Genomic DNA, 112,812 nt, shown 5'->3' with positions numbered 1-112,812 from the left:
GAAAGTCAACGCCAGTTGCCGCTCGCTTAACGGATGACGTCGGAATCACTTACGGCGAGTTAACGGTTCACCCAAACGGTCAGGTACCTTGCGAGAGGTATTTCCGTAGGGTTCGGAGGTCGGGGTGGACCCCTCGCTGCTCGTTGTCGTCGTGATCTGCACGGCGCTGGTTTTCGATTTCACCAACGGCTTCCACGACACGGCGAACGCGATGGCGACCTCGATCGCCACCGGAGCACTCCGGCCCCGCGTCGCCGTCGCGATCTCCGCGGTGCTGAACCTGGCCGGCGCGTTCCTGTCGGTCGAGGTCGCGAAAACGATTTCCAGCGGTCTCGTCGACGAGACGAGGATCGGGCCCGCCATCGTGTTCGGCGGGCTCATCGGGGCGATCGTCTGGAACCTCTTCACCTGGTACGTCGGCCTGCCGTCGAGTTCGTCGCACGCGCTGTTCGGCGGCTTGATCGGCGCGACCTGGGTGTCCGCGGGCGCGGACTCCGTCCATTTCGGCAAGATCGTGGACAAGGTGCTCGTCCCGGCCGCGGCGTCGCCGATCATCGCGGGAGTGGCGGCGGCCGCGGTCACGTACTTCGTCTACCGGTTCCTGGTGCGCAAGCGCGGCGGCCGGGGTTTCCGGGTCGGACAGATCGTCTCCGCGTCGCTGGTCTCGCTCGCGCACGGCACCAACGACGCGCAGAAAACCATGGGTGTCATCACCCTGACCCTCGTAGCGGCCGGCAGTCTCCCCGCCGGGTCCGCGCCGCCCGTGTGGGTGATCATCAGCGCCGCGTCCGCGCTCGCGCTCGGCACCTACCTCGGCGGCTGGCGCATCACCCACACTCTCGGCAAGGGCCTCACCGACATCGAAGGCCCGCAGGGCTTTTCCGCGCAGACCAGCAGCGCTGTCGTGATCCTGCTGTCCTCGCACCTCGGTTTCCCGCTGTCGACCACGCACGTCTGCTCGGGCGGCATCATCGGCTCCGGCGTCGGCCGTCGCGAGGCTCCGGTGCGTTGGCGGATGGCGGGCCGGATGGTGCTCGCGTGGCTGTTCACGCTGCCCGCGGCGGCCATCGTCGGCGCGGCGGCGGGCAAGATCGCCTCGCTCGGCGAGGCCGGGACGATCGCGGTCGGCGTCGCCGGGATTCTCTTCGCGGCCGGGATTTACCTCCTTTCCCGGCGTAAACCCGTCACCGCACACAGCTTCCAGGTCCCCGAACCCTCCGCTGTCGACACCGAACCGGACCGCCTGGCTGCCTGAACCGCCCCGGGTCCGGCTACGGTGTGAGCGATGGCAGAGCGCGCGCGGACCACAGCTTCGGCGGCCAGGTACGGCTTCACTGACACCCGGGCCGACGGTCAACTGCGCGCCGCGGGCTGGTGGACCGAAGGCGGACCCGCCGACGGCGCCACCGACGTCCTCCTCGCCCTCTCCCGCGCCGCGGATCCGGATCTCGCGCTGGCCGGGCTCGACCGCATTCGCGAGGCCGACGAACCCGGCTGGTCTGAACTGGACAGCACGCTCCGCGAGAACCGCACGTTCCGAGGTCGGCTACTGGGCGTGCTCGGCACCTCCACCGCGTTGGCGGATTTCCTCGTCGCCAATCCGGGGGAATGGCGGTGTCTCGCGGACAACCGGTGCACCGACCCGGCGAAGTTCGCGGAGCGGCTGCTCGAGCGGGTCCGCCAGGACGACGGGACGTACCTCACCGGGACCGCCGCCGAATCCGAGCTGCGGGCCGGTTACCGCGGGCTGCTGCTCGGCATCGCCGCCGCTGACCTCGGCCACCTCGTCGAACCCGGGCTGGAACATCCGGAGTTCCGGGACGTGGCCAGCGAGCTGACCACTCTCGCCGAGGCTTCGTTGCAGGCCGGGCTCGTCGTCGCCGAGCAGGAGCTCGGTGCGTCCGCCGAAGGCACACTCGCGGTGATCGCGATGGGCAAGACCGGCGGCCGTGAGCTGAACTACGTGAGCGACGTCGACGTCATCTTCGTCGGGGCCGGCGACCTCGGCGTCGCGACCCGGCTGGCCAGCACGATGATGCGGCTGGTCGGCAACGCGTGCTTCGAGGTCGACGCGGCGTTGCGGCCGGAAGGCAAGAGCGGGGCCCTGGTGCGCACGCTCGAAGGGCACACCGCGTACTACCAGAAGTGGGCGAAGACCTGGGAGTTCCAGGCTTTGCTGAAGGCGCGTCCGGTGGCGGGCGACGCCGAACTGGGCCGCCAGTACGCGGAGATGGTCGCGCCGATGGTGTGGTCGGCCGCGGACCGAGAGAACTTCGTGACCGAGGTCCAGCAGATGCGCCGGCGGGTGGAGGACCACGTCGCGTCGGAGCATCTCGAACGCGAGCTGAAGCTGGGCCGCGGCGGCCTGCGCGACGTCGAGTTCGCCGTGCAGCTGCTGCAGCTCGTGCACGGCCGGGTCGATCCCGCGCTGCGTTCATCGTCCACTTTGGACGCATTGGCCGCGCTGGGCGACGGCGGGTACGTCGGCCGCGCGGACGCGGCGGAGATGAGCTCGTCGTACGAGTTCCTGCGCACCGTCGAGCACCGGCTGCAGTTGCGCCGGTTGCGGCGGACGCACCTGTTCCCGGCCGCGTCGGACACCGATGAGCTGCGAATTCTCGCCCGTGCCTGTGGGATTCGGCCGGTGCGCGGACGCAGCCAGGGCGAGGCGTTGCTCGCCGAGTTCCGCCGGCACGCGCAGGGGATTCGGCGACTGCACGAGAAGGTCTTCTACCGTCCGCTGCTGCAGTCGGTGGCGAATGTGCCGACGGAAGCGTTGCGGCTCACCACGAAACAGGCAGCCAGCCGGCTCGCCGCGCTCGGCTATGCCGCGCCGGAGGGGGCGTTGCAGCACATCAAGGCGTTGACCGCCGGGGTGTCGCGGCGCGCGGCGATTCAGCAGGCGCTGCTTCCGGTGTTGCTCGATTGCCTCGCTGACACGCCGGATCCGGACGGTGGGCTGCTCTCGTATCGCAAGGTGTCCGAGGCGCTTCAGGACACGCCGTGGTACCTGCGGGTGCTGCGTGACGAAGGCACTGTCGTCGAGCGGCTCGCTTTCCTGCTCGGCACGTCGCACCTCGTTCCGGACCTGCTCGTCCGCGCGCCGGAAGTGCTGCAGCTGCTGGGAGATCCGGCTCGGTTGACCGGACGTACGCCAGCCGAAGTGGCGACGTCGCTTCGGGCCGCCGTACGCCGTCAGCCGGGGCTGAGCGCGGCGGTCACCGCTGCTCGATCGCTGCGTCGGCATGAGTTGCTTCGCGTCGCGTGCGCGGATTTGTTGGGACTGCTGGATGTTCCGTCGGTCTGCGAAGCGCTGTCGAGCGTGTGGGTCGCGGTGTTGCAGGGAGCGCTGTCGGCGGCTTACCGGCAACGGCAGGCTGAGCTGGGGCGCACTCCGGCGACGATCGCGGTCATCGGCATGGGCCGGCTCGGCGGGGCGGAACTGGGCTACGGCTCGGACGCCGACGTCCTCTTCGTCTGCGGACCCGCGGAAGGGGTTCCGGACGCCGAAGCGCTGCGGTTCGCTTCGTCAGTCGCGGAGACGGTGCGGAAGATCCTCGGCGCGCCGAGCGCGGACCCGGCATTGGTCGTCGACGCGGATCTCCGACCCGAAGGACGCAGCGGGCCGCTCGTGCGGACGCTGGAGTCGTACCGCGCGTACTACCAGCGCTGGGGCGAGGTGTGGGAATCGCAGGCGTTGCTGCGGGCCCGGTTCGTCGCGGGGGACGAGGAGCTCGGCCAGCGGTTCATCGAGATGATCGACCCGTTGCGTTATCCCGAAGGCGGGCTCGACCCGACGGACGCGCGCGAGATCCGGCGGATCAAGGCGCGGGTGGAGACCGAACGGCTCCCGCGTGGCGCAGACCCGACCCGGCACACCAAACTCGGCCGCGGCGGTCTCGCCGACGTCGAGTGGACCGTCCAGCTTCTGCAGTTGCAGCACGCGCACGAGGTGCCTGGCCTGCGGACGACGTCGACCCTCGACGCGCTGACCGCCTTGGCCGAAGCGGGCCTCGCGTCGGCTGAGGCGGTGGACTCGTTGCGCGAGGCCTGGCTGCTGGCCACGCGCGTGCGCAACGCGACGATGCTGGTGCGCGGCAAGGCAGCGGACGAGGTGCCCGGCACCGGCCGCGACCTGGCCGCGGTGGCGCGCGTGTTCGGCTACTCGGTGGACGACGACCCCGGCGAGTTCCTCGACGCCTACCGCCGTGTGACGCGGCACGCGCACGCCGTGGTCGAGGAACTCTTCTACGACAACTAGCCTGGACCTCGTGACCGACCGCGAACCGTTCCGCACCCGGATCAAGGTGCGCCACTACGAACTCGACACGCTGGGCCACCTGAACCACGCCGTCTACCACTCGTACGGCGAGGTTTCGCGGCTGGAAGTCTTCGAGGCGGCAGGCGGCAACACCCTGCACGAATCGCATCTCGCGCCGGTGCTGCTCGAATCGAACATCGTCTACCGGCGGGAACTGCGCGCCGGCGACGTGGTGGACGTTACCTGCGACGCCTCGTTCGGCGACGGCAAGGTGTTCTGGATGACCTCGCGCATCGTCAAGCTGGACGGGACGCTGTCGGCCGAGATCAAGTGCACGCTGGGGTTGATGGATCTGGAGAAGCGCAAGCTGGTGCCGGATCCGCGGGGGCATTTCGAGCGGGCCGGGGTCGACCTGAAGGTGCTGTCCACTTCGGAGTGAGCGCGCCTGGCCCAGACTTTCGAGACCGCTGGCGTGGGAGCGGCGCTCGGGCGACTCGCCGCCCTGATCGGCATGAATCCGGCCGACCGCGAGGCCGATGCCCCGGAATTCGTGGTGACGGTCCGACGGCATACCCGAAAGCCAGCGCGAGGACCGTCGTCGAAACCCTCGCCGCGGCTTGACGCCGGGGTCAGTCCAGCCGCATCCCGTGCCACACCAGGTCCACCACCCCTTCCGTCTCGGCTTTCCAATCTCCTTCCGGGGTAAGGAAAAACAGCCCGCCGAGACCGCGCATCAGGGTTTCCGTCTTCAGGTCCGGGCGGATCGTGCCCGCCTCCGCGTTCGCCTTGCGCAGGGTGTCGAGCGCGTCGAGCATCCGCGCGTACGCCTGCGTCGGCAGTTCGCTCTGCGACGCGCGCAACGCGTTGGCCAGCCCGCGTTTCGTCATCATGTAGTGCGCCAGGTGATCCACGATCCAGACGCGCAGCGCCTGATCGGGGGAATACTCGGCGAGCAATTCGGGCACGATCTCGACGAGCTGGTTCACCTCGCGTTCGTAGACGGCCAGCACGAGCGACTCCGGCGTGGGGAAGTGCCGGTACACCGTGCCGACGCCGACGCCCGCCTCCTTGGCGACCGCGTTGAACGACACTTCTCCTGCCCGGCTCACGGTTTCCGCCGCGACCGCGAGGATCCGTTCGTGGTTGCGCCGGGTGTCCGCCCGCCGCGGGCTCACCGGCATCGCGCCTCCCGGGGTGCTTCGCTTGCCTGACCTGGAGCTGCTCCAGCGTCACCTGGAGTAGCTCCACTTCGTTGCGTAGCGGATTCTAATCCGCTAGCCTCGGTCAAAGCGAGCCAAGCGGATGAATATCCGGTTTAACCTCCGGCGGCTCGCGTTCCCGAAGGGCCGTCACCACCACCATCACGCCGCAGGACGTCCGCCGCGGACGGGCTGCGGGAAAGCGAACCCTACTGTGGACATTTCCCTTGAAGTCAATGGAACAACCGAGGAGCTCGGCGTCGATCCGGGAGTGACCCTCCTGGACGCGCTGCGCGAGCGGCTCGGCATCACCGGCCCGAAGAAGGGCTGCGACCGCGGTCAGTGCGGCGCCTGCACCGTGCACGTCGACGGCAAGCCGGTGCTGTCCTGCCTCACGCTCGCGGCCGCCGTGCGCGGTCCCGTCACCACCGTCGAAGGACTGTCCGCCGAGGACGAACTGCACCCGGTGCAGCAGGCGTTCGTGGACCAGGACGCGCTGCAGTGCGGGTTCTGCACGTCCGGGCAGGTGATGTCGGCGGTCGCCGCGGTGCGCGACGACGTGTCCGACGTCCGCGAGTTCATGTCCGGAAATCTGTGCCGTTGTTCGGCGTACCCGAACATCGTGCGCGCCGTGGAGCAGGCGAGGCAGGCCGATGCGACCGTTTGAGCTCACCGCACCCGCCACCGTCGAGGACGCGCTGGGCAGCGCGGGCACCTATCTCGCGGGCGGCACCACCCTGGTCGACCTGATGAAGCTCGACGTTCTCACCCCGCAGCAGGTGCTGGACATCAACGACCTTCCGCTGCGGGGCATCGACACCGCGGACGGCCTGCGCTTCGGCGCGCTGGAGCGGATGGGCGACATCGCCGCGCATCCCGGCGTGTACCCGGCGATCTCGCGCGCGCTGTTGCTCAGCGCGTCGCAGCAGTTGCGGAACATGGCCAGCGTCGGCGGAAACCTGATGCAGCGCACCCGGTGCTCGTATTTCCGGGACGTCGCGATGCCGTGCAACCGGCGTGCTCCGGGCAGCGGCTGTTCGGCGATTTCCGGCGTCAACCGGATGCACGCGATCTTCGGCACCAGTGATTCCTGTGTGGCCACCCACGCCAGCGATGTCGCGGTCGCGCTGGTCGCGCTCGACGCGGAGGTCGTGCTGGCCGGCGCCGAGGGCACCCGGACGGTCCCGCTGTCCGAGTTCTACCGGCAGCCGGGCGAAACCCCGGAGATCGAGCACGACCTGCGTCCGGGCGAGCTGATCACCGAGGTGCGCGTGCCGCGGCTCGACTGGGCGGAGAACTCGACGTACGTCAAGATCCGCGACCGGCAGTCGTACGAATTCGCGCTGTGCTCGGCGGCGGTCGCGCTCGACGTGCGCGACGGGAAGATCGCCGACGCCCGCGTGGCGGCTGGCGGAGTCGGGACGGTTCCGTGGCGGCTGCCCGCCGTGGAAGAGGCGCTGCGCGGCGCGGAGCTGACCGAGGAAGCCTTCGCCGCTGCCGCCGCGGTGGCCGTCGAGGGGGCAAAGCCGTTGTCCGGCAACGTGTTCAAACCTTCGCTGCTGAAGCGGACGATCGTCCGCGCGCTGCTCGAACTGACCGAAGGGAGCCGGGCATGAGTGCGCGGCTGGACGGTCCGCGGAAAGTCACCGGCCAGGCCGATTACGCGCTGGACCGCACGTTCCCGGGCATGCTGTACGGGTACATCGTGCTCAGCACGATCGCGCACGGCGAGATCACCGCGATGGACGTCACCGCGGCGAAGAGCGCGCCCGGGGTCGTGAGCGTCTACAGCCCGTTCGACCCGCTCGAACTGCACCCGTTCAAGTCGCAGCTGATGGGCGATTTGTGGCTCCCGCTGCAGGACCGGGACGTGGTGTTCTACGGGCAGCCGATCGGGCTGGTCGTCGCGGAGACGTTCGAACAGGCACGGGACGCGGCGGGGCTGATCGAGGTCTCCTACCAGGAGAAGCCCGCGCTGACGTCGATGGAGGACGGGCTCGCGACCGCGGAGGACGCACCGGAAAGCCGGGGCAGCGCGCCGTCGATCGAGGTGCTCGCCGACGGTGTCGAGTCCATCGCGGACGCACTGGCGGAGAGCGCGGTCGTCGTTTCGGAGACCTACCGCACCGCGACGCAGAACCACGCCGCGATGGAGCCGCATTCGGCGGTCGCGAAGTGGGACGGCGGCGAGCTCACCCTCTACAGCGGAAACCAGGCCAGTTACCTGCAGGCCATGGAAATGGCCGGGGTGCTCGGCATCGAGCCGTCGGCTGTGCACGCGGTGAACCCGTACGTGGGCGGCGCGTTCGGCGGCAAGGCGGGCACCTCGGCTCCGGGGATGCTGGCTGCGGCCGCCGCCAAGGCGCTCGACCGTCCGGTGAAGTGCGCGCTCACCCGCGAGCAGGTGTTCACGGCGACGGCGAACCGGCCGGCCACGGTGCAGAAGATCGCACTGGGCGCGGACCGCGACGGCACGCTGATCGCGGTGCAGCACGACTCCTGGTCGGCCACGTCGATGAGCCGGTCCTTCGTGGAGCCGACGTCGCACGGCACCTCGCGCGAGTGGTACTCGACGCAGAACCTGTCGATCAGCCAGAAAATGGTGCCGCTGCACATCCCGCCGGGCACGTTCATGCGCGCACCCGGGGAGGCGTCGGGTTCGTTCGCGCTCGAAAGCGCGATCGACGAACTCGCGATCGCGCTGGAGATGGATCCGATCGAACTGCGGAAGCGCAACAGTTCGCTCGCTCCTCCCGGCGTCGATCTGCAGTGGTCGAGCAAGCACCTCGACGAGTGCTACGAGGTCGGGGCGCAGCGGTTCGGCTGGGCGAACCGGTCGCCGCGCGGGCACGTCGACGGGGACTGGCTCGTCGGCATGGGCACGGCCACCGCGATGTTCCCGGGGCTGCGCTTCCCGGCGACGGTCGAGATCGTGCTGAACGCGGACGGGACCGCGGACGTGTCCACCGGCGGGGCGGACCCGGGCACCGGGCTGCTCACCGTGCTGGCCACGATCGGGGCCGAATCCCTCGACATCGACCCGGAACGCGTCACCCCGCACCTGGGCGATTCCCGGTTCGCGCCGGGCGGCATGTCCGGCGGCTCGACCGCCACGGCGAGCACCGGCACCGCGATCATGCTCGCGGCCACCGAACTGCTCGACGAACTGGTGGCGCTCGCCGCCGAGCCGGGCGCGCCGTTCGAGGGCGAGGTCGTCACGTACGCCGAGGGGCTGCTGCACGGCAACAACGGCACCATGCCGTTCGGTGAACTGCTGCGCGCGATCGGCCGGGAATCCTTGTCCGCCAGGGGTTCCTCGGCTCCGGGCGAGGAGATGACGAAGCATTCGTTCAGCTCCTTCGGCGCACAGTTCTGCGAGGTCCGGGTGCACCGGCTGACCCGCGAGGTCCGGGTGTCGAGGATGCTGGGCGTCTTCGACGGCGGCCGGATCATCAACCCGACGCAGGCGCGGAGCCAGCTGTCCGGCGGCATGATCTGGGGCGTTTCGGCGGCCCTGCACGAGGGGCTGGAAACGGAGCCGAGCGGACGTCCGGCGAACGCGGACTTCGCGAGCTACCTGCTGCCGGTCAACGCCGACATCCCGGAGATCGACGTGCAGTTCGTCGAGTACCCGGACACGCTGCACAACGCGGTCGGAGCCCGTGGTGTCGGCGAGATCGGCGCGGTGGGCATGGCGGCCGCGGTGGCGAACGCGGTGTGCAACGCGACCGGCATCCGGGTGCGGAGCATTCCGATCATGATCGAGGATCTGCTGGTGGAGTGACCGAGGAGGGGGCGTCCGGGTGCGGGCGCCCCCTTCCGGCTTAACCGGCGGTTCGGACTCGGCGGTTTCGCGGCTCGTCGGGGAGTGCGCCGCAGCGCGGTTGCGCCTTTTCCGCGTTTCCCCTCGCGGATGTTCACCGCGGCTCAGCCAGGCAGTTGAGCCCCGTCCGGAAAGTCCGTGGACCGGCTCAGCTCCGCCCATTCCGAGATCTCCTTGTCGACCGCCGCGCGGCCGTTCGCGATGAGGCGGAGGGCGTCGGAGCCGAGGACCAGGTGCGCGGGCGGGTTCGGCACGTCGAGGATGTGCAGCACCGCCTCCGCGGCCTTCTGAGGATTGCCGAGTTGTTTGCCGCTGGCCGCGAGGCGGTGGTCGCGGATCGGGTTCATCACCTGGTCGTAGTCCGGCACCGAACGGTCGGTGCGGACCATCGACCGGCCCGCCCAGTCGGTGCGGAACGATCCCGGCGCGATCGCGGTGACGTGCACGCCGAACGGTGCGACTTCCTTGCCCACCGTTTCGAGAATGCCTTCGACGGCGTACTTGCTGCCTTGGTAGAACGACGTGCCCGGCACGGTGATCAGCCCGGCCATCGACGTCACGCCGAGGATGTGCCCGCGCCGCCGTTGCCGCAGGTACGGCAGCACCGCCTTCACCGTCGCGACGACGCCGAACACGTTCACCTCGAACTGCGCGCGCAGCTCAGCCATCGTCGACTCTTCGAAGACGCCCTCGTGGCCGTACCCGGCGTTGGCGATGGCGACGTCGATCGGCCCTACCTCGGCCTCGATCTCGTCGACGGTTCGGAACACCGCCTCGTCATCGGTGACGTCGAGGATGCGCGCGAGGGATTTCCCCGGCCGGAGCTGCTCGAACTCCTCGGCGTCGGCCTGCTTGCGGACGGTGCCGACGACGGTGTGGCCGGCTTCGAGCGCGGCCTCGGCGAACGCCCGGCCGAGCCCTGAGCTGGCGCCGGTGATCAGGAAGAGCTTGGTCATGCAGCAAACTCTACACCGCGTCGAGAAAAATCTGCACAGCGTCAAAAATAGTCGGCGTGATAGAACGTGCAGGTGGAAGAGCGAAGCACCCGCCGCCGGACGGCTCCGACCAAAGGAGACCTGCGCGAACGCGCGATTCTCGACGCGGCGGAGCAGCAGCTGAACGAGACGGGCGGGGCGTGCATGACCGTCGCCACGATCGCGCAGGAAGCCGGGATCACCCGGGGCGCGCTCTACTTCTACTTCGGGTCCAAGAACGAGGTGCTCGCCGCGCTGGTCGAGCGGACGGTGACCAAGCTGCGCGCCGAGGTCGCCGCGGTGGACGCGGCCGCCGCGGCTCCCGGCGACGCGGTCCGGCAAGGGCTCGAGCAGACCGCGCGGATGTGGCGCGAGCACGGCACGGTGATGCGCACGGCGGTCGAACTCTCCCCGTCAGTGCCGGCGATCGACCAGGCGTGGCGCTCCGCGGTGGTCGCGCTCGCCGACACCATGGCAGGCGTCGCCGAACGCTCCGGACTTCCGTCCGGGACCGCGGCGGAGGTCGCCGCGGCATTGGTCTGGATGACCGAACGCGTCTTCTATCAGGCGTTTATCGCGGACAGTTCGCTGGACGACGCGGCCGCGACGCTGACCCGGGTGTGGCTGGCGGCGCTCGGCATCCCGGCCTAGCGCCTGGCCGCTCGGCGGGCACATCGGAGACCGACGTGTACTAGCGGGTTGCGACGCCCTTCGAGGTCGTGCCCGCACGGACCAGGCGGGCGCGACATTGGGGCAACGATGGCTCTCCGCGGAACTTCGAGGCAACGTCATTCGGTGCTTCACGTCTTTGTGGGCAGAGATTCGCCAAAAGACACGGGGAGCACGAAATGGGATTCACCGCGATGAAGTCGATGAAGCTGGTCATGGTCGGCGGGGCGGTCGCTGCGACCGCGTTGCTTTCCGCGTGCAGCGGAAACAATGTCGACGGAAATGGTTCCGCGGCGAAGAGCGTTTCCGACGCGGCGGCCGTCAAGCAGAGCCCGCAGGGCGGTTCCGCAGGTGCGGCAGGCACCGCGGCCACGTCGAACGGCGATGTCAACTGCAGCAAGCACGGCGGGCAGGTCGGCCCGGCTGGCGGCAAGCAAATGGATCTGATCGCAGTGCAAAGCGCGAACGGAACCATTCCCGGCTGCACCGAAGCATTCAACGTGATGACGAAATACTACGAATTGGCGCCGTCGCAGGGCGAAGGCCCCGGCCACCGGGTTCTCGGCATTGAAGGGCACTGGGACTGCGCCTTGGGCGCGGAAGAGGAATTCGCCCAGGGCGTCGTGAACTGCGGCAAGGACGGCGGCACCGAGTTCATGATCAAGACCGCGCCGACCGGCGGCACCGGCGGCCAGCAGCCCGCCGCCCCGACGCGCCGCTTCCCGAACACGACGCAGACTGTGCAGTTCGCCGGGTTCGACCGTTCGGTGAACATGGCCCAGTTCCAGCTGGTCACCTGGAAGAAGGGCGGCCCGGACAACGGCCAGTTCGTCCCGGCTGACGCCAAGACCTACCGGCTCCCGGTGAGCAAGACCGCGCAGGTCTTCGGCGCGGCCGAGCTGTGCCCGGGCGGCGAGGTCGCCCTCGACCCGCAGGGCCGTGGCACGAACCCGTGCACCGAGCAGGCTCTGATGGACGCGCTGACCGGCGCGAAGCCGCTGTACGCCGAGATCCACGTCGACAAGAACGACACCATCGACGTCGTCAAGGAGCTCTACCGCCCCTGAGCGGATCGCGAACCGGCGGCCGGGTGCGTCCTGGCCGCCGGTTCGCGTTATGCGGCGAGTTTTCGTTGCCCGGCATCGAAACTGCGCAACGCGGCGCCGACGGCCGCGGCGACGGCGATCTCGTAGACCTCGTCTTCCTGGTATTTCGTGGTCAGCTCGGCGAAATCGGCGTCGGTGAGCCGGTAAGACGCGTCGCGAACCTTCTCCGCGAACGGCTGCAACGGCGCGGGCAGGCCGTCGCCGCTGGCCGCCGCCTTGCGCAGCGCCGGGTCGGTTGACGCGGGTGCAGTGAACACGGAATACCGCAGGTTCTCCACCGGATCCTCGTGCTTGCCGCTCGGACCACCGGCGAGCAGAAACCCGGGGAACCGGTACCCGAATTTGTGCAAGGCACGGGTCCCGCTCTCCAGTTGCCCTTCGCGAAGCATGAAGCCGAACGCGTTCGCGAGCCGGTTGACGATGTTCCACACCAGATTCACCCGCAGCGCTTCGCGAATCGCCTCCGGCGGAAGATCCGGCAGCACGATCTGGTCCGGGTTCAGCGTGACGGTCTCCAGGAACGCCCGAACGGTGCGCACCTCGGGCCGCGCCGCGTCCGGCCGCGACGGGTCGATCTCGCCTTGTCCGGCGATCCGGGTCAGCTCCGCGTGCGAGTCGATGCAGAACGGGCACTCGTGCAGCAACGCCGTTGACATGGCGAGGAATTCGCGTTCCCCGGCCGTCCAGAACGACGGGCCGCGCATCGCCGGAACGGTGACGTCCAGCAACGGCCGGGCGAAAAAGCCGGGCCGGTACAACAGCATCTTGACTATGTCCGGCGGCTGTTTCGACGTGGCCGACATGAACATCTTGGCGCGCAGGCGATGTCCGTTGTCGAGAATGGACAGTCTCATCAGGACTCCAAGGTGGTTAAGCGGCTGGCGAGGAATCGCCGGTCGGCTGGATTGAGAGCGAGTTCGTGGGCGCGCCGGTACGCGGCCATCGCCTCGTCGGTACGGCCGAGCCGGCGCAGCAGATCGGCGCGCGCGGCGTGCATGAGGTGGTACCGGTCAAGCCCGTCGATACCGTCGATCAGCGCCAGGCCTTCTTCCGGACTGGTGGCCATGGCGACCGCGACGGCGTGGTTCAACGCGATCACCGGCGACGGATTCGTTTCGTACAACCGTTGATACAGCCCGGCGATCGCTGCCCAGTCGGTGTCCGCGGCGGAACGAGCCTGCGCGTGCTGGACGGCAATGGCGGCCTGCAACTGATACGGCCCAGGATTCTCGAAGCGCAGCGCCCGGTCCAGCAGACCGATCGCTTCGGCGATTTCGTCGTGGTCCCAACGGCTTCGGTTCTGGTCTTCGAGCAACACGACGTCGCCGTCCGGCGTGTAGCGAGCGGCGGTGCGCGAATCGTGCACGAGCAGCAGCGAGACCAGGCCGAGCGCCTCGGGTTCGTCCGGCATGAGCGTCGCGACCAGTTTCGCCAGCCGGATCGCTTCCTGTTGCAGCTCCCGGTGTTCCGGCGCGGTGTAGCCTTGGGTGAAGATCAAGTACAACACCGCCAAGACCCCGGACAACCGCTCCGGCAGCAGATGATCGGCCGGTACGGCGAGGCTGATCCCGGCGTCGCGGATCTTGCGTTTGGCCCGCACCAGCCGCTGCGCCAGCGTCGCCTCGCTGACCAGGAACGTCCGCGCGATCTGCGCCGCGGTCAGCCCGGCCACCGCCTGCAGGGTCAACGCGACGCGGGCCTCCTCGGCGAGCGCGGGGTGGCAGCAGGTGAAGACGAGACTGAGCCGTTCGTCGCCGATCGCGAGCAGGCTGTCCTCGGACCGATCCACCGTGACCTCCGGCTGTTCCCCGAGCTGAGCGAGCTTCTCCAGGCCGCGGCGGGCGCGCCGGAGCCGGTCGATCGCGCTGTTGCGGGCGGCGGTCAGCAGCCACGCCATGGGGTCGTCCGGCGGCTTGTCGCCCCAGCTGCGCAGGGCGAGCGCGCAGGCGTCCTGGAGCGCGTCCTCGGCGAGTTCGAAGTCGCCGAGGACGCGGACCAGCGCCGCGAGCATCCGGGCCCGGTGCTCGCGATAGACCTCCCGCAGCAGCGGCGACGTCATGCGTGGCCGGTCAGCCCGGGCACACTGGCGACCGGGCGCACCTCGACGGTGCCGACCGCGGCCATCGGGCACAGCGCGGCGAGTTCGAGGGCTTCGTCGAGATCGCGGCAGTCCAGGACGTAGACGCCGCCGAGATGCTCGTGGGTCTCCAGGAACGGCCCGTCGGTGATCAGCGTCTTCCCGTCGCGGACGCTGACCGTGGTGGCGGTGTGCTCGCCTTGCAGCGGATGCTCGGACACGAGCGCCCCGCGCCGGCGGCATTCGTCGGCGAACGCGTTCACCCTGGCCAGCGCGTCCGGGAAGGCCGGATCGCCGGGTTCCGGGCGGTCGCAGTTGTAGATCACCAGCAGGTACAGCATGTGTCCTCCGAGGGCCGGTCCGGCGAGTTCGCAATGGAAGACGAACGCGTCGACCGTAACTCGACAGCGCGTGCCGGGCTTCTCGGAAATTCCCGGAGAACGGAGAACGGCGGGCCCGGGGGAGCCCGCCGTTCTCGTGGGGAGGGGATCAGCCCTTCTGCCACAACGCTGGCGCGTTGGGCGGTTCCCAGCCCTGCTGGGCGGTGTGGCCCTGCAGGCACACGTAGCTGACCCCGTTGAACGTGACGCGCGTGCCAGCGGTATACGACTTGCCCGCGGTCCAGGACGTCCCGCCGGGCTGGCCGGTCGGCGACGTCGGACTCGTCGAGGGCCCGCCGGTCGGCGTCTGCTGGACGTTGAGCACGAAGTCGAACGCCGCCTCCTTGGCGTTGTTCGGGGCGTCGCGGACGGTCATGAGCAGCCGCGGGTCGAAGATCGTGTCGGTGTTGTTCCGCGGTTCGCCCGGGAAGTACAGCTGGGTCGTCAGGATCGGCTCCCCGGGGGCCTGCACCTTGACGTGGATGTGCCGCGTCCGGCCGGGGTAGAGGCCGGGCACGATCGTCGTCAGCTTGAACTCGCCGAGGTCGTTCGTGTACTGGTGGCCGCGGAAGGTGTAGCCGACGTTGTCGTACGCGCCGTTCACGTCCGCCTGCCAGAAGTCCAGCAGTGCGCGGCTGACGGGCTGGCAGGACAGCCCGAACACGTAGCCGCTCACGGTGAGCCGCTGGCCCGGGGTGTTGGCGTCGACGAGCACGCTGCGCTCGGGGGAGTTCGGCTTGAAGTACGGGCCTTCGGTCTGGTCGATCGTCGGCTCGTCGCCGTCGTGGCAGTACGGGGTGGGCTCGACCTTCTGCCCGCCGGCGAAATTCGTGCGGGCCAAGGCGGGGCCGCCGACGAGTGCCACCGGCGCGGCGACTCCGGCGGCCAGCGCGGCCTTCAGCACTGCCTTGCGGCTGAACTTTCTGTCTTCGTCCATGCCTGCTCCTCGGTGGGGCTCGGGATTCCCCTCGACGGTAGGGAGGAGATCAGCCCGCAGCGATGGACGGAGTCATGCAGTCGTGGTGAATCTTCGGGGCGGTGTCGCCGGTGCGGCGGAATCCGCCGGGGCTCAACCCGGTTTCGCGCCGAAAGAACCGACAAAAGTAGGCCGGGTCAGCGAATCCGACGCGGCTGGCCACCTGTCGCACGGACAGATTCGTCCGCAGCAGGAACCGTTTCGCCTCCTGGGTCCGCGCCTCGCGCACCAATTCCGCCGCGGTACGCCCGGTTGCCGCCTTGACGGCTTCGGTGAGATAGCCGGGAGTGACGCCGAGCCGTTCGGCGTGCGCGCGCACCGACCACAGTCCCAGCTCGGATTTTTCCGCCTGCTGCGCGAATTCCGCCGCTACCGCACGTGCGCGGGCGGGTGCCGGCGCGGACGGAATCCCGGGAAGCCGCCCGGCGCGCACGATCAACACGTGCAGCAGCGCGCGCAGCACGGATTCGCCGTCCTCGCCGCCGCGGCGGAATTCCTCCTCGAGTTCGGCGATCAGCCGCGCAGTCCGGTCGTGTTCGGCCCGGTCCAGCCGCAGCCACGGCCGTTCGCGCAGCCTGCGCAGGGTTTCGCGGTCGGCCGGATGGTCGAACAGGAAATCGTCGGTGAACAGCACGACCGATCCGGCGAGTTCGCTCGCCTCCCAGTGGTGCACCTGGCCCGGCGTGACGACGCCGAGGTGCGGCGGGCTCAGCTCCCACCGCGTCAGGTCGACCACGTGCGCGCCGGTCCCTCCGGTGACGAGCACGATTTCGTAAAACGTGTGCCGGTGCGGGAATTCCGCCCTCGACAACGGGCCCACCGCGTCGAAAGACCCGACCGCGAACGGCACCGCGTCGGGCGCGGGCACCTCGAGCCGGTGCAGCGGAAGTTCACCGGTTTTGACCGGTCGGCAGCACATTCCCGGAGGCACCGTCGTCCCTCGCATCAGTCCGTCCTTTTCGCCGGTTTCGGAACGAAAAGTCTAGACCAATTTTGGCCACGATACTTCCGACGGAAGTATCAGTAACTCGGTGGAGTGACGCTCACGAGGAAACGGGCGGTGGTCCGGCCGTCGTTGCGGAAGCGGTGCGGGATGGTCGAATCGAAGTGGCAGCTGTCGCCCGTCTTGAGCACGTGCGTCTGCTCGCCGACCTGGACGGTCAGCCGTCCGGCGATCACCACCACGCATTCCTCGGAGGGATGCGAGCGCAGTTCGTCGGACGAGGCGCCGCCGGGTTCGAGCACGCCTTCGAGCACCTCGAGCTTCGCGCCGCCGGGGGAGGCGCGGGTGTAGGTGATCGCGTGGTGCGGCGAGGAGATCCGGTACCGGTCGTCGTGCCGGATCACCGCGACGGTTTCCTCGTCCGGCTCCTGGAACAGGCTGAACAGCGGGATGTCGAGCACCTCGGCGATGCGCCGCATGGTTTCCAGGCTGGGGTCGGTGACGCCCCGCTCGACCTGGCTGATCAACCCGGTCGACACGCCCGCCTGGTCGGCGAGCTGGCGCACGGTCAGCCCGCGCAGGGTGCGGAATTCGCGGATCCTCGTCACGGTCACCCGATCATTATCGTCAAACGGTGCTCCGGCGCAGGTCACTGGCCTCCGCGGGTCCCGCTGGGCGGTCCCCTGCCCCGACTTCGACCGCGGTGCGCGACGGCGGGCGGGTCACCAGGCTGACCGCCACCGTCACGATCAGGTTGACGACGAGCGCGGGCAATCCGACGACGGTTCCGGGCGGCATCGCGTGCGCGACGAGCGAACCGAGCGCGGGCACGCCGACGATCAGCCCGCCGCACAACGCACCCGCCGCCAGTCCGGGCGCGGTGACCCGGTGCCACAGCATCGAAAGGAACAGTGCGGGAGCCAGCTGGCCGACGGCGCTGTACACGTTCGTCATGATGCTCAGCAGTTTTTCGTTGCTGTGCGCGACAAGAAGTACGGAAAGCGCAGTGAAAACGAGGACGCCCACGCGCATCGCAGTCAGCGACGAGGCCCATTTTTTCGACCGGGCCCCGAGCACGTTGCGGGTGAACAGACTGCTGGCCGCGAGCACGAGCACCGCGGTCGGCACCAGCGCGACGAGAATGCCCGCACCGCCGAGCAACCCGATGACCCATTCCGGATACTTCTCGCGCACGAAAATCAGCAGCGACGCGTTCGCCTGTTTGTCGGTCAGCTTCGGCAGTGCGAGCACCGCGGCGAGCGCGATCATCACGATCAGGACGTAGAACAGCGAATACAGCGGCTGGACGACTTGATTGCGGCGGATCGTCGCGACGTCCTTCGCGCTGTAGGACACCTGGAACATGTGCGGCAGCGCGAACGAGCCCAGCGGTGTGAGCAGCAGGAAGCTCATCCACCACCAGGTGTTCGTGGCGGTCGAACCGTGGAGTCCGGGCAGTGTCGCGCCGTTCGGATGCGCTTGTTTCATCGCGTCGAACACGCCGAGCGGACCGCTCACGCCGGCCGCGTCCGCCGCGCCGATCGCGACCACGAGCAGGATCGCGATCAGCAGGACGTCCTTGACGATCGCGGTGAACGCGGCGCTGCGCATCCCGCCGACCAGCACGAACCCGGCGACCAGCGCCCCGCCGGCGACGACATAGACGAGCGACGGGACCTCGCTGCCGAACAGGCTCGCCAGGATCAGGCTGAGCCCGGTCAACTGGACCTGCGCGTACAGCAGCAGCGCGACGATCCCGAAGACCGCGATCAGGCCGCCGAACCAGCGGGCTTCGAAGCGGGTGGTGAAGTAGTCGGCCATGGTGACCAGGCCGTGCTGTTTGCCCGCGCGCCAGATCTTCGGCACCACCCAGTAGCCGACCGCCGCGGTCAGCACGACCGTGCCGAGGACGTAGAACCCGGGCGCGCCGTTGCTGAACACGCCCTGCGACGCGCCGAGCAGCGCGAACGTCGTGAAGGTTTCGCCGACCAGCAGGAACCAGAACAGCCAGGTGCCGAACCGGCGTCCGCCGACGGACCATTCCTGCAGATTCATCGCCCGGCCGCGCGCGGCGGCGACGGTGCCCCAGACGATCGAGCCGACCGCGATCAGGAGAGCGAGTGCCAGTGCCATCGCGCTACACCCGGTCCAGGTCGCCGCGGCGGCGGTCGATCGCGTAGACGAGACCGATCGCGCCCGAGCCGATCAGCACGCCCGCGGTCATCCACACCAGCAGGAACGGGATCGAGCCGAAGACGTAGTCGATCCGGTTGACCAGGGGGATCGCCGCGACGCACCACGCGAACGGGACGACGAGCAGAAGCCAATGCCAGCGGCGGCGGTTGCCTGGTGCGGTTCGGGTCATGATCGCTCCTCAGCTACCCACGTCGATGTGTTCAGCCTGGATGAATGTGCATCAGTGTGAGCGATGACTTGTGTTGCGTCAATCACGACAATCGTGGCGACGCGAGAGAGGGTTGCGCAGTGGAAGTGCTCACTGTTCACTGTGGCTGACGGCAGTTCTCGCGGAGGTGACTCGTGGATCCCGACCGGTTCCGTGCCCAGTTCCCCAGTTTGGCCGACACCACGCACCTGGCTTCGTGCAGCCAGGGCGCGGTTTCCACGCAGGTCACCGCGGCATTGGGGGAGCTGGCGTATTCGCTGCGCGACCAGGGTGCGCCGTGGGGTCCGTGGATGACCGAAGTCGAGCGTTTGCGCACCGCCGCGGCGGGTTTCCTCCACGCGCACCCGGACGAGATCGCGTTGGTGCCCTCTGCGTCGCACGCCGCTTTTCAGGCGGTCAACGCGGTCGACTTCGACGACGGCGGCGTGATTGTGTCGATGGCGTCGGAGTTTCCCAGCGTCGGGCAGGTGCTGCACGCGCAACGTCCGGCACGCGAGCAGATGCGGTGGGTCAGCCAGGACGCGATGCGTTCGCTCGGGGTGATCGAGGCTTACCGGGCTCAGATCGGCTCGTCGACTCGGCTCGTATCGATCCCGTTCGCCTTGTACACCAACGGTTCCCTGCAACCGGTGAACGAAATCGCCAAACACGCGCGAGCCGTCGGGGCCCGAGTTTTAGTCGATGCCTACCAAGCGGTCGGCGTCGTCCCCGTAGACGTCACACAACTGGACTGCGACTATCTGGTCACCGGCACCCTCAAGTATTTGCTTGGCCTGCCCGGAATCGCGGTGCTGTTCGCCCGCAGCGGCGTCGAAGACCACCAGCCGCCGCGGATGACCGGCTGGTTCGGCCGCGTCGACCCGTTGGACTTCGATCCCGCGCTCCTCGACGTCCCGACCAGCGCCCGCCGTTTCGAATCCGGCACTCCCGGAATCCCCGCCGCCTACGCCGCCCGCGCCGGCATCGAAGTCCTCAGCCACCTCGATCCCGCCGCAGCCTGGGCCCACGTCGAACGCCTGGTCGCGGAAACCACCGAACGCCTCACCGCTGCTGGCGAAACCCTGAACGGACCGGCCCCCGACGCTCGCCCCGGCCCGCAAGTCGCATTGGTCGACGCCGATCCCGTTGCCCTGGCGGACTTCCTCGCCGCCCGCCGCATCGTCACCGCGCCGCGCGGGTCGAACCTGCGGATCTCCTTCCACTGCTACAACACCACCGACGACATCGACCGCCTGTGCACGGCGCTCGCGGAATACCGGAGGCAAGCATGATCCTCACCGCCGCGCGGCTCTTGACTGACGCGTCCGCCCCGCTGGTCCACGACGCCGCCGTCGCCGTCTCGGACGGCGTGCTCACCTATGCCGGACCCCGGAATTCCGCTCCGGACGGCCCGGTGACCGACCTCGGCGACGTCACCCTGATGCCCGGATTGATCGACTGTCACGTCCACCTCTGCCAGGACCCGGGTTCCGGCGAAGTCAGCCTGGAAATGCCCAGCGATGACGACGTGCTGAGCCGCCGGATGATCGCCAACGCGCAGCGATTGCTCGACGCCGGAGTCACCACCGCCCGCGATCTAGGCGCGCCCGGCACCCTGGGCACCCGCGTACGAGACTTGCTTGCCGCCGCCCCGAACGCCACTCCGCGAATCCTCGCCGCGAACGCCCCGATCACCGTCACCAACGGCCACGCCGCGTCCATGGGCGGCATCGCGGACGGCGTCGACCAGGTCCGCGCGAGGGTCAAACAGCACGCGGAGGACGGCGTCGACCTGATCAAAGTCATGACCACCGGCGGCTTCATGACCCCTGGCAGCCATCCGGCGCAAGCGCGCTACACCGTGGACGAGCTGACCGCTTTGGTGTCCGAAGCACACGACCGTTCGCTGCCGGTTACGACACACGCGCTGGGCGTCGAAGGCATCGAACGAGCCGTACTCGCCGGGGTCGACTGCATCGAACACTGCGGCTGGGTCACCCGTACCGGTACGGAATTCGATCCGCGAATCGCCGAGATGATCGTTTCCCGCGGAATCGCCGTGAGCCCGACCATGAATACCGCTTGCACCGCAGCGGACTACATGTGCCCCTGGGACGAACGCGACGCCGTGGTCGGCAACCTGCGTGCGCTGATCGCCTTGGGTGCCATCATCGTCGCCGGAACGGACGCTGGAATCCCGCTTGTGCACTTCGAACGCTACGCCGACTGTCTGGACACCTTCGCCGAAGCCGGAATGACTCCGCGCCAAGCGATCGCCAGCGCCACCTCAGTCGCCGCTCGCGTGTGCGGCCTGGCCGACGTAACCGGCCGATTGGTCCCCGGTCTGCGCGCGGACGTGATCGCGGTGGACGGCGACCCGACCGAGTCGCTGGCTTCGCTGCATCACCCGCGTTTCGTCCTGGCGGACGGTCTTCGCCACGAAATCCGCAACACCGACCTGGGAACGAGCGATTCGGTTGCGCGGGAGCGCATCCGCCGAAACCTCGAACAGGGGGCCGGACGATGACAGACTGAAGATCCGCTGACGGAAGGGATCCAATGCTGTTCGACTGGACGCCACAGGCGGTCGTCTTCGACTGCGACGGCCTGCTGATGGACACCGAACCCTGCTGGTCGGTCGGCGAAACGGAGCTTTTCGCCCGCCGCGGACTCCCGTTCGGACCGGAGCAGAAGGCGCTGGTCATCGGCAAATCGCTCGCCGCGGCGGCCGACACCATGGCCGAGGTTTTCGGCGAACCGGGCAACGGTCCCTCGATCGCGGACGAGCTGCTGGCCATGGTGACCGACGTGGTGTCCGCGAAAGCCGAAGCGATGCCCGGTGCCCACGAACTGGTCGAACTGGCCGCCGCCGCGGTGCCGGTCGTGGTGGCCAGCAACTCGCCGCGCGCACTCCTGGAAGCCGCGTTGAAGCGAGGCGGCTTCGAGTTCTCGATCAGCGTGGCTGCCGACGAGGTCGTCGCGCCGAAGCCAGCTCCGGAGATCTACCTGACGTCCTGCGCCCGGCTAGGCGTGGCTCCGGCTTCGGCCCTCGCCTTCGAGGACTCGATGACCGGCCTTCGGTCCGCCCGCGCCGCCGGCGTGCCAGTGGTCGGGGTCCCGACGTTGTCCGGCACCGAGTTCCCCGCCGACGTCGTGGTCCCGTCCCTGCGCGACGCGGACCTCCTGGCCTGGATCCGGCGGTGGCGGTAACCACGCGTCCGCCCGCGTGAAGACCCGCCCGTCTCGTGATTGACTGGCCGGCATGGCCGTGCTTCCGCATCCGAGTCTCCGGGGTCCGCAGTGACCTCCGAACCGGCTGCGGCCACGCGTCCGCGCAATCGCAAGCAGCTCATCGTCGAAGCGGCGGGCCGCGCCTTCAGCGAGCGCGGCTACCACGCGGCGTCGATGGAGGAGATCGCCGCCGCCGTCGGGATCACCGCCGCGGCGCTGTACCGGCATTTCCCGAACAAGTACGCCCTCTTCACCGAGTGCGCCAACGTGATGGCGGACCGCCTCGTCGCAGCCCTCGACGCGGTGCCCGCTGACGCACCAGCCGTGGCTGTCCTCCGTCCGCTGGCCCAGGTCACGGTCGCCCACCGCGAGTCCGGCGGCCTGTACCGCTGGGAAGCCCGCTACCTCGACCGACCGGACCGGCGCGTGCTGAGCGCGAAATTCGCCCAAGTCGTCGCGCGCGTGACCGAGGTAGTGCAGCCGTCCCCGGACGCGGACCTCCGGGCCGTAGCCGCACTCGGCGCGATCGGCTCGATCACCATGCACCGCACGTCGATCGCCCACCATCGCGCCGAGAACTTGCTGACCGAATCCGCCCTCCGCCTCGCCACGTCGACGATCACCCCGACCGCGCCGTCGGTGGAGTTGCCCGCCCAGCCCGTCGCACGGACCCGCCGCGCGCAGATCCTCGCCGCCGCGGTGCCGTTGTTCGAGCGCGACGGATTCGCGACCGTCACGAACGCCCGCATCGCCGAAGCCGTGGGCATAGTGCCTTCCGCGCTGTATCGCCATTTCCCCAACAAGGCCGAGATTCTGGCGGCAGCCTGCCTGCAAGCCGCAGGACTCCTGTCGCAAGCCGTAGAACAAAACCTCCACGGCACCACCGGTGCGCAAGCCCTGCCCGTTCTGGCCGCGACCTACGTGGCGTACAGCTTCGAACACACCGCATTGACCAACGTTGCCGCAGCTGAACTGGGCGGCCTGCCCGCCGCGTTGCAACGCCCGCTGATCCTCGCCCAACGCGAGCACATCGCTGTCTGGGAACAACAACTCCGCCTGGCCCGGCCGGAGTTGGACGCGCACCAAGCCCGCGTACTGGTGCACGCGGGCTTCGGCGCAGTAGTCGAAACCGGCCGGCGGCTGCGGTGGGAGGACACTCCCGGCCACCGCGCCGCCGCTACCGCTTTCCTGTTGAGCGCACTCGGTCTCTAGGCTCCCGGCCGATTCGCCGTCGGAAGCGTGATCGGCGTCTGCGTCGGCGAGGTCCCGTTGTTGAGGTACAGCATCGAAATGCCGCGCACGAACTGATCGAAGAGATAGAAACTGCCCGGCATGATCTTGGACGCCCCTTCCCGGAATGCCACATAGGCAGGCCATTCGATCCGCACCAATGCCGCCTGCGCGTAGTCGCGGGGGAGTCCGAGCCAATCGCCCATCTGGTCGTTGAGCAGATACCGCACCAGTTCGTTGACGAACCCGGAATCGAGCCCGAGCGTCGGATTTTCGATGTACCCGAGCAACGTCTTCGCCAGGCTGACCCCTTCCTCGGTCGGCCCGAGCACTGGCCACAACATTTGCTGCGCCTGCGCTTCCGCGTCCGCCCAGGTCTGCGGAATGAACTGCTCCTGGACGCCGAGCAGATGCAGTGCGACCTGCCAGGCATGCAGATCCGCGTCCTGCTCCGCCGTCGACAACGCGATGTGCCACTTGAGCATGTTGCTGCGCGCGAACGTCGCCACGGAATGAAACGTCCGCAAAATGTCCCCGTTGCTGATCGGCTTGGGCTGATCCGCGCCCGCCTGGTACTTCGCCGACGTCGGCAGCAAATTCCGCACCGCCGCGTGCACGAGCCGAGTCTTGTTGGCTGTAACGACGAAATGCCCGTCCGGCGCCCAAGCTTTGGAGTTGTGCAGGTCGTAGCCGAAGGTGAACGTCTTGGCCGCCCGCTGCTTCATGTCCGCACCGCCGGCGGACCAGTAAACCGCCCGCGCCTCCCGTGGAATGACGGTGCTCATGATCCCGCTGCCGAGCGTCTCCGAGACGAACAGATAACTGCTCAACCGGGTATAAAGCTTCTCCGACGCGGCAAGCTTCGCCGGATCCGCCCACGACGGCAGCTTGTTGACCTGCTGCAGATACGCCACCAGATAGTCCGGCATGCCGGCGGGCAACGGCGCGTCGTTGTCGATCCAGCCCTCCCAGGCCTTGTTGACCGCCGGTACTTTGCCCTCGGCCAGCAACGCCTTGGCGACCGCGTCCGCGCTGTCGTCCCACACCTGGAACGGATCGGCCCCCGTCCCGCTCCCGGCGATGGACCCCTTGCTCGACCAAGCCCACGCGGTGCCGGTGGTGCCCGCCATCCCCGCGATGCCCAACGCCGCGCCGAGGGTCAGCACCTTCCTTCTGCTGAGATTCTCCATGTACTTGTCTGCCTCTCTGGTAGGCGTCGTTGCCATCCCATCACCGGCCAGGGGCTGCTCGCCGCCCCCTGTCGACAGTCTCGGAAGAAGTGATTTCTCATTAACATAACGGCACCGGACGGCTGGTGGCAAGAGGTGTCGCCGCTCCGGATCAACGACCGGCCGGGGGCGCTCGCTGGCACCGGCATCAGCGGATGCGGTCCGGATCATGGGCGCGGATCGGTCGGGCGCGCAGGCAGGAGCCCCGGACGTCGGTCCGGGCCAGTCAGGACAGCCGGGGTGCTCGCCCGCGTGGGCTCAGCGCCGCTTCTTGCGCGATTTGTTCGAAGACCGGGAAACCCCGGCCAGCGGATGCGCGGTCGAGTGTCCAGGCCGCGGCCGGGCGAACACCTCCCGAAGCTCCGCCAAGCCCGTCTCGTCGGGATGGCCGCAGGCGAGCACGTTCGCGGTCAAGCCGCGAACCTCGTCGGGCGGGATCGTGGCGAGAGTGTCGGAGACCGCCTCGGGGCCGCCGGTTTCGAGCAGGTGAATGAAGTGCTCGGCCATGCCGCGCAGTGCTTCCTGTTCGCCGAGGTCCTCCATCGGGAACTCGCCGTCGTCGATGAGGAGTTGCACGGCGATGGGTCCGAGCTGCCGGTCGTGGCTCAGTTCCCGCAGCACCGCGGTGCCGTCGGGAAGAGCCTGGACCGTCACGTCGAGCATCGCTCGCGCGCGCGTGCGGAACGGGCTGCGGCGGATCGCGTCCAGCAGCAAGGGCAGCCCGCGTTCCGGTCCTCCGCGGGCGGCCAGCCATCCGGTCAGTTCCGCTTCCGCCGCCTCCGGGTGGTAATGCTCGGAGAGCAAGCCGAGCAACCCGGCGGGTTCGGCGTCGGACAGTTCCCCGGTCAGCGGCGCGTGGCGGCCTTCGGCGACCAGGCGCGCGCGGACCGCACGAGCCGCCAACGGAGTCAAGCTCACCAGCTCGGTGCTTTCGCCGGAAAGCGCGGTCCGCAGGCGGGCATCGGTGTCCGGCGGAAACCCGGCGGGCCCGTCCGGGCCGAGATCGGCGCGGAAAATCGGATCGGGCGCACCGGTCGTGAGCGTGACCGCGCCGAAGTCCGCGAGCGTGGCGAACACCCGGCGCAGATCGGCGCCGATTCCGTGACGCGTCTCCGGATCGTCCGGGTCCTCAAGCCAGACGGCTTCGAGGAAGGACAGCCAGACGGTTTCCTCGAGCCGGACCACCGGCATCGGTTCGGGAAAGCCGTAAAGAGCGTTGAGCACGTCCGGCAGCACGATGTCGATGATTTCGCCGAACAGCACGGTGTACTGCGGCACCCAGCGTCCTTGCACGACGAGTTCGGGGGAGGGCAGTGCGTCGAACGCCGCGATCCAGAGAGCGAGACTGTCCCGGAGCAGCCGCGCGTTCTTCGCGACGCGCACCAGCTTGCCCTTGACCGCCCGGACGACGCGGATCTCTTTCGCCAGCTCGACCAGTCCGGCCAGCACGGGCAGGTCGGCGCTGCTCTGGGTCCGGAAAACCCGGTCGCCGATCGTCGGATCGATCCGGTCGCCAGTGCCCAGCAGGTCCACCAGTTCGCGCGCATCGGCCAGTTTCAGCTGGCCGGTCGAGGTCAGCGCCCGGCCGTCGCCGACCCATTCGACCAGTGCGCGCAACCGGGCGACGACCGGTGTCCGCTCGGCTGCCTCCGCGAGCTCCGCGTCCGGCGGAAGCGACACCGGCAGCTGCGGCACCGCACGTTCAGGCTGGCCGCCGTCGAGGAGGTGCCGGGCGGCGATCTCTTCGAGCACTGCTTCGTCGAAGTCGACGTTCCCCGCACGAACTTCGTCGAGAAAACGTTCCATGGCCGCGTTGTCCGTGGGATCGATGCCCTGCCGGAGCGCGTTCATGACCCAGAACTTGGCCACACCGAAGTTCCGTTCGTCGGCCATCGCCGCGGCGAATCCGTAGCTGGCGTTCACCGCCGCGGCGTCGAGGTCGGCCAGCGGATCGCCCGTGGGGTCGGCGAGTTCGTTCGCGTGCAGCCAGCGCAGGAACAGCCGCAGATCGTCCGGGACGCCGGCCGCGTCCTCGGGAGCGGCCGACAGCGTCCGAGGCGTGTAGGACAACAGGAATTCCGCGACCAGACTTGTCGTCCAGTAGCCCAGCCGACCGTCGATGCTGTGGTGCCGGAAGTTCAGCGCCGATTCCACTGTCAGTGGATCGACGTGCTCGTCATCGGCCGCGCAGCGCCGGACCAGCAGGGCCTTGGCCGCCTCGAACGCGTCGGCGTCCTCGGGCTCGAAATACATGCGCACGGTGGGTTTACCGTCCTTGCCGGTCCGAAGCGGGCACGTTGGCAGCGTAGGGCGTGCCTGTCCGTGCCCGCGAAGCACCGTGGAACGCGCCACCGGTTGTCAGGCGCAACAACCCTCTGGCTTGGCCGCCTCATCGGACGTGCAGCACGTGGCGAGCGCGGCACTGTCGGAGCCGTACGTCTGGGAATCCGCCTTGACGGTGTAGACCTCCCAAGGCTCTTGCCCGGGACCGTGCACCCACACCTTGTCCTGCACGGCGTAGCAGCAGGTGGTGTTGTCCTCGGTCAGTGTCTCCAGGCCTTCTCCGGTGAGCCGCTTGCTGGCCTCGTTGACGTCGTCGGTTGATTCGACCTCGACGCCGAGGTGGTCCAGGACGGTGTTCTGTCCCGGTTCGCCTTCCAGCAGCACGAGCTTGAGCGCGGGCTCCGCGACGGCGAAGTTGGCGTAACCCGGCCGGAGCTTGGCCGGTTCGACGCCGAACAGCTTTGAGTAGAAGTCGATCGAACCAGCCAGGTCACCGACCCGCAGGGCGAGCTGAACTCGAGACATCGGCACTCCTTGAATAGATGGTTGTCGAAACAGGATGGACCTAGATTGCTGTCTATCTAGAGATCTGTCAAGATAGACGCATGTCGAAGCAAATCCTGCTGGCGGCGATCAGCGCGTGCTGTACCCCGTTGGCGCGCGAACCGCTGTCCGAGGATCAGGCCGCGGAGTTGTCGAAGCTGTTCAAGGCGATGTCCGACCCGGTGCGGCTGCGGCTGCTGTCGCTGATCGCGTCCCACGCGGGCGGGGAAGCGTGCGTCTGCGACCTGACCGACGCGTTCGACCTGACCGGTCCCACGATCTCCCATCACCTGAAGGTGCTGCGCGAATCCGGCTTGATCACGGGGGAGCGGCGCGGCACCTGGGTCTACTACCGCGTCCACCCGGAAGTCCTCGCCCGGCTCTCGGCCGTGCTCGTCCCGAGCGACGCGGAGGCTAGGGCATGACGGCGGAAACCGGCGTCGTCGGCAAACTGTCCACTTTGGACCGGTTCCTCCCGGTGTGGATCGCCGCCGCGATGGTGCTCGGGCTGCTGGCCGGCCGGTGGATTCCGGGGCTGAACACCGTGTTGTCCGCGGTGGAGGTCGACGGGATCTCGCTGCCGATCGCGGTCGGGCTGCTCGTGATGATGTACCCGGTGCTGGCGAAAGTCCGCTACGACCGGCTCGGCAGCGTGACCGCCGACCGGCGGCTGCTGTGGCCGTCGCTGGTGCTGAACTGGCTGATCGGCCCGGCGCTGATGTTCGCGCTCGCCTGGCTGCTGCTGCCCGACCTGCCGGAATACCGGACCGGGCTGATCATCGTCGGTCTCGCCCGCTGCATCGCGATGGTGATCATCTGGAACGACCTCGCCTGCGGCGACCGGGAAGCCGCCGCCGTGCTGGTCGCGCTCAACTCGGTGTTCCAGGTCGTCATGTTCGGCGTCCTCGGCTGGTTCTACCTCGCCGTGCTGCCCGGATGGCTCGGCCTGCCGCAAGCCGATCTGAGCGTTTCCGCGTGGCAGATCGCCAAGAGCGTGCTGGTGTTCCTGGGCATCCCGCTGCTCGCCGGCTACCTTTCCCGGCGGCTGGGCGAGCGCGCGAAGGGCCGCACCTGGTACGAATCCCGGTTCCTGCCGAAGGTCGGACCGGTCGCGCTGTACGGGCTGCTGTTCACCATCGTGGTCCTGTTCGCGTTGCAGGGAGACCAGATCACCAGCCGCCCGCTCGACGTCGCCCGGATCGCACTGCCGTTGTTGGTCTACTTCGGACTCATGTGGGCGGGCTCCTACGCGCTCGGCAAGGCGGTCGGCCTGTCGTACGAGCGGACCACGACCCTGGCGTTCACCGCGGCGGGCAACAACTTCGAGCTCGCCATCGCGGTCGCGATCGCCACGTTCGGCGCCACGAGCGGACAGGCGCTCGCCGGAGTGGTCGGGCCGCTCATCGAAGTCCCGGTGCTCGTCGCACTGGTCTACGTGTCTCTCGCGCTTCGACGCCGATTCGCGACCGCGGCGGTTGCGTCATGAGCGTCCCCGAAGTGCTCTTCGTGTGCGTGCACAACGCCGGGCGTTCACAGATGGCGGCCGGGTTGCTGCACCATCACGCGCGCGGCAAGGTCGTCGTCCGGTCCGCTGGATCCGCGCCGGCCGACACGGTCAACCCCGCCGTCGTCGCGGTCATGGCCGAACTCGGCATCGACCTGTCCCGCGAATTCCCCAAACCCCTGACCGTCGAGGGCGTCCAGTCGGCGGACGTCGTCATCACCATGGGCTGCGGCGACGCCTGCCCGGTCTTCCCCGGCAAGCGCTACCTGGACTGGCAGCTCGACGACCCGGCGGGCCTCCCGGCCGAGCAGGTCCGGCCCATCCGCGACGAGATCGACCGCCGGGTCCGGGCGCTGCTCGCCGAACTAGCCAGCTGACCCATTCATCGTCTATCGTCGATGGACGATGAAGGGAGTTGCCGTGTTGGACCGAGCCGAGGCGGAGACCTACGCCGGATGGTTCCGCGCGCTCGCGGATCCGACGCGCGTCCAGATCCTGCACCTGATCGCCTCCGCGGATCGTCCGCTGTCGGTCGGCGAAATCGTCGAGCAGGTAAGCGTCAGCCAATCGACCGTCTCAGCGCATCTGAAGATCCTCACCGAAGCTCGGTTCGTCCTCGTGCAGCCGCACGGCACCGCCCGGTTGTACCGGGTGAACGAGCGGTGTTTGTCCTGCTTCCCCAGCGCGGCCGACGTCGTCATGGGCCGCGCCGCCGTCCCCTTCGCCGACATCGCTTGCGAGGTACCGAGATGAGTCCAGATCAGGACGCGGTCCGGGAACGCTACGCCAACGCCGCACGACGAGCGCTGGCCGGCGAAGCCACCGGGGAACTCGGCGCACAGCACTACGCCGGGGAAGACGTCCCCGAAACCGTGGCAGCCACCAGTCTCGGCTGTGGAAACCCGCTCGCCGTCGCCGACCTGCGCCCCGGCGAGACTGTCCTCGACCTCGGCTCCGGTGGCGGCCTGGACGTCCTGCTTTCCGCGCGGCGCGTCGGACCCTCCGGCCGCGCCATCGGCCTCGACATGACCGACGAAATGCTCGCTCTCGCCCGGCGACAGGCCGCGCAGGCGGAAGTCGCGAATGTCGAGTTCGTCAAGGGCACGATCGAAGCCATTCCCTTGCCGGACAACACTGTCGACGTCGTGATCTCCAACTGCGTCATCGCCCTGTCGCCGGACAAACCGGCTGTCTTCGCGGGAGTCGCGCGCGTGCTGCGTCCCGGCGGCCGCCTCGGCGTGACCGACCTCCTCGCCGAGGAAACGCTGACCGCGGCGGAGCGCGCAGCCGCCGACGAGGAATGCCTCGGCGGAGCACTGACCGCGGACGATTACCGAGCCTTGCTCCACGCTGCGGGTCTCGTGGACGTGGACATCCGGCGTACGCACGAGGTCGGAAACAAGCTGTACTCGGCGATCATCCGCGCCAGCAAGCCTCACTGACGAAGCAGCGGCCCCACTCCCGGAACCCGGGTGATCTCGTCCGCGAGAAAGTCCCGCAAAAGTCGCACCCGCGTCAGCTCCGCCCGCTCCGGCACGACGAGCAGATTCACCGGCACCGGCGCGCAACCGTACTCAGGCAGCACCGCCCGCAGCGTTCCGTCCCGCAGAAGGTCGTCCACCAGCCACCGCGGCACGGGCGCGATTCCGCGGCCAGCAACGAGCGCTTCCCGAGCCGCGAGACCGTGATCAACCCGCAGCCGAGGCGTGAAGGTCGCGACGTGCTCCGTGCCCTCCTCGTCGATCAGCGTCAACTCGCCGCTCTTGGCGACGCTGGTCCGGCGAATCACGTCGTGCGACGAGAGTTCCTCCGGCGACTCAGGCGTTCCGCGCCGCGCGAGATAGTCGGGTGACGCGACCAGAATCTGATGCGCCATCCCGAGCGGACGCAGGCGCAGTTCGCTGTCCGGCTGCGGCCCGAGCTGAATCGCGATGTCCACGCCGTCGCGGATCAGGTCGGAGCGCTCGTCGGTGAGGACGAAGTCGACGCGAATGTCCGGATAGCGATCCTGGAAGCCGAAGATCAACCGGCTCAGGTGCATCACCCCGAAAAAGGCCGAACACGAGATCCGTACTCTGCCGGACGCACCGGTCCTGGCGTCTTCGACCTCCTGTCGAGCCTGCTCGACCAACCGGAGGATCTCCGTGGCGCGGGCGTAATAGCGGCGGCCCTCGTCGGTCAGCGAAATGCTCCTGGTGGTGCGGCTGAACACGGAGACCCCGAGCGCCTCCTCCAGGTCGCCGACATGCCGGGTGACGGTGGACTGCCCGACGCCGAGATCCCGGGCCACCGCGGAGAAACTGCCGCTTTCGGCGACCCGGACGAACGTGCGCATGCGGTCGAGCGTGACTTCTGGCTTATGCATCGCGTGGATGAATCCTCTCCGCCGACGAGGTTAAATGAATCGCCCGCCCGCGGCTACCGTCGAAATTCCGACGGAAAGAAGCGGAGAATGCCCATGGGACCCGTGCGGGCTTGGCCGGACGGCAAGAAGGTCGCGGTGAAGATCTGCGTCGCGCTCGAGTCGTGGTCCGACGGCCACTGGCCGGTCTACGCGCCGATGGCCGCCGCCTGGCCGCTGCCCGGCGTGGAGTGCCGGCACAGCATGTCGTGGGCCGAATACGGGGCGACGACCGGAGTGTGGCGGCTGCTCGAAATCCTGGACCGGCACGACCTGCCGGCCACCTTCGGCGTCAGCGGCCTTCTCGCCGAGCGACACCCCGAACCGGTGCTCGCCGCACACGCCGCCGGACACGAGATCGCCGCGCATTCCTACGCCCAAGACGTCATTCCCGGACAGCTCGATCCCGACGCCGAAGCGGAAAACATCAACCGCTGCACCGAAATCCTGCGAGACGTCACCGGCTCCCGGCCCACCGGCTGGCTCAGCCCACGCGCCACCGAATCCCGCCGCACCCCGGACCTGCTCGCCGCGTCCGGCTACCTCTGGTCCGGCGACCACAGCGACCAGGATTTGCCGTACGTCGCGACCACGTCCGCGGGCCCCTTGGTCTACTTGATGCACAGCGACTTCACCGACGTACGCGGTGTCATGGCAGGCCCGCGCGCATACCGGGACATCCACGTCGACTTTCTCGACTACCTCCTCCGCCAGTCGACCCCAGGGATTCTCAACCTGACCGTCCACGCCCATGTCGGCGGACGCCCCCTGTTCGCCGACCAATTCGACCAGCTGCTCCAGGAAGTCGCCCTCCGCCGAGACGACCTCTGGATCGCCACCCACCACGAACTCGCCGAGTACGTGCTCGAGAAGGCCGCGTCATGACTCACACCCTCGTCATCGGCGGAACCGGAGCCATGGGCAGCCGTGTCGTCACCCGGCTCCTCGCCGACACCGACGACGAAGTCACCGTGCTCACCCGCGACCCAGATTCACCCCGCGCGACAGCCCTTTCCCATGACCGCGTGCGGTTAGTCCGAGGCGACGCAAGCGATCCGCGAAGCATCGAGCGCGCGCTGAACGGCGTCTCCCGAGTCTTCTGCAACACCGATTTCTTCTCCACGCAAAGCCCGCTCGCCGAGTTCACGCAAGGCACGAGCATCCTCGAAGCAGCCCGCCAACACGGCGTCGACCGATTCGTGTGGTCCTCGCTGGACAGCGCCGCGACGCTCACCGCCGGCCGCGTTCTCGTGCCGCATTACGAAGCCAAAGCCGCCGTCGCCGCACACATCCAGCTGCACCGATCCGAAGAAATGATGCGCCACGAACCGGACGGCTGGTATTCCGAGCACGTCTCGATCCTGGTGACCTCGCCGTACTTCGAGAACCTCCAGTCCCGCCTGTCACCCGAGGGCGACGAGGCCGTGGTGTTCACCCTCCCGCTCGGCACCGGCCGATACCCGATGATCGCCCTGTCCGACATCGCCTGGTTCGCAGTACACATGCTGGAACACTGGCAATCCTGGGGCGCACGCGATCTGGCCGTCTCCGCGGACAGCCTGACCGGCACCGAAATCGCCGCGACCTTCGAGCGCGTAACTGGGACGCCCTCCCGCTACGAAGACCTGCCACTCGGCACCCTCCGCACGAGCATCCCCGACGTCGGCCACGACTACGCCGGAATGTTCGGCTTCTTCCAGCGACACGACGTCGCCGCCCACGACCGCGACCTCGCCCTGTTGCGCCGCCTCCACCCCGGCCTGATGACCTTCGAAGACTGGCTGCACCGAACCGGCTGGGACGGCAGCCGCCGCGAGGTTCAGCAGTTCCGGCCTAGATCATGACGTACGCGTCCGTCCGAAACGAACTGCGCGCCACCCTCGAAGACCTCCGCGCCGCAGACCTGTACCAGGCCGAACACCGTCTCACCTCGCCGCAATCACCGCAGATCTCCGTAGCCGGACAGGAGTTCCTGAACTTCTGCGCCAACAACTACCTAGGCCTGGCCAACCACCCCGCAGTCATCGCCGCCGCCCAACGAGCCCTCGAAGCGCACGGCTTCGGAATGGCAAGCGTCCGCTTCATCTGCGGCACTCAAACCCTGCACACTGAGCTGGAAGCGCGCCTGTCAGCCTTGCTGGGAACCGAGGCGACAAACCTCTATTCCTCATGCTTCGACGCGAACGGCGGCGTATTCGCCACCCTCCTCGACGAACGCGACGCAGTGTTCTCCGACGCCCTCAACCACGCCTCAATCATCGACGGCATCAGACTTTCCAAGGCGCGCCGCCACCGCTACCGCACCCTGGCCGAGCTAGAAAACCAACTGGCGTCCACCGCCGCCCGCCGCCGACTCATCGTCACTGACGGCGTCTTCTCCATGGACGGCTCCATCGCCCCACTGCGAGAAATCTGCGACCTAGCCGATAAACACGACGCCCTGGTCATGGTCGACGACTCACACGCCACCGGAATCCTCGGCGAGACCGGAGCCGGAACCCCCGAACTCCTAGGCGTACGCGACCGAGTCGACATCGTCACCGGCACCCTAGGCAAAGCCCTCGGCGGCGCGTCCGGCGGTTTTGTCAGCGCCCATGCCGAAATCGTGGACCTGCTGCGGCAGCGCTCCCGCCCGTACCTGTTCTCCAACGCCCTCCCACCCGCCATCGTCGCAGGCACCCTCGCCGCCCTAGACCTCGCCGACCCCTCCCGCCGCGCGACGCTCCACCGCAACACGGCCGTCTTCCGCTCTCGGATGAGCCAGGCAGGCTTCCCCCTACTGCCCGGCGAACACCCGATCGTGCCGGTGATGCTCGGCGACGCAGCCGAAGCCGTCCGCATGGCCGAACGAATGCTGCGGTTGGGCGTATACGTGACAGCGTTCAGCTACCCAGTGGTGCCGCTGGGGGCGGCCCGCATCCGGGTGCAGATCTCGTCGGAGCACTCCCTCGAAGACCTGGACCGTTGCGTCGCCGCGTTCATGGCCGCCCGCGGCTGACAAACGCGAATGGCCCGCCAGCACGAGGCTGACGGGCCATTCGAGGAGTGCGAGTTCAGTAGGTCTGTCACGCCCCGGCGCTGACCTGCCGACGTCTGACGGCCCGGGGACGGCCTGGCGGGTCCCTCTCGGACTCGGCGGGCCATCAATGAGGTGTTCCGCCGGAAAGACGCCGCGTGAAACGACAAGGGCACAAAGAACGGGACGGCGGTCGGGGAATCCCCTCGACCGCCGTCCCGTGTCTTGTGGGTCGTCACCTGCTCACCTCTGGCGGCCTGGTGACGGCCTGGCGGGGACTCGGACCAGTGAAACCCCTGGTCAAAGCCCCGCGCCGATCACACGTCGTAGTACAGCGAGAACTCGTACGGGTGCGGACGAAGCCGCAGCGGGTCGATTTCGTTCTCGCGCTTGTACTGGATCCACGTCTCGATCACGTCGGGCGTGAAGACGCCGCCCTCGAGCAGGTAGTCGTGGTCCTGCTCCAGGGTGTCCAGCACGGTGCCCAGGTCGCCCGGGACCAGCTTGACGTTCTTGGCCTCCTCGGGCGGCAGCTCGTAGAGGTCCTTGTCGATCGGCTCCGGCGGCTCGATCTTGTTCTTGATGCCGTCGAGCCCGGCCATCATCATCGCGGAGAACGCGAGGTACGGGTTGCCCGACGAGTCCGGGCAGCGGAACTCGGCGCGCTTGGCCTTCGCGTTGTTGCCGGTGATCGGGATGCGGACGCACGCGGAGCGGTTGCGCTGCGAGTACACCAGCGAAACCGGGGCCTCGAAGCCCGGCACCAGGCGGTGGTAGGAGTTCACCGTCGGGTTGGTGAAGGCCAGCAGGCTCGGCGCGTGCTTGAGCAGGCCGCCGATGTAGTGCCGCGCCGTGTCGGACAGGCCCGCGTAGCCGGACTCGTCGTGGAACAGCGGCTGGCCGTCCTTCCACAGCGACTGGTGGCAGTGCATGCCCGAGCCGTTGTCGCCGGCGAGCGGCTTCGGCATGAACGTCGCGGTCTTGCCCGCGGCGAACACGGTGTTCTTCACGATGTACTTGAACAGCTGCAGGTCGTCGGCAGCGTGCAGCAGCGTGTTGAACTTGTAGTTGATCTCCGTCTGACCGGCGGTGCCCACCTCGTGGTGCGCGCGCTCGATCTCGAAGCCGGAGTTCGTCAGCGTGCGGACGATGTCGTCGCGCAGGTCGGCGAAGTGGTCGACCGGCGGGACGGGGAAGTATCCGCCCTTGAACTTCGTCTTGTAGCCCTGGTTCCCGCCCTCGGTGTCGGCGCCGGTGTTCCACCAGCCCTCGACCGAGTCGATCTCGTGGAACGACAGGTGCTCGGCGTCCTCAAAACGGACCGAGTCGAAGATGTAGAACTCCGCCTCGGGGCCGAAGAAGACGTTGTCGGCGACGCCGTACTCCGCGATGTACTGCTCGGCCTTGCGCGCGATGTTGCGCGGGTCGCGGCTGTAGGCCTCGCGGGTGAACGGGTCGTGCACGAAGAAGTTCAGCGAGAGCGTCTTCGCCTTGCGGAACGGGTCGATCCGCGCCGTCTCGGGGTCCGGCAGCAGCAGCATGTCGGACTCGTGGATCGACTGGAAGCCGCGCACCGAGGAGCCGTCGAAGGCGAGACCCTCTTCGTACGCCTCCAGGTCGAACGCCTTGGCCGGCACCGTGAAGTGCTGCATGACGCCCGGCAGGTCGCAGAACCTGACGTCGATCGACTCGACCTTCTCGTCGGCGATGAGGCGCTGAATGTCGTCTGGAGTAGTGGGCACCCTCGGTGACTCCTTCTCGTTCGTTACCGGCGGCTGTACTCTCTTCGGCTCACGCTAAGAGGGCGGTGTTGCCCGACCGTCACCCGAATGTTTCGCGGGTGTTAACGGGCCGCCGTCACTGCCCAGTCGACCAGGCCGGATGTGGTCCGCGCCACCGGCATACCCTGGACGGGTGGCGAGATGGACGGGTGAATGGCTGCCGGGCACGGGCGACGGCTCCACCGCGGCGGGTCCGCGCGAGGCCCCGAAGTGGCGCGGCGAGTCGATGGGCCTGCCCGAATCGGGCGTCGGCTCGGTGGCGGGCGGCGGCCCGCGCTTCCTCGCGCTCGTGCTCGACCTGGTGCTCGCCTCCCTGATCACGGCCCTGTTCGTGCGCTACGACCTGCAGAACGCCGCCGCGATGCAGACGTTCAACCTCTGGGCGGGCGCGGTCTGGGCGGTCATTACGGTCATTCCGGTCACGTTCTTCGGCTTCACCCCCGGCATGGCGGCCCTCGGCATCCGGGTGGCGCGCCTGGACGGGGCGGCGATGGTCGGCGCGTGGCGCGCGCTGGTGCGGATGGTGCTCACGGTGCTGCTGCTCCCGCCGCTGGTGCGCAACGCCGACGGCCGCAACTGGCTCGACCGCGTCACCAACACCGTCGTCATCCGGATGCGCTGACCCCCGGACGCGAAGAACCCCCGGCCGCGGCGGACCGGGGGTTCTCGGCAACCAAGCGTCAGCGACGGCGGATGGTGCGCTGCACGTTCCGCATCTTCGCGCCCGCGGGCATCGGGCCCTTCGGCATCGCGGCGCCGCGCGAGCCGAGCGCGGCCAGCTTCGCCTCGAGGGCGTCGATCTGGGCCGGCTTGAGGTTGCGCGGCAGCTTCGTCAGGTGCGACTGCAGCTTCTTGAGGGGGACCTGCTTCTCCTCGTGCCCGATCGTCACGTCGTAGATCGGGGTGTCGCCGACCAGCCGCGACACGCGCTTCTTCTCCTGCGCGAGCAGGCTCTTCACCCGGTGCGGCGCGCCTTCGGCCACGAGGATCACGCCGGGGTGGCCGAGCACGCGGTGGACGGCGTCGAGTTGGGTCGTCGCGGCGACGGTCGGCGTGACCTTCCACTTGCCGCGCATGTTCTCCAGCGCCCAGGCTCCCGCGCCGGGCTGGCCGTCGGCCTTGCCGTAGACCGTGCGCTGCACGCGCCTGCCGAAGATGATCACGGCGAGCAGGATGCCGAGCACGATGCCCAGCGGCAGCAGCGTCCACTGGATGCCGAAGATGAGCCCGATGCAAAACAGCACACCGGCGACGACCACGATCGAACCGGCCATCCAGGGGATGAGCATCGGGTCTTCGCGGCGCTGCATCTTGAACGCCTCGAACAGCTGGCCGCGCCGGGCCTTGCTCGCAGCGCGCTTTTCCCGCTTGGCCTGCTTGGCCGCTTCCTTGTCCTGCTTGCCCGCCATATGACCAGGATACGGCCGCGTGCCCGGCCGGGAATCCGTCGGCCCCCTCTGCGAGGATCGCGGGGTGGCCATCGCATCGTCTCCCCAGAGCCGGCAGAGCCGCGCGAGCCTGCTCGACGGGCTTGATCCCGAGCAGCGAGCCGCCGCGGCGGCCCCCCGCGGCCCGGTGTGCGTCCTCGCCGGCGCGGGCACCGGAAAGACCCGGACGATCACGCACCGCATCGCCCACCTGGTCCGATCGGGCCATGTCGCGGCTGGGCAGGTACTGGCCGTCACCTTCACGACGCGCGCGGCGGGGGAGATGCGCACCCGGCTGCGCGGCCTCGGGGTCGACGCGGCGCAGGCGCTGACCTTCCACGCCGCCGCCCGCCGTCAGCTCCGCTACTTCTGGCCGCGCGTCGTCGGCGACCGGCCGTGGGACCTGATCGACAACAAGTTCCGGCTCGTCGCCCAGGCCGCCCAGCGCGTCCGGCTGAGCACCGAGACCGAGGTGCTGCGCGACCTGGCGAGCGAGATCGAGTGGAGCAAGGCGTCGCTCGTCTCGCCGGACGACTACCCGACGGTCGCCGCGCGGATGCAGCGCGACACCCCCGCGCCGGTCGCGCAGGTCGCCGAGGTCTACCGCTGGTACGAGGAGCTGAAGACGAACGCGCAGGTCCTCGACTTCGACGACCTGCTTCTGCAGACCACCGCGGTGCTGGAGCGGCACGAGGCGGTCGCGACCGAGTTCCGCGACCGGTACCGCTGCTTCGTGGTCGACGAGTACCAGGACGTCACGCCGTTGCAGCAGCGGTTGCTCGACGCGTGGCTCGGCGGCCGCGACGACCTCACCGTCGTCGGCGACGCCAACCAGACCATCTACTCCTTCGGCGGCGCCTCGCCGAAGTCGCTGCTGGAGTTCACGCGGCGGTTCCCGGAGGCGACCGTCGTGCGCCTCGAACGCGACTACCGGTCCACGCCGCAGGTCGTCGCGCTCGCGAACCGCGTGATCGGCGCCGCGCGCGGACGTCCGGCCGGGTCGCGGCTGAAGCTCATCGGGCAGCGTCCGGAGGGGCCGGACCCGCGGTTCGCCGAGTACGAGGACGAGGCCGCCGAGGCCAGCGCGGTCGCGCGGCGGGTCCGCGAACTGCTCGACGCGGACGTGCCGGCGAGCGAGATCGCGATCTTGTTCCGGGTGAACGCGCAGTCCGAGGCGTATGAGCAAGCGCTCACCGAAGCCGGGATCCCGTACCTGGTCCGCGGCGGCGAGCGGTTCTTCCAGCGCACCGAGGTCCGGCAGGCGATGGCGGCGCTGCGCACGGCGTCGATGGAACCGACCTCGCTGGAGCTGGTCACCACGGTGCGCTCGGTGCTCGCGCGGGTCGGGCTCACCGAGCAGCCGCCGTCGGGCGGAGCGGCGAAGGAGCGCTGGGACGCGCTGCTCGCGCTGGTGGAGCTGGCCGAGGAGCTGGCCGCGGCGGTCGAGGACGCGGATTTGCCGCGCTTCGTCGCGGAGCTCGAACAGCGCGCGGCGGCGCAGCACCCGCCGACCGTCGAGGGCGTCACGCTCGCCTCGCTGCACGCGGCGAAGGGGCTCGAGTGGGACGCGGTGTTCCTCGTCGGGCTGTCCGAGGGCACGATGCCGATCTTGCACGCGGACGGCGACGACGCCGCGATCGAAGAGGAACGACGGCTGTTCTACGTCGGCGTCACGCGGGCTCGGGAGCACCTGTCGCTGTCGTGGTCGCTGTCGCGCGGACAAGGCAGGGGACGCAACCGGCGCCGCTCGCGGTTCCTGTACGGGCTGATCCCGGAGGACCACCCGGCGGCCCGCATCGCCCGATCGCAGCAGGCGGCGAAGCCTGGCTCGAATGTCGCCCGCTGCCGGCTGTGCGGCGGTCCGCTGGTGCAGACCATGGAGGTCAAGCTCGGCCGGTGCGGGAAGTGCCCGTCCACAGTGGATGAGGATCTGCTGGAGAAGCTGAAGACGTGGCGCGGGGAGCGTTCGCGGGAGCTGAAGGTCCCGGCGTTCGTCGTGTTCACTGACGCGACGCTGATGGCGATCGCCGAACAACGGCCGACCGACGACGGCGCGCTGGTGTCGATCTCCGGGATCGGCGCGACGAAGCTCGAGCGGTTCGGCGCCGAGGTGCTCGACGTGGTCCGGTCGTCGATGCGATCTTGACCGCGTCTTCGCGGTGATCGATGCGGCGAACCTGCAGCTCGGAGGCGATCTTCAGCTTTTCGGCAGAGATTTGGGAAAATAAGTTGCCCCGGTTGCGCTGGGGCGCATAACCTGCGTAGGCACCCGGGCGAGAGCCCGGTCTGGGGAAGAACACACGACGGCTGCCGCTTCGAGCGGCGCAGTCCGAGAGAGAAAGGCGGTGCCGGTGAAATGATCAGCAATCTGATGCAGACGAACCCTGGCACCGGTCTGTCTCTCTGCATGACCGTTGACGCCCCGCGCCAGGGCACCGGTGTGTCCACGTTCGCGCACATCGACGGAACGCGTCGTCACATCGACGGATTGCGTCGCATCGAGCGCAACGGGGCCCCGGTCGGCATCACTCTCGCGAGCGCCGCCGTTGTTGCCGCGTACCCGCAGGTTGATGTCGATCTGCCGACCATCAAGCAGTTCCGTGTTCCGTTGTCGATACGGGAGCGAAGTTCCTGACCTGACGTCAGGACTCAAGGCTCACGAAGGCCGCGGAACCGGTAACCGGATCCGCGGCCTTCGTGTTTTTTTGGCTGCACAACAAGAAGGAACAAGTTGTCCAGTTCGATCGCCCACCGCCACACCACCACCGCATCGCAAAGGAGCACGGAAATGTCATCCGCCATCGCCCTCGCCGAGGGCCCCTTAGCCGAAGGGTTCGACATCGGCGACCTGCTCGAAGGGGTCGCCGAGCCGGAACTCCCCTGCCGCTCGCGCGACGCGGACCTCTGGTTCGCCGAATCGCCCGCGGAACTCGAGCGGGCCAAGGCGTTCTGCGCCGCCTGCCCGGTCCGCGAGGCCTGCCTCGCGGGTGCACTCGCCCGGCGTGAGCCGTGGGGTGTCTGGGGAGGAGAGATCTTCGAGCGCGGCGCGGTGATCGCACGCAAGCGGCCCCGTGGCCGTCCGCGCAAGAACGCCGCCCTCGAACCCGCCGCAGCAGCACGGAGCGCAGCCGCATGACCGTCGACCTCATCACCACGCGCGATTTCGAGGCCCGCACCGGAAAACCGGTCCGCGTTCAGCCGAAACCCAAGCAGAACAAGTCTCAGGAGACCACGAAGATGTTGCTTCACGAAGAACTGTCCCGAGCGCGAATACGCGACCTGATAACCGAACATGAAGCCCAACGCCCGTGGCGCCAAGCGCGAGCCGCGCGCCGCTGGTCGCGGGTAGCCCGCTGGGCGGCCAGCCGCGCGGAGCGCTACCAACCACCCAATTAATACGGACGGCCTGGTCAGGCAAGCCCGGGTTTCGGCCCGGCTCCTTGCCTGACCGGCCGCTTCGTGCCGGAGCCCTGTCTTGTCCGGGAGCGGTGCCCGCCGCCAGGATTGCCTCCAGTCCTGGCCTGCGGGTGCCGCTCGCCCGGATGCGGATTCCGGCGCAGGTTCTTGTCGCCTGATCACCCAGCAGTTGGGTGATCAGGCGACCTGTCACGTGCGACCGGTTCCGCCGCGATCTCTTCGCTGAAACGAGCCTGGAAGGTCCGTCGGGGGACAGTCCAGGCTCGTTCTCGCGCGCGGACCGGTGTTCAATGACCCCGTGTCCGGACATACGCACGACCACATCGACTGGGCTGACCGGCTGGTTCTCCTCCGCGCAGCCGACACTCTCGACGCTCCCGCCCACGCCGTCATCGCCGCGCGTCTGGTGGCGAAACTCCCCGCCAACCCGACGGTGATCGACCTGGGCTGCGGAGCCGGTGGGATGAGCACCCACTTCGCCCGAGCCCTGGCCACCCAAGGCGGCGGCACGATCATCCTGGTCGACGCGACACCCGAATTGCTCCACGAGGCCGAGCGCGCCGTACGCGCCGCCGCTGACGTCGCGCAGGCCCACCGCAGGGATGGCTCAACGCAGACGCGCAACGGCCGAGTGCCTGACGGCGGCGCTGAGCCCTCGAACGGCCATCTCGCAGCAGCCGAGGACACCGCCACGACAGTCGAAGGCGGCGCATCGACAGCCGAGGGCACCGCGCAAGCAGTCGAGGTTCGTGCGGTAGTTGCCGACCTCGCCGACGGTGCCCTGCCCGATTTGCTGCCTGCCGCGGATCTCGTATGGGCATCGCGCGTCGTGCATCATCTTCCGGACCAGCAGGCCGCGATTGGCACGCTTACCGCGGTCGCGCGGGCTGGCGGCGTGGTCGCACTGGCTGAGGGTGGGCTGTCTTTTTCTTGCCTCCCTTGGGATCTAGGGCTCGGACGGCCCGGTCTGGAGGACCGGTTGCAGGCCGCGCAGGCGGAATGGTTCGTCGGAATGCGCGAGGGCATCGACGGTGCCGTGCCGATGCCCTACGGCTGGCCGCTCGCGCTCGAACACGCCGGACTCGCTGACGTCAGCTCGTTCAGCGCGCTCGTGGACCACCCTGCACCTGGCCCGGACGGTCTCGCCGACTATGTGCACCACCACCTTTCCCGTCTCGCAACGCACGGTGCCGACTATCTCTCCGAGGAAGACCGCGCGACGCTGGCGTCCCTGCTCGATCCGGACAGCGCCCACTACCTCGGCCATCGCCGCGACCTCTACCTGCTCGGCGCCCGCACCGTGCACCACGGACGCCGACCGTGACCGCGCCTGACCCCACGTGCTCGCGGTGCGGCCGGGCACGCTCCGCCGAAACCGATCCGCTCGCGACCTTGGCCTGGGTGAGCACCAAGGAAAACGGGCAACAGCGCTGGCTCTGTCCGGACTGCGCGCGCAACCACGTCCGGGACATCGAAGGCAAGCTGCCCGACGAGTACTGGTGACTGGACCGCGTGCGCGATTCGGTCTGGGAGGCGGATCGCTTGACGAGCGTTCGTGCCAGAGTCGCGTGTAACCATGTTCGGGGCGCTGAGGCGAGGCATCCTGCCGAGTGCCGGTAATCGGCGTACGTGTTCGGGCGTCAGGTTCGGGTCATGCGGCATTTCCTGTCTTGTAGACGGCGCGCACTTTGGGGCGGGGCGTGCGCGCTGCGTGGCGGTAGGCGTTGAGGAGTTCTGTGCTCATCTCCTCTGGGGATTCTCGGAGTTGGCGTGGGGTGCACCGAAACAGCACGGTGCCGGTCGCGGCTAAAGCCAGGTGGCTGAAGTCTTCTGGGCCCGCGGCGGTGCGGTAGCGCCAGGCCAAGCCGATCTCGTCCCACCAAGCGTCTGCGGTGCCGAGGCGGCGGCCGCGGCGGTCGCAGACTGCGACGTTCCATTGCGGGGTGGGCAGCGGGGTTCGTTGAAGGACCCGGAGTGCTTGCCCGTGCGCGAAGGTTTCTTGGTCGTCGAGGTTGCGCAGGACATTGCGTACGGCGGCTGAACCGCGCTGGTTTCCGGTGTTCAATTCGGTCGTCAGCTCGGCGCGGTCGGCCAAGCCCCAATACAGCGGCAGCGACACCAGCCTCGCGATCTCGTCCGGATCGTTCTCCCGCCGGGCCAGGTCGAGGGCGGCGCGGGCGGCGCTTGCGTAGGGGAGGCCGTCGATCTGGATTGCTTTGGGCATTCGTGCGGTGCGGTAGGTGATGACGCTCGGTTCGTTGGCCGGCCTTCGGTTGTGTGGCACCAAAAGGTGGATTTCCGGAGTCCGCGGATGGCTGATTCCGTGTGCGCACAACGCATCCGTGCCCGTGATGATGGTTCCGCGTCCGTACCGGGCGACGGCTGCGTGCAGGAGTTCCTCGCGGCTCGGAGGTTTGTCGTGCACGAGATATACGCCGGAATACACCTGTCGCCACGGCCCGCCCGGGCCGGAGAGTTGGGCGGCTCTTCGGTCGGAAATTCCGGCGACCCGCAGGTGCCGTCTGTGGAGTACGCCGTGGGAAACCAGATCACCAAAAGCGAGGGAGTCAGTGCTTGTTGTAGTCGTCATACATCGAGAATGACGCCTTGATCAACTCCGCGAAACCACCCTGCGCAATCTGTGGACAACTCGGTGTTGTCGACCAGCCTTGTGGATAACTCAGGCGGCGAACCCTGGCTGCCACCGTTCCACGATGCCGCGAGCGGGGATCTCGGCGTCGAGCTGGCAGAGGATGCCCGTCGAGCCCGCGGTGACCCGGTGGATCATCAGGTACTCCGGCGGCAGGTTCAGCGAGCGGCCGACGTGGAAGTCGTTGCCGCGCGAGTCGCCGACGCGGCCCGCCTGTCGCTGCATCCAGCGGCGCGTGAAGTGGAACGTCGGCTCGGCCAGCGGCTCGGTGAACGGCGCGAGATAGGCCAGGACCTCGTCCGCTTCCAGCGACGAATCCGCCCGCACGAACCGGTTCTCTCGCAGCAGCCGCATCAGTTCGTCGGAGTGGCCGTCCAGGGCGAGCCGCGTGATTTCGCCCAGGTGGCGCGGGATTCCGTGCGGCAGTTTCGCGACGCCGCCGAAGTCGATCACGCACAGCCTGCCGTCGCTGGTGAGCATGAAGTTGCCGGGATGCGGGTCGGAATGCAGCAGATGTGCCCGCGCCGGCGACGAGTAGTGGAACTCCGCGAGCAGTCGCCCGGCCAGGTTGCGGGTGGCCGGGTCGCCGTCCGAGATGATCTTGGCCAGCGGCGTGCCGGTGGCCCACTCGCTGACCACGACCTTCGGCGCGCTCGCCACGACGCGCGGGATCAGGAATTCGGGGTCGCCCTCGAACGCCTTCGCGAACGCGCGCTGGTTGTCGGCCTCGGCGAGGTAGTCGAGTTCCTCGTCCATCCGCTCGGCCAGCTCCGTGAGCAGCGGTTTCACGTCGGTGCCCGGGATGAAAGCCTGGAACAGCCTGCTGAAGCGCTGCAGCTGACGCAGGTCGCTGCGCAGCGCCTCGTCCGCGCCCGGGTATTGGACCTTGACCGCGACCTCGCGACCGTCGTGCCAGGTCGCGCGGTGCACTTGGCCGATGCTCGCCGCGGCGGCGGGCTCGTCGTCGAAGTGCGAGAAGCGGCCGACCCACGACCGGCCCAGCTGCTCGGCGAGCACGCGGTGGGTCTGCCTGGCTGGCATCGGCGGAGCGGCCGACTGCAGCTTCGTGAGCGCTTCCCGGTACGGCTGCGCCATGTCGTCCGGCACCGCGGCCTCGAACACGCTCAGCGCCTGCCCGAACTTCATCGCGCCGCCCTTGAGCGTGCCCAGCACCTCGAACAGCTGCTCAGCGGCCTTGGCCGAGAGCGTCGCGCTCACCTGCTCAGCGCTCTGCCCCGCCAGCCGCTTGCCCCAGCCGCCCACCGCTCGTCCGGCGATGCCGAGCGGAAGGCTCGCCAGCTTCGCGGTACGGGCAGCGCCGCGGCGCGGCATGGCGGAATCGCGGTCTCCGGCGCGGTCGCGAAAGTCGGTCACTCTGCGATTCTGCCTTGGCAAGCACGACGCTCGCAGCCCGCTGACGGCACCCAGGTGTGTCCTACGTCTCTTGCAGCACCTCCTCGGAAGCCTCCTCCGCCGCTTCGAGAGCGTCCTCGACGGGAACTGGCGCACCGCAGCCGCAGTCCGGGTGCGGTTCCCAGATCCGGCGGTGGAGTTTTCCGTCGAAGTTGTCGATCTCGAGCGTGGCGTTCCAGGCTGGCGGCGGGGTTTCGCTCGGCGACAGCAGCCGCATCGCTTGGGCGACGGCGAGTGAGGCGCACGCCTGCACAGCACCGAGGTCAGCCCTGGGTATCCGGCCTACCAGCTGCGTCGCGATCCTCGGCCACGACAGATCCGCGTCGGTCCGGTGCAGGTCACAGCAGCGGAGGCAGGCACTGCGGCCGGGCACCACGAGCGGTCCGACGATGCCCGTGCCCTCGCACACCCGGACCGGCAGGTGCGTGGTGCCCGAATCGACCAGCTCGGCCACCTCCTCCGGCGGCGGGACGAGGGTGTCGGTGAGCAGCACGAGGTCGGGGAGGCGGCGCTGGTTGCGAGCGGTGGTGACGTCGGGCGCGACCCGGGCGACGACGTTCCGTATCGCGCGTTGCCTGGGTTGGCCCAGCTCAGCGGGGGTGAACCCGGAACCGAGATCGGCTTCGGAGACCGTGCCGGACGCACGGATGTCGAGGTGCCCGACTCCGGACGTCGCGAGCAGCGCGGCGACTGCCACGGCGATCCGTCCGCTGCCGTGGACCGCGATGAGGCTCTGCCAGCGACGATCCGTAAGAGCTGGCTGGTAGTGCCGGGCACGCAGCGACCACAAGCCGGTCTCGACCCGTTTCGCCTCCTTCTTCGCCGCCTCGGTGACCAACCCGAGCGCGGACAGCTGTTTCAGCAGCAGATGGAACTGGTCCCGGTGTTCGCCTACAGCGAGCAGGACGTCCTCGAGCCCACGCCGTCCGTCGAGCCTGCGGACGCTGTCGACGATCGCCGGGGGCAGGCCGTTGGCGATGATGCCGTGGCGGCGGTCGAGGCCGAACTGGATCTCGTTGTCGTCGCGTTCGAGCACGTGGAGGCCCGGAAGCAACGTCGGGTACGCCGGGAGGAGCACGTCCGGCGGCGGAACACTGGACAGGGTCATGAGGTCAGCTTGGCAGCTCCGGAACGCCACTCGTGGGTGAGAAGCTGAGTTGTCCACAGGGAAATCTAGTTGTGGACAAGTCAGGGCTGTGACCTTTCGGCGCTCCAAGTTGTCGGTGCTGAGCCTTACCGTTGTCGAGTGGTCGAAGCACGGATGTCCTCCCTGAGAGGCAGGGGCGAGAAGGCCCCGTCGGACACTTCTCAACACAAGGTCGAGGTGCGGCGCAGCCAGCGCAGGCACCGGACGGTCACCGCGTACTGGAATGACGACACCCTGGTCGTCCTCATCCCGGCACGGATGACGCGCGAAGAAGAGAAACACTGGGTCGCGGAGATGGAGCGCAGGCTGCTGCGCCCGGGAGGACGGAAGACGGCGCCGCCCAAGACGTCGGACGCGGCGTTGCTGGCGCGCTGCGCGGTGCTCGGGGCGAAGTACCTGGACGGGAAGGCGTTGCCGGCGAGCGTCCGGTGGGTGCCGCCGATGCGCACGAGGTGGGCGTCGTGCACGCCGGTGGACGCCACCATCCGGGTCAGCGAACGGCTCCAGAAGGTGCCGCAATGGGTGCTGGACTACGTGCTGGTCCACGAGCTGGCGCACCTGCGGGAGCCGGGGCACGACCCGGCGTTCTGGGCGCTGGTCAACCGGTATCCGAAGACGGAACGGGCGATGGGGTATCTGGAGGGGCTTTCGGCGGCGGCTGGGTGGGGGATTTCGGAGGAGGACTGAGTCGGTGGCTGGCGCGGCTGGGCTCGGAGGAGCGGTGGCTGGGCTGCGTGCTGGAGGAGGGGTTCGGAGGGATTGGTGCGTGGTCGATGGCGTCGGCGGAGGGCCTGCAGCCAGGTGCGGGGGAGTGAGGGGCAGGAGGGCGGTTGGGTGAGTAGCTCGTGGCCGCTGGGACTGGCTTGATCGACGGTGGCGGCTGCGTGAGGAGATGGTTCGGCGGAGGAGGCGATGAGAGGGCGGCGGAACGGGCGACGAGATGAGTCGGCGGGACCGGTGACGAAAGGCGGGGCCGGTACCGAGGCGGGGCGCGGGACGGGTGACGAGCCGGGTCGACGAAACCGGTGGCGCGCCCGCTGCGGCGGGGTCGGTGGCCAGGCGGTGCGGCGGGACCTGCGGCGGAAGCGTCGCGGAGTTCTTCGTGTGGCGGCGTGCCGGGGCTCGTGATCACGCGGTGGGGCGGAACCCGTGGTGAGAGGCGGAGGTCGCGGCAAGAGCGGAGCGCTGGCGGGACAAACGCAGCGCGGACCGTCTCAACTGAGTGAGACGGTCCGCGCTTAACGGCAGTGTGGCCGGGGCGTAAGGCGACCCCAGACGGGAATCCTCAGGAAGGCGAGTTCCCCTCGTCCTTCTTGTCTTCGTCCTTCGGAGTCTCGCCGCCCTTGTCAGCGGCGTCGGAGGAACCAGAGTCCTTGGCCTCTCCAGCCTCACGGGCCTCCCGCTCGGCCTTCTCCGTGCGTTCCAGTTCCGCGATCGGGTCCAGGTCGGCGGCGAGAGACGGCGGTTCGGACATCCGGTCGGCGAAGTCCAGGGGCTCGTCCAGGTCGTCGGCGGTCGGCATGAGGTCGGGGTGCGACCAGAGGCCGTCGCGCTTTTCGAGGCCGTGGCGGTCTCCCACGAGCTTCCACAGGGACGACGCGGCGCGCATCCGGCGTGGGCGCAGTTCGAGGCCCACCAAGGTGGCGAAGGTCTGCTCGGCCGGGCCGCCGGTCGCGCGGCGGCGGCGCAGCGTTTCGCGCAGGGCCTCGGCTCCCGGGAGACGGTCGCCGATGGCCTCGGCCACCACTACGTCCACCCAGCCTTCCACCAGGGCCAGCAGGGTTTCCAGGCGCTTCAGGGCCGCCTGCTGCTCCGGTGTGGTTTGCGGTTCCAGCAGGCCGGACGACATCGCTTCCTCGATGCTCGCCGGGTTCGCCGGGTCGATGCTTCCGGCCAGCGACTCGAGTGCGGAGGTGTCGACAGTGATCCCGCGGGCGAACTCCTCGACCGTCGCCAGCAGGCGCTGCCGCAGCCACGGGACGTGCGCGAACAGGCGCTGGTGCGCGGCCTCGCGCGCGGCCAGGAACACCAGTACCTCGCTGGCGGGCAGCTCAAGGCCTTCAGTGAACTTCTCGATGTTCGCCGGCAGCAACGCCGACGTGGTGGCCTCGCCGAGCGGCAAGCCGACCTCGGTGGAGGTGAGCACTTCCTGCGCGAGCTGCGCCAGCGCGTTGCCGAGCTGGGAGCCGAAGGCCATTCCGCCCATCTGGCCCATCATCGACAGCAGCGGGCCCGCCGCCTGCTTGGCTTCCTCGGGCAGCGCCTGCATCCACGCGCCGGACACCTGCTGCGCCACCGGATCGCACAGTCGCTGCCAGGTCGGCAGCGTCTTCTCGACCCAGGTGCGCGCGGACCACGAGACGGTCGACGTCGCGCCCGCGGGGAGGATCGTCGCCGCGTCGAGCCACAGTTCCGCCAGGTGCGCGGCGTCGCGCACGGCAGTGGCGGAGTCGCCGCCTTCGGACGAGAAGCCGATCTTGGCGTCGTCCCGCCCGCTCAGGTTCTGGAGTGCGATCTGCTTCGCCAGGTCGTAGTTGACCGGCCCGCTCGACGAGCCCGCCTGGCTCAGCATCTGGCCCAGCTGGCTCAGCATCTGCCCGAGCTGGTTGAACGCCTCGGCTCCGCCGGGCTGGCCCGGGTTCGAGGGGTCGTTGTCGCCTCGCTTGTCGGGATCGGGCGGTCCGAAGCCGAACGGGGGATTGCTCATAGCTCCACCGTACGCGGGTGCGACCCGGCTCAGCGCGTCAACCGTGGCCTTCACCGGGAAGCGAACACAGTCACCGTACGCTGTCGCTCGTGACAAAACCGGACGAGGACACCGCGAACCAGTCCCGCCGCGCCGAGCCGTCGCGCGCGCCGGGCCGCAGCGACCGGCGGATGACCCGCCGCGGATGGACGATGCTGGTCAGCGGCGTGCTGTTCCTGGTGTTCGTCGTGGCCGGGTTCCTGGTCCAGGTGCCGTATGTCGCGATCAGCCCCGGGCCCACCTACGACACCCTCGGCCGCGACGCCGCGGGCAACCCGGTGATCCAGGTCAAGGGGCAGCAGACCTACGGCACCAGCGGCGAACTGCGGATGACCACCGTCTCGCTCAACGACGGCATCAACCTCTTCACCGCGCTCGGCCTCTGGGCCAGCGGCCGCTACGCGCTCGCGCCGCGCGAGGAGTACTACAAGCCGGGCGAAACGAACGAGCAGGTCAAGCAGGAGAACATCCAGCAGCTGCAGAACTCGCAAAGCAACGCCCAGGTCGCCGCGCTGCGCCACCTCGGCTACCCGGTGCAGGTCGTCGCGAAGCAGATCGTGTCCGGCAGCCCGGCCGACCACATCCTCGCCCCCGGCGACAAGCTCGTCGCGGTCAACGGCAAGCAGGTGCGCGAGGCCGGCGAGGTCGCCGCCTCGATCGTCAACACCAAGCCGGGCGACACCGTCCAGGTCACCTTCCAGCACCTCGGCCAGCCGGAACGCACCGTGCCGGTCACGCTCGCCCACCGCGACGACCGTACCCAGGGCTTCCTCGGCCTGACCGCCGTCGACCGCGCGGTCGCGCCGTTCTCCGTCGACATCTCGCTGCAGGACGTCGGCGGCCCGTCGGCCGGGCTGATGTTCACCCTCGCGATCATCGACCGGCTCACCCCGCCCGGGAAACCGGGCAGCGACCTCGCGGGCGGCAGGCACATCGCGGGCACCGGCGAGATCAGCGAGACCGGCCAGGTCGGTCCGATCGGCGGCATCTCGTTCAAGGTCGTCGGCGCGAAGGAAGCGGGCGCGACCGACTTCCTCGTCCCCGAGCACAACTGCGCCGAGGCCAAATCGGCCGCGCCGGAAGGGCTCAACCTCATCAAGGTGTCCAACCTCGACGACGCGCTCAAGCAGCTGGAGAACCTGAAGGCCGGTCGCCCGACCGTGCACTGCTGACCCAGCGACACGAAAAGGGCCCGTTGAAACCATCAACGGGCCCTTTGTCGTCAGGAAGGATCAGGGCTGCAGGGTCGTCTTGAGCGCTTCGACCAGGTTCGGCGCGAGGTCCGGGCTTTCCACCAGTTCGTCGACCGCGTTCTCGTCCTCGTTGCCCGGCTGGATGCCGCGCAGCCGCATCACGCAAGCCGCCTCGCCTTCTCTCAGGACGGCGGCCACCAGACGGGCCTCGGTGCGGCGCGGGTGGTCCGCGGCGGCGCGGCGGAGGCTTTCGGCGTCCGCCTCGGCGATGCCTTCGAGTTCCGCCTCCACGTCCGGCGGCAGCACGATGATCTCTTGCGCCAGCGCGCAGCCGACCACGATCTCCGGCCACGCGATCCGGCCGAGCGATTCGGCGAGATCGCCGTCCGGCAGCGCCTCCTGGGCCACCGGCGTCAGCGGGTTCGCCCGGTCGAGCTGACCGGCCAGTTCGGGCTGTTCGTCCAGCAGTGCCGCGGTCGGCACCAGCGCGAACAACTGCGGCGGCTGGTTCCAGCCGGCGGCGGCGACGAACTCTTCGACTTCCCGGGCCAGCCCGGCGACAGGGTGGGCGGCAGACGGCTCACTCGGTGGCATGGCGACCATCGTGTCAGGCGTCCCCGCGACGCGCCGCGCGTGCCCGGTTTGGGCGGTCCCGGGAACTCGCGGCACCATCCGTAGAGTTAGAGGTCACGGGGGACACCGCTGTCCCCGGAGAACGTGTTCACGAAGACAGGAGCATTGCCGTGGCGACTCGGCCCCCGGTGAGCCTGAAGCTGTCCCGGCGCAGCCGGATCCTTCTCATCATCGCCGCGGTGATCGTGCTGGCCCTGCTGGCCGGCGTCCGGTTGCTCGACACTTACGTGGACTGGCTGTGGTTCGGCGAACTGCAGGCGCGGTCGGTGTTCACCACACAGGTGGTCACCCGCATCGTGCTCTTCCTCGCGGTGGGGCTGCTGGTCGGCGGGGCGCTGGCGGTCAGCCTGCTCATCGCCTACCGCACGCGCCCGGTGTTCGTGCCGGTGTCCGGCCGCGACGATCCGCTGTCGCGCTACCGCTCGGTGATCGTCAGCCGGATCCGGCTGTTCGGCATCGGCATCCCGGTGCTCACCGGCGTCATCTCGGGAGCCTCGGCGAGCGGGGACTGGCAGACGATCCAGCTGTTCCTCAACGGCACCTCGTTCGGGCAGAAAGATCCCGAGTTCGGCATCGACCTCGGCTTCTACGCCTTCTCGCTGCCGTTCGTGAACTGGCTGCTCGGCTGGCTGTTCGTCACCGTCGTCGTCTCGTTCTTCGGCGCGCTGATCGCGCACTACATCTTCGGCGGCATCCGGCTCGCCGGCCGCGGCGGCCAGCTGGCCGGGCCGACGCGTGCGCAGCTCGCCATCACCGTCGGGCTTTTCGTGCTGCTGAAGGCGGTCGAGTACTTCTTCGACCGGTACAACCTGCTGCTGTCCGACCGGAACATGCCGCTGTTCAACGGCGCCACCTACACCGACCTCAACGCGGTGCTCCCGGCGAAGCTGATCCTGCTGTGCATTTCGGTGATCTGCGCGATCGCCTTCTTCGCGGGCGCGTTCCTGCGGAATCTGCAGCTGCCGGCGATTTCGCTGGTGCTGCTGATCCTGTCCGGCGTGCTGGTCGGCGTCGCCTGGCCGGCGATTCTCGACCAGTTCTCGGTCAAGCCGAACGCGAACGAGAAGGAAGCGACGTCGATCCAGCGCAACATGGACGCGACGCGCGCGGCGTACGGCCTCACCAACGTGAAATACGAGCAGTACCCGGGCAAGACCGAAACCACGGCGGACGCGGTGAAAGCCGACACCGGCACGGTGTCCAACATCCGGCTGCTCGACCCGAACATCCTCAGCGACACCTTCACCCAGCGCGTCGGCCGCGAGAACTTCTACGGCTTCCCGTCCAAGCTGGACATCGACCGGTACACCATCGGCGGCACCACGCAGGACTACATCGTGGCCGCCAAGGAAATGAAGACCGACGGGCTCACCGGGAACCAGAACAACTGGATCAACAAGCACATGGTCTACACGCACGGCAACGGCTTCGTGGCCGCGCCGGCGAACACGATCGACCGTGCGGTGAAGGATTCGAACTCCGACGGCGGCTACCCGATCGCCACCACGAGCGACACGAGCAACCCCACCGGCGCGGGCTCGGTCAACGGCCAGCCGGGCATCAAGGTCGACCAGCCGCGGATCTACTACGGCGAGCTCACCAACCAGTCCGACTACGCGATCGTCGGCGGCACGCCGGGCAAGGCCCCCGGCGAGTACGACACCGACGCCCAGCGCGGCTACCTCTACCAGGGCAAGGGCGGCGTCTCGCTCGACAACTGGTTCAACCGGCTGATGTTCGCCGCCGAATACCGCGAACCGAAGATCCTCTTCTCCGACGCCATCGGCGACGGCTCGAAGATCATGTACAACCGCGAACCGCGCGACCGCGTCGCGAAGGTGGCCCCGTGGCTCACCCTCGACGGCGACCCGTACCCCGCGGTGGTCAACGGCCGCATCCAGTGGATCGTCGACGGTTACACCACGCTCGACAACTACCCGTACGCCCAGCAGACGCAACTCGGCGAAGCGACCAACGACTCGCTCAACGGCGTCACCAAACAGGCGAACAACTCGATCAACTACATCCGCAACTCGGTGAAGGCGACCGTCGACGCGTTCGACGGCACCGTCAACCTGTACTCGATCGACGACAACGAACCCGTCCTCAAGGCGTGGGAGAAGGTCTTCCCCGGCACGGTCAAGCCCAGCTCGGAGATCTCGCCGGAACTGCGCTCGCACTTCCGCTACCCCGAGGACCTGTTCAAGATCCAGCGCGAACTGCTCGCCCGCTACCACGTCGACAGCCCGCAGGAGTTCTACGCGCAGCAGGCGTTCTGGAGCGTCCCGCAGGACCCGACCGAGGACGGCAGCTCCACCACGGCCGGCGCGAACGTCGCCAACCAGCCCGGGTACTACGTCCTCGCCAACGCGGCGGGCGAAGGCAGGCCGACGTTCCAGCTGACCAGTGCGCTCACCGGTCTGCAACGGCAATACCTTTCCGCCTGGATGTCCATCTCGTCCGATCCGGAGGACTACGGCACCATCCGCGTGCTGCGACTACCCCCGGCCAGCGGTGCCAACCAGGTAGACGGGCCCGTCCAGGTGCAAAACCGGTTCCAGAGCGACCCCCGCGTCGCCCAAGACCGGACATTGCTGAACAACCCCAACGTCATTCCCATTTACGGCAACCTGATCACGCTGCCGGTCGCGGACGGATTCCTGTACGTCGAACCCGTCTACATCCGCCAGCGAAACCAGCTGAGCTACCCGCAGCTGGCGCGCGTGCTCGTCTCCTACGGAGCCAAGATCGGCTTCGCGTCCACCCTCAACGAGGCACTCGACCAAGTCTTCGGCAAGGGCACCGGCGCGGCAGCCACCACGCCGAAGGAAGGCGACCCCGGCACCACGACGACCCCGCCGACGTCCAGCACGGCCGCGCCGCCGCCCAGCACCGGCGGCAGCAACCCGGCCATGGACAAGGCAGTCGCCGACATCCAAGCCGCGCTCGCCAAGCTCAAGGCAGCACAGCAATCCGGCAACTTCGCCGACCAAGGCGCGGCGCTCGCCGCGCTCGACGCGGCGACCAAGGAGTACAACTCCGCCAAACCCACCACGCCGCCGCCGTCCAACGGGCCGACCTCCCAGCCCGGCGGGTGACCTCGGTTACGTAATAGGCACCTGCTTTGCGCCCGCTCGAAACCAGGGCGTAAGGTAGGTCCTACGACGCGGGGTGGAGCAGCTCGGTAGCTCGCTGGGCTCATAACCCAGAGGTCGCAGGTTCAAATCCTGTCCCCGCTACAGAGACAAGAGACCCGTCCTCGCAGAAAGCGCGAGGGCGGGTCTCTTTCGTTATTGCCCTGGGGGTCGAACCCCCAGACCCCCGCCAGGGGGCGTGCCCCCTGGACCCCCGTGTTGGGTTGCGTTGGGCGGGTGGCTTGCGGTTGGGGTGTGGTGCTCCGAGGGGCCTGCGAAAAGGCAACGATTGCCGTCGGAAGCACCATGACTTCCTCGTTGTGTGTTGGCCGTGTGGAATATTCCAATGCTCCCAACGGTTTTTGACTCTTTACACCGGACGCGAGTAGAGGTCTAAACCTGTCGAGTTCTGGGGGTGGCTGGCTTGAGGGTCTGGGTTTTGGTCTTTGGGTGAGGTTGATCTGGCAGGGCGGGGCGGGGTGGGGTGTTTTTGCTGGTGAGGGGGTTTTGTGGGGGTGGTGTCGGAGGGGTTTTTCGGGGGTGTAGAGTTGTTTTTACAACGACGCGGGGTGGAGCAGCTCGGTAGCTCGCTGGGCTCATAACCCAGAGGTCGCAGGTTCAAATCCTGTCCCCGCTACGTGGAACGAAAGCCGGGGCTCGTGCGGATGCACGGGCCCCGGCTTTTTTGTGCGCCATTTGGCCGTCGCTCGGGTGGTGGTTGCGGCGCGGTGATCGTTTCGGCGGTGGTTGCTCAGAGTGGCAGAGTCTATTGTGGACATACCTGCGGACTGGGCTGTTAGAGGGGTTGCCGCTGGCCACAATGGACTGATTGGTGACCACTGTGGACACAGCGGCGGATAAGTGGGACCGTAGAGGGGTGTCCGAATTGAATGCAACCGCCGCCGCTCTGCTCGGTCTGCTCCACGACGGTCCCGCCACCGGCGGGCAGCTCGTGTCGGGCGCCGACGAGCGCTTCGGCGCCTTCTTCAGTGTCACCCGCAGCCAGGTCTACCGCGAGCTCCCGGCGCTCTCGAAAGAGGGTCTCGTCCGGCTCGGCAAGCAAGGGCCCCGTTCGAGCCAGCAGTACGTGCTCACCGCGGCGGGCAAGAAGGCCTTCAAGACGTGGCTCACGTCCGAGGCCGGACCCGACCACCTGCGCAGCCCGCTCATCCTGCGGCTCGTGCACGCCGGCTCCCTGACGGCCAAGCAGCGCGGCGCCCTGCTCGACAGCGCCCGCACCACCTACCAGGCCCAGCTCGAAGAGGCCAAGAACGCCGCCAAGACCGCCGACGGCCCCTACGCCAAGGCAGTCGCCGAGTTCGCCCAGGCGCAGGCCAAGGCCGCCCTGAAGCTGCTCGACTCGATCCCGCAGGCCTGAGCGCCGCCCCGGCCCCACGACCGGTTCGCGACCGGTCGTGGGTTTTGCCGTAACCTTGTCCGACGTGAGCGATGAGTTCGATGCGGCACTGAAGGACCTGACCGGCAAGCTGACGCAGATCGAGTCGGTGATGGACCTCGAAGCGCTGCGCGCGCAGGTCGCCGAGCTCGAGGAACAGGCGTCCAGCCCGACCCTCTGGGACAACGTCGAGGAAGCCCAGCAGGTCACCAGCCAGCTGTCCCACCGGCAGGCCGAGCTGCGCCGCGTCTCCGAACTGCGGCAGCGCCTCGACGACCTCGGCGTCCTCTACGAGCTCGCCGCCGACGAAGGCGACACCGGCAGCATGACCGAGGCCGAGGGCGACCTCGCCGACCTCGCCAAGGACATCGACGCGCTCGAGGTCCGCACCCTGCTGTCCGGCGAATACGACGCCCGCAACGCCGTCGTCAACATCCGCTCCGAAGCGGGCGGCGTCGACGCGGCGGACTTCGCCGAGATGCTGCTCCGGATGTACTTGCGCTGGGCCGAGCGGCACGGCTACCCCACGGACGTCTTCGACATCTCCTACGCCGAAGAAGCGGGCATCAAGTCCGCCACCTTCAAGGTGAGCGCCCCGTACGTCTACGGCACCCTCTCGGTCGAACAGGGCACCCACCGCCTCGTGCGGATCTCGCCGTTCGACAACCAGAGCCGCCGGCAGACGTCCTTCGCGCACGTCGAGGTCCTGCCCGAGGTCGAGGAAGTCGACCACGTCGACATCCCGGAAAAGGACATCCGCGTCGACGTGTACCGCTCGTCCGGCCCCGGCGGGCAGAGCGTCAACACGACCGACTCCGCGGTCCGCCTCACCCACATCCCGACCGGCATCGTCGTCTCCTGCCAGAACGAGAAATCGCAGCTGCAGAACAAGGCGGCCGCGATGAAGGTCCTCCAGGCGCGCCTGCTGCAGCGCAAAAAGGAGGAGGAACGGGCCGAAATGGACGCGCTCAAGGACGGCGGCTCCAGCTGGGGCAACCAGATGCGCTCCTACGTGCTGCACCCGTACCAGATGGTGAAGGACCTGCGCACCGAATTCGAGGTCGGCAACCCCACCGCGGTCCTCGACGGCGACATCGACGGCTTCCTCGAGGCCGGGATCCGCTGGCGCAAGCAGGCGAACGCGGCCTGATCCGCGTCGCCGCGGCGACCCGCGCCGGGACGAGGCGCGGGTCACCCAAGGCACCGGCAACCCGGGCTTAACGGGGCCCATGGGTAGGATGCCGAACCGTGATCCGGCTCGAAGAGGTTTCCAAGGTCTACAAGACCTCGACCCGTCCCGCCCTCGAACGGGTGTCGGTCGAGATCGACAAGGGTGAGTTCGTCTTCCTCATCGGCCCGTCCGGTTCCGGGAAGTCGACGTTCCTGCGGCTGCTGCTGCGCGAAGAGGTGCCTTCCAAGGGCCGGGTCATGGTGTCGAACTTCGACGTCGCCAAGCTCGCCCGGCGCAGGGTCCCCCGCCTGCGCCAGACCATCGGCTGCGTGTTCCAGGACTTCCGGCTGCTGGCCAACAAAACCGTCGCGGAAAACGTCGCGTTCGCCCTCGAGGTGATCGGGAAACCGCGGCCCACGATCCGCAAGGTCGTGCCCGAGGTGCTCGAACTCGTCGGCCTCGACGGCAAAGCCGACCGGCTGCCCAACGAGCTCTCCGGCGGCGAGCAGCAGCGCGTCGCGATCGCCCGCGCGTTCGTGAACCGGCCGCTCGTGCTGCTCGCCGACGAGCCCACCGGGAACCTCGACCCGGACACCAGCCAGGACATCATGCTGCTGCTGGAGCGGATCAACCGCACCGGCACCACGGTGCTGATGGCCACGCACGACCATTCCATCGTGGACTCGATGCGGCGGCGGGTCGTCGAGCTGCAGCTCGGTCGCGTGATCCGCGACGACGCCCGCGGCGTCTACGGCATCGGCCGCTGACGCACCCCGCCCTTTTCCGCCCCGACCCAAGGAATTACGAGAGCGATGCGTGCCAGTTTCGTCTTCAGCGAGGTCGTCACCGGTTTGCGCCGGAACGTCACGATGACCATCGCGATGATCCTCACCACCGCGGTCTCGCTCGCCATGCTCGGCGGCGGTCTGCTCGCCGTGCGCACGATCGACAAGATGAAGGCGAACTTCCTCGCCGAAGTCGAAGTTTCGGTCACGCTGGTCGACGACGTGAGCGCGAACGACAAGAACTGCACGCAGGCGCTCTGCACCGGGCTCCGCCAGTCGCTGCAGAACAACCCCGGCGTCGAATCGGTCGTGTACGAGAACCGCGACCAGGCCTACGACCGGTTCAAGAAGATCTTCGCGAGCCAGCCCGAACTGCTCGAGCTGACCGGCCCCGAGGCGCTGCCCGCGTCGCTGCAGGTGAAGCTGAAGGACCCGGACCGGTCCGACGCGATCATCAAGCAGTACACCGGCCAGCCCGGCGTCAAGAAGGTCGACGACCAGAAGAAGTTCCTCGACCGCGTGTTCAACGTCTTCAACGGCGTCCGGAACATCGCGTTCGTGATGGCGCTCATCATGGCCGTCGCCGCCTTGCTGCTGATCGCGAACACTATTCAGGTTTCGGCGTTCACGAGGCGGACGGAAGTCGGCATCATGCGCCTGGTGGGCGCGACGCGGTGGTATACCCAGCTGCCGTTCCTCCTGGAGGCGGTGGTCGCCGGCACGGTCGGCGCCGTGCTCGGGGTGGTGTTCCTGCTTCTGACGAAGCTGTCCTTCCTCGACACGGTCTTCACCGGCGAAGTGTTCCCGCAGATCACCACGCTCGAGGTGCTGTTCCCGGTCGCGCCGATCCTGCTCGCGGTGTCGATCGTGATCTCGGCGATCACCGGGTACGTCACGCTGCGCCTGTACGTGCGGCACTAGCGGAAAGAAATCCGCTGCTCGCCGTCGGACACATCACGTAAAGTGGTCGGTATGCCCAAGGAACGTGGACAGAAGGTCATCGCGTCGAACCGCAAGGCTCGGCACGACTACTCCATCCTGGACACCTATGAGGCCGGGATGGTGCTGCAGGGCACCGAGGTGAAGAGCCTGCGCGCAGGCAAAGCCTCCCTTGTGGACGCGTTCGCGACGGTGGACGACGGCGAGGTGTGGCTGCGCAACGTCCACATCCCGGAGTACACCCAGGGCACCTGGACCAACCACATGCCGCGGCGCACGCGGAAGCTGCTGCTGCACCGGCGCGAGATCGAACGGCTCATCGGCAAGACCAAGGAAAGCGGTCTGTCGCTCGTGCCGCTGTCGATGTACTTCAAGGACGGCAAGGTCAAGGTCGAGATCGCGCTGGCCAAGGGCAAGAAGGCCTACGACAAGCGGCAGTCGCTCGCCAAGCGCGACGCGCAGAAGGACATCAGCCGTGCGATGGGGCGGGCGTTGAAGGGCCGGTTCACGGAGTGACGGCGGGTCCGGCCACCGACGCCGACGTCCCGGGCTGGATCGCCGGGCTCGGCCTCGACGGCATCGTGGACCTGCACGTCCACTTCCTGCCGAAGCCCGTGCTGGACAAGGTGTGGGCGTATTTCGACCGTGCCGAGCAGCACTACGGCATGCCGTGGCCGATCCACTACCGCACGCCGGAGGCGGAACGGATCGACACGTTGCGCGCGCTGGGCGTGAAAGCTTTCGCGCCGCTGGTGTACCCGCACAAGCCGGGCATGGCGGAGTGGCTCACGTCGTGGGTGCTGGAGTTCGCCGAGCAGGTGCCGGAAGCGGTGCCCACCGGCACGTTCTACCCGGAGCCGAGCGCGGCGTCCTATGTGGACAATGCGTTGCGCGCCGGAGCCCGGTGTTTCAAGGCGCACGTGCAGGTCGGGGCGTACGACCCGCGGGACGAGCTGCTCGACCCGGTGTGGGGCTCGCTCACCGAAGCGGGCGTGCCGGTCGTGATCCACTGTGGACACGGACCGTTGCGCGGCGATTTCACCGGGCTCGAGGTGTTCGAGGAAGTCCTGCAACGGCATCCTCGGCTCACCGCCGTCCTCGCGCACGCGGCGATGCCGCAGTTCGCCACCGCGTTCGAGCTGCTGGCGCGCTACCCGCGCGTGCACCTCGACACCACCATGGTCGGCGTGCCGTTCGCGGAGGCGATGTCGCCGCTGCCGCCGGACTGGACGGTCCGGTTGGCGGAGGTGGCCGACCGCGTCGTCCTCGGCACCGACTTCCCGAACATCCCGTACTCCTACGCCACCCAGCTGCGGGCGATCGCCGGCTGGGCAGCCGACGATCGCCTTGGCGAGCCGTTCCTGCGGGCGGTGCTGCACGCCACGCCCGCGAAGCTCCTCAGCGTTTGACCGCCACGAGAGCCCGGCTGCGCGTCATCGACACCTGACGTCCGGCCAGTGCGTATCCGGCCGCGACCAGCGCCACCCAGGGCAGCGGACCGGTCAGCAGGTTGTCGTTGAGCGGGGCGAACCCGTGCGCGGCCAGTCCCAGTAGACCGCCGGAGGCGAGCAGGCCCGCCAGCACCAGCTGCGGTGTCCGAGCGGTCACGACCAGGCCGTCCGGCTGCGTTTCGAAGCGCTCGAACAGGCGCAGCAGACCCAGCAGCACCGCTCCGCACACGGCGATCCAGGCGGGCGCCATCAGGAACCACATCGACGAACCCGGGGTCGGCGTCGAGTAGCCGAGGCCGAGGACGGTCACGCCGGAAACCACGACCAGCGCAGGCATGTGCCAGAGGTAGACCGACATGAACCGCGGGCTGAGCCAGCTGAGCGCCGCGGTGACGCGGGGGAGCGAGACGAGCTTCTCGCGGAACGCCAGCAGGAACCCGATCTGGCCGAGCGCGAGGAACAGCAGCAGGACGGTGGGCGGGCTCATGTTGGACACCGGCGCGCCCGGCATGCCGATCATGCTCGCCGGGTAAGGACCGAACGCGACCAGCAGCGCCGTCACCCCGAAACCGGCGACGGAAACGGCCAGCGCGGCACGGCGGCTGAGCGAGCCGAGGCGGCCTTCGACGTAGTGGAAGCCGAGTTGGTGCACGGCGACCCAGACGATGACGGCGTTGGCGTATCCGATCATCCCGAGGTCGGAGAACCGTGCCACGTCAACGAGAACGCCCAGTCCGGCCAGCACCGCCGGAACCGCGAGACCCCAGCGGCGGTGCGCGGCGACCATCAGCGGCGTGAGCAGCACGGTGAGCAGGTAGACCGAGAGGAACCAGAGCAACTGCGCGGCGATCGCGCTGGCCACCTGGACCGGTTGCGGCGGAACTCCCATGCCGCGCAACAGATCCGGCACGACGAGCCACACCGCCATCAGCGGCAGCACCGGAATGAGCAGCCGGCGAACGCGTCCGGCGAACCAGGCGCGGGTGGATTCCGCACGGCGCAACGAGATCAGGTTCGCCGCGCCGCCTGCGAAGAAGACGAGGGGCATGACCTGCGAGGCCCAGGTGATGATCCACCAGCCAGGCGTCGCGAGGGCGTTTCCGGTGGCGAGAGTGTTGCCGGAGAAGGAAAGCACCGGCATCGTCCAGTGCTGCGCGACCACCGCGAGGATCGCTCCGGCGCGTACCACGTCGAGAAATTTGTCCCGGGTCGCCCTGGTGCCGCGGGTCTGCAGCTGGCTCGTCGTCATGCTGAAGAGCCTGTCGGTTTCCGGGCTCCGAGACAGCGGTGCAGACCACCGAAAACGGGGTTGGGTCAGCAGTAGGCGAAAGGTGGGGTTTGCCCTACCGGGCTAGGACAGGGTGTCCGGCTCCGGTTCGGATTCGTGCGCCTGCACCCGGTACGCCCAGCCGTCCTCGGTGAGGCCGAGTTCGTACCGCGTCTCGATTTTCGGTCCGCCGTGCAGGTGGATGTGCCGCACGACGGTGCCCGGAACCGGTTCCTCGTCGGCGAGTTCCTGCACCCGGCCGTCGAGCGGGCCGCCGAAGAAGCGGACGCTGCGGTCGGACATCGGGTTCTCCTCGCTCGGCATCAGTCCATGGTAGGCGAGGGACCCGCGTCGGGGCTGCCGTCAGTTCGAGTGAGGGGTTTCAGCGGCCGAGGTAGGTCAGCACCGCGCGAACCCGGCGATGTTCCTCGGAACTGGCCTCGAGACCGAGCTTCGAGAAGATGTTGCCGATGTGCTTTTCGACCGCTCCGTGCGACACGACCAGCGAGTTCGCGATGGCGTTGTTCGACAGTCCCTGCGCCATCAGGCCGAGCACCTCGGACTCACGCGCGGTGAGCGCATCGAGCGGGTTGCGGCGGCCGCGAGCCATCAATTGGGCGATGACGTCGGGGTCGATGGCGGTGCCGCCGTCCGCGACGCGACGGACCGCGTCCAGGAACTCGTCCACGTCGGCGACGCGCTCTTTCAGCAGGTAACCGACGCCTCCGGCACCACCGGACAGCAGCTCGACCGCGTAGCTTTCCTCGACGTACTGAGACAGCACGAGCACCGGCAGGCCGGCGATCTCCTTGCGAGCCGCCAACGCCGCGCGCAAGCCCTCGTCGGTGAACGTCGGCGGCATCCGGACGTCGACAATCGCCAGGTCAGGACGGTGTTCGGTGATCGCGCCGAGCAGATCGTCGCCGTTGTCGACCGCGGCGACGGTCTCGATGCCCTCGTCGGCGAGCAACCGGGTGACCCCGGCCCGAAGCAACACGGCGTCTTCCGCGATCACTACTCGCATCAAGGCCCCCAGGTCCGTGAGTGAAAAGCTCCCGGAGGCTATTCACTCACGGACGGGTCACCATTGACACGGCAGGTCCGCCCTGATGACCGTCGGCCCGCCGACTGGGCTCACGACGGTGATCACGCCGTCGATGGTCGCTGCTCGGTCGGCCAGCCCGGCGAGCCCGCCGCCGGGGCGTACTTCGGCGCCGCCGTGGCCGTTGTCGGTGATTTCGGTGATGACGTGCGTGTCCGAGCGCCACACCTTCACCATCGCCTCGGTCGCACCGGAGTGCTTGGCGATGTTGGTGAGGGTCTCGCCGACGATGAAGTACGCGGTGGTCTCGACCGCGGCCGGCGGGCGGGGCTCGACGTCGACGTGCACGTCCACCGGGATCGGCGACTTCGCGGCCTGTGCGGACAAAGCCGCGTCGAGACCGCGGTCGCCCAGCACGGCGGGGTAGATGCCGCGGGCGAGGTCGCGCAGTTCCGAAACGGCGAGCTTGGCGTCCGAATGGGCCTCGTCGATCAGGTCGCGCACCGCGTTCGGGTCGTTGTCGAACTTCGACTTCGCCCGGCCGAGGCTCATCGCGACCGCCACGAGCCGCTGCTGAGCGCCGTCGTGCAGGTCGCGCTCGATCCGGCGGCGTTCGGCCTCCGCGGCGTCCACGCCCCGAGCTCGCGACGCCTGCAGGTGCTCGGCCTTCTTCTCCAGCTTCTTCGTGCGGTTCGGGCCCAGCAGCGACAGCGCCAGGTTGCCGTGCAGCCAGCCCAGCCACGGCGTCACCCAGATCGCCATCGGCAGCAGCACGATCGACGCGAGCGCGATCGGCAGCTCGACGATCGACAGCGGGAACGCGGCCAGGAGATAAGCCAGGTCGCGCCAGGTCGTCGGGTCGGACAGCCGGGTGAGCCAGCGGCGGGTCATCGGCTGCCCTTCCAGCGGCAGCCGCTCGACCGGGCCCAGCGGGGTGCCGAGCATCCGGCGGGCCCAGCGCCGTTCGAGGTCGCCGGACCAGCGGATGAAGCCGGTGACGGCCAGCAGGATCGGGAAGCCGACCCAGATGATCAGCGTCGCCGTGCCGACGGTCGCGCCGACCACGATCAGGATGAACTGCAGCAGGCGCAGCACGAACGTCGGGATCATGTACCCGATCGTGCGAGCCGGATGCGGACGAGGGTGCTCCGGAGGCGGGTCTTGCGCAGTCATCCGGCCACCGTGATCCCGTCGATCTCGTTCCAGGAGCGCTCCATGCGCCGCCGCTGGGCGACCGTGGGCCGCAGGAACCCGGCCGCGAACGCGGCGTGCAGGGCCGCGAGCCCCTTGGTGAGGGCCACGGCGATCGCGGCGAACAGCACCCCCAGCGCCGCCCAAGGCAGCGCGGCCACCGTCGAGTCGACGACGAACCACTGCACATCGTAGCTCGGGAAGGCGTAGACCCCGTCCGGAAGGAAGCGGTAGTAGATCGGCAGCGCGACCAGGCCGAGACTGACCGCCCACACCGTCACGACCAGCACGAACTCCACCAGGCCGAGCGGGAAGAGCAGGAAGAGGTAGGACAGGTCGCGCCAGGTCGCCGGGTCCTTCAGCCGGGTCAGCCAGCGCTGCTTCTGCCCCGACGGCGGCAACGGCAGATACGGATCGTCGATGTACACGTCGAGCAGCGCGAACACCCGCCCCCGCTCGACCCGCCCCGCGGTCCGCGCGAACAAGACCAGCAGCGCGAGCAGCGGAACGCCGAGCCACACGACGATCGTCCCCAGCCCGGCCGACCCCAGCGTCACGATCAGCGTGAACGAGAGGATCCCGATAGGCAGGTTGAGCAGGAGATACGCCAGCGCCCCGCCCAACGGCGGAGTGCGGCGCCCAAAACTGCGACCGGCGGGCACGGTGACCATGGCGGGGCTCCCTCACTGCGGAAACTGACCTGCTCAGCATGGCCGGGCCGGCACCGGGCAACCAGGGGGCGAGCGGGCATCTTCGAGGTGGGGACAGCCCTACCCCGTGCCGGAATTATCGGGTTGCCGGGCGGGTTATGATGGTGAGGTTACAAGCACCTACAAGGGGGTGAACGGTTTCGACTCTGGACGTTGAATCAAGGGAAGCGTGCCGGTGCAGGCGAGAGACCACCGTAAGCGTCATCGCAACCTAATAAGCGCCAAGGCCAATAGCCAGCGCGACTTCGCTCTCGCTGCCTGATCGCAGTAGAGCAAGTCTGTCGGCCCGGGGTCGCCTCCGACCCGGTCGCCGGCATCAGCTAGGAGGCTTACCGCCGGTCCCGGCCACGGGGCCCGGTAGGGAAGCAAACAGTGGCTGGGCTCGTCACTTCAGCTTGTTCGCGTGACTGAAGGGGCCAAGCAGAGACATAGCGGACTGCGCACGGAGAAGCCTTGAGGAGGCGCTAGAGGACCCGGGTTCAATTCCCGGCACCTCCACTCGATTCGCGGGAGAGCCCTGCCAACGCTTGCGCGTTGGCCAGGGCTCTTCTTCGTATCCGTCTTTGGGGGTCGGACCCCCAAACCCCCGCCAGGGGGCTGCGCCCCCTGGACCCCCATCGTGGTGGTTGCGTTCCGTGGGCTGGGTGCGTTGGCCGATGGCATCAAGGAAGCGGTTGCCGAGGCGGAACGGGTGTTCGGTCCTGGCCCCCAGCATCGCGGGAAGCCTTCTGTGGCACCGGCTGCCCTGCGACCGGATCTCGTTTTGGGCGGGTGCCGCCGATGTGTGTGGTTAGGGTTGCGGCTGTTGCGGCGACGGCTTCGGCTAGGTCGGGGAAGGTCTCTTCGCAAGGGCCCTCGTCTGGGCAGAGGTGGCGCAGTGTCACGCTGATCGCGGCCATCGGCCTGGAGCCGTGGTCGAACACTGGGGCGGCGACAGAGGCGAAGCCTGCTGTCACGTGACCGTCTTCTACTGACCAGCCGAGGCGGCGTTCGGTCGCCAAGGTGCGGCGTAGTGCGGCCAGCGAATTGGGGCCGCGTGGAGTGCGCAGGACGAACGACGTGGCGGCCGGGAACAGGGCGCGGACGTGGGCGGCTGGCAGGTGTTGCAGCATCGCGCGGCCGGACGCGGTCAGGTGTGCGGGCAGTCGTACGCCGACGTCGGTGACGAGGGTTTCCGGGCGGGCTGGGCGTTCCTTGATCAGGTACAGCGATTCGTTGCCGTGCAGGACGCCCAAATGCGCGGTGTGGCCGATGCGGTCGACGAGTTTGCGCAGCAGCGGTCCGGCCAAGCGCTCCAGCGGGTCGTGGCGCAGGTAGGCCGAGCCGAGTTCGAAGGCGGCGATGCCGAGGCCGTAGCGGCGTTCGGCGGGCAGATGGGTGACGAAACCGGCCGCGGTCAGTTCGTTGAGCAGGTGATACGTCGTCGACCGAGGCAACTCCAGGTCGCGCGCGATGGCCGCGGCCGAGACCGGGCCCGCGTGGCCGGCGAGCAGGCGCAGCACGGAGAGGCCGTTGCGCAGGGCGGGAACGTCGGAACTGCTCACTGGGCCTCCTCCGGAAGTGGTGCGAGGGGACCCCTCGCACTGCCCGAACGGAGTATGAGGGGTCCCTTCGCGCCGGTGGTCGAGGCTCTCGCCACGTGTTGTCTTGAATACCAGACACTACCGCGAACTCCGCTCTGTCGCGCGGGCCCGCCGGGAGGTGCAATGGCGGCATGCCGGAACCAGTCCTCCTGAGCTCGAAGCCGATGACCGCGGCGCAGGTTGTCGACATCGTCCGTGGGCACGCGCACGTCGGGCTCGCCGAGACGGTCGAGAAGAACCTCGCCGCCACCCGCCAGCACATCGAAGACCTCGCCGACGCCACGTCGCCGACCTATGGGGTCTCGACCGGGTTCGGCGCGCTCGCCACGCGCCACATTCCCGTCGAGAGCCGGACCGCGCTGCAGCGCAGCCTGATCCGCTCGCACGCCGCGGGCGCCGGGCCCGCGGTGGAGCCGGAGGTGGTGCGCGCCCTGATGCTGCTGCGCCTGCGCACGCTGGCCAGCGGTTACACCGGCGTGCGGCCGCAGACGGCGCAAACGCTTGCGGCGCTGCTCAACGCGGACATCACGCCGGTCGTGCACGAGTACGGTTCGCTCGGCTGCTCCGGCGACCTCGCGCCGCTGGCCGCGGTCGCGCTCGCGTTGATGGGCGAGGGCGAGGTGTTCCACGCAGGCGAGCGGAAGCCCGCCGCGGATGCGTTGCGGGCGGCCGGGATCACGCCGCTCGTGCTGGCCGAGAAAGAGGGCCTCGCGCTCACCAACGGCACCGACGGCATGCTCGGCATGCTGCTGCTCGCCGCCGCCGACCTGCACCGGCTGCTGGACGTCGCCGACCTCACCGCGGCGATGAGCGTCGAGGCGCTGCTGGGCACCGATCGCGCGTTCGCCGCCGATCTGCAGGCGCTGCGTCCGCATCCCGGCCAGGCGACCAGCGCGGCGCGGATGTTCGCGGCGTTGCAGGGGTCGAAGATCGTGGAGAGCCACCGCGGCCCGGACTGCAACCGCGTGCAGGACGCGTACTCGCTGCGGTGCGCCCCGCAGGTGCACGGCGCCGCGCGGGACACGCTGACGCACGCGGAACTGGTCGCGGAGCGGGAACTCTGGTCCGCGGTGGACAACCCGGTGGTGCTGGCCGACGGCCGGGTGGAGTCGAACGGCAACTTCCACGGCGCGCCGGTCGCGTACGTGCTCGACTTCCTCGCGGTGCCGGTGGCGGACGTGGCGAGCATCGCCGAACGCCGCACCGACCGGATGCTCGACCAGGCGCGTTCGCACGGGCTGCCGCCGTTCCTCGCGCACGACCCCGGCGTCGACTCCGGGCACATGATCGCGCAGTACACGCAGGCCGCCGTGGTCAGCGAGCTGAAGCGGCTCGCGGTGCCCGCCTCGGTCGACTCGATCCCGAGCAGCGCGATGCAGGAGGACCACGTGTCCATGGGCTGGTCCGCCGCGCGCAAGCTGCGCAAGGCGGTCGACGGCCTGACCACGGTGCTCGCCGTCGAACTGCTCACCGCTGCCCGCGCGCTCGATTTCCGCGCGCCGCTGCAGCCCTCGCCGGTCACCGGACGCGTCCGGGACCTGCTGCGCACCAAGGTCGAGGGTCCTGGCCCCGACCGTCACCTGGCGCCCGAGATCGCGGCCGCCGAAGAACTCGTGCGGTCGGGCGCTGTCCTGGCCGCGGCCGAACTGGAGGCCTGAGCATGACTAGCACCGCCCGTACCGTCCGCGCCGCCCGCGGCACCTCGCTGACCGCGAAGAACTGGCAGACCGAGGCCGCGCTGCGGATGTTCCACAACAACCTCGACCCCGAGGTCGCCGAACGGCCCGAGGACCTGGTCGTCTACGGCGGCACCGGCCGCGCCGCGCGCAACTGGGCGAGCTTCGACGCGATCACCCGCGAGCTGACCGCGCTGGAGCAGGACGAGACGCTGCTGGTCCAGTCCGGCAAGCCGGTCGGCGTGTTCCGCACGCACGAATGGGCGCCGCGGGTGCTGATCGCGAACTCGAACCTGGTGGGCGACTGGGCGACCTGGCCGGAGTTCCGCAGGCTCGAGCAGCAGGGCCTCACCATGTACGGGCAGATGACCGCCGGTTCGTGGATTTACATTGGCACGCAAGGCATCCTGCAGGGCACCTACGAGACGTTCGCCGCGGTCGCGAAGAAGCGGTTCGGCGGAACGCTGCGCGGCACGCTCACCGTCACCGCCGGGCTCGGCGGCATGGGCGGCGCGCAGCCGCTCGCGGTCACGATGAACGACGGCGTGGCGTTGTGCATCGAGGTCGACGCCCAGCGCGCGCACCGCCGCGTCGAGCACCGCTACCTCGACGAGGTGGCCGACGACCTGGACGACGCGATCCGGCGGGTCACCGCGGCGAAGAAGGAGCGGCGTCCGCTGTCGGTCGGCGTGGTCGGCAACGCCGCCGAGGTGCTGCCGGAGCTGCTGCGCCGCGACGTCGAGGTGGACATCGTCACCGACCAGACGTCGGCACACGACCCGCTGTCCTACCTGCCCAAGGGCATCAGCGTGGACGACTGGCAGGACTACGCGGCCAAGAAGCCGGACGAGTTCACCGACCGGGCGCGCGAGTCGATGGCCGAGCACGTCGACGCGATGCTCGGGTTCCTCGACCGCGGTGCCGAGGTCTTCGACTACGGCAACTCCCTGCGCGGCGAGGCGAAACTCGGCGGCTGCGCGCGCGCGTTCGACTTCCCGGGCTTCGTGCCCGCCTACATCCGGCCGCTGTTCTGCGAGGGCAACGGGCCGTTCCGCTGGGCCGCGCTTTCCGGCGACCCGGAGGACATCGCCGCGACCGACCGCGCGATGCTCGAACTGTTCCCGGAGAACGAATCGCTGGCTCGCTGGATCAAGATGGCCGGCGAGCGAGTGGCGTTCCAGGGCCTGCCCGCCCGGATCTGCTGGCTCGGCTACGGCGAACGGCACCTGGCCGGCCTGCGCTTCAACGAGATGGTGGCCAGCGGCGAGCTGAAGGCCCCGGTCGTGATCGGCCGCGACCACCTCGACTCGGGCAGCGTCGCCTCGCCGTACCGCGAGACCGAGGGCATGGCCGACGGCTCCGACGCGATCGCCGACTGGCCGCTGCTCAACGCGCTGGTCAACACCTCGTCCGGGGCGAGCTGGGTGTCCATCCACCACGGCGGCGGGGTCGGCATGGGCCGGTCCATCCACGCCGGGCAGGTGAGCGTCGCGGACGGCACGCCGCTGGCGGCGCAGAAGCTGGAGCGGGTGCTCACGAACGACCCGGGCATGGGCGTCATCCGGCACGTCGACGCCGGATACGACCGCGCGGCCGAGGTCGCCGACGAGCGTGGCGTGCGGGTGCCGATGCGGGAGCAGGCGTGACCGCATCCGGGTTGCTCGGCGAGATCGCCGACGTCGGGCGCGACGCCCGGCGCGGCGGTTACTCGCGACACGCGTTCGATGCGCCGGAGCACGACCTGCGCACGTGGTTCGTCGAGCGGGCGCAGCAGTTGGGCCTCGACGTCGAGACCGATCGCAACGGCAACCTGTGGGCGTGGTGGGGCGCTCCTGGTGCGGACGCGGTCGTCACCGGCAGTCATCTGGACTCGGTGCCGGGCGGCGGCGCGTTCGACGGGCCGCTCGGCGTGGTGAGTGCGCTGGCGGCGGTGGAAGCGTTGCAGGCCAAGGGGTTCCGTCCGGCCAAGCCGTTCGCGGTGGTGGTCTTCGCCGAAGAGGAGGGCGGGCGCTTCGGCGTGCCGTGTCTCGGTTCGCGGCTGCTCACCGGGACGATCGACGCGGACCGGGCGCGGGCGCTGCGGGATCCGTCCGGCGTCACGTTCGCGGAGGCCGCGGCGAAGTCCGGGCTGGACGTGGACCGGGTCGGCGCGGATCCGGACCGGCTCGGAATGATCGGGCAGTTCCTGGAACTGCACGTCGAACAGGGCAGGGGACTGATCGACCTCGGGTCGCCGGTAGCGGTCGGCAACACGGTGATCGCGCACGGCCGGTGGCGATTCTCCTTTGCCGGGCAGGGAAACCACGCGGGTGCGACATTGCTCGCGGACCGGGTCGACCCGATGCTTCCCGCCGCCGAGACCGTGGTCGCGGTGCGGCGGCTGGCGCGGAAGACGTCGGACGCGCGGGCGACTGTGGGACGGCTGGTACCCACGCCGGGCGGGACGAACGTGATCGCGTCCACTGTGGACATGTGGTTGGACGCACGCGTTCCGGGCACTGCGACGCCGGTGCTGGTCGAGGAGATCACTCAGGCGGCGCGGGCCGCTGCCGAGGCGGAAGGGTGCGAGCTGGCGGTCACGCGCGAGTCGTACTCCGACGACGTGGTGTTCGACCAGGCGCTGCGGCGGTCGCTGGGGGAGTGGCTGGGCAATCCGCCCGAGCTGCCCACCGGCGCCGGGCACGACGCGGCGATCCTGTCGGGATTCGTGCCGTCCGGGATGCTGTACGTCCGCAATCCGACCGGGATCAGCCACGCGCCCGAGGAATTCGCTGAGGCGGACGACGTCGAGGCCGGTGCGCGGGCGCTCGCCGAGGTGCTGGAGCGGCTCGCGAGATGACCACGTACTGGTGCGAACGGGCCTGGCTGCCCGACGGGGTCGCGGAAGCGGTCCGGATCGAGATCGCCGACGGCCGGATCGTTTCGGTGACCGCCAATGCGGAGAAGACCGGAACCATCCTTAACGGACTGACGCTCCCCGGGTTCGCCAACGGGCATTCGCACGCGTTCCACCGCGCGTTGCGGGGCCGGACGCACCACGAGCGGGGCACGTTCTGGACGTGGCGGGAGCGGATGTACTCGCTCGCCGCCCGGCTCGATCCGGATTCGTACTACCGGCTCGCTCGGGGCGTCTACGCCGAGATGGTGCTGGCGGGGTACACGAGCGTCGCCGAGTTCCACTATCTGCACCACGGTCCGGGCGGCAAGCCGTACGCGTCGCCCAACGCGATGGGTGACGCGTTGCGGCAGGCCGCGCGGGACGCCGGGATCCGGATGACCCTGCTCGACACCTGCTACCTCGCGGGCGGCATCGGCGTGCCGCCGGACGAGGTGCAGCAGCGATTTTCGGACGGTTCCGCCGAGAAGTGGGCGGAACGCGTTGCGCTGCTGAAGGAAGACGACCTGTTCCGTGTCGGCGGGGCGATCCACTCGGTGCGTGCGGTGCCGGAGTACGAGCTGCCGAAGGTGGACAACGCGGTGCCGAAGGACCGGCCGTTGCACATCCACCTGTCCGAACAGCGTGCGGAGAACGAGCAGTGCGAGGCCGCGTATCGCTGGACGCCCACCGGGTTGCTCTGGGATTACGGCGTGCTCGGCGAACGGCTCACCGCGGTGCATGCGACGCATCTGACCGAGCAGGACATCAAGTGGCTGGGTGATTCCCGAAGCGGCGCGTGCTTCTGCCCGACCACCGAACGGGATCTCGGCGACGGCATCGGCCCGGCCCGGAGCCTGCTGGACGCGGGCGCGCGGCTCGGCATCGGGAGCGACAGCAACGCGGTGGTCGACGCGTTCGAGGAGACCCGGGCGCTGGAGCTGGACGACCGCCTCGCCAGCGAGGAGCGCGGCCGGTTCACCGCGGAAGAGCTGCTCGCCGCTGGTACCGAGCACATCTCCGCGGGCTGGCCGGAGACCGGCACTCTCGCGGCTGGCGCTGGAGCGGACCTGGTCACGGTCGCGACGGACACGGTGCGCACGGCCGGGATCGAACCGTCCGGCGTGCTGTTCGCCGCCGCGGCCGCGGACGTCCGTACTGTGGTGGTGGCCGGGCGGGAAGTGGTGCGCGACGGTGCGCATGTGCTGATCGAACGACCGGAAACCTTACTGGCCAAGGAGATCGAGGCGCTGTGGCAGTTCTGATCACCGGAATCGGCGAGCTCACCACGAACGACCCGGAACTGGGCAAGCTCCGCGACGCCGCGCTGGTGCTCGACGGCGAGAGTGTCGCGTGGGCGGGTCCGGCTGCGCAGGCGCCGGACGCCGACGAACGCGTTGACGTCGAGGGCCGTGCCGTGCTGCCTGGGTGGGTCGACAGCCACACGCATCTCGTGTTCGCGGGCGACCGCACCGCCGAGTTCGAGGCGCGGATGGCCGGACAGGCTTATGCGGCAGGCGGAATCGCGGTCACTGTCGATGCGACGCGGGCGGCTTCGGACGAGCAGCTGGCGGCGAATCTGCGTCGACATGTCGAGGAAGCGGCTGCGCAGGGCACGACCTGCCTGGAGACGAAGACGGGATACGGCCTCACCGTCGCCGACGAGGCACGGTCGGCGCGGATCGCGGGCGAGGTCGCGGACGAGGTGACCTTCCTGGGAGCGCATCTCGTGCCGCCGGGCGCCGACGCGGAGTCCTATGTGGACTTGGTCTGCGGCGAAATGCTGGACGCGGTCGCGCCGCACGTGCGGTGGGCCGATGTGTTCTGCGAGACCGGTGCGTTCGACGAGGCGCAGTCGGCGCGCGTGCTCAAAGCGGCGGCGGAGCGCGGGCTTGGGCTGAGGGTGCACGGCAATCAGCTCGGCGAGGGGCCGGGCGTGCGGCTGGCGGTGGAGCTGGACGCGGCGAGTGTCGACCACTGCACGTACCTGAGCGATGCCGATGTCGAGGCGCTCGCGTCGTCCAACACGGTCGCGACGATCCTGCCCGCGTGCGATCTGTCCACCAGGCAAGCGCTGGCACCGGCGCGTCGACTGCTCGACGCCGGCGCGACGGTCGCGTTGGCCAGCAACGCCAATCCCGGCAGCTCGTACACCACGTCGGTGGCGTTCTGCGTGACGACGGCCGTGCTTCAGCTGCGGATGACCGTCGACGAGGCGGTGTGGTCGGCGACCGCCGGCGGGGCGCGGGCACTTCGCCGCGACGACGTCGGCTACTTGCGTCCGGGTGCGCGGGCGGATGTGCACGTACTCGACGCGCCGTCCACTACGCATCTCGCTTATCGGCCCGGGGTCCCGTTGACCCACTCGGTGTGGCGGAAAGGGGCAAGGGTGCGTTAATCGGTGGCGACGGCGTCCGCGGCTGCGCTAACGTGAAAGGGAACAGGACGCGCGAAAGACCATTGTCCGGTATGGGTTAGGCCGGACGACTCATTCGCTCTGTTTCCGAGCGCCCGGCTAGGCGGGCCGAGCCCAGTGCGTCCCTCTCGAACCAGAACGTTGGTACGGAAGGGACTTCGCTGATGGCGAATAACGTGAACAACGCGGACAACACTGTGCTCGTGATCGGGGCCGGGCTCGGCGGGCTGTGTCTCGCGCAAGGCCTGCGCAAAGCCGGGATCCCGTGCGAGGTCTACGAACGCGATTCCGCGCTGGACGCGCGTCGGCAGGGGTATCGGCTGCACATCGATTCGCGCGGCGACCAGGCGTTGCGGGAAGTTCTGCCGCCGCAGCTGCACGAGTTGTTCCTCGCTACCTCGGGTCAGCCGCGCAACGCCACCACGATCTACGACAGCCAGCTGACGCCACGCACCGAGTTCGTGCTGGACGACGGCGAGGTCCAGCGCAACGTCAACCGGTTCACCCTGCGGCAGATTCTGTTCGAGGGCCTCGACAACGTCCATTTCGGCAAAGAGTTCGTCCGGTACGAGAAGCACGACAACGGCGTGATCGCGCACTTCGCCGACGGCACCCAGGCGCGCGGCGCGGTTCTCGTCGGCGCGGACGGGGTGAATTCGCCGGTGCGCCGCCAATATCTCCCGCACGCGCGGGTCGTCGACACCGGATTGCGCCAGCTGTACGCGAAGATCCCGCTCACCGAGGCGACCCGGGAACTGTTCGACCCGGAGATGTTCGCCGTGTTCAGCATCGTTTCCGGGCCGCACAAGCAGATGATCGGGTTCGCGCCGGTCGACTACCCGGAGCCGATCGCCGACGCTTGCGCGCGGCTCGCGCCGCAGGTCCGGCTCAGCCCGGACGAGCCGTACATGACCTGCGCTTTCGGTGCGCGCCAGGAAGTCTTCGGGCGGACGGACGACGAACTCCGCGCGCTGTCCGCGGACGAGATGCAGAAGCTCGTGCTCGACCGGGTCGCGGACTGGAACCCGCGCGTCCGCCGGATGGTCGAAAGCTGGCTTCCGGACTCGCCGTTCCTCGTTTCGATCCGGACCAGCGTGCCGATCGGGCCGTGGGAGCCGTCGCGGGTGTGTCTGGTCGGCGACGCGATCCACGCGATGAGCCCGGCCGCCGGGGCGGGCGCCAACACTGCGATGCGCGACGGTGCTGCGCTCGCTGCCGCGTTGAGCAGCGGCTCGGCGGATGCGATCGGGGAATACGAGGCGGAAATGCGCCGGTATGGCTTCGCCGCGGTCCGGGAGTCCGCCGCGAACGGGGCGCAGCATCTGGGGCAGAACCCATTGCCGGAAATGTCTTCGGCGTCCTTTTCCTGACCGGGTGCGGGGGCAGAGTTCCTGCCCCCGCGCCCAGCCCCGCGCGCAGTCCGGAAGCTCAAGGGCGACCATGAAAAAGGACCAGCAGGTAACCGGCGGAAAACCGGCGGCGTCGGCAAGATCTCGTTCATTCAGAGTTCAACTACTGGCCACCCGCTGAGGGATCTGGAGACCCCGCCCGCGTAGGTACCGTCACTCCCGCAGGACACTCCGGACTGGAGAGCGGGCATGGACTTTTCTCTCATCGTCCTGGTGGTGATCGTCGCGGCGCTGGCCTTCGACTTCACCAACGGGTTCCACGACACGGCCAACGCGATGGCCACCTCGATCGCCACCGGTGCGCTGAAGCCCCGGGTCGCGGTCGCGATCTCGGCGGTGCTGAATCTCGTCGGCGCGTTCCTTTCGATCGAGGTCGCGAAAACCATTTCCGGCGGGATCGTCGACGACACCAAAGTCACGCCGGTGGTGATTTTCGCCGGATTGGTCGGGGCCATCGTCTGGAATCTCGTGACGTGGCTGGTCGGGCTGCCGTCGAGTTCGTCGCACGCGTTGTTCGGCGGGCTGATCGGGGCGACCTGGATCGCGTCCGGCGCGGACGCGGTGCACTTCGCGAAGGTCGTCGAAAAGGTGCTGATCCCGGCGATCGCGTCACCGGTGGTGGCGGGAATCGTCGCGATCGTCGGCACTTTCCTCGTTTACCGGATCACCGCCAAGGCGCGGCAGGACGTGGTCGGCAAGGGGTTCAAGACCGGTCAGGTGCTTTCGGCGAGCCTGGTGTCGCTCGCGCACGGCACCAACGACGCGCAGAAGACGATGGGCGTCATCACCCTCGCGCTGATCGCGGGCGGTTCGCTCGCGCCGGGGTCGAACCCGCCGGTGTGGGTCATCCTCGCCTCCGGCGCGGCGATCGCGCTCGGCACCTACTTCGGCGGCTGGCGGATCATCCAGACGATGGGCAAGAAGCTCACCGAAATCCAGACGCCGCAAGGCTTTGCCGCCGAGACGAGTTCCGCGGCGGTCATCCTGGCCTCGTCGCACCTCGGCTTCGCGCTGTCGACCACGCACGTCACCTCGGGCGGCATCATCGGCTCCGGGCTCGGCCGGAAACTCGCCGAGGTCCGCTGGGGCGTCGCGGGCAAGATGGTGATCGCCTGGGCGCTCACGCTGCCCGCCGCCGCGATCGTCGGGGCCGTCGCCGCCGCGGTCTCCACCCGGGGCAGCTGGGGAACCGTCCTCGTCGGCGGCGTCGGAGTGCTGCTCGCACTGGGCATCTGGCTCGCGTCGCGGCGCAACCCGGTCACGCCGGCCACCGTCAACAACGAGCCGGAGGCCGCCGAGGCCGCCCCGGTCGCGGCCTGAGGGAGCACGACATGGCGATCAACTGGGGTGCCCTGGGCATCGTTTTCGTGGTGGCGCTGGCCGCGGCGGTTGTGCTGACCGGGCTGTTCGCGTACGGCGTACGCGGCCTCTCTGAGCGGGTGACGGCGCGGGCGCACGGCGGCAGTGGCACGGTTCAGCTGACCGGCGCGGTGGTGTGTTTCGCGGTTTGTGCGGCGGTGATCGGGTACGGGATCTATCTGATCGTGGCTTAGGCGAGTGCCGCCTCGGCGCGGGTTCGCAGTTCTTCCGGAAGTTCGTCGAGCAGCGGCCGGACCGTCGCTCGGCGGGCTTCGTTCAGGTGGGCCAGGACGTCCAGCGCCGGGGCCCACAGCGACTCGTCCGCCGCGGCGGTGCGGACCAGTGCGGGCAAGCGGTCCTCGCCGACCAGGCTGAGTACATGGTCGATCCGGCTCCGGTCGTCCAGGACGTACGCGGTGTGCAGGAGACCGGCATCGTCCAGCAGGCCTACGCAGCGGCTGACCGTGTCGTCCGGCAGGTGGCCGACGAACCGGCCCAGCGTGATCCAGTCTTCGCGGCGGGTCAGTTCCTCGGCGACCGCCACGACGGTCGTCACCGGGATCCGGGTGATGATCGAAGTGGCCCGCCGCGGGTCCAGTTCCGCCGCGACCGAGGCGAGGAACTTCGGCGACAGCCGTTTCGCGACGTCGACGCCGCGTGACACGTCGACCAGTCCGGCGATCCGCGCGCACAGCAGCGGGCCGAACACCTTCTCCGCGATCTTCGCGGTCACCCCGGCCGGCAGCAGCTTGCTCGCCAGCGCCATCCGCTCCAGCACGACGAGGTTCGCGTCGAACAGCGTGGTCGTCATCTGCTCGCGCAGCAGCCGCACCTCGCCCTGGTCGACGTCGGCGAGGTAGTCGAGCCGGGCGGGGTCGACGTCGAGGACCCGGGCGAGTTTGAGGATTTCCGGGTTCACAGGCCGACCGCTTTCCGCACCGCGCCGCGCAGCAGCGCGGGCACGTACTTCAGGCTTTCCTCACCCGCGCGGGCGAGCGCCTGCGCCTGCCGGTGCCGGGCGTCCCGCAAGGCCGCCGACAGATCCTGTTTGTGCTGCTCAGGCAGGGATTCGATGCCGTCCGGCAAGGGAGCGCCGAGCTGCTCGGCCAGGGTGCGTTCAGCCATGGTGACCCATCATGCCTCACGATCTCGACCTTGACTTTCGGCAGTGGTGACGAATCGGGCGGCCCTTGTAGCGTCAGCGGAATGAAGGAGGCGACGCGAGTCCGCTGGCGCGTGACGTTCGACGTGCTGCTCTGGGCCGCGTTGTGCGGGTTCGTCGTGCTCGACGGCCCGCTCGACCCGAACGTCTGGGAACTCGTCTACGGCCTGGTGTCGGTCACCCTGGCGATGGCCACCGCCCGCGTCTACCCGGCGTTCGCGCTGGCGGTGGCGATGGCGACGGCGCTCGTCATCGCGTTCGGCTGGGGCGGCCGGGTGGCGGTGTGGGAGTTCTTCCTGATCGTCGTGATCTCGTACCTGGCCGGGCTGCGACTGGCCAGGGCACGCGTGGCGATGATCTGCTTCTTCGCCATCGCGGTGGCCGGGATCCCGCTGGCTTTCTTGCCGACGGCGGGCTTCGACGCGTGGGGCGCGGTGCTCGGCACGCTCGCGTTCGCCGGGGTCGCGCCGTGTCTGCTCGGCCGGCACGTGCGGCTGCGGCGCGAGCTCGCGCAGGACGGGTGGCGGCGCGCGGAGGAGATGGAGAGCAGGCACCGGCTGGTCGCGCAGGAGGCCCGGCTGCGGGAGCGGGCCCGGATCGCGAGCGACATGCACGATTCGCTTGGCCACGAGCTGAGCCTGATCGCGGTGCGCGCGGCGGCTCTGGAGGTCGACAGCGAGCTCGGCGAAGAGCAACGCGAAGCCGCCGGACAGCTTCGGGCGGGCGCGGCGACGGCGACGGAACGGCTGCGCGAGATCATCGGCGTGCTGCGCGAGGACGCCGCGCCGATCGAGCCGGTGCAGGGCGATCTGGGGGAGCTGATCGACCGCGCGCGGGCGTCCGGGATCGAGATCGGCGCGCGGATCGACAAGCTGGACGGCGCACCGCCGATGGTCGCGCGCGCGGTCTACCGCGTGGTGCAGGAAGGGCTCACGAACGCGGCGAAGTACGCGCCCGGCGCGGCTGTCACGGTGGTCGTGACCAGCAACAATGAGTCGACCGACGTCCGGGTCCGGAACGCGCCGCCGCCCGCCGGACCGTTGCCCGGCCGGTCCGGGCAGCGGGGGTTGATCGGCCTGCAAGAGCGGGTGCGGCTGGTCGGCGGGAGCCTGACCGCGGGCCCGGCGGACGGCGGGTTCGAGGTGGCGGCCCGTCTGCCGCACGATTCGGCACCCGCGCCGGAGCAGGACGACGACGGGATCGGACAGGCCGCGCGCGAGCTGGAACGCGCCCGTCGCGCCGTGCGGTCGAGCCTGGTGCAGGCGATCGTGGTGCCGCTGGCGCTGTTCGGAGTGGTCATCGGCGGGGCGGGCGTGACCTTCCTGGTGCAGTGGTCGTCGTCGGAGCTGCCGCCGGACTCGTACGCGCGGATCCAGATCGGCATGCCGCATTCGGCCGTCGAACCGCTGCTGCCCGCCCGCCAGCGCACGACGCTGCCGTCGATCAATGTGCCGCCGCAGCCTTACCGGAGCACCTGCGAGTACTACGGAGCCGGCCGGAGCTGGCTCAACTTCAACTATGCCGTCTATCGACTGTGCTTTGTGGACGATCGAGTGGCGAGCAAGGATCTTTACAGTGAGGACGAACCGTGATTCGCGTACTGCTGGCCGACGACGAAGCGATGATCCGCGCCGGCGTGGCCGCGATTCTCGCCTCGGACAAGGAAATCGAGGTGGTGGCCGAGGCCGCGGACGGACGCGCGGCGGTCGAACTGGCGCGTGCGAACCGGCCGGACGTCGCGCTGCTCGACATTCGCATGCCCGGGCTTGACGGGCTGGCCGCGGCGGAGGAAATCCGCAAACTGCTGCCGGACACCGGCGTTCTCATGCTGACGACGTTCGGGGAGGACGAGTACATCGAACGCGCGCTCGGCCTCGGTGCGAGCGGATTCCTGCTCAAGGCGGGCGATCCGCGCGAACTGCTCGCCGGGGTGCACGCGGTGGCCGACGGCGCGGCGTTCCTTTCGCCGAAGGTCGCGCACCGGGTGATCACGCGCTTGTCCGGCAGCCGGTTCAGCCGGGCCGCGACCGCGCGCGAGCGGGTGAGCGTCTTGACGAACCGCGAGCGGGAGGTGCTGGTGCTGCTCGCCGAAGGACTGTCCAATGCGGACATCGCGGCGCGGATGTTCGTGGTGGAGGGCACGGTGAAGGCGCACGTGAGCACGATCCTGACCCGGTTGGACGTGCGGAACCGGGTGCAGGCCGCGATCACGGCGTTCGAGGCTGGACTGGTGTGAGCCTCGGCGGTTGCCAGCGGCTGATGCTGGCTCCGACCCGGGTGGTGACCGCTGCGGGCAGCAGCCGGGTGAAAGCCGCTCGCAGCGCGACCGCCGCCGGGTTGCGGAGGAGCGGACCGCTGGCACCGGCCTGGATCGACGCCTTCGCGACCTTCTGCGTGCGCGGGCGGCGTTCCGCGTCATAACGGCGGAGCGCTTCGTCCACTGTGGACTTCTGGACGTGCGAGGCCAGCACTACCGCGTCCTCCAACGCCTGGCAGCCGCCCTGCCCGAGGAACGGCGGCATCGCGTGCGCGGCGTCTCCGAGGAGCGCGATACGGCCCCGGGTGTAGCTGGGCAGCGGCGTCGCGAGGTGATGCGTGTCGTGCAGCAGGATTTCCGGCGTGGCGTCGATGAGCTGCGGAATCGGGTCGTGCCAGCGGGCGTACTTCGCGCTCAGGTACGCGCGGATGTCGTCGTGCCGGATCCCGGCCGGGCGAGCTTCGGAAACCCACCAGTAGACCTCGTCGTCCAGCAACGGCAGGACGCCGATTTCGATTCCCGCCGCCCACGTCGTGCTCAACGTGGGTTTCAGCGGCAGCTTGGCGATCCCGCGGAACGCCGCGCCACCGCTGTACTCCACGCGTGCGGCCGGGAAGAGCGCCTGCCGGATCGGGCTGTTGATCCCGTCGGCCGCCACGACCAGGTCCGCCTCGATCGAGCCGGAATCGTGGTGCACCACGCCGTTCTGCTCGACGCTCGTCACCTCGACCCCGGTCTTGAGGCATTCGCCCGGCAGCGCCGACCGCAGCGCTTCGATCAGATTCGCCCGGTGGATCGCGCCCAGCGGCAGCCCGTGACTGCGCACGAAGAGGTCCGCGTCCCAACTCGCCAGCCGACGTCCGCGCCAGTCGACCAAGCCACCGCCGCGCTGCGCCGAGATCCGCGGCTCGACGCCCAGTTCGGCCAGCGCCCGCTGCGCGTTGGGCCACAACGAGATTCCCGCGCCGATGGCGGTCAGCGCCGGGGCCCGTTCGAGCACCGTGACCTCCCAGCCGACCCGGCGCAATCCGATCGCCGCGGCCAGTCCGCCGATGCCGCCCCCGACCACGACCGCGCGGTGCGAAGCCATGCCGACCTCCTCTACGTCTGTAGAGGACTCTACACCTGTAGTGTGCCGAGGGTGGAACGGACAGCTGTGATCGGCGACGCAGCCATCGAGGTCATCGCGGCCGAGGGCATGCGCGGGCTGACGCACCGCGCCGTCGATCGGGCGGCCGGGCTGCCCGCGGGTTCGACGTCGTACTACGCGCGCACCCGCGTCGCGTTGCTGGAGCTGGCCGCGGACCGGATGGTCGCGCTGGACCAGGCCGAAATCGTCCCGCCGGAAGGGAAACTCGCGGAGTTCCTGGGCGCGACGGTCCACCGCTCGATCACCGTCGGACGCACGAGAATGCTCGCGCGCTACGAATTCGCGCTCGAATCGACCCGACGGCCGGAGCTGCGCGCTCGATACGATGCCGGTGGGCTGGAATTGCGCCGCCGGTGCGCGGAAGTGCTTGCCGCGGCGGGTTCTCCGACTCCCGAGGACCACACCCGCGTGCTCATCGGGTGGCTCGACGGATCGATCTTCGACGCGCTGGCAGGCACGGGCTCCGTCAACCCGCCGACCGAAGCCGAACTGGTTGCCGGAGCCCGTGCCGTGCTCGCCGGATTGGGGCTGCCGCACGCCTGATCAGGCGTCGCGGCGGTTCAGCAGCGCGGTTCCCGCGGCGATCCCGGCGGCCGCCCAGGCGAGGCAGACCAGCACGCCGACCCAAGGCCCGTACGGCGGCAGGCTGCCCAGCAACGGGTTCGGGTCGCCAGGCGGCACCATCGCGTTCATGCCAGCGAAGGCCGGGAAGTAGTTCATCGCCGGAGGGAACACGTACGACGACATCAGCATCGGCAACGGCAGCAGCAGCACGATCACCACCACCAACGTGCCCGCCGCACTGCGCAGCACGAACGAAATCCCCAGGCACAGCACGCCGAGCAGCGCGAAATACGCACCCATGCCCAGCGCGGTGACCGCCCCTTGCGACAGCGACGTGGAACCCCCAGCCCCACGCATCAGCACCGAGGCGACCCCCATGCCCAGCACGGCGACGACCACGCCGTAGACGAACAGCACCGGCACCAGCACCGCGGCCTTGGCGGCGGTGACCCTCGCCCGCACCGGAACCCATTGCAGCGTCGAACGAATCGACCCGCTGGTGTACTCGCTGGTCACGAACAGCGTCGCGACCGCGAGCACGCAGAACTCGACCAGGTAGATCGCACCGCTGTTGACGATGCCGTGCGCGGTCTGCTGCCGTTCGCCGCCCGCGTGCTGGGAGATCCCGGTGACGACGGAATAGAACGCCATCAGCAGCACTCCGCCGATCAGCGACCACCACGTCGCGCGCACCGACCAGAACTTGGTCCACTCCGCCGAAATCGCCAGCTTCGTCATGCCGTAACCCCGTATTCCACCGATCCGGCGGTCAGTTCCATGTACGCCTGCTCGAGCGAAGCGGTCCGCTCGGCAAGTCCGTGCAACCGGACGCCCAGTTCGTAAGCCAGGTCCCCGATCTCGGCCGCGGACGCCTCGTCGACGAGCAGTTCGCTGTCCTCCCCGGGCAGCACCGACCGGCCGTTCCCCCGAAGCCAGTCCGCGAGTTTCGTGCGCTCCGCCGGATCCGGCACGAGGACCGCGACCGACCGGCTCGAGTTGCCCGCGATGAAGTCGCCGATCGCCGCGTCGGCGAGGATCGAGCCCTTGCCGATGACCAGCAGCCGGTCCGCGGTCAGCTGCATTTCGCTCATCAGATGACTGGAGACGAACACGGTGCGTCCTTCGGCGGCGAGCGAACGCATCAGCTGCCGCACCCAGCGGACGCCGTCCGGGTCGAGTCCGTTGACCGGCTCGTCGAACATCAGCACGCCGGGGTCGCCGAGGAGCGCGCCGGCGATGCCGAGCCGCTGGCTCATGCCGAGCGAGAACGTCCCGGAGCGCTTGCCCGCGACGTCGCTCAGCCCGACCGTCGCGAGCACTTCCTCGACGCGGCTCGCGGCGATCCCGTTGCTGCGCGCCATCGCGAGCAGGTGTTTGCCCGCACTGCGGCCGGGATGCATGGCTTTCGCATCCAGCAGCGCACCGACTTCCCGCAGCGGAAACCGTAGCTCTGCATACGGTTTGCCGCGGATCAGCGCGTCGCCGGAGTCCGGCCGGTCGAGCCCGACGGTCATCCGCATGGTGGTGGACTTGCCCGCGCCGTTCGGGCCGAGGAACCCGGTCACCGTGCCCGGCTCGATGACCGAGGTGAGGCCGTTGACCACGGTCTTCTGGCCATAGCGCTTCGTCAATCCGCGAAACGTGATCATAGGGCGAAGTCTGCGCCCGCGCGGGGTGCGCGGACATCAGCCGACCGTCCCGGACCGACCCCGACTTTCGGCAGGGGGTCAGCGCGACCTGCGGGTGGTGTGCCGGGTCGGGGTGGCGGTCGCGGGGTCCTCCGGCCACGGGTGTTTCGGATAGCGGCCGCGAAGGTCCGCGCGGACGGCGGCGTATCCGGTGCGCCAGAAGGATTCGAGATCGGCGGTGACCGCGGCCGGGCGGCCGGCGGGCGAAAGCAGGTGCAGCACCACCGGGACGCGGCCGTCGGCGAGCGACGGCGTCTCGGTCCAGCCGAACGTCTCCTGCAGCTTCACCGCGAGCACCGGCTGGTCTCCGTGGTAGTCCACGCGGTAGTGCGAACCGGACGGGACTTCGAGCCGGTCCGGAGCGAGTTCGTCGAGCCGCGCGGCTTCGGGCCAGGGGAGCAGGCCGCGCAAGGCAGTTCCGGCGTCGACGTTCGCCAGATCGGCTCGGCGGCGGACTCTCGACAGGTCCAGCCAAGTGTCTACTTCGGAAAGCAGCGCCTCGTCGTCCACCGAAGGCCACGGATCGCCGAGTACCCGGTGCAGGAAGGCAAGGCGGTCGCGGAGGCGGGTGCCGTCCTGGCTCCAGCGCAGCAAACCGAGACCTTCGGTGCGGAGTCCGGTGACGATTGCGTCGTGGACTAGCTGCGGATCTGGGTTGCGTAGCGGCTTTTCCGACAGAACGATCGCACCCAGCCGACGGACGTGCCGGGCGACGACATCGCCGTCCCAATGCACTTCGTCCACTTCGGACACCAGGGTCGGCGCGGCTCGGGTCGCCAGTGCTTCGTCGGCGGTCGCGGCGAGGCGGATGGTGCCGTGCACGCGGCCCGGGTCGCGGGTTGCTTCGGCGACGGCCAGCCATTCGGCGTCGCCCAAACCGCTGCCGCTGGGCAGTTCCGCCGCGGTGCCGCTGGCCATCAGATACACCGGGGCCGACCCCGCGCGCCGCCGCGCCAAGCGTTCCGGGTGAGCGAGGGCGACGACCAACGCGGGGTCCGGGTCTGCTTTGGCCGGGGAATTGACCAGTGTGGCCAACCGTTTCGCGTCCCGCTGCCATCGGCGCGCCGCGTCGTCGTGTGCGGAACGAAGCCGGCGCAATTCGGCCTCGACATCGGTCAGCGTCGCTCCGGTATCGAGCAGCGCGACTACTTCCGCGGCGGCCCGGGCTCCGACGGCCTCAGCGCCGTCCAGCAACGCGCGGGCCAGCCGGGGATGCAGGCCGAGGTCGGCCATCTTCTGTCCGCGCGGCGTGACAGCGCCTTCCGAGGTGGTCGCGCCGAGCGTGACGAGCAGGCTTCGCGCGGCGGCGAGGGCACCTTCGCCGGGCGGATCCCACCAAGCGAGGCCGGTTCCGTCCGGAGTGGACCAGCAGGCGAGTTCCAACGCGAACCGCGCCAGTTCGGCGGTACGGATCTCCGGCTCCGGATACGCGGGCAGCGTCGCTTGCTCGTGCTCTGGCCAGCAGCGGTACGCGCGGCCAGGCGCTTCGCGGCCCGCACGACCAGCGCGTTGTTCCGCCACCGCTGCCGAAACCCGCACCGTGGCGAGCCCGGCGAGACCACGTCGATGGTCCACGCGAGGAACGCGTGCGAGACCCGAGTCCACGACCGCGCGGACGCCGGGAACTGTCAGGCTCGACTCGGCGACGGCGGTCGCGAGAACTACCCGGCGGCGGTCGCGTGGCCGCAATGCTTCGTCTTGCCGGGCAGCGGAAAGCCGTCCGTGCAGCGGCAGCACGTCCGCGTCCAGCGAACTCAGCAACGCCGACGTACGCGCGATTTCCCCGGCTCCCGGGAGGAACGCGAGTACATCGCCGTCTCCTTCGGTGAGGGCCTTCCGGACCGCCGAAGCGACTGCGGCTTCCGGGCGTTCCCCGCGCGCCGGAGCGCGGTAGCTCAGCTCGACCGGATACGTGCGCGCGTGCGCGGTGATCACCGGGGCGTCGCCGAGCAGTTCGGCCAGCCGTCCGGACGCGACCGTCGCCGAGGTCGCGAGCAGCCGCAGGTCGTCGCGCAATCCGGCACGGACGTCGAGGAGCAGGGCGAGCAGCAGGTCAGCGTCGAGATGGCGTTCGTGGCATTCGTCCAGCAGGACCGTCGACACCCCGGCCAGCTCGGGGTCGTGCTGCACCCGCCGCACGAGCAGCCCCGACGTGACCACCTCGATCCGCGTGCGCGACGACACCTTCCGGTCGCCGCGCACGGCGTACCCGACCGTCTCGCCGACCGGTTCGCCCAGCAGCGCGGCCATCCGCCCGGCCGCGGCCCGGGCAGCCAGCCGACGCGGCTCGGCGACCACGACGCGTCCTTCGCCCCGGTTCAGCGCGAGCGGCACGAGAGTGGTCTTGCCGGTGCCGGGCGGGGCGACGAGCACCGCGGCGCCGTGGTCGTCGAGCGCGCTCAGCACGGACGGCAGCACCGCGCGGACGGGCAGGTCCGGCAGCGAGGCTAGGTCGGTCACTGCTCGGTGATCTCCGGTGGATTCGGCAACGGGTAGTTCGACGGCCCGATGTTCGTCTCCAGCGACTTCCGCCAGGCCCCGGTCGACACCATCTTCCGGATGGCGTCGTCGACCGCGTGCTGGCCCTCGGTGTCGCCCTTGCGCAGGCCGATGCCGTACCGCTCAGTGGAGAATGGACGGCCGACCACCTTCAGCAGCTCCGGGTTCTGCGCGGCGTACCCGGCGAGGATCACCGCGTCCGTGGTGACCGCGTCGACCTGGTTCGCCAGCAGCGCGGTCACGCAGTCCGGATAGCGCGGGTACTCGACCAGCTTCACCATCTGCGCGAACTTGTCCTTCACCGTCTGCGCGGGAGTCGAGCCGGTGACCGAGCAGAGCCGCTTGCCGTTGAGGCTTTCCGGGCCGGTGATGTCCGGCGAGGTGAGCCGCACCAGCAGGTCCTGGCCGGTGACGAAGTACGGGCCGGCGAAGCCCACCTGCTGTTTCCGCTTGTCGGTGATCGAATAGGTGGCCACGACCAGGTCGACCGCGCCCGAGGTGAGGTCCGTTTCGCGGCGCGCCGGGGTGGTCTCGTGCCAGGTGATGTGGTCCGGTTCGACCCCCAGTTCGCGTGCGACGAAAGTAGCGACATCGACGTCGAAACCGGCGAGCCTGCCGTCGACGGTCCGCTGCGAAAGCCCGGGCGCGTCGAACCGGATTCCGATGGTCAGGTGGTTGCCGTCACGCGCCCGGGTGGGAAGCGGATCGTCCTTCGATACCTCCGACGACCCGCACGAGACGCAGCTGACCAGCAGAAACACGGCGGCGAACGCTGCGCGTAACCGCATCGGTGCCTCCGCTTCGCCGGTTGGCTGCTCACATGGTTCTCAGGTCAGACGGCTAGCCTAAGCGCGTGCGCCGACTGCCCCAACCTGTACTCGACACCATCGGCACCCTCGCCCGGCTCGGGCTGGCTGCCGTGTGGCTCGTGTCCGGCGGCCTGAAGATCGCCGATCCGGGACAGACGTACATCGCCGTGCAGGCCTACGACGTGCTCCCGCACGCGCTGGTGCGCCCGGTCGCGACCGGGTTGCCGCTGCTGGAACTGGTGCTCGGGCTGCTGCTGCTCGCCGGGCTGGCCACGCGCTGGGTCGCGGGAGCGTCGCTGCTGCTGCTGGCCGTGCTCGTCGCGGGCATCGCGCAGTCGTGGGCGCGCGGGCTGAGCATCGACTGCGGCTGCTTCGGCGGCGGCGGGCGCGTGGACGCCGGGCAGACCGAATACCCGCAGGAGATCCTGCGCGACACCGGTTTCGCCCTGCTCGCGGTGTGGCTGCTCGCCCGGCCGCGCACGTGGCTTTCGGTCGACGGCTGGCTCGGCTGGGGCAAAGGCAGGAACGCCGGGAACTCGGGCGAGGCCTCGGACGACTACCCCAAGGGCATCGCGGAAGGGAATTAGGAACAGTGGGTGGAGCTGCGCGCAACGCGCGGAAAAGCCGTCAGCAGGCGGCGGCCGCGAGGTCGGTCGCCCAGGCGCGGGGCTCGAAGAGCGACCGGAACAAGATCATCGCGATCGCCGTGGCCGTCGTGGTGGTCGCCGCGCTCGTGATCGGCGGCGTGCTCTGGATCAACTCGAGCAAGAACGCGACGCAGGACAGCGCGATCCAGCCGGGCACGACCTCGGCGCTCGGACCGGGCGTGGTCGAGAAGCGCGACGGGGCCGTGGTGACGGTCGGCAAGCCGGGCGCGCCGAAGACCATGGACCTCTACGCGGACTTCCTGTGCCCGTACTGCGCGAAGCTGCAGCAGGACTTCGGGCCGCGGATGGAGAAGGCGATCAACGACGGCCAGCTCACCGTGCGCTACCACATGGTGATCCTGCTCAACAAGAACTCGGACCCGCCGGGCTACTCGCTCGACTCGGCGAACGCCGCGCTCGCCGCCGCCGACCAGCAGAAGTTCACCGCCTTCCACGACGCGCTGTTCAAGAACCAGCCGCAGGAAGGCGGGCGCGGGTACGACAAGGCCCAGCTGATCAAGCTCGGCCAGGACCTCGGGATCAGCGACCCGAAGTTCGCGCAGGCGGTCAACTCCGGCGCCTACGACCAGCAGCTGCAGGCGGCGTTCCAACAGATCCAGAACGACCCGAAACTGCAGCAGGACTTCGGCAACGGCCAGATCGGCTTCGGCACGCCGACCGTCGCGGTCGACGGCAAGGCCGTTCCGGCTCAGGGCGACTGGCTGACGAAGATTCTCAACGGCTGACCTGATCCGGTCAATTCGCCTGTCCGGGCACAACTCGTCCGCTAACCTGGGCCGCAGGGTTCAGGGGAGGGGCGGGTTGTGTCCGGTTTTCATGTCGACGACTGCGCGTACGAGAACTACGCGAAGCAGGTCGACCCACTCGGCGACGAGGTGCGTTCCGCGGCGAAAGCGCACATCGGTCCGCACGTGACGCTGTCCGGCGACGGGTTCTCCGCGATCGGGGACGAATCCGGGTTCGCCGGCGCGTACGGCGCGCGCATGCGGGCATTGCAGGAACGGATGCACGCGCTCGGCGGCGGCTGGCACAACGTCGGCGAGGCCGCACGGCGCACGCAGGGCAACTACGCCGCGGTCGAGCAGGAACACGGCGACGCGATGCGCAGGCTTTCGTGAACGCTCCCGTCGATCATCTGGTCCGCAACGGGCTGGACACCACGAATCAGTTCGCCGCGAAGCTGAAGCACGACCCGTCGGCGATCCACGGCGCGCGCGACGGGCATGTCGCGCTGCAGACGTCCGTCGGCCAGGCCAATCAGCACGCCGGCGCGCAGCGGGTGAATCTGGCGCACGCCAGTTCCGGGGCGACCTCGGAGCGCGCGGTCCAGACGTCGAAGGACCTGGAGAAGGAAGTCCAGGACCTTCTCGACGAGAGCGCGGAAATCGAGCGGGCGGTCGCGGAGGCGGCGGAGACGCTGCACGTCGGCGAGATCCGCAACGACCAGGTGCGGGACCAGATCCTGCGGGAGATCGCGTCTTCGATGAAGGCGCTGGCGGCGGTCAACGGGATCCAGCCGCCGGAGAGCCGGGCGGCCGCGGCTCGGCAGATTCTCCTGCAGCTGCAGACGAAGATCGGCCAGTTGACCGGGCAGGCGGCCACGTTCACCGAGGAGACGCTCGGAAAGCTGACCGGACTGGGGCAGCGGCTCGGCGGCTCGGAGTCGACGTCCGCGAGCAGCGCGACGACGTCGGTGCCGCAGGCGTTCAACAACAACGGCGCGCACGTCAGCCACGGTGGCGGTGGAGGCGGCGACAGCGGCGGCGGTGGAGGCGGCGGCGGGTATGCCGGGAAGCCGCGGTTGCCGGTGGCCGTTCCGCCGCAGCCGGGCAGCGGGGTCGGGATCAACCTGCCGGGCGGGAAAACCGTGATGGCACCGAACGAAACCGCGGCCAAAGCCGTGCGGGCGGCGTTGTCTCAGCTGGGCGTGCCGTATGTGTGGGGCGGGACCGCGCGCGGGCAGGGGCTCGACTGCAGCGGGTTGACCATGACGTCCTATCAGGACGCTGGGTTGCAGTTGCCGCGGACGGCGAAGCAGCAGACTGTCGGGGCCGAGGTGCCTTCTATCGATCAGTTGCTGCCCGGGGATTTGGTGGTGTGGTCCGGGCACGTCGCGATGGTGATCGGCGACGGGCAGATGGTCGAGGCCGGGGATCCGGTGCAGATCAGCAAGATCCGGACGACCAACGCCGGGCAGCAGTTCATCGGGTTTTACCGGCCGACGGGGTGAGTGGTGGCTGAATTCGACATGGATCGCGCGGTGGCGCGGGTGATGGAGGAGGCTTCCCGGACCGGGGAGGCGGCCGCGGCTCGGTTCGAGCGGGCTGGACCGGTGGTCGGGAAGGCTGCTGCCGGCGGGGTTTCCGTCGAGGTCGCGCCTGGCGGGTTGCTGACTGGGCTGACGGTTTCCCGTGCTGCGTTGCGGGGCGGGTCGGAGGCTGTTGCCGCGCAGATTCTGGAGTTGTCACGGCGGGCCGAGCGGCGGGCCGGGGATCGGATGTATCAGGTGCTGTCGCCCGTTTTGGGGGCGGATGCTGTGGCGGCGTTGGGGTACGCGGCGTTGGCTGAGGATGATCCCGATTTTTATGACGAAGAGCCGGTGGTGTTGTGAACACTCGGGAGCTTATTTCGCTGGCTCGTTCTCGCGAGGCCGCTTTGGGGCAGGTCGCTTCGTTGATGGGGGAGGCTCGGGGGTCGGCTCATGCGTTGGATGGGTCGGTTGAGGTGACTGTGGATGCGTTGGGGGCGTTGAAGCGGTTGTGGCTTGCGCCTTCGTTGGCGTCGGCGGATCCTTCTCGGGTTTCGGCGTTGGTGCTTGAGGTTGTGCGGGTTGCGATGGCTGAGGCTGAGCAGGATTGCTACAACCGGGTGGGGTTGTTGTTGGGGGAGGAGGCTGGGTTGCTTGTCGAAGCCTTGTCTGGGCGGGCGGCTCCGGCTCGGTCTTCGGATGATGATCCTGGGATGACGGTGGAGGAGTTTCAGCGGTTGAGGGCGGAGAGGGTTGGGGAGAGGCGGTTTCCTGCTCCTGTCGCTGCTCCTGCTTCCGCTTCGGTTGAGTCTGGTGAGGATGAGTGGGAGGACTTTGATCCCGCTTCGTTGCGGTCGGATCGGTGAGTGGTTGCGGCTTCGGTATTTGGTGAGTTGCGACGCTGTGGGCTTCTGCTTCTGACGGGTAGGTCCGTTTAGTGGCGGGGGCTGACGCCCCCTTCGGGGGTGGTGGTTGCGTGGGGCACCCCGAAGCTTGATTGTGACTACGGCGCGGGGGTGCTTGTCAAGGCGGGAAAGATGCCTTGACAAGCACCCCCGCGCCGTGTTTTTGGCTTCGTATCGGGGTTGGGGGTGGGGTGGGTGCCTCGCTCGTTGGGGGCATCGCTGCCGGTTTAGGGCTTTGCGTTGTTGTGGTGAATGCTGGTGCGGCGGATTCGTTGCTTGTTGAACTGCTGAGAGAAATTAATGTGCCTGTCCCCGCCGAATTGGGGGTGGGCTGGGTGAGTGAGGGGAACCCTGAGGAACTCTGATTCCCTCAGGGTTCCCCTCACGTACTGGTGTTAGCCGCGTTCGATGAGGTGGCCTACTACTTCTGGGCCTGGGTGGGCGTGGCCCGAGCCGTCTCGGCGGAGGTCGATTTCTGGGAGTTCTACTGGGTCTCCGGTGCGGCTCGCGCCTGCTGGGCGGGGGCCTACCCAGGCGACCTGGACTTCGGTTTCTCCCTTGAGGAAACGGTGGGTTCGCACGCCGCCGGTGGCTCGGCCCTTCGCTGGGTATTCGCTGAAGGGTGTCACCTTGACGCTCTGGCCCGTTGCCGTCACGACCATGGGTTCGCCGTGTTCTTCGTCGTCGGTGCGGATGGCGCCGAAGAAGATCGCGGTGGCGTTTGCGGACAGTTTCACGCCTGCCATGCCGCCGCTCTTGGTGCCTTGCGGGCGGATCAGGCTCGCGGCGAAGCGCAGCAGGGACGAGTCGGACGAGATGAACGCCAGGGTTTCGTTTCCGTCGGTCAGCCAGGTCGCGCCTACGATCTCGTCACCATCCTTGAGGCTGATGACTTCGAATTCGTCCGAGCGCACGGGCCAATCCGGGGCACACACCTTCACTACGCCGCCGCGTGTGCCGATGGCCAGGCCTGGTGAGTCGCCTGCTTGTTCGCCCAGTGGGGCGATTCCTACGACGCGTTCACCCTTTTCCAGCGGTACCAGCTCTTTCGCTGCCATACCGCCGCGCAACGAGACTGTGCCTGCTTGTTCTGGGAGCACTGGCAGGGGCAGCACGTCCGTCTTGAACGCGCGGCCTCGGCTGGTCAGCAGCAGCACCTGGCCGCGTGCGGTGGTGTGCACGACGGCTGACACGGCATCGTGTTTTACGCGGCCGTTTCGGCGGCGGACTTCCGACGCCTCTTCGGATTCCGCTGCGGTGCGGGCGACCAGTCCGGTCGCCGACAGGATCACCTGGCACGGGTCGTCCGCCACCTCGAGCGGGCCGGACGGCTTCGACGCGGCCAGGACTTCCTTCAGGTCGCCGTCGATCAGGCGGGTGCGGCGGTCGGTGGGGAAGTCCTTGGCGATCTTCGCCAGTTCCGTCGACACGAGCTTCTTCAGGACCGACTCGTCCTCGAGGATCGTGGTCAGCTCGGCGATTTCCGCGCGCAGCTTGTCCTGCTCGTTTTCCAGTTCCAGGCGGTCGTACTTCGTGAGGCGGCGCAGCGGGGTGTCCAGGATGTAGGTCGCCTGGATCTCGGACAGCTTGAACTTCGTCATCAGGCCGTCCTTCGCGGCGGCCGCGTTTTCGCTTTCGCGGATCAGCCGGATGACCTTGTCGATGTTCAGCAGCGCGATCAGCAGACCGTCCACCAGGTGCAGGCGCTCTTCGCGCTTGCGGCGGCGGTAGCGCGTGCGCCGCGTGACGACCTCGTAGCGGTGCTTCAGGAAGACTTCCAGCAGCGCCTTCAGGCCGAGCGTCTGCGGCTGGCCGTCGACGAGCACCAGGTTGTTGATGCCGAACGACTGCTCCAGCGGCGTGAGGCGGTAGAGATCCGCCAGCAGCGCCTGCGGGTTGACGCCCACCTTGCACTCGATGACGAGCCGCGTGCCGTTCTCGCGGTCGGTGAGGTCCTTGACGTCCGCGATTCCGGTGAGCCGCTTGGACTTGTTGACCTCGTCGGTGATCTTCTCGATCACCTTCTCCGGACCGACGCCGTACGGCAGTTCGGTGACCGTGATCGCCTGCCGGCCGCGGCTGCCTTCCAGCGGGCCGGTCTCGACGTTCGCGCGCATCCGGACCACGCCGCGGCCGGTTTCGTAGGCCTTGCGGACCTCGTCCAGGCCCAGCAGACTGCCGCCGGTGGGCAGGTCGGGGCCGGGGACGTACTCCATCAGCTTGTCGAGCGTGGCGTTCGGATGGTTGATCAGCCACCGCGCGGCGCCGATCACCTCGCCGAGGTTGTGCGGGATCATGTTGGTCGCCATGCCGACCGCGATCCCGGACGTGCCGTTGACCAGCAGGTTCGGATACGCCGCAGGCAACACCGACGGTTCCTCGAGCGAACCGTCGTAGTTCGGCCGGAAGTCGACGGTGTCCTCGCCGAGTTCGCCGACGAGCAGCATCGCTTCGTTCGACATCCGGGCTTCGGTGTTGTGGTTGACGAAACCACCGGCCAGGAACGAGTGGTCCTCGGTGGTCACCCGCACCGAATAGACCTCGGCGGGTTCGGCCGCGGTCGCGTCTACGACCTCTTCGAACCGGTAGCCAGAGTCCATGATCGGCAGGATCGTCGCGAGGACCTCGGTGTCCTTGATGCGATCGATGATCCGGAGCCGCTCGGTTTCCCACCGTTCGATGCGGTCGAAGTTGTGCTGGGTGAGCCATTTCCGGCCGCTGCCACGACGGTCGAAGTCGAGCGCGCCGCGCACGTAATCGGCGACGAAGGGCACCTTGTCCGAACTGAGCCGGTGCGTGCGCAATACGGACCGCTGCAGGAGTTGCCGCAGCCTCGCCTGCTTCGACTTGAGGAAGCCGACACGCTCAGCGAACGCGCGGACGTTGCGCAGGCCGGACACCACAAGGCGGTGCTCGATCGAACCGTTGGGCCGGGTGTACTGCCGGTGCGTGGCGATGACACCGAATTCGGCGAGCATTTCCTGAAGCTGAGCGGCGAGCCGCGGGCTGTAGCTCGAGTACTGGACAGTGAAGCCGTCGACGGCGACCCGGCAACCGCCGTCTCCCTCGAACGCGGCCATCAGGAACGCGCGTTTCACGCCGGGGCCAGCGTTCCAGACGAACTCCGGGACGACCTTGTCCCGGGCCTGATGGCCGATGAACTCGGCCAGCGGGCTGGCCCGGAAGGCGTCCATCGCTCCGGAGTAGTCCTGGATGTCAAGTTCGCGGATCCGCTTGCGGTCTCGTCGCGTCGTGCGTTCCGACACGTAGCGCTTGCCTCCGACCACCTGGTCGTAAGCGTGCAGGACCTCGCCGAAGAAATGCTCGTCGGTGTTGTTGAAGCCGGCGCGGTTCTCGCTCGCGAACCCTTCGGACACCCAAGCCCCGGCGAGGACGCCGAGGTTGTACTCGCGCGAGGTCGGGACCACCTGCGTCCACGCGTTGCGGGCAAGACAAACGACGGTTCCCGGTTTGACCTCGTCGAGCTGCCGCCACTGGAACATCGGCACGCCCATCGGCGCTTCCAAGCACAGCACCGGGTGGTTTTCGCTGCCCCGGAGGGAAAAGCCGGACTTGGTGCGGATCTGGACGGTCGGGTGCGCGCCCGAGTTGAAGACCTTGTCGACCTGGACTGCCTTGCCGTCCTTGTCGAGCACCTCGAAGTCGGCGTCGGCTTCGGAATCGGCGGGCAGGTTCACCACGTCGGCGATGCGCGGGCTGGAGCCGTCCGCCAGGCGGATCCGGGTGTCGCCGGTCAGGCAGTACCGGCTCGCGGCCGGTCCGTCGTCTGGGGACCCGAAGTTTCCGTGCCCGTCGATCAGCGGGGCGTTCATCGAGAAGTCCTGCGCCAGCCGGACCATCGCGTCGTAAATCGCCGTGTCGCCGTGTGGATGGTACTTGCCCATCACGTCGCCGACCACGCGTGACGACTTCACGTACGCGTGTGTCGGGCGGTAGCCGTTCTCGTTCATCGAGAACAGGATTCGGCGGTGTACCGGTTTCAGGCCGTCCCGTGCGTCCGGGAGGGCGCGGGAGTGGATCACCGAGTACGCGTACTCCAGGTACGAGTCTTCGATCTCCGTCTTCAGCGGGTTGTCGAAGACCTGTGCGCCCGGCGAGTCGAACGCGCTCGGGTCGACCCGGGTCACCGGGGTCTTGCTACGGCGAGCCATGGCTCACAACTCCTTGGGAACGAACGGAAAACTCAGACGTCGATGGCGTCGCGGTCGACGCGGTCGGACGATTCGACCAGCCAGTTGCGCCGCGGCTCGACCTTCTCGCCCATCAGCAGTTCCAGCGCCAGCTCCGCGGCCTCGACGTCCTGGAGCGTGATCCGCCGGACCGAGCGCGTCGCCGGGTTCATCGTGGTTTCCCACAGCTCGTCGGCGTCCATCTCGCCGAGGCCCTTGAACCGCGGCACCGGCGTGACGACCGTCTTGCCCGCCGCTTCGAGTTCGGCGACCTTCTGCTCCATCTCGCGCTGGGTGAAGGTGAAGACGGTCTCCGAACCGCGGCCCTTGGTGGTGATCTTGTGCAGCGGCGGCATGGCCGCGTACAGCCTGCCGTCCTCGATCACCGGGCGCATGTACTTCGCGAACAGCGTGATCAGCAGGGTGCGGATGTGCGAACCGTCGACATCCGCGTCCGCCATCAGGATCACGCGGCCGTAGCGCATCGTCGACAGGTCGAACGTGCGGCCGGTGCCCGCGCCGAGCACCTGCACGATCGACGCGATCTCGGCGTTCTTCAGCGTGTCGCCCAGCGACGCCTTCTGCACGTTGAGGATCTTGCCGCGCAACGGCAGCAGCGCCTGGTACTCCGACACTCGCGCCATCCGCGCCGAGCCGAGTGCGCTGTCGCCCTCGACCAGGAACAGTTCGCTGCGCGAGACGCCGGTGGTGCGGCAGTCGACCAGCTTCGGCGGCATCGCCGCGCCCTCGAGCGCGGTTTTGCGCCGGGCGGCGTCCTTCTGCTGTTTCTGGGTGAGCCGCACGCGTGCCGCGTCGACCACCTTCTGCAGCACGATCTTGGCCTCGGACTTGGTTTTCCGGTCCTCGGTCCAGGCGCGCACCTGCTTGTCGACGATGCCCTGGAGGACGCGCGTGATGCCCGCCGTGGACAGTTCGTCCTTGGTCTGCGAGGTGAACTGCGGCTCCGGCAGCCGGACGTGGATCACCGCGGTCATGCCCTCCAGCACGTCCTCGGTGGTCGGCGGGTCCTCCTTCGCCTTGAGCAGCCCGCGCGTCTTGCCGATCACGTCCTGCAGCGCACGGGTGACCGCGCGGTCGAAGCCCCGGCGGTGCGTGCCGCCGTGCACGTTGCGGATCGTATTGGTGAAGCACTCCACGGTGCGCTCGTAGCCGGTGCCCCAGCGCAGCGCGACCTCGACCTCGGCGTGTCGCTCCACATTGGACTGCATGACGCCGTTGGCGTCCGCCGCGTTCTCCTTGTACGTGCCCTCGCCGGTGATCATCAGCGTGCCGCAGACGGGTTTTTCGCTGTCCGGGGCGAGGAAGTCGACCATGTCCGCCAGCCCGTTCGGGAAGTGGAAGGTCTCCTCGTTGATGGTGTCCTCGAACGTGGTGCGCAGCACGTACGTGACGCCCGGCACGAGGAACGCGGTGTTGCGCAGCTTCGTGCGCACGCCCTCGACATCCAGCGCCGCGCCGGTTTCGAAGTACCGCGCGTCGTACCAGTAGCGGATCGACGTGCCGCTGCGTTCGCCGCGCTTCATCTTGCCGACGAGGTTGAGGCCGGAGCGGCGGGTGAACTTCGCCTTCGGGCCGGGACCGTCGAACACGCCGGGCACGCCGTGCGCGAACGACATCTGGTGCACCTTGCCGTCCTGCTTCACCGTGACGTCGAAGCGGTGCGACAGCGCGTTGACCGCCGAAGCGCCGACGCCGTGCAGGCCGCCGGACGTCTTGTACCCGGAGCCGCCGAACTTGCCGCCCGCGTGCAGCCGGGTCAGCACCAGTTCGACGCCGGAAAGGCCGGATTTGGCGTGGACGCCGGTGGGGATGCCGCGGCCGTCGTCGTCCACCTGGACGCTGCCGTCGGCGTGCAGCGTGACGACGATGCGCGAGGCGTGGCCGGCCACGCCCTCGTCGGTGGAGTTGTCGACGACCTCGGAGAAGAGGTGGTTGATGCCTCGGCTGTCGGTGGAGCCGATGTACATCCCAGGGCGCTTGCGGACCGCCTCTAGTCCTTCGAGGTGGGTCAGGTCGTCGGCCCCGTACAGAGTCTCAGCGGTCACGAGGTCGTTCTCCCGGATCGAGGCGTGCTGTTCGGTGGGCAAACAGGTGGCCGGAGCAGGGGCCCCGGGCCGTCACCGTACTGCAGGATATCCGCACCCCCTGACAGGAACTGGCCGCTGCGCCTCCGACGGCGTCCGGAAGCGTGTCCCAGGTCACCGGTATAGTCCCGTAGGAATACATCTTCCACGCGAGTAGTTGTGCCGACAAGCAAGGTACGAAGCAACCGGCTAGGGAGCGGTCATGCAGTTCGGAATCTTCTCGGTGGGCGACGTCACGACCGACCCCACCACGGGCGTCACGCCCTCGGAGCACGAGCGCATCAAGGCGATGGTCAAGATCGCGCTCAAGGCCGAAGAAGTCGGTCTCGACGTCTTCGCCGTCGGAGAGCACCACAACCCGCCGTTCGCCGCGCCGGCGAACCCCACGGTGCTGCTTTCGAACATCGCGGCGCGGACGGAGAAGATCGTCCTCTCGACGTCGACCACCCTCATCACCACCAACGACCCGGTGCGCCTCGCCGAGGACTACGCCATGCTGCAGCACCTCGCCGACGGGCGGCTCGACCTCATGATGGGCCGCGGCAACACCGGCCCGGTCTACCCGTGGTTCGGCAAGGACATCCGCGAGGGCATCCCGCTGGCCGTCGAGAACTACGCGCTGCTGCACCAGCTCTGGCGCGAGGAGGTCGTCGACTGGCAGGGCAAGTTCCGCACCCCGCTTCAGGGCTTCACCTCGACGCCGCGCCCGCTCGACGGCGTGCCGCCCTTCGTGTGGCACGGTTCGATCCGCAGCCCGGAGATCGCCGAACAGGCCGCCTACTACGGCGACGGGTTCTTCGCGAACCACATCTTCTGGCCGACCTCGCACTTCCAGCAGCTGATCGCGTTCTACCGGCAGCGCTTCGAGCACTACGGGCACGGCAAGGCCGACCAGGCCATCGTCGGGCTCGGCGGGCAGGCGTTCATCCGGCCGAAGTCGCAGGACGCGTGGAACGAGTTCCGGCCGTACTTTGACAACGCGCCGGTGTACGGGCACGGTCCGTCGCTGGAGGACTTCACCGAGCAGACGCCGCTGACCGTCGGCAGCCCGCAGGAGGTCATCGACAAGACGCTGACCTTCCGCGAGCACTTCGGCGACTACCAGCGCCAGCTGTTCCTGATGGACCACGCCGGGCTGCCGCTGAAGACCGTGCTGGAGCAGCTCGACCTGCTCGGCGAGGAGGTCGTGCCGGTGCTGCGCAAGGAACTGGACGCGAAGCGCCCGGCGCACGTGCCGGACGCGCCCACGCACGAATCGCTCAAGGCAGCCCAGGCTGTCAACGCCTGACCCAGGTACCCCGGATCGAGTGGAGAGGTCATGACTGCACGCACTATCGCCGTGGTCACCGCGGGGTTGAGCCAGCCGTCGTCGACGCGGCTGCTGGCCGACCGGCTGGCCGAGGCCACCCGCGCCGCTCTCGTCGACGACGACGTGACGGTGAAGGTGTTCGAACTCCGCGACATCGCGGTGGACATCACCAACAACATGCTCACCGGGTTTCCCAGCCCCCAGCTGCGGGAAGTGATCGACACCGTGACTCGCGCGGACGGCTTGATCGCCGTGACGCCGGTGTTCACCGCTTCCTACAGCGGGCTGTTCAAATCGTTCTTCGACGTGCTGGACAAGGAAGCGCTCGACGGCAAGCCGGTGCTGCTCGCCGCGACGGGCGGTACCGAACGGCATTCGCTCGCGCTCGACTTCGCGCTGCGGCCGCTCTTCGCCTACCTTCGCGCGACCGTGGTTGCGACAGGCGTGTACGCCGCGTCGTCGGACTGGGGCAGCGTCGAGGCGACGGGTGCGTTGCAACAGCGCGTGGAGCGGGCTGGCCGCGAGCTGGCGCAGCTGGTGGCAGCGGCGCCTGAGGCGAAGCCGGACGACGAGTACGCGTCGGTGTCGTTCGAGCAGTTGCTGGCTGGTCACTAACGGCTCCTGGCGGTCAAAAGTGCCTGCGGCACCGGGGTTTCCGGGTTGAGGACCAGTTCGGCCTCGACGGTGAACCCGGCGTCGCGCAGCCACGTCGTCATGCGTTCTCGTGGGCGGCGGTGCACCTGGACGTTCATCGGGTGGCCGCCGTAGCCCTCGGTTTTCAGCCGCGTCTCGTCGCCGACGTGGAAGAGCAGTTGAAGCAATCCGCCGGGACGCAGCGCTTGCTGGAAGTTCGCGAGGACGGCCGGGAGCAGCTCGTCGGGCAGGTGGATGACCGACTGCCACGCCACGATCCCGGCCAGCGACGCGGCCGGCAGCGGATCGGTCATCGAACCGACCTCGAACGGCAGCTCCGGATAGTCGCGCCGGGCCACCTCGATCATGCCGGGGGAGAGGTCGAAGCCGTAGGCGGCCACGCCGAGCCCGTTGAGGTGGGCGGTGACCTGGCCGGGGCCGCAACCGATGTCGGCGACTGGGCCGTCGTCGACTTGTTCGGCGAATAACCGCAGCGCGGCAAGCAGATACGGCTGTTTGCCCAGTGCGTCGCGGACGAACGTGGCGTAGTCCTCCGCCACGGTGTCGTAGGACGTTCGGGTGTCGGCGAGCCATTCCATGTCAGCCTGCCGGACTCTGGGCGATGAGGACGGTGGCACGCGTGGTCCAGCCCAGCGCCGAGTACAGCTGTTGCCCGTCCGCGGTGGCGACGAGGATTCCGGTGGTCGCGCCGTGTGCCATGGCGTTTTCCGCGAGCGAACTCATCACCACGCTGCCGAGACCGCGGCGGCGATGCTCCGGGACGGTTTCGATCCGGTCCGCGATCGCGTCCGTGCCGACCACGGCCACGGTTCCTCGCGCCGCGACACCCGAATCGGGATGTCGCAGCACGGTTTCGCACACCGGCCCGTGCACGGTGGTCGCACTGGTGTAGGGCGGCGGAGTTGGACGCGCTGGATGTCGGCGCAGGGGAATGGTCATGAGCGCTTCGCGTGCGTCGCGGAGCTTCAGCCCAGCCTCGCGCACGATCGCTCCGACTTCCTCCGGCCGATTTGTCGGCACGGTCAGCCAGGTCGGGCGTTCTGCCGCGGCGACTTCTTCGGCGAGGCCGCGCAGGACGTCGGTTTCGGCGGACAACGCGACGACCTCGCGATGCCGATCCGGTTGTTCGAGCAGGACGTGCAGCCCGCCGCGGCTTTCCTCGGCGGGCCGGAATCCTCGGGACGCACCCCATCCCGCCTGCCAGCGGCGGATGAGGTCAGGTAGTGATTCGACCACGCTGAGCAGCTAACCACCCGGCACCGACAAAAACCGGCCAGCGCGGTGCCGGGTCCAGTATGGACAGTCCGGCTGGCAGTACCGCGAGCTCGGCGGCACACTGGCCCGATGGGATTGGGCAAGCCAGTGCGCCGGGTGCTCCTCTCGGTCGTCGGCGGGGCGCTGGTGATCGTCGGGGTCGTGCTGCTCGTGCTGCCGGGGCCGGGATTGCTGCTGGTGCTCGCCGGACTGCTGGTGCTGGCGTCGGAGTTCCCGGCGCTGCAGCGATTTGTCGACCCGGTGCGGACGCGGGCGATGCAAGCCGCGGAGGAGAGCGTGTCCTCGCCGCTGCGCATCGCCGGCTCGGTGCTGGCCGGTCTGGCGCTGCTGGCCGCGGGAATCGTGTGGGGGACGGTGCGGTCGCTGCCGCTGAGCGGGTGGAGCACGGGGACGAGTTTGATTCTGTCCAGCTTGATCTTGTTCGCGTTGCTGATCTGGAGTTACCGGCGGGTGCGGGCGAAGCGGGGAGNGATCTGGAGTTACCGGCGGGTGCGGGCGAAGCGGGGAGAGCCGTGAAGGACTCCTTGAGGGAATCAGATTCCCTCAAGGAGTCCTTCACGGAGGTCAGGACGCGTAGAGCTTGGCTACCTCAGCGGCGGACAGCGCCCGGTCGTACAGATGCACCTGGTCCACCGTCCCGTTGAGGAAGTCGACCGGGTTGCCGCCGTACTTGCCGCGGCCGATCACGGTGTGGCCGGTCGACGCCTCGCCTAGGCAGACGCTCTTCGACGCCGCCAGCTGCCCGTCCACGTACAGCGCGAGCTGTCCGGTAGCGGCATCCCGAACCCCGACCAGGTGGTACCAGCGGCCGGCTTCCGGGGTGAGCGGGGCGAGTGCCCGCGTGCCCACGAAGCTGAACGCCAGCTTGTGGTCCGCGCCGGAGTACTGCAGGAAGAACGCACTGTGGTCGTTCCCGTCCTGGCTCACCACGGTCTGGAAACCGTCGCCGACCGCATTGAACTTGACCCACGCGGCGACGCTGTAGCTCAGGTCGGTCTTCACCAGCGGTGCCCCGGTGTCCGCGTACTGGCCGGAGCCGTTCACCGCCAGTGCCGAACCGCTGTGTCCCGCGGTCCAGGAAGCGCCGCCGACGAGCGTGGCGTCGTGCTGGCCCACGGTGTCCGCTGCCGTGGTGCCGCTGTTCTCGTCGAACGGATACGCGGCGATTCCGTCGATGCCTGGGGTGCCTGGCGGGATCACCGGACCTTGTTGCGGTGAGCCGTCGACGCCGTTGATCACCGACAGGTTCGCGGCCCGGACGGCGGCGAAGTCCATCTTCTTCACCTGACGGTCGTAGGTGAAGAAGCCGTTGACCTCCTTCTCCACGTCGGTGGTCTGCGTGTACACGCCTGCCGACACGCCGCATTGCCGTCCGGCGAGCAGCAAGCGTTGCTGGAGTTCGGCGTAGCGGCGCGTGAGCGTGGCGCTGTCCGGTTCCATCTCGTACGCGAAACTGCCGGCCGGGTCGAACTGGTGTCCGTCGACCTTCAGGCCCAGGCCGCCGTATTCGCCGTCGACCGCGGCGCGGGTGGCGTCTGGCACGGGGGTTCCGGGACCGGTGTAGGTGTGGTCGTCGTAGATGTCGCCGCGGCCGCTGTCCGGTTCGGAACGGCAGCAGTTGACGCCGGACTCCGCGTCCACGAGCCGCGTCGGGTCCCAGGCCTTGACCTGGTCGGCGATCCGGCCGACGGCGTAGTCGCCCCAGCCTTCGTTGAACGGGACCCACGTGACGATCGACGGGAAACTGCGGTGCTGGTCGATCATCCGGTGCAGCTCGGATTCGAAGTTCGCCTGCGATGCGGGCGTCGGCTCGATGTCGTCCTTCATCGCGGGCATGTCCTGCCACACGAGGAGCCCGAGCTTGTCCGCGTAGTAGTACCAGCGATCAGGCTCGACCTTGATGTGCTTGCGCACCATGTTGAAGCCGAGCGCCTTTTCCTGCTCCAGGTCGAACTTCAGCGCCGCGTCGGTGGGCGCGGTGTAGATGCCGTCCGGCCAGAAACCCTGGTCCAGCGGGCCGAGTTGCATCACGAACTTGCCGTTGAGCAACATCCGTTGCTTGCCGTCGGCGGTCTTCCCGATGGAAACCGACCGGAGACCGAAGTACGAGCCGACACTGTCCCCGGAGGTCAGCGAGACTCGCAGGTCGTACAGGAACGGGTCGTCCGGCGTCCACAGATGTGGTTTGTTCACCTTGAGCTTCAACGGGGTATTCGCAGGTCCGGACGCGAAGCCGACGACGCGGCCGTGGTCGTAGGCGATGGCTTGCACGCGTTGCTTCGTCGGTCCGCCCACCACGGCGTTGACGGTGACCGAGCCGCTGGCGACGTCCGGCGTGGTGTCCACTCGCGAGATGTAGGCCGGGGTCACCGGTTCCATCCAGACGGTCTGCCAGATGCCGGACGTCGGGGTGTAGAAGATTCCGTCGCCGGGTTTGCGCTGTTTGCCGAGCGGTTGTCCGCCCGCGTCGTTGGGGTCTGTCACGCCGACGACGACTTCCTGGTCTTTCCCGGTGGTCAACGCGTTGGTGACGTCCGCGGAAAACGCGTCGTACCCGCCGGTGTGGCGGGCGACCTGATGGCCGTTGACCCACACTGTGGTGTCGTAGTCGACCGCCTGGAAGTGCAGGATCAGGCGCTCGCCCCGGCCGCCGACGTGCCAGTTCTTCGGCACCTGGAACGTCCGCCGGTACCACATCGACGTTTCGTGCCGCATGATTCCCGACAACGCCGATTCGACCGGATACGGCACGAGGATGCGTTCGTCGAGACTGCGTTTGATCGGCGGGGAATCGCCCGGTTTGGCGGCGGAGAATTCCCAGACGCCGTTGAGGTTTTGCCAGTTGTCGCGGGTCATTTGCGGCCGCGGGTATTCGGGAAGGGCGTTGTCCGGCGAGACCTGGCCGGTCCACGGGGTGGTCAGGGGAGGGGTGAGGCGGTGCCACTGCGGCGGATCGGCCGCGGCGGCGGGGACACTCGACAACCCGGACACGGCCACGGCGAGCGCGGCGGCCGCCGTGGCCAAACGGCCGGGTCTGCGGGCAGGACGGACCATCGTCGAACCTCCTACTAACAGGTGGATCTCCTGCGAAGGGGGACTGCGCGGATCAGGATCGGCGGGAGCGGGCCAGCAGTCGCTGGATCACGACGACGACCAGCAGGAACGCGCCGCTGACCACCGTCTGGTAGTTGGAATCGAGGGTGCCGACCTGGTTGATGACGTTCTGGATCAGCGTCTTCAGCAGCACGCCGACGAGCGTGCCGATGACGGTTCCCGCGCCGCCGGTGAGCAGCGTTCCGCCGATGACCACGACGGAAATCGCGTCCAGTTCCGTGCCGACGCCGAGCACGGTGACGCCTGATTGCAGGTACGCCGCGGTGAGCACGCCGGCGAATCCGGCGAGTGTGCCGCTGAGCGTGTAGAGGGTGATTTTGGTGCGGGCCACCGGAAGACCCATCAGCAGCGCGGACTGTTCCGAGCCGCCGAGTGCGAAAATCGACTGGCCGAACCGGGTCCGGCGCAGCAGCAGGCCGCCGAGTCCGAAAAGGACGAGAGCGAGATACACCGGTACGCCGATGCCGAAGATCTTGCCCTGTCCCAGCCAGAGCAACGCCGAACCTGGCTCTACTTTGTACGTCGTCGCGCCCTCGTTGGTCAATGCCAGCAGGAGTCCGCGAGCGAACAACAGCGAGGCGAGCGTGACGATGAACGGCGCCATCTTCGTGCGAGCGATGAGAAGCCCGTTGACGAACCCGATCAGTCCGCAAACGACTAATGGCAGCAGGATCGCCACGACCAGGCCGTATTGGGAACCGTAGGCGGCCAGCACGCCGCCGAGCGCGTACACCGAGCCGACGGACAGATCGATCCCGCCGGAAATGATCACGAACGTCATGCCCAGCGCGATCACTGCCAGGAAAGAACTTTGCAACGCGAGGTCGCGCAGGTTGTCGGCGGATCCGAAGCGCGGGAAGGCAAACCACGCGGCAGCCACGCCGAGCACCAGCACTACGGCCGCGCCTTGGCGTTGCAGGACTGCCGCGAACGCCGCGCCGCGTTCCGACGGCGGGGCGGCGGTGGTCGCGATCATCGCGTGCTCCGTTCCCGGGCGACGTACACCGCGGCGACGATGATGGCGGCCTGCACCATTTGCGCGGCGGAATCGGGCAGGTTGTGCTTGATCAGCGTCGCGTGCACCAGTTGCATGAGCAGCGCGCCGAACACCGTGCCGAGCACGCGTACGCGGCCGCCGGTGAGCGGAGTTCCGCCGACCACCACCGCGGTGATCGCGGACAGTTCCATCAACAGTCCGAGGTCGTTGGGATCGCTCGCGGCGAGCCGTGCGGTGGACAACACGCCCGCGATCGCCGCCAGTGCGCCGGACATGGCGTACACGCCGATCAGGACGCGTTTCACCGGCAGTCCGGCGAGTGTCGCAGCGGGACGGTTCCCGCCGACCGCGACTAGGTGTCGGCCGAAAGTGGTGCGCCGCACCAGCAATCCGGCCAGTACTGAGAGGACAGCGGCCACCAGGACCATGATCGGCACGCCGAGCACGTCGCCGGTGCCGAGCGCGAGGAAGTCCGGGTTGTGCAGCTGCACCAGCTGTCCGTGCGCGATCACGAGCGCCAGCCCTCGACCGCCGACGAGCAAGGCCAGGGTCGCGATGATCGGCTGAATGCCCAACTGGGCCACCAGGAATCCGCTGAACAGCCCCGAGGCGACCCCGGCGATCAGCGCGACCACGATCACCATCACCGGCCCGGCCCCGAGATACAGCGGGACGAGCGCCGCGGCGACCGACATCACCGAGCCCACCGACAGGTCGATGCCCTCGGTGCCGATCACCAGCGCCATGCCGAGCGCGACGATGCACACCGGCGCGGCCTGCACCAACTGCGTGCGGAAGTTGGCCGCGGAGAGGAAGTTCTGCGTGAACGCGATGTTGAACAGCAGCAGCACGACCACGGCCAGGTACACGCCGTAGTTCTGCAGCCAGCTTGTGACGCGGGCGCGGTCAGGTCTCGTCAGTGTCGCGGTCGACATCGTTGTCACCCCCTGCAGCTATCGCCGCCAGCACGTTGTCTTCGGTGACCGCGTCGCCGGCCAGTTCGGTGGCGACGCTGCCGTCGCGCAGGACGACCACCCGGTCCGCGCCGTCGAGAATCTCTTCCAGTTCGGACGAAATCAGCAGCACACCGAGCCCGTCCTGCGCCAGTTCGTCGATGAGCGCCTGCACCTCGGCCTTCGCTCCGACATCGATGCCGCGCGTGGGCTCGTCCAGCAGCAGCACTTTCGGTCCGGTGGCGAGCCAGCGCGCCAGCAAGACCTTCTGCTGGTTTCCGCCGGACAGCTCGGACACCTTCTGCTCCGGACTGGATGCCTTGATCCGCAACCGTTCCATGAACGTCTTCACCACCCGGTCCTGTTTGGACCGGCTGACAAAGCCGAAAGTGGACAGTCGCGGCAACGCGGCGAGCACGATGTTCTCTCGCACGGACAGGTTCGGAATGATCCCGTCCGCCTTGCGGTCCTCCGCCAGCAGCGCGATCCCGGCCCGCATCGCCGCGGAGATCTTCCCGCGTTTCAACGGTTTCCCGGCCAGCAGCACAGTACCGCCGTCGAGCGGGAACGCCCCGACGACAGCCCGCGCGGTCTCGCTCCGACCGGACCCGAGCAGCCCGGCCAGGCCGACGACCTCGCCCGGCCGCACGCTCACCGAAACGTCGTGCAGTTTGTTGCCGCCGGACAGATTCGAGGCCTGCAGCAACGGTTCCTTCTCCGCATGATGCTCCTCGCCGAACGCGGTGACGCCCTCAGCACGGATCTGCCGGATCTCCCGGCCGAGCATCATCGACACCAGTTCGATGCGCGGCAACGGCTTAAGTGGTCCACTGTGGACAACGCGGCCGTCGCGCAACACCGTGACGCTGTCGCAAACCCGGTACAGCTCGTCCATCCGGTGGCTCACATAAAGCACCGAGATGTCGTCTGCGTGCAACCTCGCCAGCACCTCGAACAGGGTGTCCACTTCGCGCGGTTCGAGCGACGACGTCGGCTCGTCCATTACGATCACACCGGCCTTTGTGGACACCGCACGAGCCAGCGCGACCATCTGCTGCGCTCCGACGGCGAGCGTGTGCAGCGGACGTCGTACGTCGGTGTCGATTCCGTACCCGCTGAGCAGTTCGCGGGCCTGCTCGTTCATCGCGGACCAGTCGATCAATCCGGTGCGGGTGCGCGGTTCCCGGCCGAGGAAGACGTTGCTCGCCACGCTCATCAGCGGGACGAGGTTCACCTCCTGGTAGATGGTGGAGATCCCGGCGCGCTGCGCGTCGATCGGCCTGCGGAACTCGACCGGTTCGCCGAGGTGGCGCACCTGTCCCTCGTCCGGCCGGTACACGCCGGTGAGGACCTTGATCAAAGTGGACTTGCCCGCGCCGTTTTCCCCGACCAGCGCGTGGACTTCGCCGCGGCGCAGGCTGAAGGAGACGTTGTCGAGGGCCACGGTGCCGGGGAACCGTTTGGTCACCCCGGTCACCTCGAGCACCGGTGCGGTCATGGTCGCCACCTGGGTGTCGGCCGTGCTCGTCATCAGTACGCGTTCCCGACCTTCTGGGCCGCGTTCGATTCGTCGTAGGAGTCGTCGGTGATGACGATGCTCGGCGGGATCGGCTTGCCGTCCTCGAACTGCTGCAGCGTCTGGAACGCCAGCTGCCCGAAGCGCGGGTTCGATTCGATGACCGCGTTGTAGCTGCCGTCGACGATCAGCTGCACCGCGTTGCGGGTGCCGTCCACGGACACGACCTTCACGTCCTTGCCGGGGTTCTTGCCCGCGGTCTTGAGCGCGTTGACCGCGCCGATGCCCATCTCGTCGTTCTCCGCGTACACCGCGGTGAGGTCCGGATGGCTCTGGATCAGCTGTTCCATCACCGACTGGCCCTTGGACCGGTCGAACTCGCCGGTCTGCTCCGCGACCACGGTGAGGCCGGGCGTCTTCGCCAGCTCGTCCTTGAAGCCCTTGGTGCGGTCGGTGGTCACGTTGTTGCCCGAGGAGCCGAGCAGGATCGCGACCTTGCCGTTGCCGCCGGTGGACTTCGCCAGCGCGGCGGCCGCGCGGTGGCCCTGTTCGATGAAGTTGGAGCCGATGAAGGTGAGGTAGTCGGTGCACGGCTTCGACGTGACCTGCCGGTCGATGGTGACGACCGGGACCTTCTTCGCCTTCGCCGCGTCGAGCGCGGGCTGCAGGCCGTCGGAGTTCAGCGGGGCCACGATGAGCAGCTGCGCGCCCCGGTCCAGCAGCGATTTGATGTCCGAGATCTGCTTGTTGAGGTCACTCTGCGCGTTCGTGGTGAGCAGGTGGTCGGCCGGGATGCCGAGCTTGCCCGCCTCGGTGCGGATGGACTGCGTCTCGGCGATCCGGAACGGGTTCGCCTCCTTCTCCGACTGGGAGAAGCCGACGATCGCGGTCTTCGGGTCGAGTTTCGGGTAGCCGGTCTTGTCGAGGGTGCAGCCGTCGGCGGTCGGCGCGGCGGACGCGGCCGAGGCGGCGGGGCCGGAGCCATTGCTTTGCGCGGCCGGGGTTTCCTCGCGGCTGGTGCAGCCGGCGAGCACGAGTGCCGTGGCGGCCCCGGCGACGAGGGCGAAGCGGGCAGGGACGGACGGGGACACGGCGGACTCCTCGCAGCCGACGACTGGGGCAACCCGCTCGGCGGAGTGACGACCGTCACCCCGCTGAGCTCCGGCTATTTTTACATCGTTGGAACAACGTTGTAAACAGGCAAAACGTCGCTACACTACGTGGTCGTCGGGGCTGGTGCGGAGAGCTTCGCGGGCTCGTGATGGGCTCTGGGCGAACGAGATGAGGAGTCAGCGTGGCCGTGACCCTGAAGGACGTCGCGACGCTGGCGGGCGTTTCGGTGAAAACCGTGTCGAACGTGGTGAACGGCTACGCGTTCGTGAAGCCCGAGAACCGGCGGCGCGTCGAAGAGGCACTGGCCGCGACCGGGTACCGGCCGAACGTCGGCGCGCGCAACCTGCGCCGCGGGCGGACCGGGTTCCTGGCGTTGATGGTGCCGGAGCTGAGCATCCCGTACTTCGGCGAAATGGCCGGCCTGGTGATCACCGCCGCGCAGCGCCGCGGGTGGAGCGTGCTGATCGAGCAGACGCAAGGGACGCGCGACCGGGAACGGGCCACTGTGGACTCATTGGGCCCGCATCTGGTCGACGGCGCACTGGTGCATCCCGAAGCGCTCGAAGCGGACGATTTCCCTGACTCGGAAGGGAAAATCCCGCTGGTGCTGCTGGGCGAGCACGCGGTGGACGTCGCGCTGGACCGGGTGGCGATCGACAACGTGCGGGCCGCGCACGTCGCGGTGTCGCACCTGGTGTCGCTCGGCCGCCGACGGATCGCGGCGATCGGCGCGAACCCCCAGCGCGGGACGTCGTCGCTGCGGCTCGCCGGCTACCGGGCCGCGTTGGCGGACGCTGGGTTGCGGTCGGCGGATTCCCTGGTGGAACCGGTGGCGAAGTACCACCGCGCCGAGGGAGCGGCGGCGATGAAACGGTTGCTGGCACAGGAAGAACCGCCGGACGCGGTGTTCTGCTTCAACGACCTGCTGGCCGTCGGCGCCTTGCGCTCGGCGGCGGAACACGGGCTTCGGGTCCCCGAGGACATCGCGATCGTCGGCTTCGACAACACCGAGGAGAGCGCGTTCAGTCTGCCCGCGCTCACCACGATCTCGCCGGACAAGGCGGCTATCGCCGAGGCCGCGATCGACCTGATCGACAGCCGCCTCGCCGGTACGGAGAGCGCCGCGCCGCGCTCGGTGCAGCCCCCGTTTTCCCTGGAGGTAAGGGAAAGCACGGTCGTTTCCTAGAGGAGCCGCACCGCCAGCACGAGGATTACCGCGCTGGACAGCAAAGCGGTGCCGAGCCGTCCGCGCGGACCGGTGAGGCCGCGTCCGAGCAACGCTCCGCCGACGGCCAGCACCAGTTGCCAGCTGGCCGAAGCGGCGAACGCGGCGGCCGCGAACACGGTGCCGTTGGCCGGTCGGTCGCCGAGGACGAGCGCGGTGAAGTAGATGATGGTGGACGGGTTCAGCAGGGTCAGGCCGAGCAGCGTCGCGTACGCCCGCAGCGGATGCGGTTCCGGTGCCAGCAAAGGAGTTTCCGGGGATCGATAACGCCGGATCGCCCGGACCGCGGTCCACGCGGCGAGCAGGAACAACGCGACGGCGGAGGTCAGGCGCAGGGGAGTGGTGATCGGGGCGAGCAGCGGGGCCAGCGCGGCTCCGCCGGTGGTGGCGAGAACGGCGTAGACGCCGTCCGCGGTAGCCACGCCCATCGCCGCGGCCGCCCCGACCCGCCACGACGTGCGCGCGGTGAGTTCGACCAGGTAGACGCCGATCGCGCCGACCGGCATGGCGATCCCGTACCCGGCGACGAGCCCCGCGACGAGCGCGGCGCTCATCGCACTGCCTGGCGGGTCCCTTCCTGCGCCGTCTGCTGCTTGCCGCGCGCGGCGAGACAGCGGGACGGGCAACGACGGGCGGGTTCGGTGGTCATGACCGGAATACTCGGCTGTCCGGCCGGGACTGGGCAACTGATTTTCCGCCGTGCCAGGATGGGCGGATGCCGGTTGAACTGCCTGTCCCGCTTGTGGTCCGGTACCGCGCGGTGGATCGCGAAACGGTGGGATCCGCACTGGTGGACACTCCGAGCCACCTCGATGCGCTCGCCGAGGACATCGCGCGGAACGGAATCCGGACGCCGTTGCGGCTCGGATTTTGCGAAGACTTCGGCACGCTCGACGGCAATCACCGGATCGCCGTCGCACTGCGGCTCGGCCTGACCACGGTGCCGGTCACCGTGGTCAGGGAGCCGAGCACTCCGCGTCCCGCGCACGCGCGACCGATGCGGGCAGCCGATTTCGCGGTGCTCGCGGCCGCGGCGGGCGAGTAGCCGCTACTTGCCGCGCGCCGCCACCTTGTCGATCACCGTCGCCACCGCGTCCGGTTGGGACCACAGCGAATAGTGACTGGCCGCCAACTCGACACAGTCCGCCCCAGCCCGCTCAGCGAGCCAGCGTTGCAGATCCGGGTTGAGGATTCGGTCCTCTGTGGACACTGCGTAAGCGGTCGGCAGGTCGTGCCAGGCGCCAGGACCCGCGGGCACGGCGAAGCACTCGGCACGCGCACGGCGTTGCACCGCGGCCAGTGCGGTGGCTCGTTCGGGAGCCACGTCGGCGGCGAAGGCGTAGTGGAAGCGGTCCGGGTCGGGCAAGGACCAGCCGTCCTCGGTGAACACCATCGCGTCGTTGCCGGGCGAGTCCGGGAACTTGCCGTTCAGCGAGGGCACGTTCTCGGCTTCGTCCGGGACATACGCCGCGAAGTAAGCCAGGGCGTTGACCTGCGGATTGTCCTTCGCCGCACCGGAGATCACCGCGCCGCCGTAGGAATGGCCGGCCAGCACGACCGGCCCGTCGAAGGCGGCGGCTTCCCGGCGAACCTCGGCGATGTCGTCCGCGAGTGAGGTCATCGGCAGGTGCGCGGCACGGACCCGGTGTCCTTGCCGGTGCAGCGCGGGGATCACCTCCAGCCACGCCGACCCGTCGCTCCAAGCGCCGTGAACCAGAACGATTTCCGCCATGAATGCCTCCCCTTCGTCTGAAGGCAAGCCAACCACGGGCGGGGTCCGGGGATTCCCGGTCCCGGCGGAAAGAGGAGGATTCCGACCTCAACCCGGGCCCGAACGGCGCTATCCGACTCGGAGCCCTTGACAGCGAAGCGGCGGCCGGGACGTGCCCGGCCGCCGCTCGCTCAGCTGTGCGTCAGCCGACCGGCGAGTGGTCGTAAATCCGCTGCTGCGGTCCGGAGACCGCGCTGAGCCCGTTGGCCCACAACCGCTGCACGCGGGAGGCTTCCTGGGAATTCGGGTTGGCGTTGTGGCAGGACGGGCCGGGGCCGCCGCCCGACATCAGTTCGGAGCACGGGCCCGAGTAGTGGTCCGGCAGGCCGAGCGCGTGGCCGGTCTCGTGCGCGGTGATCCTCGTGTTGTCGTATTGGCGGGCCTGGGTGTAGTCGATGAAGATGGTGCCGTGGCCGTGCCCGTCGGTCTGCGCGTACGAGCCGCGCGGGTCGTTGCCCTCGACGTACCGCAGCGTGGCCCCGGACGAACGCTCGACCAGCTTCACGTTGGTGACCGCGCGGTTCCAGTTCGCCGCGCCCGCGTTGATCGCGGCCCGGAACGACGGTGCGCCGGACGTCGAGTAGTAGACCGTGGCGGACGCGACGGCGGAAGGAGCCGGAGCGGCGACCGCCACGGCACCCGAAAGCGGGGCGGCGGCCAGCGCGAGCGCCACCGCGCCGGACAGCACGAACTTCCTGGACATAAGAAAGCTCCTGGGGGGATCGGGGAGTTTTGCCGGGTTTGCGCGCGCTCAACCCAAAGTAGGCAGAAGCTCCCGGTCTGTGACCCCCCATTCGTACGGTCCGGCAACTGGTGATTTCCCAACACTAACGACGGGTTGACAATCCGGTCACCACGGCTGCATCTCGTCGTCGTCCTCGCCGGCGGCGCGCCTGCGGTGCGGACCGGACGTCGGCCGGGGCGGTTCGGGTGCGGCTGGGGGCGGCGGCGGGGTGGTGCCGGGAGGCGGCATCGGCGGACGGCTGTGCGTCGCGCCGACCGGTGGCGGCATCGGGCGTCCGTAGGCCGCGCTGCCCGGCGGGGTGGTGCTGCCCGGCGGAGGTCCCGCGTAACGGGCGGGCGGTTCGGGCCGCGGCGGCTCGGCCGGAGGTTCCGGCTCTTCCTCGGGCTCCGGCAGATACGACTTGACCACGTTCATCATCTCGCTGTCGCCGGCGATCGGCTCGAACGCGTCGATGACGTCGCGCGACACCTGGCGTTGCGCCTTCCCGTAGGCGTCCATGATCGCCGCGGTCAGCCGGGCGCCGCCGTGCCGCAGGGCGCGGTCGTCGATCTCGAGGTTCTTGAGCGCGCCGTTCGGGGTCACCGCGACCGACACCAGCCCGTCGCCCGACTTGGCGCGGCCCTCCGCGGTGCTCAAGGTTTCCTGCAGGGCAACGCTTTTCGCCTGCATCTCGTCAATCCGCCGCTGGAAGTCGTCCAGCCACCCCTGATCGTCCACCGGCGAACGCTATCGGCCGCCCGCGCCCAGCCGGTGAACCTCGGATGGCTGACGGGCTACGAAACGACCGACATCCGCGGCGGGCCGGAGCGGTGCGGGGCAGCGCGAGCGGTAACAATGGGCAAGTGTCCGAAGAAGTCCAGGCCCGCACGCGCAACCGCTGGGGCGAGGGCGAGCGGCTGCGCGGGGAAATCCTCGCCGCGGCCAGCAGGCTCCTGTCGGAACTCGACGGCGAGGACGCGCTCACCATCCGCGGCGTCGCCCGCGCCGTCGGCATCGCCCCGGCCAGCATCTACCAGCACTTCAGCGACCGGGCCGCGCTCGTCACCGGACTCGCCGAGCACGAGTTCGGCCGGTTGCGGCTCGCGATGGAAGCCGCCGAATCCCAGGTGCCCGCCGACGACGCGGTGGGCAGGCTGCGTGCTCTGCTGCACGCGTACTGCCGGTTCGCAATGGACAACCCCGGCCATTACCGGCTGATGACCGCCAACGGGTCGAGCCGCACCTCGCCGGACGTCCGGCCGCACGGTCCGACGATCGATTTCGTCGACCGGATCAGCGCCGCGTTCGCCCGCTGCGCCGAGGCCGGGGCCGCGCTCCGGGTGCCCGCCGACCGGGCCGGGGTGATCGCGTTCGTCGGCGCGCACGGCCGCGTCGCGCTGTTCCATTCGTCCGGGAGGCAGCCGGGCGAGGACGCCGTGGTGAGCTTCGCCGACGAGCTGCTGGCGCTCATTTTCGCTTGAGGCGCGGGCGGTTTCTCCCGTTTGCCATCCTCGTCCACGGCCATCCCGGTGATCTTGAGCCCCGGGTCTGGGCAATCGTTCACCAAATCGCCTAACATCTGTTCGGTAAGTATCCGAACACTCGTTTGGTGACTTTTCCAGGAGGCTGTGATGGCCGACGCCCGGCCCGTAGAGCAGTTCCCGATGTCGCGCGGGCGCTGCCCGTTCGACCCGCCGCCCGACCTCGACCGCAAGCTGCGCGACGAACCGGTGTCGCGCGTGCGGATCTGGGACGGCAGCGAACCGTGGCTGTTCACCCGCTACGAAGACGTCCGCGCGATGCTCACCGACCCGCGGGTGAGCGCCGATCCCGGCCGCGCCGGCTATCCGTCGCAGACGCCCGGGCTCAAGGTGCGGCGCAGCCGGTTCAAGTCGTTCATCGGCATGGACGATCCGGAGCACGCCGCCCAGCGACGGCTGCTCACCGGCGATTTCATGGTGAAGAAGGTCCAGCGGATGCGGCCGCGGATCCAGCAGATCGTCGACGAGCTGCTCGACGAGATGCTGGCCGGTCCGAAGCCCGCCGACCTCGTGCAGGCGTTCGCGCTTCCGGTGCCTTCGCTGGTGATCTGCGAGCTGCTCGGCGTGCCGTACGAGGACCGCGATTTCTTCCACCGCTGCAGCAAGATCCTGGTCTCGCGGGAAGCGACCGCGGAACAGTCGCTCGCCACGGCCGAGGAACTGCTCGACTACCTCGGGAGGCTGGTGGAGAAGAAGATCGACGACCCGGCCGACGACGTGTTCAGCCGCCTCGCGACCGGTCAGGTCGCCACCGGCGCGATGACCGTCCGGGAAGCGGCTTCGATGGGGCAGCTGCTGCTGGTCGCCGGGCACGAGACCACGGCGAACATGATCGCGCTCGGCACGGTCGCGCTGCTGGAGAACCCGGACCAGCTCGCCGCGGTCCGAGACGGCGACGACGCCTTGCTGGCCAACGCGGTCGAGGAGCTGCTGCGCTACCTGACGATCGTCCACTCCGGACGCCGCCGCGTCGCGCTCGAAGACCTGGAGATCGGCGGGCAGACCGTGCGGGAGGGCGAGGGCATGGTCGCGGCCACCGACATCGCCAACCGCGACGCGACGCAGTTCCCCGAGCCGGACAAGCTCGACGTCACCCGCAAGGCACGCCACCACGTCGCGTTCGGCTACGGCGTGCACCAATGCCTCGGCCAGCCGCTCGCGCGGGTCGAACTGCAGGTGGCCTACCGGACGCTTTACCGGCGGATTCCGTCGCTCCGGCTGGCGAAGCCGCTGGAGGAGCTGAAGTTCAAGCACGACATGGTCGTCTACGGGGTGCACGAACTCCCCGTGACCTGGTGAAAGACATCCCAGGAGCTTGAATGTCAAGCCGCAACGT

The 112,812-nt window shown here is 68.8% G+C and carries 107 protein-coding genes, 2 tRNA genes, 1 other RNA gene and 3 pseudogenes (1 of these 113 only partly in view); 64 read left to right on the top strand and 49 right to left on the bottom strand.

Going from position 1 to position 112,812, the window contains the following annotated elements; translation table 11 throughout:
* The 4 genes from EIZ44_RS31935 to EIZ44_RS31920 all read left to right on the top strand — a co-directional run.
* On the top strand, window positions 1–30 hold the 3' portion of the coding sequence (locus EIZ44_RS31935) for a type 1 glutamine amidotransferase (RefSeq protein ID WP_037818246.1). 720 nt of this gene lie to the left of the window's left edge; 30 of the gene's 750 nt are visible here — the last part of the coding sequence; its start codon lies beyond the left edge, outside the window; the stop codon is at window positions 28–30.
* Window positions 31–124: 94 nt separating this feature from the next.
* Complete coding sequence (locus EIZ44_RS31930) at window positions 125–1,255, top strand: inorganic phosphate transporter (protein WP_037818247.1); 1,131 nt, start codon at window positions 125–127, stop codon at window positions 1,253–1,255.
* 30 nt (window positions 1,256–1,285) lie between these two features.
* Window positions 1,286–4,261: a bifunctional [glutamine synthetase] adenylyltransferase/[glutamine synthetase]-adenylyl-L-tyrosine phosphorylase gene (locus EIZ44_RS31925; RefSeq protein WP_037818248.1), complete on the top strand. Its 2,976-nt coding sequence runs from the start codon at window positions 1,286–1,288 to the stop codon at window positions 4,259–4,261.
* A gap of 10 nt (window positions 4,262–4,271) precedes the next feature.
* Entirely contained in the window at window positions 4,272–4,700 is a 429-nt protein-coding gene (locus EIZ44_RS31920) for an acyl-CoA thioesterase (RefSeq protein ID WP_037818249.1), read from the top strand.
* Between the two features lie 190 nt (window positions 4,701–4,890).
* On the opposite strand, the gene EIZ44_RS31915 is transcribed toward EIZ44_RS31920, so the two are convergent.
* Window positions 4,891–5,442 (bottom strand): TetR/AcrR family transcriptional regulator, encoded by a 552-nt coding sequence (locus tag EIZ44_RS31915; RefSeq protein ID WP_134732842.1) that lies wholly within the window; start codon window positions 5,440–5,442, stop codon window positions 4,891–4,893.
* Between the two features lie 232 nt (window positions 5,443–5,674).
* Between EIZ44_RS31915 and EIZ44_RS31910 the strand changes: the two genes are divergently transcribed.
* From EIZ44_RS31910 to EIZ44_RS31900, 3 genes are read left to right on the top strand one after another with little or no spacing between them, the layout of a single operon-like run.
* Window positions 5,675–6,127: a (2Fe-2S)-binding protein gene (locus EIZ44_RS31910; protein WP_037818251.1), complete on the top strand. Its 453-nt coding sequence runs from the start codon at window positions 5,675–5,677 to the stop codon at window positions 6,125–6,127.
* Window positions 6,114–7,076, top strand: a complete 963-nt coding sequence (locus tag EIZ44_RS31905; protein WP_037818252.1) for an FAD binding domain-containing protein — start codon at window positions 6,114–6,116, stop codon at window positions 7,074–7,076. Before EIZ44_RS31910 ends, EIZ44_RS31905 begins: the two co-directional genes overlap by 14 nt.
* Window positions 7,073–9,244, top strand: coding sequence for a xanthine dehydrogenase family protein molybdopterin-binding subunit (locus EIZ44_RS31900; protein WP_037818253.1), 2,172 nt, complete (start codon window positions 7,073–7,075; stop codon window positions 9,242–9,244). The genes EIZ44_RS31905 and EIZ44_RS31900 overlap by 4 nt, the downstream gene beginning before the upstream one ends.
* Before the next feature lie 143 nt (window positions 9,245–9,387).
* On the opposite strand, the gene EIZ44_RS31895 is transcribed toward EIZ44_RS31900, so the two are convergent.
* Window positions 9,388–10,239: an oxidoreductase gene (locus tag EIZ44_RS31895; RefSeq protein WP_037818254.1), complete on the bottom strand. Its 852-nt coding sequence runs from the start codon at window positions 10,237–10,239 to the stop codon at window positions 9,388–9,390.
* Window positions 10,240–10,311: 72 nt separating this feature from the next.
* Between EIZ44_RS31895 and EIZ44_RS31890 the strand changes: the two genes are divergently transcribed.
* Window positions 10,312–10,908, top strand: coding sequence for a TetR/AcrR family transcriptional regulator (locus EIZ44_RS31890; RefSeq protein WP_037818407.1), 597 nt, complete (start codon window positions 10,312–10,314; stop codon window positions 10,906–10,908).
* A 197-nt stretch (window positions 10,909–11,105) separates the two neighbouring features.
* Window positions 11,106–11,993, top strand: a complete 888-nt coding sequence (locus EIZ44_RS31885; protein WP_134732840.1) for a hypothetical protein — start codon at window positions 11,106–11,108, stop codon at window positions 11,991–11,993.
* Window positions 11,994–12,040: 47 nt separating this feature from the next.
* Here EIZ44_RS31885 and EIZ44_RS31880 read toward each other — a convergent pair whose 3' ends face one another.
* The 8 genes from EIZ44_RS31880 to EIZ44_RS31845 all read right to left on the bottom strand — a co-directional run bounded on the left by EIZ44_RS31880 (window position 12,041) and on the right by EIZ44_RS31845 (window position 18,773).
* Window positions 12,041–12,886: a carboxymuconolactone decarboxylase family protein gene (locus EIZ44_RS31880; RefSeq protein WP_134732838.1), complete on the bottom strand. Its 846-nt coding sequence runs from the start codon at window positions 12,884–12,886 to the stop codon at window positions 12,041–12,043.
* Window positions 12,886–14,091, bottom strand: a complete 1,206-nt coding sequence (locus EIZ44_RS31875; protein WP_134732836.1) for an RNA polymerase sigma factor — start codon at window positions 14,089–14,091, stop codon at window positions 12,886–12,888. Before EIZ44_RS31875 ends, EIZ44_RS31880 begins: the two co-directional genes overlap by 1 nt.
* Window positions 14,088–14,450, bottom strand: coding sequence for a YciI family protein (locus tag EIZ44_RS31870; RefSeq protein ID WP_037818257.1), 363 nt, complete (start codon window positions 14,448–14,450; stop codon window positions 14,088–14,090). Before EIZ44_RS31870 ends, EIZ44_RS31875 begins: the two co-directional genes overlap by 4 nt.
* A gap of 148 nt (window positions 14,451–14,598) precedes the next feature.
* Window positions 14,599–15,426, bottom strand: coding sequence for a dioxygenase family protein (locus tag EIZ44_RS31865; RefSeq protein ID WP_037818258.1), 828 nt, complete (start codon window positions 15,424–15,426; stop codon window positions 14,599–14,601).
* A 49-nt stretch (window positions 15,427–15,475) separates the two neighbouring features.
* Window positions 15,476–16,411, bottom strand: coding sequence for a helix-turn-helix transcriptional regulator (locus tag EIZ44_RS31860; RefSeq protein ID WP_037818259.1), 936 nt, complete (start codon window positions 16,409–16,411; stop codon window positions 15,476–15,478).
* A gap of 74 nt (window positions 16,412–16,485) precedes the next feature.
* Window positions 16,486–17,022 carry a helix-turn-helix domain-containing protein gene (locus tag EIZ44_RS31855; protein ID WP_037818260.1) on the bottom strand — a complete coding sequence of 179 codons (537 nt, stop codon included), beginning with the start codon at window positions 17,020–17,022 and terminating at the stop codon, window positions 16,486–16,488.
* Window positions 17,023–17,035: 13 nt separating this feature from the next.
* Entirely contained in the window at window positions 17,036–18,541 is a 1,506-nt protein-coding gene (locus EIZ44_RS31850) for a sodium:solute symporter family protein (protein WP_037818261.1), read from the bottom strand.
* 4 nt (window positions 18,542–18,545) lie between these two features.
* A complete protein-coding gene (locus EIZ44_RS31845) occupies window positions 18,546–18,773 on the bottom strand; it encodes a DUF3311 domain-containing protein (RefSeq protein ID WP_051171722.1) in 228 nt (75 codons plus the stop codon).
* 173 nt (window positions 18,774–18,946) lie between these two features.
* Between EIZ44_RS31845 and EIZ44_RS31840 the strand changes: the two genes are divergently transcribed.
* From EIZ44_RS31840 to EIZ44_RS31825, 4 genes are all read left to right on the top strand, one after another.
* Window positions 18,947–20,083, top strand: coding sequence for an aminotransferase class V-fold PLP-dependent enzyme (locus EIZ44_RS31840; protein ID WP_063762914.1), 1,137 nt, complete (start codon window positions 18,947–18,949; stop codon window positions 20,081–20,083).
* A complete protein-coding gene (locus EIZ44_RS31835) occupies window positions 20,080–21,318 on the top strand; it encodes a metal-dependent hydrolase family protein (RefSeq protein WP_134732834.1) in 1,239 nt (412 codons plus the stop codon). The genes EIZ44_RS31840 and EIZ44_RS31835 overlap by 4 nt, the downstream gene beginning before the upstream one ends.
* Window positions 21,319–21,350: 32 nt before the next feature.
* Entirely contained in the window at window positions 21,351–22,001 is a 651-nt protein-coding gene (locus EIZ44_RS31830) for an HAD family hydrolase (protein ID WP_134732832.1), read from the top strand.
* 90 nt (window positions 22,002–22,091) lie between these two features.
* Window positions 22,092–23,234: a TetR/AcrR family transcriptional regulator gene (locus EIZ44_RS31825; RefSeq protein WP_205673376.1), complete on the top strand. Its 1,143-nt coding sequence runs from the start codon at window positions 22,092–22,094 to the stop codon at window positions 23,232–23,234.
* Here the strand turns inward: EIZ44_RS31825 and EIZ44_RS31820 are convergent.
* The 3 genes from EIZ44_RS31820 to EIZ44_RS31810 form a co-directional block, all read right to left on the bottom strand.
* Window positions 23,231–24,442, bottom strand: coding sequence for an oxygenase MpaB family protein (locus EIZ44_RS31820; RefSeq protein ID WP_134732828.1), 1,212 nt, complete (start codon window positions 24,440–24,442; stop codon window positions 23,231–23,233). The two genes, EIZ44_RS31825 and EIZ44_RS31820, sit on opposite strands and share 4 nt — an antisense overlap.
* Window positions 24,443–24,739: 297 nt before the next feature.
* On the bottom strand, window positions 24,740–26,734 hold the full coding sequence (locus EIZ44_RS31815; protein ID WP_240691472.1) for a hypothetical protein: 1,995 nt from the start codon (window positions 26,732–26,734) through the stop codon (window positions 24,740–24,742).
* A 105-nt stretch (window positions 26,735–26,839) separates the two neighbouring features.
* Window positions 26,840–27,289 carry an ArsI/CadI family heavy metal resistance metalloenzyme gene (locus tag EIZ44_RS31810; RefSeq protein ID WP_037818266.1) on the bottom strand — a complete coding sequence of 150 codons (450 nt, stop codon included), beginning with the start codon at window positions 27,287–27,289 and terminating at the stop codon, window positions 26,840–26,842.
* 80 nt (window positions 27,290–27,369) lie between these two features.
* Between EIZ44_RS31810 and EIZ44_RS31805 the strand changes: the two genes are divergently transcribed.
* From EIZ44_RS31805 to EIZ44_RS31785, 5 genes are read left to right on the top strand one after another with little or no spacing between them, the layout of a single operon-like run.
* Window positions 27,370–27,732, top strand: a complete 363-nt coding sequence (locus EIZ44_RS31805) for an ArsR/SmtB family transcription factor (RefSeq protein ID WP_134732824.1) — start codon at window positions 27,370–27,372, stop codon at window positions 27,730–27,732.
* Window positions 27,729–28,793, top strand: coding sequence for an ACR3 family arsenite efflux transporter (gene arsB, locus EIZ44_RS31800; protein ID WP_134732822.1), 1,065 nt, complete (start codon window positions 27,729–27,731; stop codon window positions 28,791–28,793). Before EIZ44_RS31805 ends, arsB begins: the two co-directional genes overlap by 4 nt.
* Complete coding sequence (locus EIZ44_RS31795) at window positions 28,790–29,188, top strand: arsenate reductase ArsC (RefSeq protein WP_134669722.1); 399 nt, start codon at window positions 28,790–28,792, stop codon at window positions 29,186–29,188. Before arsB ends, EIZ44_RS31795 begins: the two co-directional genes overlap by 4 nt.
* A 43-nt stretch (window positions 29,189–29,231) precedes the next feature.
* A complete protein-coding gene (locus EIZ44_RS31790) occupies window positions 29,232–29,564 on the top strand; it encodes an ArsR/SmtB family transcription factor (RefSeq protein WP_037818270.1) in 333 nt (110 codons plus the stop codon).
* The gene (locus EIZ44_RS31785; RefSeq protein WP_134669718.1) at window positions 29,561–30,253 is read left to right on the top strand and encodes a methyltransferase domain-containing protein; all 693 of its coding nucleotides are present in this window, start codon (window positions 29,561–29,563) and stop codon (window positions 30,251–30,253) included. The genes EIZ44_RS31790 and EIZ44_RS31785 overlap by 4 nt, the downstream gene beginning before the upstream one ends.
* On the opposite strand, the gene EIZ44_RS31780 is transcribed toward EIZ44_RS31785, so the two are convergent.
* Window positions 30,247–31,146 carry a LysR family transcriptional regulator gene (locus tag EIZ44_RS31780; protein WP_205673375.1) on the bottom strand — a complete coding sequence of 300 codons (900 nt, stop codon included), beginning with the start codon at window positions 31,144–31,146 and terminating at the stop codon, window positions 30,247–30,249. The genes EIZ44_RS31785 and EIZ44_RS31780 overlap by 7 nt on opposite strands.
* A 117-nt stretch (window positions 31,147–31,263) precedes the next feature.
* Between EIZ44_RS31780 and EIZ44_RS31775 the strand changes: the two genes are divergently transcribed.
* Genes EIZ44_RS31775 through EIZ44_RS31765 form a run of 3 tightly spaced genes read left to right on the top strand, consistent with a single transcriptional unit; the run spans window position 31,264 to window position 34,210 of the window.
* Window positions 31,264–32,097, top strand: coding sequence for a polysaccharide deacetylase family protein (locus EIZ44_RS31775; protein ID WP_240691471.1), 834 nt, complete (start codon window positions 31,264–31,266; stop codon window positions 32,095–32,097).
* A complete protein-coding gene (locus EIZ44_RS31770) occupies window positions 32,094–33,056 on the top strand; it encodes an NmrA/HSCARG family protein (RefSeq protein ID WP_134732818.1) in 963 nt (320 codons plus the stop codon). Before EIZ44_RS31775 ends, EIZ44_RS31770 begins: the two co-directional genes overlap by 4 nt.
* The gene (locus tag EIZ44_RS31765; RefSeq protein ID WP_134732816.1) at window positions 33,053–34,210 is read left to right on the top strand and encodes a glycine C-acetyltransferase; all 1,158 of its coding nucleotides are present in this window, start codon (window positions 33,053–33,055) and stop codon (window positions 34,208–34,210) included. Before EIZ44_RS31770 ends, EIZ44_RS31765 begins: the two co-directional genes overlap by 4 nt.
* A gap of 335 nt (window positions 34,211–34,545) precedes the next feature.
* Here the strand turns inward: EIZ44_RS31765 and glnA are convergent, their stop codons facing one another.
* Entirely contained in the window at window positions 34,546–35,970 is a 1,425-nt protein-coding gene (gene glnA / locus EIZ44_RS31760) for a type I glutamate--ammonia ligase (protein ID WP_037818277.1), read from the bottom strand.
* A gap of 172 nt (window positions 35,971–36,142) precedes the next feature.
* Here glnA and EIZ44_RS31755 point away from each other — a divergent pair, with 172 nt between their 5' ends.
* A complete protein-coding gene (locus tag EIZ44_RS31755; protein ID WP_134732814.1) occupies window positions 36,143–36,631 on the top strand; it encodes an RDD family protein in 489 nt (162 codons plus the stop codon).
* A gap of 58 nt (window positions 36,632–36,689) precedes the next feature.
* Here the strand turns inward: EIZ44_RS31755 and EIZ44_RS31750 are convergent, their stop codons facing one another.
* A complete protein-coding gene (locus EIZ44_RS31750) occupies window positions 36,690–37,418 on the bottom strand; it encodes a DUF4191 domain-containing protein (RefSeq protein WP_037818279.1) in 729 nt (242 codons plus the stop codon).
* Between the two features lie 64 nt (window positions 37,419–37,482).
* On the opposite strand from EIZ44_RS31750, the gene EIZ44_RS31745 reads away from it, so the two are divergent.
* From EIZ44_RS31745 to EIZ44_RS31720, 6 genes are all read left to right on the top strand, one after another.
* Window positions 37,483–39,582: an ATP-dependent DNA helicase UvrD2 gene (locus EIZ44_RS31745; RefSeq protein ID WP_134732812.1), complete on the top strand. Its 2,100-nt coding sequence runs from the start codon at window positions 37,483–37,485 to the stop codon at window positions 39,580–39,582.
* A gap of 210 nt (window positions 39,583–39,792) precedes the next feature.
* Complete coding sequence (locus tag EIZ44_RS31740; RefSeq protein WP_134732811.1) at window positions 39,793–40,071, top strand: hypothetical protein; 279 nt, start codon at window positions 39,793–39,795, stop codon at window positions 40,069–40,071.
* A gap of 153 nt (window positions 40,072–40,224) precedes the next feature.
* Window positions 40,225–40,572: a WhiB family transcriptional regulator gene (locus EIZ44_RS31735; protein ID WP_037818282.1), complete on the top strand. Its 348-nt coding sequence runs from the start codon at window positions 40,225–40,227 to the stop codon at window positions 40,570–40,572.
* Window positions 40,569–40,832 (top strand): hypothetical protein, encoded by a 264-nt coding sequence (locus EIZ44_RS31730; protein ID WP_037818283.1) that lies wholly within the window; start codon window positions 40,569–40,571, stop codon window positions 40,830–40,832. The genes EIZ44_RS31735 and EIZ44_RS31730 overlap by 4 nt, the downstream gene beginning before the upstream one ends.
* Before the next feature lie 319 nt (window positions 40,833–41,151).
* Window positions 41,152–42,177, top strand: a complete 1,026-nt coding sequence (locus tag EIZ44_RS31725; protein ID WP_134732810.1) for a methyltransferase domain-containing protein — start codon at window positions 41,152–41,154, stop codon at window positions 42,175–42,177.
* Complete coding sequence (locus tag EIZ44_RS31720; protein WP_134669703.1) at window positions 42,174–42,356, top strand: hypothetical protein; 183 nt, start codon at window positions 42,174–42,176, stop codon at window positions 42,354–42,356. Before EIZ44_RS31725 ends, EIZ44_RS31720 begins: the two co-directional genes overlap by 4 nt.
* 148 nt (window positions 42,357–42,504) lie before the next feature.
* On the opposite strand, the gene EIZ44_RS31715 is transcribed toward EIZ44_RS31720, so the two are convergent.
* The 3 genes from EIZ44_RS31715 to EIZ44_RS31705 form a co-directional block, all read right to left on the bottom strand.
* Entirely contained in the window at window positions 42,505–43,140 is a 636-nt protein-coding gene (locus tag EIZ44_RS31715; protein ID WP_240691469.1) for a hypothetical protein, read from the bottom strand.
* A 393-nt stretch (window positions 43,141–43,533) separates the two neighbouring features.
* Window positions 43,534–44,877, bottom strand: coding sequence for an ABC1 kinase family protein (locus EIZ44_RS31710; protein WP_134732809.1), 1,344 nt, complete (start codon window positions 44,875–44,877; stop codon window positions 43,534–43,536).
* A 61-nt stretch (window positions 44,878–44,938) separates the two neighbouring features.
* A complete protein-coding gene (locus EIZ44_RS31705; RefSeq protein ID WP_167754336.1) occupies window positions 44,939–46,024 on the bottom strand; it encodes a ThiF family adenylyltransferase in 1,086 nt (361 codons plus the stop codon).
* Between the two features lie 216 nt (window positions 46,025–46,240).
* On the opposite strand from EIZ44_RS31705, the gene EIZ44_RS31700 reads away from it, so the two are divergent.
* Window positions 46,241–46,750 carry a M48 metallopeptidase family protein gene (locus tag EIZ44_RS31700; RefSeq protein WP_037818287.1) on the top strand — a complete coding sequence of 170 codons (510 nt, stop codon included), beginning with the start codon at window positions 46,241–46,243 and terminating at the stop codon, window positions 46,748–46,750.
* A 598-nt stretch (window positions 46,751–47,348) separates the two neighbouring features.
* Here the strand turns inward: EIZ44_RS31700 and EIZ44_RS31695 are convergent.
* The gene (locus EIZ44_RS31695; protein WP_167754335.1) at window positions 47,349–48,770 is read right to left on the bottom strand and encodes a zinc-dependent metalloprotease; all 1,422 of its coding nucleotides are present in this window, start codon (window positions 48,768–48,770) and stop codon (window positions 47,349–47,351) included.
* 191 nt (window positions 48,771–48,961) lie between these two features.
* Here EIZ44_RS31695 and EIZ44_RS31690 point away from each other — a divergent pair, with 191 nt between their 5' ends.
* Window positions 48,962–49,981 (top strand): YlbL family protein, encoded by a 1,020-nt coding sequence (locus tag EIZ44_RS31690; RefSeq protein ID WP_134669767.1) that lies wholly within the window; start codon window positions 48,962–48,964, stop codon window positions 49,979–49,981.
* 60 nt (window positions 49,982–50,041) lie between these two features.
* Here EIZ44_RS31690 and EIZ44_RS31685 read toward each other — a convergent pair whose 3' ends face one another.
* Complete coding sequence (locus tag EIZ44_RS31685; RefSeq protein WP_134669693.1) at window positions 50,042–50,596, bottom strand: PPA1309 family protein; 555 nt, start codon at window positions 50,594–50,596, stop codon at window positions 50,042–50,044.
* A 167-nt stretch (window positions 50,597–50,763) separates the two neighbouring features.
* Here EIZ44_RS31685 and EIZ44_RS31680 point away from each other — a divergent pair, with 167 nt between their 5' ends.
* The 9 genes from EIZ44_RS31680 (at window position 50,764) to EIZ44_RS31640 (ending at window position 59,469) form a co-directional block, all read left to right on the top strand.
* The gene (locus tag EIZ44_RS31680) at window positions 50,764–53,733 is read left to right on the top strand and encodes a UPF0182 family protein (RefSeq protein WP_205670304.1); all 2,970 of its coding nucleotides are present in this window, start codon (window positions 50,764–50,766) and stop codon (window positions 53,731–53,733) included.
* 67 nt (window positions 53,734–53,800) lie between these two features.
* Window positions 53,801–53,874: transfer RNA gene (locus tag EIZ44_RS31675), tRNA-Met, on the top strand.
* Between the two features lie 458 nt (window positions 53,875–54,332).
* Window positions 54,333–54,406, top strand: a tRNA-Met gene (locus EIZ44_RS31670).
* 240 nt (window positions 54,407–54,646) lie between these two features.
* Entirely contained in the window at window positions 54,647–55,147 is a 501-nt protein-coding gene (locus EIZ44_RS31665; RefSeq protein ID WP_043832318.1) for a PadR family transcriptional regulator, read from the top strand.
* Window positions 55,148–55,211: 64 nt separating this feature from the next.
* The gene (gene prfB / locus EIZ44_RS31660) at window positions 55,212–56,315 is read left to right on the top strand and encodes a peptide chain release factor 2 (protein ID WP_037818293.1); all 1,104 of its coding nucleotides are present in this window, start codon (window positions 55,212–55,214) and stop codon (window positions 56,313–56,315) included.
* A 98-nt stretch (window positions 56,316–56,413) separates the two neighbouring features.
* On the top strand, window positions 56,414–57,103 hold the full coding sequence (gene ftsE, locus EIZ44_RS31655) for a cell division ATP-binding protein FtsE (protein ID WP_009073292.1): 690 nt from the start codon (window positions 56,414–56,416) through the stop codon (window positions 57,101–57,103).
* A 45-nt stretch (window positions 57,104–57,148) separates the two neighbouring features.
* Window positions 57,149–58,042 carry a permease-like cell division protein FtsX gene (gene ftsX, locus EIZ44_RS31650; protein WP_037818294.1) on the top strand — a complete coding sequence of 298 codons (894 nt, stop codon included), beginning with the start codon at window positions 57,149–57,151 and terminating at the stop codon, window positions 58,040–58,042.
* A 51-nt stretch (window positions 58,043–58,093) separates the two neighbouring features.
* Window positions 58,094–58,576 carry an SsrA-binding protein SmpB gene (gene smpB, locus EIZ44_RS31645; protein ID WP_037818295.1) on the top strand — a complete coding sequence of 161 codons (483 nt, stop codon included), beginning with the start codon at window positions 58,094–58,096 and terminating at the stop codon, window positions 58,574–58,576.
* Entirely contained in the window at window positions 58,573–59,469 is an 897-nt protein-coding gene (locus EIZ44_RS31640) for an amidohydrolase family protein (protein WP_134732806.1), read from the top strand. Before smpB ends, EIZ44_RS31640 begins: the two co-directional genes overlap by 4 nt.
* Here EIZ44_RS31640 and EIZ44_RS31635 read toward each other — a convergent pair.
* The 5 genes from EIZ44_RS31635 to EIZ44_RS31615 form a co-directional block, all read right to left on the bottom strand.
* On the bottom strand, window positions 59,459–60,760 hold the full coding sequence (locus EIZ44_RS31635) for an acyltransferase family protein (protein ID WP_134732805.1): 1,302 nt from the start codon (window positions 60,758–60,760) through the stop codon (window positions 59,459–59,461). The genes EIZ44_RS31640 and EIZ44_RS31635 overlap by 11 nt on opposite strands.
* A 102-nt stretch (window positions 60,761–60,862) precedes the next feature.
* Window positions 60,863–61,081 (bottom strand): DUF8847 domain-containing protein, encoded by a 219-nt coding sequence (locus tag EIZ44_RS31630; protein ID WP_037818298.1) that lies wholly within the window; start codon window positions 61,079–61,081, stop codon window positions 60,863–60,865.
* A gap of 79 nt (window positions 61,082–61,160) precedes the next feature.
* A complete protein-coding gene (locus tag EIZ44_RS31625) occupies window positions 61,161–61,802 on the bottom strand; it encodes a response regulator transcription factor (RefSeq protein WP_037818299.1) in 642 nt (213 codons plus the stop codon).
* A gap of 57 nt (window positions 61,803–61,859) precedes the next feature.
* Window positions 61,860–62,993: a sensor histidine kinase gene (locus EIZ44_RS31620; protein ID WP_037818300.1), complete on the bottom strand. Its 1,134-nt coding sequence runs from the start codon at window positions 62,991–62,993 to the stop codon at window positions 61,860–61,862.
* A complete protein-coding gene (locus EIZ44_RS31615) occupies window positions 62,990–63,682 on the bottom strand; it encodes a sensor domain-containing protein (RefSeq protein WP_037818301.1) in 693 nt (230 codons plus the stop codon). Before EIZ44_RS31615 ends, EIZ44_RS31620 begins: the two co-directional genes overlap by 4 nt.
* Window positions 63,683–63,847: 165 nt before the next feature.
* On the opposite strand from EIZ44_RS31615, the gene ssrA reads away from it, so the two are divergent.
* Window positions 63,848–64,222, top strand: a transfer-messenger RNA (tmRNA) gene (gene ssrA / locus EIZ44_RS31610).
* A 161-nt stretch (window positions 64,223–64,383) separates the two neighbouring features.
* Here the strand turns inward: ssrA and EIZ44_RS31605 are convergent.
* Window positions 64,384–65,265 carry an IclR family transcriptional regulator gene (locus tag EIZ44_RS31605; RefSeq protein ID WP_240691468.1) on the bottom strand — a complete coding sequence of 294 codons (882 nt, stop codon included), beginning with the start codon at window positions 65,263–65,265 and terminating at the stop codon, window positions 64,384–64,386.
* Between the two features lie 170 nt (window positions 65,266–65,435).
* Here EIZ44_RS31605 and hutH point away from each other — a divergent pair, with 170 nt between their 5' ends.
* The 8 genes from hutH (at window position 65,436) to EIZ44_RS31565 (ending at window position 75,233) form a co-directional block, all read left to right on the top strand.
* Entirely contained in the window at window positions 65,436–66,962 is a 1,527-nt protein-coding gene (gene hutH / locus EIZ44_RS31600; protein WP_037818304.1) for a histidine ammonia-lyase, read from the top strand.
* 2 nt (window positions 66,963–66,964) lie between these two features.
* Entirely contained in the window at window positions 66,965–68,626 is a 1,662-nt protein-coding gene (gene hutU / locus EIZ44_RS31595) for a urocanate hydratase (RefSeq protein ID WP_134732804.1), read from the top strand.
* Window positions 68,623–69,819 (top strand): allantoate amidohydrolase, encoded by a 1,197-nt coding sequence (locus EIZ44_RS31590; RefSeq protein WP_134732803.1) that lies wholly within the window; start codon window positions 68,623–68,625, stop codon window positions 69,817–69,819. Before hutU ends, EIZ44_RS31590 begins: the two co-directional genes overlap by 4 nt.
* On the top strand, window positions 69,816–71,120 hold the full coding sequence (locus tag EIZ44_RS31585) for a formimidoylglutamate deiminase (protein ID WP_134732802.1): 1,305 nt from the start codon (window positions 69,816–69,818) through the stop codon (window positions 71,118–71,120). Before EIZ44_RS31590 ends, EIZ44_RS31585 begins: the two co-directional genes overlap by 4 nt.
* Window positions 71,108–72,253, top strand: coding sequence for an imidazolonepropionase (gene hutI, locus EIZ44_RS31580; protein ID WP_134732801.1), 1,146 nt, complete (start codon window positions 71,108–71,110; stop codon window positions 72,251–72,253). The genes EIZ44_RS31585 and hutI overlap by 13 nt, the downstream gene beginning before the upstream one ends.
* Window positions 72,254–72,435: 182 nt before the next feature.
* Complete coding sequence (locus tag EIZ44_RS31575; protein WP_134732800.1) at window positions 72,436–73,641, top strand: FAD-dependent oxidoreductase; 1,206 nt, start codon at window positions 72,436–72,438, stop codon at window positions 73,639–73,641.
* Between the two features lie 228 nt (window positions 73,642–73,869).
* A complete protein-coding gene (locus tag EIZ44_RS31570) occupies window positions 73,870–75,000 on the top strand; it encodes an inorganic phosphate transporter (RefSeq protein ID WP_134663391.1) in 1,131 nt (376 codons plus the stop codon).
* Between the two features lie 11 nt (window positions 75,001–75,011).
* The gene (locus EIZ44_RS31565; RefSeq protein ID WP_134663390.1) at window positions 75,012–75,233 is read left to right on the top strand and encodes a hypothetical protein; all 222 of its coding nucleotides are present in this window, start codon (window positions 75,012–75,014) and stop codon (window positions 75,231–75,233) included.
* Here the strand turns inward: EIZ44_RS31565 and EIZ44_RS31560 are convergent.
* Together EIZ44_RS31560 and EIZ44_RS44915 are read right to left on the bottom strand one after the other, a co-directional pair.
* On the bottom strand, window positions 75,230–75,958 hold the full coding sequence (locus EIZ44_RS31560) for a hypothetical protein (protein ID WP_134663389.1): 729 nt from the start codon (window positions 75,956–75,958) through the stop codon (window positions 75,230–75,232). The two genes, EIZ44_RS31565 and EIZ44_RS31560, sit on opposite strands and share 4 nt — an antisense overlap.
* Window positions 75,955–76,164: a hypothetical protein gene (locus EIZ44_RS44915; RefSeq protein WP_037818312.1), complete on the bottom strand. Its 210-nt coding sequence runs from the start codon at window positions 76,162–76,164 to the stop codon at window positions 75,955–75,957. Before EIZ44_RS44915 ends, EIZ44_RS31560 begins: the two co-directional genes overlap by 4 nt.
* A gap of 81 nt (window positions 76,165–76,245) precedes the next feature.
* Here EIZ44_RS44915 and EIZ44_RS31555 point away from each other — a divergent pair, with 81 nt between their 5' ends.
* Together EIZ44_RS31555 and EIZ44_RS31550 are read left to right on the top strand one after the other, a co-directional pair.
* Complete coding sequence (locus EIZ44_RS31555; RefSeq protein ID WP_167754334.1) at window positions 76,246–77,793, top strand: sensor histidine kinase; 1,548 nt, start codon at window positions 76,246–76,248, stop codon at window positions 77,791–77,793.
* Entirely contained in the window at window positions 77,790–78,437 is a 648-nt protein-coding gene (locus EIZ44_RS31550; RefSeq protein ID WP_037818314.1) for a response regulator, read from the top strand. The genes EIZ44_RS31555 and EIZ44_RS31550 overlap by 4 nt, the downstream gene beginning before the upstream one ends.
* Here EIZ44_RS31550 and EIZ44_RS31545 read toward each other — a convergent pair.
* A complete protein-coding gene (locus tag EIZ44_RS31545) occupies window positions 78,409–79,548 on the bottom strand; it encodes an FAD-dependent monooxygenase (RefSeq protein ID WP_134732799.1) in 1,140 nt (379 codons plus the stop codon). The genes EIZ44_RS31550 and EIZ44_RS31545 overlap by 29 nt on opposite strands.
* Window positions 79,549–79,599: 51 nt before the next feature.
* On the opposite strand from EIZ44_RS31545, the gene EIZ44_RS31540 reads away from it, so the two are divergent.
* Entirely contained in the window at window positions 79,600–80,151 is a 552-nt protein-coding gene (locus tag EIZ44_RS31540) for a TetR/AcrR family transcriptional regulator (RefSeq protein WP_134663386.1), read from the top strand.
* Here the strand turns inward: EIZ44_RS31540 and EIZ44_RS31535 are convergent, their stop codons facing one another.
* From EIZ44_RS31535 to EIZ44_RS31520, 4 genes are all read right to left on the bottom strand, one after another.
* Window positions 80,152–80,910 (bottom strand): ABC transporter permease, encoded by a 759-nt coding sequence (locus EIZ44_RS31535; protein ID WP_037818317.1) that lies wholly within the window; start codon window positions 80,908–80,910, stop codon window positions 80,152–80,154.
* Complete coding sequence (locus tag EIZ44_RS31530; protein ID WP_134663385.1) at window positions 80,907–81,821, bottom strand: ATP-binding cassette domain-containing protein; 915 nt, start codon at window positions 81,819–81,821, stop codon at window positions 80,907–80,909. Before EIZ44_RS31530 ends, EIZ44_RS31535 begins: the two co-directional genes overlap by 4 nt.
* Window positions 81,822–81,899: 78 nt before the next feature.
* Complete coding sequence (gene hrpB / locus EIZ44_RS31525) at window positions 81,900–84,320, bottom strand: ATP-dependent helicase HrpB (RefSeq protein WP_167754333.1); 2,421 nt, start codon at window positions 84,318–84,320, stop codon at window positions 81,900–81,902.
* A complete protein-coding gene (locus tag EIZ44_RS31520; RefSeq protein WP_134732798.1) occupies window positions 84,317–85,147 on the bottom strand; it encodes a glutamate ABC transporter substrate-binding protein in 831 nt (276 codons plus the stop codon). The genes hrpB and EIZ44_RS31520 overlap by 4 nt, the downstream gene beginning before the upstream one ends.
* A gap of 98 nt (window positions 85,148–85,245) precedes the next feature.
* Here EIZ44_RS31520 and EIZ44_RS31515 point away from each other — a divergent pair, with 98 nt between their 5' ends.
* The 6 genes from EIZ44_RS31515 to EIZ44_RS31490 all read left to right on the top strand — a co-directional run bounded on the left by EIZ44_RS31515 (window position 85,246) and on the right by EIZ44_RS31490 (window position 88,950).
* Window positions 85,246–85,755, top strand: a complete 510-nt coding sequence (locus EIZ44_RS31515) for a MauE/DoxX family redox-associated membrane protein (protein ID WP_167754337.1) — start codon at window positions 85,246–85,248, stop codon at window positions 85,753–85,755.
* Between the two features lie 5 nt (window positions 85,756–85,760).
* Window positions 85,761–86,561 (top strand): DsbA family protein, encoded by an 801-nt coding sequence (locus EIZ44_RS31510; RefSeq protein ID WP_037818321.1) that lies wholly within the window; start codon window positions 85,761–85,763, stop codon window positions 86,559–86,561.
* Between the two features lie 78 nt (window positions 86,562–86,639).
* The gene (locus EIZ44_RS31505; protein ID WP_134663383.1) at window positions 86,640–86,954 is read left to right on the top strand and encodes a hypothetical protein; all 315 of its coding nucleotides are present in this window, start codon (window positions 86,640–86,642) and stop codon (window positions 86,952–86,954) included.
* Window positions 86,951–88,066, top strand: a complete 1,116-nt coding sequence (locus EIZ44_RS31500) for a C40 family peptidase (protein ID WP_043832359.1) — start codon at window positions 86,951–86,953, stop codon at window positions 88,064–88,066. The genes EIZ44_RS31505 and EIZ44_RS31500 overlap by 4 nt, the downstream gene beginning before the upstream one ends.
* Complete coding sequence (locus tag EIZ44_RS31495; protein WP_107051186.1) at window positions 88,067–88,447, top strand: hypothetical protein; 381 nt, start codon at window positions 88,067–88,069, stop codon at window positions 88,445–88,447. It abuts the gene before it with no gap.
* Window positions 88,444–88,950, top strand: coding sequence for a YbaB/EbfC family nucleoid-associated protein (locus EIZ44_RS31490; RefSeq protein ID WP_134732797.1), 507 nt, complete (start codon window positions 88,444–88,446; stop codon window positions 88,948–88,950). Before EIZ44_RS31495 ends, EIZ44_RS31490 begins: the two co-directional genes overlap by 4 nt.
* Window positions 88,951–89,384: 434 nt before the next feature.
* Here EIZ44_RS31490 and EIZ44_RS46315 read toward each other — a convergent pair.
* The 4 genes and pseudogenes from EIZ44_RS46315 to EIZ44_RS31480 all read right to left on the bottom strand — a co-directional run.
* Window positions 89,385–91,466, bottom strand: a pseudogene (locus EIZ44_RS46315) (DNA gyrase subunit A); the annotation flags it as partial.
* A gap of 390 nt (window positions 91,467–91,856) precedes the next feature.
* Window positions 91,857–92,747: pseudogene (locus EIZ44_RS46310) on the bottom strand (LAGLIDADG family homing endonuclease); the annotation flags it as partial.
* A 3-nt stretch (window positions 92,748–92,750) separates the two neighbouring features.
* Window positions 92,751–93,161: pseudogene (locus tag EIZ44_RS46305) on the bottom strand (DNA gyrase subunit A); the annotation flags it as partial.
* A 32-nt stretch (window positions 93,162–93,193) separates the two neighbouring features.
* Window positions 93,194–95,245 carry a DNA gyrase/topoisomerase IV subunit B gene (locus tag EIZ44_RS31480; protein WP_037818420.1) on the bottom strand — a complete coding sequence of 684 codons (2,052 nt, stop codon included), beginning with the start codon at window positions 95,243–95,245 and terminating at the stop codon, window positions 93,194–93,196.
* 241 nt (window positions 95,246–95,486) lie between these two features.
* Between EIZ44_RS31480 and EIZ44_RS31475 the strand changes: the two genes are divergently transcribed.
* Together EIZ44_RS31475 and EIZ44_RS31470 are read left to right on the top strand one after the other, a co-directional pair.
* Window positions 95,487–96,572: an LLM class flavin-dependent oxidoreductase gene (locus EIZ44_RS31475; RefSeq protein ID WP_134732795.1), complete on the top strand. Its 1,086-nt coding sequence runs from the start codon at window positions 95,487–95,489 to the stop codon at window positions 96,570–96,572.
* Between the two features lie 30 nt (window positions 96,573–96,602).
* Window positions 96,603–97,208: an FMN reductase gene (locus tag EIZ44_RS31470; protein ID WP_134732794.1), complete on the top strand. Its 606-nt coding sequence runs from the start codon at window positions 96,603–96,605 to the stop codon at window positions 97,206–97,208.
* On the opposite strand, the gene EIZ44_RS31465 is transcribed toward EIZ44_RS31470, so the two are convergent.
* Both EIZ44_RS31465 and EIZ44_RS31460 read right to left on the bottom strand, forming a co-directional pair.
* On the bottom strand, window positions 97,205–97,825 hold the full coding sequence (locus EIZ44_RS31465; protein WP_134663376.1) for a class I SAM-dependent DNA methyltransferase: 621 nt from the start codon (window positions 97,823–97,825) through the stop codon (window positions 97,205–97,207). The genes EIZ44_RS31470 and EIZ44_RS31465 overlap by 4 nt on opposite strands.
* A gap of 1 nt (window position 97,826) precedes the next feature.
* The gene (locus tag EIZ44_RS31460) at window positions 97,827–98,483 is read right to left on the bottom strand and encodes a GNAT family N-acetyltransferase (protein WP_240690650.1); all 657 of its coding nucleotides are present in this window, start codon (window positions 98,481–98,483) and stop codon (window positions 97,827–97,829) included.
* Window positions 98,484–98,591: 108 nt separating this feature from the next.
* Here EIZ44_RS31460 and EIZ44_RS31455 point away from each other — a divergent pair, with 108 nt between their 5' ends.
* The gene (locus tag EIZ44_RS31455) at window positions 98,592–99,038 is read left to right on the top strand and encodes a PGPGW domain-containing protein (protein WP_134732793.1); all 447 of its coding nucleotides are present in this window, start codon (window positions 98,592–98,594) and stop codon (window positions 99,036–99,038) included.
* A gap of 48 nt (window positions 99,039–99,086) precedes the next feature.
* On the opposite strand, the gene EIZ44_RS31450 is transcribed toward EIZ44_RS31455, so the two are convergent.
* Genes EIZ44_RS31450 through EIZ44_RS31430 form a run of 5 tightly spaced genes read right to left on the bottom strand, consistent with a single transcriptional unit; the run spans window position 99,087 to window position 106,193 of the window.
* Complete coding sequence (locus tag EIZ44_RS31450; protein WP_134732792.1) at window positions 99,087–101,576, bottom strand: LamG-like jellyroll fold domain-containing protein; 2,490 nt, start codon at window positions 101,574–101,576, stop codon at window positions 99,087–99,089.
* A gap of 52 nt (window positions 101,577–101,628) precedes the next feature.
* Complete coding sequence (locus EIZ44_RS31445; protein ID WP_134663373.1) at window positions 101,629–102,612, bottom strand: ABC transporter permease; 984 nt, start codon at window positions 102,610–102,612, stop codon at window positions 101,629–101,631.
* A complete protein-coding gene (locus EIZ44_RS31440) occupies window positions 102,609–103,568 on the bottom strand; it encodes an ABC transporter permease (RefSeq protein WP_037818333.1) in 960 nt (319 codons plus the stop codon). Before EIZ44_RS31440 ends, EIZ44_RS31445 begins: the two co-directional genes overlap by 4 nt.
* Window positions 103,540–105,117, bottom strand: coding sequence for a sugar ABC transporter ATP-binding protein (locus EIZ44_RS31435; protein WP_134663371.1), 1,578 nt, complete (start codon window positions 105,115–105,117; stop codon window positions 103,540–103,542). The genes EIZ44_RS31440 and EIZ44_RS31435 overlap by 29 nt, the downstream gene beginning before the upstream one ends.
* Complete coding sequence (locus tag EIZ44_RS31430) at window positions 105,117–106,193, bottom strand: ABC transporter substrate-binding protein (RefSeq protein ID WP_043839564.1); 1,077 nt, start codon at window positions 106,191–106,193, stop codon at window positions 105,117–105,119. Before EIZ44_RS31430 ends, EIZ44_RS31435 begins: the two co-directional genes overlap by 1 nt.
* Window positions 106,194–106,396: 203 nt before the next feature.
* Between EIZ44_RS31430 and EIZ44_RS31425 the strand changes: the two genes are divergently transcribed.
* Window positions 106,397–107,401, top strand: a complete 1,005-nt coding sequence (locus tag EIZ44_RS31425) for a LacI family DNA-binding transcriptional regulator (RefSeq protein WP_037818336.1) — start codon at window positions 106,397–106,399, stop codon at window positions 107,399–107,401.
* On the opposite strand, the gene EIZ44_RS31420 is transcribed toward EIZ44_RS31425, so the two are convergent.
* Window positions 107,398–107,994 (bottom strand): LysE family transporter, encoded by a 597-nt coding sequence (locus EIZ44_RS31420; RefSeq protein ID WP_134663370.1) that lies wholly within the window; start codon window positions 107,992–107,994, stop codon window positions 107,398–107,400. The genes EIZ44_RS31425 and EIZ44_RS31420 overlap by 4 nt on opposite strands.
* A gap of 161 nt (window positions 107,995–108,155) precedes the next feature.
* Between EIZ44_RS31420 and EIZ44_RS31415 the strand changes: the two genes are divergently transcribed.
* The gene (locus tag EIZ44_RS31415) at window positions 108,156–108,485 is read left to right on the top strand and encodes a ParB N-terminal domain-containing protein (RefSeq protein WP_134663369.1); all 330 of its coding nucleotides are present in this window, start codon (window positions 108,156–108,158) and stop codon (window positions 108,483–108,485) included.
* Between the two features lie 3 nt (window positions 108,486–108,488).
* On the opposite strand, the gene EIZ44_RS31410 is transcribed toward EIZ44_RS31415, so the two are convergent.
* The 3 genes from EIZ44_RS31410 to EIZ44_RS31400 form a co-directional block, all read right to left on the bottom strand.
* The gene (locus EIZ44_RS31410) at window positions 108,489–109,172 is read right to left on the bottom strand and encodes an alpha/beta fold hydrolase (RefSeq protein ID WP_134663368.1); all 684 of its coding nucleotides are present in this window, start codon (window positions 109,170–109,172) and stop codon (window positions 108,489–108,491) included.
* Between the two features lie 181 nt (window positions 109,173–109,353).
* Window positions 109,354–109,914, bottom strand: coding sequence for a snapalysin family zinc-dependent metalloprotease (locus tag EIZ44_RS31405; protein ID WP_037818340.1), 561 nt, complete (start codon window positions 109,912–109,914; stop codon window positions 109,354–109,356).
* Between the two features lie 147 nt (window positions 109,915–110,061).
* Window positions 110,062–110,673, bottom strand: a complete 612-nt coding sequence (locus EIZ44_RS31400; RefSeq protein ID WP_134663367.1) for a YbaB/EbfC family nucleoid-associated protein — start codon at window positions 110,671–110,673, stop codon at window positions 110,062–110,064.
* Between the two features lie 125 nt (window positions 110,674–110,798).
* Between EIZ44_RS31400 and EIZ44_RS31395 the strand changes: the two genes are divergently transcribed.
* A complete protein-coding gene (locus EIZ44_RS31395; RefSeq protein WP_106961553.1) occupies window positions 110,799–111,416 on the top strand; it encodes a TetR/AcrR family transcriptional regulator in 618 nt (205 codons plus the stop codon).
* 150 nt (window positions 111,417–111,566) lie between these two features.
* Window positions 111,567–112,775, top strand: a complete 1,209-nt coding sequence (locus EIZ44_RS31390; protein ID WP_134663366.1) for a cytochrome P450 — start codon at window positions 111,567–111,569, stop codon at window positions 112,773–112,775.
* Window positions 112,776–112,812: the final 37 nt, after the last annotated feature.

It is taken from the genome of Amycolatopsis nivea, assembly GCF_004522235.1.
Classification (GTDB): domain Bacteria; phylum Actinomycetota; class Actinomycetes; order Mycobacteriales; family Pseudonocardiaceae; genus Amycolatopsis; species Amycolatopsis nivea.
This window is presented reverse-complemented; position numbering and strand designations above follow the sequence as displayed.

Bases quoted from the DNA above. Each gene is read 5' to 3' on its own strand.
- EIZ44_RS31925 (WP_037818248.1), top strand. From the start codon at position 1,286: ATGGCAGAGCGCGCGCGGACCACAGCTTCGGCGGCCAGGTACGGCTTC.
- EIZ44_RS31915 (WP_134732842.1), bottom strand. From the start codon at position 5,442: ATGCCGGTGAGCCCGCGGCGGGCGGACACCCGGCGCAACCACGAACGG.
- EIZ44_RS31905 (WP_037818252.1), top strand. From the start codon at position 6,114: ATGCGACCGTTTGAGCTCACCGCACCCGCCACCGTCGAGGACGCGCTG.
- EIZ44_RS31900 (WP_037818253.1), top strand. From the start codon at position 7,073: ATGAGTGCGCGGCTGGACGGTCCGCGGAAAGTCACCGGCCAGGCCGAT.
- EIZ44_RS31895 (WP_037818254.1), bottom strand. From the start codon at position 10,239: ATGACCAAGCTCTTCCTGATCACCGGCGCCAGCTCAGGGCTCGGCCGG.
- EIZ44_RS31885 (WP_134732840.1), top strand. From the start codon at position 11,106: ATGGGATTCACCGCGATGAAGTCGATGAAGCTGGTCATGGTCGGCGGG.
- EIZ44_RS31880 (WP_134732838.1), bottom strand. From the start codon at position 12,886: ATGAGACTGTCCATTCTCGACAACGGACATCGCCTGCGCGCCAAGATG.
- EIZ44_RS31875 (WP_134732836.1), bottom strand. From the start codon at position 14,091: ATGACGTCGCCGCTGCTGCGGGAGGTCTATCGCGAGCACCGGGCCCGG.
- EIZ44_RS31870 (WP_037818257.1), bottom strand. From the start codon at position 14,450: ATGCTGTACCTGCTGGTGATCTACAACTGCGACCGCCCGGAACCCGGC.
- EIZ44_RS31865 (WP_037818258.1), bottom strand. From the start codon at position 15,426: ATGGACGAAGACAGAAAGTTCAGCCGCAAGGCAGTGCTGAAGGCCGCG.
- EIZ44_RS31860 (WP_037818259.1), bottom strand. From the start codon at position 16,411: ATGCGAGGGACGACGGTGCCTCCGGGAATGTGCTGCCGACCGGTCAAA.
- EIZ44_RS31850 (WP_037818261.1), bottom strand. From the start codon at position 18,541: ATGGCACTGGCACTCGCTCTCCTGATCGCGGTCGGCTCGATCGTCTGG.
- EIZ44_RS31845 (WP_051171722.1), bottom strand. From the start codon at position 18,773: ATGACCCGAACCGCACCAGGCAACCGCCGCCGCTGGCATTGGCTTCTG.
- EIZ44_RS31835 (WP_134732834.1), top strand. From the start codon at position 20,080: ATGATCCTCACCGCCGCGCGGCTCTTGACTGACGCGTCCGCCCCGCTG.
- EIZ44_RS31830 (WP_134732832.1), top strand. From the start codon at position 21,351: ATGCTGTTCGACTGGACGCCACAGGCGGTCGTCTTCGACTGCGACGGC.
- EIZ44_RS31820 (WP_134732828.1), bottom strand. From the start codon at position 24,442: ATGGAGAATCTCAGCAGAAGGAAGGTGCTGACCCTCGGCGCGGCGTTG.
- EIZ44_RS31815 (WP_240691472.1), bottom strand. From the start codon at position 26,734: ATGTATTTCGAGCCCGAGGACGCCGACGCGTTCGAGGCGGCCAAGGCC.
- EIZ44_RS31810 (WP_037818266.1), bottom strand. From the start codon at position 27,289: ATGTCTCGAGTTCAGCTCGCCCTGCGGGTCGGTGACCTGGCTGGTTCG.
- EIZ44_RS31805 (WP_134732824.1), top strand. From the start codon at position 27,370: ATGTCGAAGCAAATCCTGCTGGCGGCGATCAGCGCGTGCTGTACCCCG.
- arsB (WP_134732822.1), top strand. From the start codon at position 27,729: ATGACGGCGGAAACCGGCGTCGTCGGCAAACTGTCCACTTTGGACCGG.
- EIZ44_RS31795 (WP_134669722.1), top strand. From the start codon at position 28,790: ATGAGCGTCCCCGAAGTGCTCTTCGTGTGCGTGCACAACGCCGGGCGT.
- EIZ44_RS31785 (WP_134669718.1), top strand. From the start codon at position 29,561: ATGAGTCCAGATCAGGACGCGGTCCGGGAACGCTACGCCAACGCCGCA.
- EIZ44_RS31780 (WP_205673375.1), bottom strand. From the start codon at position 31,146: ATGCGCACGTTCGTCCGGGTCGCCGAAAGCGGCAGTTTCTCCGCGGTG.
- EIZ44_RS31775 (WP_240691471.1), top strand. From the start codon at position 31,264: ATGCCCATGGGACCCGTGCGGGCTTGGCCGGACGGCAAGAAGGTCGCG.
- EIZ44_RS31770 (WP_134732818.1), top strand. From the start codon at position 32,094: ATGACTCACACCCTCGTCATCGGCGGAACCGGAGCCATGGGCAGCCGT.
- EIZ44_RS31765 (WP_134732816.1), top strand. From the start codon at position 33,053: ATGACGTACGCGTCCGTCCGAAACGAACTGCGCGCCACCCTCGAAGAC.
- EIZ44_RS31750 (WP_037818279.1), bottom strand. From the start codon at position 37,418: ATGGCGGGCAAGCAGGACAAGGAAGCGGCCAAGCAGGCCAAGCGGGAA.
- EIZ44_RS31740 (WP_134732811.1), top strand. From the start codon at position 39,793: ATGATCAGCAATCTGATGCAGACGAACCCTGGCACCGGTCTGTCTCTC.
- EIZ44_RS31735 (WP_037818282.1), top strand. From the start codon at position 40,225: ATGTCATCCGCCATCGCCCTCGCCGAGGGCCCCTTAGCCGAAGGGTTC.
- EIZ44_RS31730 (WP_037818283.1), top strand. From the start codon at position 40,569: ATGACCGTCGACCTCATCACCACGCGCGATTTCGAGGCCCGCACCGGA.
- EIZ44_RS31705 (WP_167754336.1), bottom strand. From the start codon at position 46,024: ATGACCCTGTCCAGTGTTCCGCCGCCGGACGTGCTCCTCCCGGCGTAC.
- EIZ44_RS31695 (WP_167754335.1), bottom strand. From the start codon at position 48,770: ATGAGCAATCCCCCGTTCGGCTTCGGACCGCCCGATCCCGACAAGCGA.
- EIZ44_RS31690 (WP_134669767.1), top strand. From the start codon at position 48,962: ATGCTGGTCAGCGGCGTGCTGTTCCTGGTGTTCGTCGTGGCCGGGTTC.
- EIZ44_RS31685 (WP_134669693.1), bottom strand. From the start codon at position 50,596: ATGCCACCGAGTGAGCCGTCTGCCGCCCACCCTGTCGCCGGGCTGGCC.
- ftsX (WP_037818294.1), top strand. From the start codon at position 57,149: ATGCGTGCCAGTTTCGTCTTCAGCGAGGTCGTCACCGGTTTGCGCCGG.
- smpB (WP_037818295.1), top strand. From the start codon at position 58,094: ATGCCCAAGGAACGTGGACAGAAGGTCATCGCGTCGAACCGCAAGGCT.
- EIZ44_RS31635 (WP_134732805.1), bottom strand. From the start codon at position 60,760: ATGACGACGAGCCAGCTGCAGACCCGCGGCACCAGGGCGACCCGGGAC.
- EIZ44_RS31630 (WP_037818298.1), bottom strand. From the start codon at position 61,081: ATGTCCGACCGCAGCGTCCGCTTCTTCGGCGGCCCGCTCGACGGCCGG.
- EIZ44_RS31625 (WP_037818299.1), bottom strand. From the start codon at position 61,802: ATGCGAGTAGTGATCGCGGAAGACGCCGTGTTGCTTCGGGCCGGGGTC.
- EIZ44_RS31620 (WP_037818300.1), bottom strand. From the start codon at position 62,993: ATGACTGCGCAAGACCCGCCTCCGGAGCACCCTCGTCCGCATCCGGCT.
- EIZ44_RS31615 (WP_037818301.1), bottom strand. From the start codon at position 63,682: ATGGTCACCGTGCCCGCCGGTCGCAGTTTTGGGCGCCGCACTCCGCCG.
- hutH (WP_037818304.1), top strand. From the start codon at position 65,436: ATGCCGGAACCAGTCCTCCTGAGCTCGAAGCCGATGACCGCGGCGCAG.
- hutU (WP_134732804.1), top strand. From the start codon at position 66,965: ATGACTAGCACCGCCCGTACCGTCCGCGCCGCCCGCGGCACCTCGCTG.
- EIZ44_RS31585 (WP_134732802.1), top strand. From the start codon at position 69,816: ATGACCACGTACTGGTGCGAACGGGCCTGGCTGCCCGACGGGGTCGCG.
- EIZ44_RS31575 (WP_134732800.1), top strand. From the start codon at position 72,436: ATGGCGAATAACGTGAACAACGCGGACAACACTGTGCTCGTGATCGGG.
- EIZ44_RS31570 (WP_134663391.1), top strand. From the start codon at position 73,870: ATGGACTTTTCTCTCATCGTCCTGGTGGTGATCGTCGCGGCGCTGGCC.
- EIZ44_RS31565 (WP_134663390.1), top strand. From the start codon at position 75,012: ATGGCGATCAACTGGGGTGCCCTGGGCATCGTTTTCGTGGTGGCGCTG.
- EIZ44_RS44915 (WP_037818312.1), bottom strand. From the start codon at position 76,164: ATGGCTGAACGCACCCTGGCCGAGCAGCTCGGCGCTCCCTTGCCGGAC.
- EIZ44_RS31555 (WP_167754334.1), top strand. From the start codon at position 76,246: ATGAAGGAGGCGACGCGAGTCCGCTGGCGCGTGACGTTCGACGTGCTG.
- EIZ44_RS31545 (WP_134732799.1), bottom strand. From the start codon at position 79,548: ATGGCTTCGCACCGCGCGGTCGTGGTCGGGGGCGGCATCGGCGGACTG.
- EIZ44_RS31535 (WP_037818317.1), bottom strand. From the start codon at position 80,910: ATGACGAAGCTGGCGATTTCGGCGGAGTGGACCAAGTTCTGGTCGGTG.
- EIZ44_RS31530 (WP_134663385.1), bottom strand. From the start codon at position 81,821: ATGATCACGTTTCGCGGATTGACGAAGCGCTATGGCCAGAAGACCGTG.
- EIZ44_RS31520 (WP_134732798.1), bottom strand. From the start codon at position 85,147: ATGCGGTTACGCGCAGCGTTCGCCGCCGTGTTTCTGCTGGTCAGCTGC.
- EIZ44_RS31475 (WP_134732795.1), top strand. From the start codon at position 95,487: ATGCAGTTCGGAATCTTCTCGGTGGGCGACGTCACGACCGACCCCACC.
- EIZ44_RS31470 (WP_134732794.1), top strand. From the start codon at position 96,603: ATGACTGCACGCACTATCGCCGTGGTCACCGCGGGGTTGAGCCAGCCG.
- EIZ44_RS31465 (WP_134663376.1), bottom strand. From the start codon at position 97,825: ATGGAATGGCTCGCCGACACCCGAACGTCCTACGACACCGTGGCGGAG.
- EIZ44_RS31450 (WP_134732792.1), bottom strand. From the start codon at position 101,576: ATGGTCCGTCCTGCCCGCAGACCCGGCCGTTTGGCCACGGCGGCCGCC.
- EIZ44_RS31445 (WP_134663373.1), bottom strand. From the start codon at position 102,612: ATGATCGCGACCACCGCCGCCCCGCCGTCGGAACGCGGCGCGGCGTTC.
- EIZ44_RS31440 (WP_037818333.1), bottom strand. From the start codon at position 103,568: ATGTCGACCGCGACACTGACGAGACCTGACCGCGCCCGCGTCACAAGC.
- EIZ44_RS31435 (WP_134663371.1), bottom strand. From the start codon at position 105,117: ATGACGAGCACGGCCGACACCCAGGTGGCGACCATGACCGCACCGGTG.
- EIZ44_RS31420 (WP_134663370.1), bottom strand. From the start codon at position 107,994: ATGAGCGCCGCGCTCGTCGCGGGGCTCGTCGCCGGGTACGGGATCGCC.
- EIZ44_RS31415 (WP_134663369.1), top strand. From the start codon at position 108,156: ATGCCGGTTGAACTGCCTGTCCCGCTTGTGGTCCGGTACCGCGCGGTG.
- EIZ44_RS31410 (WP_134663368.1), bottom strand. From the start codon at position 109,172: ATGGCGGAAATCGTTCTGGTTCACGGCGCTTGGAGCGACGGGTCGGCG.
- EIZ44_RS31405 (WP_037818340.1), bottom strand. From the start codon at position 109,914: ATGTCCAGGAAGTTCGTGCTGTCCGGCGCGGTGGCGCTCGCGCTGGCC.
- EIZ44_RS31390 (WP_134663366.1), top strand. From the start codon at position 111,567: ATGGCCGACGCCCGGCCCGTAGAGCAGTTCCCGATGTCGCGCGGGCGC.